110 protein-coding genes and 1 riboswitch (2 of these 111 cut by a window edge) are annotated in these 113943 nt (G+C 71.4%); of the genes, 33 read left to right on the top strand and 77 right to left on the bottom strand.

The window, feature by feature from the left end:
• From F8566_RS36695 to F8566_RS36605, 19 genes are all read right to left on the bottom strand, one after another.
• Positions 1 to 677 carry the 5' portion of an extracellular catalytic domain type 2 short-chain-length polyhydroxyalkanoate depolymerase gene (locus F8566_RS36695; RefSeq protein ID WP_151566486.1) on the bottom strand. Its footprint begins 553 nt before the window's first position, so 677 of the gene's 1230 nt are visible here — the first part of the coding sequence; it begins with the start codon at positions 675 to 677; its stop codon lies beyond the left edge, outside the window.
• A 117-nt stretch (positions 678 to 794) separates the two neighbouring features.
• Positions 795 to 1241, bottom strand: a complete 447-nt coding sequence (gene aroQ / locus F8566_RS36690; RefSeq protein WP_151566484.1) for a type II 3-dehydroquinate dehydratase — start codon at positions 1239 to 1241, stop codon at positions 795 to 797.
• A 134-nt stretch (positions 1242 to 1375) separates the two neighbouring features.
• A complete protein-coding gene (gene aroB / locus F8566_RS36685; RefSeq protein ID WP_151566482.1) occupies positions 1376 to 2452 on the bottom strand; it encodes a 3-dehydroquinate synthase in 1077 nt (358 codons plus the stop codon).
• Complete coding sequence (locus F8566_RS36680) at positions 2449 to 2958, bottom strand: shikimate kinase (RefSeq protein WP_151566480.1); 510 nt, start codon at positions 2956 to 2958, stop codon at positions 2449 to 2451. Before F8566_RS36680 ends, aroB begins: the two co-directional genes overlap by 4 nt.
• A gap of 13 nt (positions 2959 to 2971) precedes the next feature.
• Positions 2972 to 4153: a chorismate synthase gene (gene aroC / locus F8566_RS36675; RefSeq protein ID WP_151566478.1), complete on the bottom strand. Its 1182-nt coding sequence runs from the start codon at positions 4151 to 4153 to the stop codon at positions 2972 to 2974.
• Positions 4154 to 4312: 159 nt separating this feature from the next.
• Entirely contained in the window at positions 4313 to 4795 is a 483-nt protein-coding gene (locus F8566_RS36670; RefSeq protein ID WP_151566476.1) for a GNAT family N-acetyltransferase, read from the bottom strand.
• Positions 4796 to 4844: 49 nt separating this feature from the next.
• Complete coding sequence (locus tag F8566_RS36665) at positions 4845 to 7820, bottom strand: glycine--tRNA ligase (RefSeq protein ID WP_151566606.1); 2976 nt, start codon at positions 7818 to 7820, stop codon at positions 4845 to 4847.
• A gap of 69 nt (positions 7821 to 7889) precedes the next feature.
• Entirely contained in the window at positions 7890 to 8672 is a 783-nt protein-coding gene (locus F8566_RS36660) for a phytanoyl-CoA dioxygenase family protein (RefSeq protein ID WP_151566474.1), read from the bottom strand.
• Between the two features lie 42 nt (positions 8673 to 8714).
• Positions 8715 to 9305 (bottom strand): prepilin peptidase, encoded by a 591-nt coding sequence (locus F8566_RS36655; RefSeq protein WP_151566472.1) that lies wholly within the window; start codon positions 9303 to 9305, stop codon positions 8715 to 8717.
• 43 nt (positions 9306 to 9348) lie between these two features.
• On the bottom strand, positions 9349 to 10056 hold the full coding sequence (locus tag F8566_RS36650; protein ID WP_151566470.1) for an SseB family protein: 708 nt from the start codon (positions 10054 to 10056) through the stop codon (positions 9349 to 9351).
• A 69-nt stretch (positions 10057 to 10125) separates the two neighbouring features.
• Positions 10126 to 11244, bottom strand: a complete 1119-nt coding sequence (locus tag F8566_RS36645) for a barbiturase (protein ID WP_151566468.1) — start codon at positions 11242 to 11244, stop codon at positions 10126 to 10128.
• Positions 11245 to 11250: 6 nt separating this feature from the next.
• Positions 11251 to 12270 (bottom strand): carbamate kinase, encoded by a 1020-nt coding sequence (locus tag F8566_RS36640; RefSeq protein WP_225993831.1) that lies wholly within the window; start codon positions 12268 to 12270, stop codon positions 11251 to 11253.
• A 99-nt stretch (positions 12271 to 12369) separates the two neighbouring features.
• Positions 12370 to 13557: a CU044_5270 family protein gene (locus F8566_RS36635; protein ID WP_151566466.1), complete on the bottom strand. Its 1188-nt coding sequence runs from the start codon at positions 13555 to 13557 to the stop codon at positions 12370 to 12372.
• Entirely contained in the window at positions 13554 to 14114 is a 561-nt protein-coding gene (locus F8566_RS36630) for an RNA polymerase sigma factor (RefSeq protein WP_225993830.1), read from the bottom strand. Before F8566_RS36630 ends, F8566_RS36635 begins: the two co-directional genes overlap by 4 nt.
• Positions 14115 to 14201: 87 nt before the next feature.
• Positions 14202 to 15365, bottom strand: coding sequence for a pyridoxal phosphate-dependent aminotransferase (locus tag F8566_RS36625; protein ID WP_151566464.1), 1164 nt, complete (start codon positions 15363 to 15365; stop codon positions 14202 to 14204).
• A gap of 68 nt (positions 15366 to 15433) precedes the next feature.
• Positions 15434 to 16039, bottom strand: a complete 606-nt coding sequence (locus F8566_RS36620) for a response regulator transcription factor (protein WP_151566462.1) — start codon at positions 16037 to 16039, stop codon at positions 15434 to 15436.
• Positions 16036 to 17265, bottom strand: a complete 1230-nt coding sequence (locus tag F8566_RS36615; protein WP_151566460.1) for a sensor histidine kinase — start codon at positions 17263 to 17265, stop codon at positions 16036 to 16038. Before F8566_RS36615 ends, F8566_RS36620 begins: the two co-directional genes overlap by 4 nt.
• Positions 17266 to 17326: 61 nt before the next feature.
• On the bottom strand, positions 17327 to 18157 hold the full coding sequence (locus F8566_RS36610) for an ABC transporter permease (RefSeq protein WP_151566459.1): 831 nt from the start codon (positions 18155 to 18157) through the stop codon (positions 17327 to 17329).
• Entirely contained in the window at positions 18154 to 19080 is a 927-nt protein-coding gene (locus F8566_RS36605) for an ABC transporter ATP-binding protein (protein WP_151566457.1), read from the bottom strand. Before F8566_RS36605 ends, F8566_RS36610 begins: the two co-directional genes overlap by 4 nt.
• Before the next feature lie 174 nt (positions 19081 to 19254).
• On the opposite strand from F8566_RS36605, the gene F8566_RS36600 reads away from it, so the two are divergent.
• Positions 19255 to 20058 carry a carbon-nitrogen hydrolase family protein gene (locus tag F8566_RS36600; protein WP_151566455.1) on the top strand — a complete coding sequence of 268 codons (804 nt, stop codon included), beginning with the start codon at positions 19255 to 19257 and terminating at the stop codon, positions 20056 to 20058.
• A gap of 29 nt (positions 20059 to 20087) precedes the next feature.
• Here the strand turns inward: F8566_RS36600 and F8566_RS36595 are convergent, their stop codons facing one another.
• Entirely contained in the window at positions 20088 to 20732 is a 645-nt protein-coding gene (locus F8566_RS36595) for an NAD(P)-dependent oxidoreductase (RefSeq protein ID WP_151566453.1), read from the bottom strand.
• A gap of 86 nt (positions 20733 to 20818) precedes the next feature.
• Here F8566_RS36595 and F8566_RS36590 point away from each other — a divergent pair, with 86 nt between their 5' ends.
• The gene (locus tag F8566_RS36590) at positions 20819 to 21400 is read left to right on the top strand and encodes a TetR/AcrR family transcriptional regulator (protein WP_151566451.1); all 582 of its coding nucleotides are present in this window, start codon (positions 20819 to 20821) and stop codon (positions 21398 to 21400) included.
• A 9-nt stretch (positions 21401 to 21409) separates the two neighbouring features.
• Here the strand turns inward: F8566_RS36590 and codA are convergent, their stop codons facing one another.
• Together codA and F8566_RS36580 are read right to left on the bottom strand one after the other, a co-directional pair.
• Positions 21410 to 22708 (bottom strand): cytosine deaminase, encoded by a 1299-nt coding sequence (gene codA, locus F8566_RS36585; protein ID WP_151566449.1) that lies wholly within the window; start codon positions 22706 to 22708, stop codon positions 21410 to 21412.
• A gap of 17 nt (positions 22709 to 22725) precedes the next feature.
• Positions 22726 to 24123 (bottom strand): acyl-CoA synthetase, encoded by a 1398-nt coding sequence (locus F8566_RS36580; protein ID WP_225993829.1) that lies wholly within the window; start codon positions 24121 to 24123, stop codon positions 22726 to 22728.
• Between the two features lie 58 nt (positions 24124 to 24181).
• Between F8566_RS36580 and F8566_RS36575 the strand changes: the two genes are divergently transcribed.
• The 3 genes from F8566_RS36575 (at position 24182) to F8566_RS36565 (ending at position 26138) form a co-directional block, all read left to right on the top strand.
• Positions 24182 to 24733 carry a uridine kinase family protein gene (locus tag F8566_RS36575; protein WP_151566447.1) on the top strand — a complete coding sequence of 184 codons (552 nt, stop codon included), beginning with the start codon at positions 24182 to 24184 and terminating at the stop codon, positions 24731 to 24733.
• Positions 24734 to 24904: 171 nt separating this feature from the next.
• On the top strand, positions 24905 to 25375 hold the full coding sequence (locus tag F8566_RS36570) for a GAF domain-containing protein (protein WP_192810043.1): 471 nt from the start codon (positions 24905 to 24907) through the stop codon (positions 25373 to 25375).
• Between the two features lie 31 nt (positions 25376 to 25406).
• Positions 25407 to 26138, top strand: a complete 732-nt coding sequence (locus F8566_RS36565; protein ID WP_192810042.1) for a GAF and ANTAR domain-containing protein — start codon at positions 25407 to 25409, stop codon at positions 26136 to 26138.
• A 10-nt stretch (positions 26139 to 26148) separates the two neighbouring features.
• Here the strand turns inward: F8566_RS36565 and pdxR are convergent, their stop codons facing one another.
• Positions 26149 to 27582, bottom strand: coding sequence for a MocR-like pyridoxine biosynthesis transcription factor PdxR (pdxR, locus tag F8566_RS36560; protein WP_225993828.1), 1434 nt, complete (start codon positions 27580 to 27582; stop codon positions 26149 to 26151).
• Positions 27583 to 27611: 29 nt separating this feature from the next.
• Between pdxR and F8566_RS36555 the strand changes: the two genes are divergently transcribed.
• A complete protein-coding gene (locus F8566_RS36555) occupies positions 27612 to 28226 on the top strand; it encodes a LysE family translocator (protein ID WP_151566442.1) in 615 nt (204 codons plus the stop codon).
• 7 nt (positions 28227 to 28233) lie between these two features.
• The gene (locus tag F8566_RS36550; RefSeq protein WP_151566441.1) at positions 28234 to 28926 is read left to right on the top strand and encodes a B3/B4 domain-containing protein; all 693 of its coding nucleotides are present in this window, start codon (positions 28234 to 28236) and stop codon (positions 28924 to 28926) included.
• 221 nt (positions 28927 to 29147) lie between these two features.
• On the opposite strand, the gene F8566_RS36540 is transcribed toward F8566_RS36550, so the two are convergent.
• Together F8566_RS36540 and F8566_RS36535 are read right to left on the bottom strand one after the other, a co-directional pair.
• The gene (locus F8566_RS36540; protein WP_151566440.1) at positions 29148 to 30494 is read right to left on the bottom strand and encodes a carotenoid oxygenase family protein; all 1347 of its coding nucleotides are present in this window, start codon (positions 30492 to 30494) and stop codon (positions 29148 to 29150) included.
• 46 nt (positions 30495 to 30540) lie between these two features.
• A complete protein-coding gene (locus F8566_RS36535) occupies positions 30541 to 32379 on the bottom strand; it encodes an MFS transporter (RefSeq protein WP_151566439.1) in 1839 nt (612 codons plus the stop codon).
• 368 nt (positions 32380 to 32747) lie between these two features.
• On the opposite strand from F8566_RS36535, the gene F8566_RS36530 reads away from it, so the two are divergent.
• The 3 genes from F8566_RS36530 (at position 32748) to F8566_RS36520 (ending at position 35755) form a co-directional block, all read left to right on the top strand.
• Positions 32748 to 33329, top strand: coding sequence for a helix-turn-helix domain-containing protein (locus F8566_RS36530; protein ID WP_151566438.1), 582 nt, complete (start codon positions 32748 to 32750; stop codon positions 33327 to 33329).
• A 135-nt stretch (positions 33330 to 33464) separates the two neighbouring features.
• Positions 33465 to 34871, top strand: coding sequence for an MFS transporter (locus F8566_RS36525; RefSeq protein WP_151566437.1), 1407 nt, complete (start codon positions 33465 to 33467; stop codon positions 34869 to 34871).
• 47 nt (positions 34872 to 34918) lie between these two features.
• Positions 34919 to 35755: a DUF1684 domain-containing protein gene (locus F8566_RS36520; protein ID WP_151566436.1), complete on the top strand. Its 837-nt coding sequence runs from the start codon at positions 34919 to 34921 to the stop codon at positions 35753 to 35755.
• A 70-nt stretch (positions 35756 to 35825) separates the two neighbouring features.
• Here F8566_RS36520 and F8566_RS36515 read toward each other — a convergent pair whose 3' ends face one another.
• From F8566_RS36515 to F8566_RS36505, 3 genes are read right to left on the bottom strand one after another with little or no spacing between them, the layout of a single operon-like run.
• Positions 35826 to 36386, bottom strand: a complete 561-nt coding sequence (locus F8566_RS36515) for an exonuclease (RefSeq protein WP_151566435.1) — start codon at positions 36384 to 36386, stop codon at positions 35826 to 35828.
• A gap of 33 nt (positions 36387 to 36419) precedes the next feature.
• A complete protein-coding gene (locus tag F8566_RS36510; RefSeq protein ID WP_151566434.1) occupies positions 36420 to 38270 on the bottom strand; it encodes a hydantoinase B/oxoprolinase family protein in 1851 nt (616 codons plus the stop codon).
• Positions 38267 to 40306: a hydantoinase/oxoprolinase family protein gene (locus F8566_RS36505; RefSeq protein ID WP_151566433.1), complete on the bottom strand. Its 2040-nt coding sequence runs from the start codon at positions 40304 to 40306 to the stop codon at positions 38267 to 38269. The genes F8566_RS36510 and F8566_RS36505 overlap by 4 nt, the downstream gene beginning before the upstream one ends.
• 139 nt (positions 40307 to 40445) lie before the next feature.
• On the opposite strand from F8566_RS36505, the gene F8566_RS36500 reads away from it, so the two are divergent.
• The 3 genes from F8566_RS36500 (at position 40446) to F8566_RS36490 (ending at position 42786) form a co-directional block, all read left to right on the top strand.
• Entirely contained in the window at positions 40446 to 40820 is a 375-nt protein-coding gene (locus F8566_RS36500) for an FKBP-type peptidyl-prolyl cis-trans isomerase (protein WP_151566432.1), read from the top strand.
• 104 nt (positions 40821 to 40924) lie between these two features.
• Positions 40925 to 41968: an ABC transporter ATP-binding protein gene (locus F8566_RS36495; protein ID WP_151566431.1), complete on the top strand. Its 1044-nt coding sequence runs from the start codon at positions 40925 to 40927 to the stop codon at positions 41966 to 41968.
• Entirely contained in the window at positions 41965 to 42786 is an 822-nt protein-coding gene (locus tag F8566_RS36490) for an ABC transporter permease subunit (protein WP_151566430.1), read from the top strand. The genes F8566_RS36495 and F8566_RS36490 overlap by 4 nt, the downstream gene beginning before the upstream one ends.
• A gap of 3 nt (positions 42787 to 42789) precedes the next feature.
• On the opposite strand, the gene F8566_RS36485 is transcribed toward F8566_RS36490, so the two are convergent.
• Complete coding sequence (locus F8566_RS36485) at positions 42790 to 43452, bottom strand: SRPBCC family protein (RefSeq protein ID WP_151566429.1); 663 nt, start codon at positions 43450 to 43452, stop codon at positions 42790 to 42792.
• 223 nt (positions 43453 to 43675) lie between these two features.
• Between F8566_RS36485 and F8566_RS36480 the strand changes: the two genes are divergently transcribed.
• On the top strand, positions 43676 to 44506 hold the full coding sequence (locus F8566_RS36480) for a polysaccharide deacetylase family protein (RefSeq protein WP_225993827.1): 831 nt from the start codon (positions 43676 to 43678) through the stop codon (positions 44504 to 44506).
• Positions 44507 to 44615: 109 nt separating this feature from the next.
• Here F8566_RS36480 and cutA read toward each other — a convergent pair whose 3' ends face one another.
• From cutA to F8566_RS36455, 5 genes are all read right to left on the bottom strand, one after another.
• A complete protein-coding gene (cutA, locus tag F8566_RS36475) occupies positions 44616 to 47012 on the bottom strand; it encodes an aerobic carbon-monoxide dehydrogenase large subunit (RefSeq protein WP_151566427.1) in 2397 nt (798 codons plus the stop codon).
• A gap of 118 nt (positions 47013 to 47130) precedes the next feature.
• Entirely contained in the window at positions 47131 to 47610 is a 480-nt protein-coding gene (locus F8566_RS36470) for a (2Fe-2S)-binding protein (RefSeq protein ID WP_151566426.1), read from the bottom strand.
• A complete protein-coding gene (locus F8566_RS36465) occupies positions 47607 to 48491 on the bottom strand; it encodes an FAD binding domain-containing protein (RefSeq protein ID WP_151566425.1) in 885 nt (294 codons plus the stop codon). The genes F8566_RS36470 and F8566_RS36465 overlap by 4 nt, the downstream gene beginning before the upstream one ends.
• Before the next feature lie 7 nt (positions 48492 to 48498).
• Positions 48499 to 49950, bottom strand: coding sequence for a uracil-xanthine permease family protein (locus F8566_RS36460; protein WP_151566424.1), 1452 nt, complete (start codon positions 49948 to 49950; stop codon positions 48499 to 48501).
• Between the two features lie 210 nt (positions 49951 to 50160).
• Positions 50161 to 51900: a PucR family transcriptional regulator gene (locus F8566_RS36455; RefSeq protein ID WP_151566423.1), complete on the bottom strand. Its 1740-nt coding sequence runs from the start codon at positions 51898 to 51900 to the stop codon at positions 50161 to 50163.
• Positions 51901 to 52138: 238 nt separating this feature from the next.
• Here F8566_RS36455 and F8566_RS36450 point away from each other — a divergent pair, with 238 nt between their 5' ends.
• From F8566_RS36450 to F8566_RS36430, 5 genes are all read left to right on the top strand, one after another.
• Entirely contained in the window at positions 52139 to 53203 is a 1065-nt protein-coding gene (locus F8566_RS36450) for a DUF2877 domain-containing protein (protein WP_225993826.1), read from the top strand.
• Positions 53200 to 54765 carry an FdrA family protein gene (locus F8566_RS36445; RefSeq protein ID WP_225993825.1) on the top strand — a complete coding sequence of 522 codons (1566 nt, stop codon included), beginning with the start codon at positions 53200 to 53202 and terminating at the stop codon, positions 54763 to 54765. The genes F8566_RS36450 and F8566_RS36445 overlap by 4 nt, the downstream gene beginning before the upstream one ends.
• Positions 54762 to 56171 (top strand): YlbE family protein, encoded by a 1410-nt coding sequence (locus F8566_RS36440; protein ID WP_151566422.1) that lies wholly within the window; start codon positions 54762 to 54764, stop codon positions 56169 to 56171. The genes F8566_RS36445 and F8566_RS36440 overlap by 4 nt, the downstream gene beginning before the upstream one ends.
• Before the next feature lie 31 nt (positions 56172 to 56202).
• Positions 56203 to 57114, top strand: a complete 912-nt coding sequence (locus F8566_RS36435; protein ID WP_151566421.1) for an aldose 1-epimerase family protein — start codon at positions 56203 to 56205, stop codon at positions 57112 to 57114.
• Positions 57115 to 57180: 66 nt separating this feature from the next.
• On the top strand, positions 57181 to 58395 hold the full coding sequence (locus tag F8566_RS36430) for a DUF6986 family protein (RefSeq protein ID WP_151566420.1): 1215 nt from the start codon (positions 57181 to 57183) through the stop codon (positions 58393 to 58395).
• Positions 58396 to 58503: 108 nt separating this feature from the next.
• Here the strand turns inward: F8566_RS36430 and F8566_RS36425 are convergent, their stop codons facing one another.
• Entirely contained in the window at positions 58504 to 58980 is a 477-nt protein-coding gene (locus F8566_RS36425; RefSeq protein WP_225993824.1) for a nitroreductase family deazaflavin-dependent oxidoreductase, read from the bottom strand.
• Between the two features lie 110 nt (positions 58981 to 59090).
• Between F8566_RS36425 and F8566_RS36420 the strand changes: the two genes are divergently transcribed.
• Positions 59091 to 60296 carry a cytochrome P450 gene (locus F8566_RS36420; protein WP_151566419.1) on the top strand — a complete coding sequence of 402 codons (1206 nt, stop codon included), beginning with the start codon at positions 59091 to 59093 and terminating at the stop codon, positions 60294 to 60296.
• Here F8566_RS36420 and F8566_RS36415 read toward each other — a convergent pair.
• The 6 genes from F8566_RS36415 to F8566_RS36390 form a co-directional block, all read right to left on the bottom strand.
• Positions 60280 to 61296, bottom strand: a complete 1017-nt coding sequence (locus tag F8566_RS36415; RefSeq protein WP_151566418.1) for a carcinine hydrolase/isopenicillin-N N-acyltransferase family protein — start codon at positions 61294 to 61296, stop codon at positions 60280 to 60282. The two genes, F8566_RS36420 and F8566_RS36415, sit on opposite strands and share 17 nt — an antisense overlap.
• 39 nt (positions 61297 to 61335) lie before the next feature.
• Positions 61336 to 61569 carry a hemerythrin domain-containing protein gene (locus tag F8566_RS36410; RefSeq protein ID WP_151566417.1) on the bottom strand — a complete coding sequence of 78 codons (234 nt, stop codon included), beginning with the start codon at positions 61567 to 61569 and terminating at the stop codon, positions 61336 to 61338.
• A 125-nt stretch (positions 61570 to 61694) separates the two neighbouring features.
• Positions 61695 to 62276, bottom strand: a complete 582-nt coding sequence (locus F8566_RS36405) for a nucleotidyltransferase family protein (protein ID WP_151566416.1) — start codon at positions 62274 to 62276, stop codon at positions 61695 to 61697.
• Positions 62277 to 62295: 19 nt separating this feature from the next.
• Positions 62296 to 63414, bottom strand: a complete 1119-nt coding sequence (locus tag F8566_RS36400) for an XdhC family protein (RefSeq protein ID WP_151566415.1) — start codon at positions 63412 to 63414, stop codon at positions 62296 to 62298.
• On the bottom strand, positions 63398 to 64585 hold the full coding sequence (locus F8566_RS36395) for a vWA domain-containing protein (protein ID WP_151566414.1): 1188 nt from the start codon (positions 64583 to 64585) through the stop codon (positions 63398 to 63400). The genes F8566_RS36400 and F8566_RS36395 overlap by 17 nt, the downstream gene beginning before the upstream one ends.
• A gap of 11 nt (positions 64586 to 64596) precedes the next feature.
• Positions 64597 to 65514 (bottom strand): AAA family ATPase, encoded by a 918-nt coding sequence (locus F8566_RS36390; protein WP_225993838.1) that lies wholly within the window; start codon positions 65512 to 65514, stop codon positions 64597 to 64599.
• Positions 65515 to 65618: 104 nt separating this feature from the next.
• Here F8566_RS36390 and F8566_RS36385 point away from each other — a divergent pair, with 104 nt between their 5' ends.
• A complete protein-coding gene (locus F8566_RS36385; protein ID WP_151566413.1) occupies positions 65619 to 66866 on the top strand; it encodes a sulfite oxidase in 1248 nt (415 codons plus the stop codon).
• A 132-nt stretch (positions 66867 to 66998) separates the two neighbouring features.
• Positions 66999 to 67958, top strand: a complete 960-nt coding sequence (locus tag F8566_RS36380; protein ID WP_151566412.1) for a D-alanyl-D-alanine carboxypeptidase family protein — start codon at positions 66999 to 67001, stop codon at positions 67956 to 67958.
• A gap of 2 nt (positions 67959 to 67960) precedes the next feature.
• On the opposite strand, the gene F8566_RS36375 is transcribed toward F8566_RS36380, so the two are convergent.
• The 8 genes from F8566_RS36375 to F8566_RS36340 all read right to left on the bottom strand — a co-directional run bounded on the left by F8566_RS36375 (position 67961) and on the right by F8566_RS36340 (position 74970).
• Positions 67961 to 69583 carry a serine/threonine-protein kinase gene (locus F8566_RS36375; RefSeq protein WP_225993823.1) on the bottom strand — a complete coding sequence of 541 codons (1623 nt, stop codon included), beginning with the start codon at positions 69581 to 69583 and terminating at the stop codon, positions 67961 to 67963.
• Positions 69584 to 69759: 176 nt separating this feature from the next.
• On the bottom strand, positions 69760 to 70341 hold the full coding sequence (locus tag F8566_RS36370; RefSeq protein WP_151566411.1) for a Uma2 family endonuclease: 582 nt from the start codon (positions 70339 to 70341) through the stop codon (positions 69760 to 69762).
• Between the two features lie 160 nt (positions 70342 to 70501).
• Positions 70502 to 70948: a PH domain-containing protein gene (locus tag F8566_RS36365; RefSeq protein ID WP_225993822.1), complete on the bottom strand. Its 447-nt coding sequence runs from the start codon at positions 70946 to 70948 to the stop codon at positions 70502 to 70504.
• Entirely contained in the window at positions 70941 to 71816 is an 876-nt protein-coding gene (gene hisG / locus F8566_RS36360) for an ATP phosphoribosyltransferase (RefSeq protein ID WP_151566410.1), read from the bottom strand. Before hisG ends, F8566_RS36365 begins: the two co-directional genes overlap by 8 nt.
• Positions 71817 to 71859: 43 nt before the next feature.
• The gene (ribH, locus tag F8566_RS36355; RefSeq protein WP_151566409.1) at positions 71860 to 72372 is read right to left on the bottom strand and encodes a 6,7-dimethyl-8-ribityllumazine synthase; all 513 of its coding nucleotides are present in this window, start codon (positions 72370 to 72372) and stop codon (positions 71860 to 71862) included.
• Positions 72372 to 73682, bottom strand: coding sequence for a bifunctional 3,4-dihydroxy-2-butanone-4-phosphate synthase/GTP cyclohydrolase II (locus tag F8566_RS36350; protein WP_151566408.1), 1311 nt, complete (start codon positions 73680 to 73682; stop codon positions 72372 to 72374). The genes ribH and F8566_RS36350 overlap by 1 nt, the downstream gene beginning before the upstream one ends.
• Positions 73679 to 74326, bottom strand: a complete 648-nt coding sequence (gene pnuC, locus F8566_RS36345) for a nicotinamide riboside transporter PnuC (RefSeq protein ID WP_151566407.1) — start codon at positions 74324 to 74326, stop codon at positions 73679 to 73681. Before pnuC ends, F8566_RS36350 begins: the two co-directional genes overlap by 4 nt.
• Complete coding sequence (locus tag F8566_RS36340) at positions 74323 to 74970, bottom strand: riboflavin synthase (RefSeq protein WP_151566406.1); 648 nt, start codon at positions 74968 to 74970, stop codon at positions 74323 to 74325. The genes pnuC and F8566_RS36340 overlap by 4 nt, the downstream gene beginning before the upstream one ends.
• A gap of 82 nt (positions 74971 to 75052) precedes the next feature.
• Positions 75053 to 75183, bottom strand: a riboswitch (FMN riboswitch).
• Between the two features lie 166 nt (positions 75184 to 75349).
• Between F8566_RS36340 and F8566_RS36335 the strand changes: the two genes are divergently transcribed.
• Entirely contained in the window at positions 75350 to 75778 is a 429-nt protein-coding gene (locus F8566_RS36335) for a DoxX family protein (protein ID WP_225993821.1), read from the top strand.
• Between the two features lie 44 nt (positions 75779 to 75822).
• Here F8566_RS36335 and F8566_RS36330 read toward each other — a convergent pair whose 3' ends face one another.
• Positions 75823 to 76248, bottom strand: coding sequence for a DUF6069 family protein (locus tag F8566_RS36330; RefSeq protein ID WP_151566405.1), 426 nt, complete (start codon positions 76246 to 76248; stop codon positions 75823 to 75825).
• 113 nt (positions 76249 to 76361) lie between these two features.
• Here F8566_RS36330 and F8566_RS36325 point away from each other — a divergent pair, with 113 nt between their 5' ends.
• Entirely contained in the window at positions 76362 to 76811 is a 450-nt protein-coding gene (locus tag F8566_RS36325) for a MarR family winged helix-turn-helix transcriptional regulator (protein WP_151566404.1), read from the top strand.
• Positions 76812 to 76848: 37 nt separating this feature from the next.
• Here the strand turns inward: F8566_RS36325 and F8566_RS36320 are convergent, their stop codons facing one another.
• The 9 genes from F8566_RS36320 to F8566_RS36280 all read right to left on the bottom strand — a co-directional run bounded on the left by F8566_RS36320 (position 76849) and on the right by F8566_RS36280 (position 87264).
• On the bottom strand, positions 76849 to 77502 hold the full coding sequence (locus tag F8566_RS36320; RefSeq protein ID WP_151566403.1) for an HAD-IA family hydrolase: 654 nt from the start codon (positions 77500 to 77502) through the stop codon (positions 76849 to 76851).
• The gene (gene rpe / locus F8566_RS36315) at positions 77490 to 78167 is read right to left on the bottom strand and encodes a ribulose-phosphate 3-epimerase (RefSeq protein ID WP_151566402.1); all 678 of its coding nucleotides are present in this window, start codon (positions 78165 to 78167) and stop codon (positions 77490 to 77492) included. Before rpe ends, F8566_RS36320 begins: the two co-directional genes overlap by 13 nt.
• Before the next feature lie 12 nt (positions 78168 to 78179).
• Entirely contained in the window at positions 78180 to 79133 is a 954-nt protein-coding gene (locus tag F8566_RS36310) for a phosphatase PAP2 family protein (protein ID WP_151566401.1), read from the bottom strand.
• Between the two features lie 70 nt (positions 79134 to 79203).
• Positions 79204 to 80106, bottom strand: coding sequence for a PPK2 family polyphosphate kinase (locus F8566_RS36305; RefSeq protein ID WP_151566400.1), 903 nt, complete (start codon positions 80104 to 80106; stop codon positions 79204 to 79206).
• Positions 80107 to 80182: 76 nt separating this feature from the next.
• Entirely contained in the window at positions 80183 to 81601 is a 1419-nt protein-coding gene (locus tag F8566_RS36300; protein ID WP_151566399.1) for an RsmB/NOP family class I SAM-dependent RNA methyltransferase, read from the bottom strand.
• Positions 81601 to 82539 (bottom strand): methionyl-tRNA formyltransferase, encoded by a 939-nt coding sequence (gene fmt / locus F8566_RS36295; protein ID WP_151566398.1) that lies wholly within the window; start codon positions 82537 to 82539, stop codon positions 81601 to 81603. The genes F8566_RS36300 and fmt overlap by 1 nt, the downstream gene beginning before the upstream one ends.
• Positions 82540 to 82600: 61 nt before the next feature.
• Complete coding sequence (gene def, locus F8566_RS36290) at positions 82601 to 83146, bottom strand: peptide deformylase (RefSeq protein WP_151566397.1); 546 nt, start codon at positions 83144 to 83146, stop codon at positions 82601 to 82603.
• A gap of 85 nt (positions 83147 to 83231) precedes the next feature.
• A complete protein-coding gene (locus F8566_RS50360) occupies positions 83232 to 85082 on the bottom strand; it encodes a hypothetical protein (protein ID WP_192810040.1) in 1851 nt (616 codons plus the stop codon).
• A 16-nt stretch (positions 85083 to 85098) separates the two neighbouring features.
• Positions 85099 to 87264, bottom strand: coding sequence for a primosomal protein N' (locus F8566_RS36280; RefSeq protein WP_151566396.1), 2166 nt, complete (start codon positions 87262 to 87264; stop codon positions 85099 to 85101).
• Between the two features lie 150 nt (positions 87265 to 87414).
• Here F8566_RS36280 and F8566_RS36275 point away from each other — a divergent pair, with 150 nt between their 5' ends.
• The 3 genes from F8566_RS36275 (at position 87415) to F8566_RS52465 (ending at position 89760) form a co-directional block, all read left to right on the top strand.
• Positions 87415 to 89100, top strand: a complete 1686-nt coding sequence (locus F8566_RS36275; protein WP_225993820.1) for an MFS transporter — start codon at positions 87415 to 87417, stop codon at positions 89098 to 89100.
• Positions 89101 to 89165: 65 nt separating this feature from the next.
• Positions 89166 to 89603: a hypothetical protein gene (locus F8566_RS36270; protein WP_151566395.1), complete on the top strand. Its 438-nt coding sequence runs from the start codon at positions 89166 to 89168 to the stop codon at positions 89601 to 89603.
• Positions 89604 to 89625: 22 nt separating this feature from the next.
• Positions 89626 to 89760, top strand: coding sequence for a hypothetical protein (locus tag F8566_RS52465; RefSeq protein ID WP_264159521.1), 135 nt, complete (start codon positions 89626 to 89628; stop codon positions 89758 to 89760).
• 69 nt (positions 89761 to 89829) lie between these two features.
• On the opposite strand, the gene metK is transcribed toward F8566_RS52465, so the two are convergent.
• From metK to pyrR, 13 genes are all read right to left on the bottom strand, one after another.
• A complete protein-coding gene (gene metK, locus F8566_RS36265) occupies positions 89830 to 91023 on the bottom strand; it encodes a methionine adenosyltransferase (RefSeq protein ID WP_151566394.1) in 1194 nt (397 codons plus the stop codon).
• A gap of 156 nt (positions 91024 to 91179) precedes the next feature.
• On the bottom strand, positions 91180 to 92385 hold the full coding sequence (gene coaBC / locus F8566_RS36260; protein WP_151566393.1) for a bifunctional phosphopantothenoylcysteine decarboxylase/phosphopantothenate--cysteine ligase CoaBC: 1206 nt from the start codon (positions 92383 to 92385) through the stop codon (positions 91180 to 91182).
• 150 nt (positions 92386 to 92535) lie between these two features.
• Positions 92536 to 92790, bottom strand: a complete 255-nt coding sequence (gene rpoZ, locus F8566_RS36255) for a DNA-directed RNA polymerase subunit omega (protein ID WP_151566392.1) — start codon at positions 92788 to 92790, stop codon at positions 92536 to 92538.
• A gap of 21 nt (positions 92791 to 92811) precedes the next feature.
• Positions 92812 to 93441: a guanylate kinase gene (gene gmk / locus F8566_RS36250; RefSeq protein ID WP_151566391.1), complete on the bottom strand. Its 630-nt coding sequence runs from the start codon at positions 93439 to 93441 to the stop codon at positions 92812 to 92814.
• 62 nt (positions 93442 to 93503) lie between these two features.
• Positions 93504 to 93827 (bottom strand): integration host factor, actinobacterial type, encoded by a 324-nt coding sequence (mihF, locus tag F8566_RS36245; protein WP_151566390.1) that lies wholly within the window; start codon positions 93825 to 93827, stop codon positions 93504 to 93506.
• 512 nt (positions 93828 to 94339) lie between these two features.
• The gene (pyrF, locus tag F8566_RS36240) at positions 94340 to 95050 is read right to left on the bottom strand and encodes an orotidine-5'-phosphate decarboxylase (protein ID WP_151566389.1); all 711 of its coding nucleotides are present in this window, start codon (positions 95048 to 95050) and stop codon (positions 94340 to 94342) included.
• The gene (locus F8566_RS36235; protein WP_151566388.1) at positions 95047 to 96039 is read right to left on the bottom strand and encodes a dihydroorotate dehydrogenase; all 993 of its coding nucleotides are present in this window, start codon (positions 96037 to 96039) and stop codon (positions 95047 to 95049) included. The genes pyrF and F8566_RS36235 overlap by 4 nt, the downstream gene beginning before the upstream one ends.
• A gap of 37 nt (positions 96040 to 96076) precedes the next feature.
• Complete coding sequence (locus tag F8566_RS36230; RefSeq protein WP_151566387.1) at positions 96077 to 96955, bottom strand: dihydroorotate dehydrogenase electron transfer subunit; 879 nt, start codon at positions 96953 to 96955, stop codon at positions 96077 to 96079.
• 88 nt (positions 96956 to 97043) lie between these two features.
• The gene (gene carB, locus F8566_RS36225) at positions 97044 to 100385 is read right to left on the bottom strand and encodes a carbamoyl-phosphate synthase large subunit (RefSeq protein ID WP_151566386.1); all 3342 of its coding nucleotides are present in this window, start codon (positions 100383 to 100385) and stop codon (positions 97044 to 97046) included.
• Positions 100385 to 101500, bottom strand: coding sequence for a glutamine-hydrolyzing carbamoyl-phosphate synthase small subunit (gene carA / locus F8566_RS36220; protein ID WP_151566385.1), 1116 nt, complete (start codon positions 101498 to 101500; stop codon positions 100385 to 100387). Before carA ends, carB begins: the two co-directional genes overlap by 1 nt.
• A gap of 266 nt (positions 101501 to 101766) precedes the next feature.
• On the bottom strand, positions 101767 to 103071 hold the full coding sequence (locus tag F8566_RS36215; protein ID WP_151566384.1) for a dihydroorotase: 1305 nt from the start codon (positions 103069 to 103071) through the stop codon (positions 101767 to 101769).
• The gene (locus F8566_RS36210; protein WP_151566383.1) at positions 103068 to 104009 is read right to left on the bottom strand and encodes an aspartate carbamoyltransferase catalytic subunit; all 942 of its coding nucleotides are present in this window, start codon (positions 104007 to 104009) and stop codon (positions 103068 to 103070) included. The genes F8566_RS36215 and F8566_RS36210 overlap by 4 nt, the downstream gene beginning before the upstream one ends.
• Positions 104006 to 104617: a bifunctional pyr operon transcriptional regulator/uracil phosphoribosyltransferase PyrR gene (pyrR, locus tag F8566_RS36205; RefSeq protein WP_151566580.1), complete on the bottom strand. Its 612-nt coding sequence runs from the start codon at positions 104615 to 104617 to the stop codon at positions 104006 to 104008. Before pyrR ends, F8566_RS36210 begins: the two co-directional genes overlap by 4 nt.
• 399 nt (positions 104618 to 105016) lie before the next feature.
• On the opposite strand from pyrR, the gene bldD reads away from it, so the two are divergent.
• Positions 105017 to 105511: a transcriptional regulator BldD gene (gene bldD, locus F8566_RS36200; RefSeq protein ID WP_030145002.1), complete on the top strand. Its 495-nt coding sequence runs from the start codon at positions 105017 to 105019 to the stop codon at positions 105509 to 105511.
• A 118-nt stretch (positions 105512 to 105629) separates the two neighbouring features.
• On the opposite strand, the gene F8566_RS36195 is transcribed toward bldD, so the two are convergent.
• The gene (locus F8566_RS36195; RefSeq protein ID WP_151566382.1) at positions 105630 to 107078 is read right to left on the bottom strand and encodes an amidase; all 1449 of its coding nucleotides are present in this window, start codon (positions 107076 to 107078) and stop codon (positions 105630 to 105632) included.
• A gap of 27 nt (positions 107079 to 107105) precedes the next feature.
• Positions 107106 to 108521 (bottom strand): MFS transporter, encoded by a 1416-nt coding sequence (locus F8566_RS36190; protein ID WP_151566381.1) that lies wholly within the window; start codon positions 108519 to 108521, stop codon positions 107106 to 107108.
• A 119-nt stretch (positions 108522 to 108640) separates the two neighbouring features.
• On the opposite strand from F8566_RS36190, the gene F8566_RS36185 reads away from it, so the two are divergent.
• Positions 108641 to 109330: an AfsR/SARP family transcriptional regulator gene (locus F8566_RS36185; protein ID WP_151566380.1), complete on the top strand. Its 690-nt coding sequence runs from the start codon at positions 108641 to 108643 to the stop codon at positions 109328 to 109330.
• Between the two features lie 33 nt (positions 109331 to 109363).
• Here the strand turns inward: F8566_RS36185 and F8566_RS36180 are convergent, their stop codons facing one another.
• From F8566_RS36180 to F8566_RS36170, 3 genes are all read right to left on the bottom strand, one after another.
• Positions 109364 to 109810 carry a hypothetical protein gene (locus F8566_RS36180; RefSeq protein WP_151566379.1) on the bottom strand — a complete coding sequence of 149 codons (447 nt, stop codon included), beginning with the start codon at positions 109808 to 109810 and terminating at the stop codon, positions 109364 to 109366.
• 559 nt (positions 109811 to 110369) lie between these two features.
• Positions 110370 to 110873 carry an SAV_6107 family HEPN domain-containing protein gene (locus F8566_RS36175; RefSeq protein ID WP_225993819.1) on the bottom strand — a complete coding sequence of 168 codons (504 nt, stop codon included), beginning with the start codon at positions 110871 to 110873 and terminating at the stop codon, positions 110370 to 110372.
• Between the two features lie 263 nt (positions 110874 to 111136).
• Positions 111137 to 111913 (bottom strand): L,D-transpeptidase family protein, encoded by a 777-nt coding sequence (locus F8566_RS36170; RefSeq protein WP_151566378.1) that lies wholly within the window; start codon positions 111911 to 111913, stop codon positions 111137 to 111139.
• An 86-nt stretch (positions 111914 to 111999) separates the two neighbouring features.
• Between F8566_RS36170 and F8566_RS36165 the strand changes: the two genes are divergently transcribed.
• The 4 genes in view from F8566_RS36165 to F8566_RS36150 are tightly spaced (at most 43 nt apart) and all read left to right on the top strand, a layout consistent with a single transcriptional unit that may run on beyond the window.
• Positions 112000 to 112467 (top strand): YbaK/EbsC family protein, encoded by a 468-nt coding sequence (locus F8566_RS36165; protein WP_151566576.1) that lies wholly within the window; start codon positions 112000 to 112002, stop codon positions 112465 to 112467.
• Between the two features lie 4 nt (positions 112468 to 112471).
• Entirely contained in the window at positions 112472 to 112828 is a 357-nt protein-coding gene (locus tag F8566_RS36160; RefSeq protein ID WP_151566377.1) for an arsenate reductase family protein, read from the top strand.
• Between the two features lie 43 nt (positions 112829 to 112871).
• Positions 112872 to 113696, top strand: a complete 825-nt coding sequence (locus F8566_RS36155) for a hypothetical protein (protein WP_151566376.1) — start codon at positions 112872 to 112874, stop codon at positions 113694 to 113696.
• A gap of 10 nt (positions 113697 to 113706) precedes the next feature.
• On the top strand, positions 113707 to 113943 hold the 5' portion of the coding sequence (locus tag F8566_RS36150; RefSeq protein WP_151566375.1) for a hypothetical protein. It continues 96 nt past the right edge of the window; only the first 237 of its 333 coding nucleotides appear in the window; it begins with the start codon at positions 113707 to 113709; its stop codon lies off the right edge, out of view.

The raw sequence follows: 113943 nt of genomic DNA, 5'->3' as shown, positions 1-113943 counted from the left end.
GCGGCCTGATCGAACTGGATCAGCTTCCCGGTCAGCGGCGAGGTGCTCGCCGGGGCCACAGTTCCGAAGAGGTGGGCCAGCATCTCCTTCACCGGATCGGTGGTGCCGCACTTGTTGACGTACGGAGACGCCGTGGAGCCGCAGTCGTTCGGGCCGATCGGGCTCACCCAGGCGTGCCCTGCACCGGACGTCTTGTTGTAGGAGACGTTCGCGCCGAGGCCCCCGTAGTAAGTGGCGAGGTCATCGTTGACCGCCGTCTTGATGGTCGCGTCGGCGGTGCCGTGGAAGAGCCACACCGGAGCGCCCGACAGGTTCTGGACCGGATCGAGTTTCCCTGCCGCGGCCCGGTCCCGGGTCAGCTGCTGGAGCTGGGCGGGGGTCTTGCGCGGCAGCGTGGTCTCCATGCACGCATACAGGGCGGTGTTGAGGTTGTTCTGGGCACAGTCGTACGGGCCTGCGGAGAAGATGCCGGCCCCTTTGAAGACACTGGAGTAGGCGACGTGGAGTTGGTTGGCCATGAAGCCGCCGGACGACAGCCCGCTGACATACGTGGCCGAGATGTCGTAACCGGTGAGCGTGCCCCGGGTCGGCGGCGGCACCGAAGCCCTCGCGATGGATAGTGAAGCCGTCAGCCCCAGCGCCGTCAGAACGACCAGGAGCGCTCGTCGGATCCTCATTTTCGCGCCTCCTCACGGACGGGATCCCGCCAGTGTGAAAGCACGATGTGACCCGGGCCACGTTGCCCGCGCACACACTTGCCGGGGCCCGTATGTGGCGCGGGATGCCCGTACCGCCTAGGTCTTCTGCTCCGCGATCAGCTCGGCCACGGCCTGCAGGGCCAGGACGTACGACATGAGGCCGAAGCCCGCGATCGTGCCGGTGGCGACGCCCGCGACGACGGAGTTGTGGCGGAACTCCTCCCGCGCGGCGGGATTGGAGATGTGCACCTCGATCAGGGGCGCGGTGAGCTGGGCGAGCGCGTCGCGCAGCGCGTAGGAGTAGTGCGTGAACGCGGCGGGGTTGATGACGACCGGGAGCCGTTCGTCGGCGGCCTGGTGCACCCAGCGGACCATCTCCGCCTCGTCGTCGGTCTGCCGGACCTCGGCGTGCAGGTCGAGGTGGCGGGCGGTGTCCCGGCACAGCGCGACCAGGTCGTCGAACGTGGCGGCCCCGTACACGTCGGGCTCGCGGGTGCCCAGGCGGCGCAGGTTGGGCCCGTTCAGGACGAGGACTCTGTTCATCGGCTCGCTCCGCTCACGTTCATCGGCTCGCTCCGCTCACGTTCACCGGCTCGCTCCGCTCACGTTCATCGGCTCGCTCCGCTCACGTTCACCGGCTCGCTCCGCTCACGTTCACCGGCTCGCTCCGCTCACGTTCACCGGCCGACCTCCTGGTAGGCGGCGGCGAGCAGGTCCTCGTCCGGGGCCTCCAGCCGCCCGGGGACGGCGATCGCGTCGAGCACGACGAAGCGGAGCGTGGCGCCGCGCGACTTCTTGTCGATGGTCATGGTGGCGCGGAGCTCCTTCCACGCGTCCGCCCCGTACGAGACGGGCAGGCCGACGGAGGAGATCACCTTGCGGTGCCGGTCCACGACGTCCTGCGGGAGCCGCCCGGCGAGCCGGGCCAGCTCGGCGGCGTAGACCATCCCGATGGCCACCGCGTGGCCGTGCCGGAACCGGTAGTCCTCGGCCTTCTCGATGGCGTGGGCGAGCGTGTGGCCGTAGTTGAGGATCTCCCGGAGCCCGCTCTCCTTGAGATCGGCGGAGACCACCTCGGCCTTCACCCGGATGGCCCGTTCGACCAGCTCGCGGGTGTGCGGCCCGGTGGGCGAGGCGGCGCCCTCCGGGTCGGCCTCGACCAGGTCGAGGATCACCGGGTCGGCGATGAAGCCCGCCTTGATCACCTCGGCGAGGCCGCTGATGTAGTCGTCGTGCGGCATGGTGACCAGCGTGGCCAGGTCGCACAGCACCCCGGCCGGCGGGTGGAAGGCGCCGACGAGGTTCTTGCCCTCGGGGATGTTGATGCCGGTCTTGCCGCCGACTGCGGCGTCGACCATGCCCAGCAGGGTGGTCGGGACCAGCACCGCCTTGACCCCGCGCAGCCACGAGGCCGCCGCGAATCCCGCCAGGTCGGTGGTGGCGCCGCCGCCGACGCCCACGACGGCGTCCGAACGGGTCATGCCGAGCTGGGCGAACCGCGACCAGAGCCCGGCGAGCACGCCGACCTCCTTGGCCGCCTCGCCGTCCGGCACCGGCAGCGCGTGCACGGTGTATCCGGCCTGTTCGAGCGCGCCGCACACGGGCCGCGCGATCTCCGGAAGGCCCTCGGCGTGGACCACCGCGACCGTCCGCACCCGCTCGCCCAGCAGGCCGGGCAGCTCGCCGAGCACTCCGGTGCCGATGACCACGTCGTACGGGTCGGCGCCGCCGACGTGTACCCGGGTCTCTGTCACGACCGCTCCAGTTCCTTGATGATCTCTTCGACGATCTCGGCGGGGTCGCGGCCGTCGGTGGCGACCACGATGGTGCCGAGCCGCTCGTAGATCGGCAGCCGTTCCTCCAGCAGCTTGCGGAGCTGGCTGCGCGGGTTCATGACCAGCAGCGGCCGCGCCGAGGCCAGACCGACCCGCTTGACCGCCTCGGACAGCCCGACCTGGAGGTAGACCACCGTGTGCCCGGCCAGCAGCTCCTGCGTCTCGGCGGCCAGGATCGCCCCGCCGCCGAGGGCCAGCACACCCTCGTGCTCGGCCAGCGCGGCCTGGACGGCGGCGCGTTCGAGCGCCCGGAAGTGCTCCTCGCCGTCGTCGATGAAGATCTCGCCGATCGGCTTGCCGGCCGCGGCCTCGGTGTCGGCGTCGGTGTCGCGCAGGGTGACGCCCAGGCGCTCGGCCAGGGCCGCGCCGACGGTGGACTTGCCCGAGCCGGGGGGCCCGATGAGGACTGCCTTGGGCCGCGTCATGTGATTTCCAGCGTCATTTGATTTCCAGGGAGGACAGGTAACCCTGCACGTTGCGGGCGGTCTCCTCGACCGAGTCGCCGCCGAACTTCTCCAGCACGGCGTCGGCCAGCACGAGCGCCACCATCGACTCGGCCACGACCCCGGCGGCGGGCACCGCGGTCACGTCGCTGCGCTGGTTGATGGCCTTGGCGGGCTCACCGGTCTTGACGTCGATGGTGTCCAGGCGCCGCGGCACGGTGGAGATCGGCTTCATCGCCGCCCGGACGCGCAGCACGTCGCCCGTGGTCATGCCGCCCTCGACGCCGCCCGCACGGTTGGTCCGGCGGCGGATGCCCTCGGGGGTCATGTCGATCTCGTCATGGGCGAGCGACCCGGGCCGGCGCGCCGTCGTGAAGCCGTCGCCGACCTCGACGCCCTTGATCGCCTGGATGCCCATGAGGACCCCGGCGAGCCGCGAGTCCAGGCGCCGGTCCCAGTGCACATGGCTGCCCAGGCCCGGCGGCAGCCCGTACGCGAGCACCTCCACGACGCCGCCGAGGGTGTCGCCCGCCCGCTTGAGCTCGTCGATGTGCGCGACCATCTCGGCCGACGTCCCGGCGTCGAAGCAGCGCACCGGACTCTCGTCCACCGCCGCCAGATCCTCTGGGGCGGGCAGGCCGGCGCCCTCGGGCACGGCCACCTCGCCGAGCGACACCACGTGGCTGAGCACCTCGGTGCCGACCGCCTGCCGCAGGAACGCCTTGGCGACCTCGCCCAGCGCCACCCGCGCCGCGGTCTCCCGCGCGCTCGCCCTTTCCAAGATCGGCCGGGCGTCGTCGAAGCCGTACTTCTGCATCCCGACCAGGTCGGCGTGTCCGGGCCGCGGCTGCGAGAGCGGGGCGTTCCGCGCCTGCGCCGCCAGGAGGTCGGGGTCGACCGGGTCGGCCGACATCACCGTTTCCCACTTGGGCCATTCGGTGTTGCCGACCTCGATCGCGACCGGCCCGCCCTGGGTGAGCCCGTGCCGGACCCCGCCCAGGATCGTGACCTTGTCCTGCTCGAACTTCATGCGGGCACCCCGCCCATGCCCGAGTCGGCGGCGGCGCAGCGCCTCGGCGATATCGCCTGAGGTCACGCGCACGCCGGCCGGAAGGCCCTCCACGATCGCGGTGAGGGCCGGGCCATGGGACTCCCCCGCGGTCAACCAGCGCAGCATGCCGTCGATCCTAGTGACTCGGCGCAGGTGACCGGTTTCGGTGTCCAGTTGTTGAGAACTACTTCGGGAGCCGGGCCGCGACCTCCGCCTCCGCCGCCCGCTGATCCATCTGCGCCCGTTCGCCGACCCCGAGTACTTCCCGTCCGGCGTCAAGCACCGCTACACGCGCCCTGACAACTCCTTGCCGTAGCACCGGCTGGCCGGGGAGTCCCGGTAGTACCCGAACTTGGGGATCTCGACGTAGCCGGACGACACGTACAGGGCGATCGCCTCGGGCTGTCTGGTGCCGGTCTCCAGGACCGTCCGGCGACGGCCCGCAGCGGCCGCCGACCGTTCGAGCTCCGCCAGCAGGAGCCGCGCGAATCCCCGCCCGCGCGCCCGCGCCGCCACGTACATCCGCTTGATCTCGGCGTCGCCGTCCCAGAAGCCGGGCTCGCCGGAGTCATGGGAACGCCACCCGCCGCAGGCCACCGGATCACCGTCCAGCACGCCGAGAACGAAGTGCCCCGGCGGTGCCCTGAATTCGGCGGGATCCGTCGGCGTCTCGTCCTCGCTGCCATAGCGCAGCACGTACTCCTGCTGCACCTCGGCGATCAGCTTCACCGCCATCGGATCGTCATACGCACAGGCCACCAGCTCCATGCCCCAGAGGGTAAAGGGCGTGTGCGACCCCGGCGGACGCGTCCAGGGCTCAGGCGATCTGGGGCCAGTCGAGGATCGTGACCAGGTCGCGGATGTCGGCCAGGAAGCCCAGCCGGTTGGCGCGCACACCGGGGTCCTTGTCCATGACCATGACGTCGTCGAAGTAGGTGTCGATGGGCTCGGCCAGGGGCAGTGCGGCCGCGGTGAACTCGGGGAGCGTCGCGTAGCGCGGAAGCTCGGCCCGGACGCGGACGAACGTGTCGTACAGGCGCTGTTCGGCGGGCTCGGTGAAGAGCTCGGGGTCGTATTCGGGCCGGGTGCCCTCGGGGACGATGCGGAGCACTCGCTGGAGCGCGGTCGTGAGCCGCTGGAAGCGGTCGTCGCCGAGGAGCTTGCCGAGGTCGCCGGCGGCGCGTTCGGCATAGGCGGGCGATCCCGCGTGGGGCATGACGGCCCGGACCACCTGGACGGGGTGGCCTTCGTCGATGAGAGCCTGTTCGAGGCGGCGGGCGACGAACCGGTTCGCCTCCGCGAGGGCCTCCGGGGTGACCTCGACGAGCTGGTTGTGGGCGGCGATCTCCAGGCCCTCGTCCACGGTGACGGCCGCCAGGCGGGGGTTGGTCCGCAGGATGGCGGTGAGCGCCAGGGCCGCACGGCGCAGGCCGAACGGGTCGGATCCGCCTGTGGGGGCGGAGCCGACCGCGAAGAGCCCGGCGAGGAGGTCGAGCCGGTCGGCGACGGCGAGCAGCGACCCGGCGACGCCGGTGGGGAGCGCGTCCCCGGCCGAGCGCGGCAACTCCATCTCGTAGAGGGCCTGGGCGACGGCCTCGTCCTCGCCCGCGCGGCGCGCGTACTCGCGGGCCATCGTCCCCGCGAGGCTCGACAGCTCGATCACCATGGACGTGGCCAGGTCGAACTTCGCCAGCTTCCCGGCCCGCCGGAGGACCTCGAACTCCTCGTTGGACAGGTCCACGCGGCTGGCGAGCTCGTTGGCGATCGCGCGGATGCGGGTGGCGCGGTCGGCCATGGAGCCGAGGCGGTCGGCGAAGGTCAGCTTCTCCAGGCCGCCCTTCAGCTGCTCGGGTTTGCTGCGCAGGTCGTGCTGGAAGAAGAACGCGGCGTCCTCGTAGCGGGCGCGCAGGACGGCGGCGTTGCCCGCGGCCACCGCCTCGGTGTCGCAGGCGCCGTTGGCGACGGTGACGAAGTACGGCAGGAGGCGGCCGGTCGACGAACGCACCGGCAGGTACCGCTGGTGCTTCTTCATCACGGTGGTGAGGATCTCTTCGGGCAGCGTGAGGTAGGACTCGTCGAACGAGCCCAGCACGGCCGTGGGCTCCTCCACGAGATTGACGATCTCCTCGACGAGGGCGTGCTCCGCCGGGAGGTCGATGGCGCCGTCGACCGACCGGGCCAGGGGCCCGGCGGCCTCGACGATGCGGGAGCGGCGGCGGGCGATGTCGGGTTCGATGCCGTTCGCCCGGAGGGTGGAGATCAGCTCGGCCGCGTGCGGGACGGAGACGAGGGGCCGGTCGGCGGTGCGGTGCACGCGGGTGTCGCGGCCGGTGGTCATCCCGGCGACGGTCACGGGGACGACATGCTCGTTCAGCAGTGCGACGAGCCAGCGGATCGGGCGGCTGAACGACAGGCCCGGGGCGTTCCACCGCATGTTGCGGTCGGCGCGCAGCCCCTTGACCAGGCGCGGGACGAGGTCTGCGAGCACCTGCGCGGCCGGGCGGCCGGTGACCGTCCGGACGAGCCCGGCGTACTCGACGTCGCCGAGGGTGACGGTGCCGACATCGGACGGCGCGACGCCCTGGCCGCGCGCGAAGCCCTGGAGTGCCTTGGTCGGGTTGCCGTCCGCGTCGTACGCGGCTGACAGCCGAGGGCCCTTCACGACCTGTTCGCGATCGGGCTCCCGGGCGTGGAGCGCGGTGACGACGGCGATGATCCGGCGCGGCGTGGCATAGGTCTCGACCACGGACTCGTCGGCGTGGAGGCCGGTCTCCTCCAGGCCTTCGACCAGAGCCCGGGCGACGTGCTCGGCGGTCGGCGCGACCTCATGAGGGGGCAGCTCCTCGACACCGATCTCCAGGGCGAACGTGCCGTCGCCGCTGATCTCCGGGAGGGCGGACGAGGTCTCGGAGGCCGCCGGTGCCTTGATCGCGGCGTCGCCGAGGGGGTGGTCGAGCTCGGCGCGGCGTTCGACCCAGAGCTCGGCGACCTCGTGCGCGAGGCCGCGCATGCGGGCGAACGCGCGGGCCCGCTCGGTCGTGCCGATCGCGCCGCGCGAGTCGAGGACGTTGAAGGCGTGCGAGCACTTGAGGACGTAGGAGTGCGCGGGCACGGGCAGCCTGGCGTCCAGCATCCGCCGCGCCTCGGTCGCGTACGCCTCGAACAGCTGCCGGTTCGTCTCGATGTCGGCGTCGTCGAGGTAGTAACGGCTCATCTCGTACTCGGACTGCCCGAACGCCTCGCCGTAGGAGATGCCCGGCGCGTAGGCGATGTCCTTGAAGTGCGAGACGCCCTGGAGCGCCATGATGATGCGCTCCATCCCGTAGGTGATCTCGACCGAGACCGGGTCGAGCGTCAGCCCGCCGGACTGCTGGAAGTAGGTGAACTGCGTGATCTCCAGCCCGTCCAGCCAGACCTCCCAGCCGAGGCCCCACGCGCCGAGCGCCGGAGACGCCCAGTTGTCCTCGACGAACCGCACGTCATGGGCGTCGAGGTCGATCCCGAGGGCCCGCAGGCTGCCCAGGTACAGCTCCTGCGCGTCGCCGGGCTCCGGCTTGAGGATCACCTGGAACTGCGTGTGCGTCTGCAGCCGGTTGGGATTGTCGCCGTACCGCGAGTCGTCGGGGCGGACGCTGGGCTCCACGTACGCGACGCGCCACGGTTCGGGGCCGAGCACGCGCAGCGCGGTCGCCGGGTTGAGGGTCCCGGCGCCGACCTCGGTGTTCATCGGCTGGGTGACGAGGCAGCCGCGCCCCGCCCAGTAGTCGGTGAGCCTGATCAGGGCGTCCTGCATGGTCAGCACGGGCGGTTCCTCCGGATGGCGACGGATTCTCAGCGTACGGCGGTCACCACCCGGGCGGGGTCACCGCCCGAGACCTCGCCTGACCGCCACCTCGACCGGTGAAGAGGCGCCGTCGCTGCGCTCCAGGTCGAGCCGCCGGTCGGCCGCCGGGAGGAGCGGCGGCTGTGCCATGAACCGCGGCTCGGTGCCGTGATGCGGCTGGGCCGCGTGGACGATGAACGGGTGGCAGAGATAGACGTCACCGGCCTGGCCCGTCGCGTAGGTGACGGGCCGGTGCTCGCTGGCGGGCACGGCCTGCCCCGCCAGCTCCATGAAGGTGAGGCCCTCCTCTCCCGCCGGTTCGAGGATCGGCGGCACGTCCAGGTGCGAGCCGACGCGGATCCGCGTCGGGGCGTCGTCCTTGCCCACGTCGGAGAAGAGGAAGAGCATCAGCAGTGCCCGCCCCCTGGAGAAGAGGTTCGTCCGCCAGCTCATGATGTTGTGGACGTCGTCACCGGGGAAGCTGGCCTCGACGTGCCAGCCGTCGTCGCCGGGCTCGTCGTCGCTGGGAAAACGGACAGGGAAGGTCCCGAGACCGCCCTGCGGTTGCCAGCGGCCCTCCCCTACCAGCGTGTCGAACGCGGCGTGCAGGCGCGGTGTGTTTGCGGCCCGCCGGAAGGGCTCTTGCGCGTAGTGGCCGAGCCGCACGACGGGCTCGGTCCAGGTGGAGCGGTCGTTCGGATCGGCGCCGGTGTCCCGCCAGAGGATCTCGCGGCACTCCGCCACGAGATCCCGCGGGACCGCTCCGTCCAGCCGCACGAAGCCGTCCCGGATGAATGCCTCCACCTGCGCGTCATCGAGCATGATCCTCAGCATGCCCGCCGGTGGCCGCATCTGGCCAACGATTTATCCGGCGTGCACGAGGACGGCGAGGAGGGCTCCGGCCAGCAGGAACGGCCCGTACGGCAGCTCGGATCTCCGCCCGGCGCGGCGTGCGACCAGCAGCCCGGCCGCGACGAGCCCGCCGATCACGAAGGTGGCGGCGACGCCGAGAAGCCAGCCGTCCAGGCCGAGCCAGCCGAGATACAGCCCGAGCACCCCGGCGAGCTTCACGTCGCCCAGGCCGATCGCGCTCGGCATCAGCAACCACTGGACCGCGAACAGCGCCCAGAGTGCCGCGAGCCCGAACAGCGCGTGCAGGAAATGCCCGCCGCCGTCCTCGGTGAACGGCGCGGCGCCCCCCAGCAGCACCGCTCCGATGCCGTATGAGGGCAGCGTGAGCGGATCGGGCAGCCGTTTGATCGCCACGTCCACGAACGCGAGCGCCGTCCCGGCTGCCCCGAGGTAGAGGAACGCGGGCAGCACGGGCTCCGCGCCGATGCGCCAGGCCAGCAGGGTGAGCACGGCGACGCAGGTGAGGACGGCCGGCACGGGCCTCGCCCGCAGCGGCTCGGTCCAGTCGGCCCGGAACGACCAGACCGCGGGGGGTGCCTCCACAGGCAGCGACCCTAGCGGGGAGCGGCCCTGGCGGGGAGCGGCCCTAGCGGGCCGGGCCGCCGCGCACCACGGTGAGCTCGACGCCGCCGACGATGCGGCCGCGCAGGAGCTCGGCGAGGCGGTCGGAGACACGCTGGACGGTCACCCGCTCGTCGTGGCCGGCCACGACGGCGAAGCGGATCGCCAGCTCGGCGGCGCCGCCCCTGGTGACCTTCACGCCGCTCACGCTCGGGTCGGAGCCGAACGCGGCCTCGATCACGGCGAGCACCTCGGGGTCCTCGTGCGGCGGCGGGACCGGGTCGCCCTCGGCCAGCAGGTGCAGGCGGAGCCCGTCGACGGCGAACGGCACCGGCCCGGCGACGTCGACCACGAGCGCGTGGGCGCCCTCGTCGAGCGCGGCCAGGCAGGCCTGCCGGGTGTGCACCGCGACCGGGCGGGCATCTGGCCGCCAGGCCTGCAGGGTCTCCACGGAGGTGAAGCCGAGCACGCCGCGCCGCCCGTCCTCACCGACGAGCGTCGGCAAGGCCATGTCGCTGGACTTCTCGCGGCGGAGCCCGCCTGGGGGGACCGCCTCCTCCTCGGTGAGCACGGCGACGACGGGCACGAGCAGGCGCGCGTCGTGCAACTCCTGGAGCACCGCGTGCTCGCCGACTCGCCCGGCCGCGTATCCGGCGAGCGCCTCGGCCAGCCGCGGATCGGCGCCGCCGTCGTCCGCGGGGAACTGAGGTTCGGGAATGGTCTTACCGGGCACGGCAGAGAGGCTATAGCCTCCCGCGACCGCACAGGGTGCTTACGTCAGTACTCTCCGATATCTGGAGTGTCATCCCAGGTCGGCGATGGCGGCGACCGTTCCGCCGCCGGATGGGCCCTGATGCACGGCGGCCACCGACACGAACACCGCGGGATCGCCCGTGACCGAGGCCGCGACGCCGCCGACGCACGCCTTGATCTGGCGGTGCCAGTGCACGTCGGAGTCGTCGAGCATGATGTTGCGGCGGCCCCGGACCGAGCCGCTCGGGTCGGCCTCGCACTTGATGAAGACGTTCACGAGCCGGTCGCCGAGATCGGCGGTGCGCGGCCGGTCGGGCAGGTCGAGGCCGGACGACCGGATGGCCTCCCAGATGCCGTCGGCGTCGAGTGCGTCCTTCATCACACCGTGCCCGGCGCGGTAGCGGCCTCCGATGCCGCGCACGTTGCCGACGACCACGATCTGCGCCCGGTCCAGCTCCACGCCGGACGAGCAGGACGCCACCGACGAGTAGAGCGACAGGTCACGGTGGATCTGCTCGGCGGTGGGCTGCTCGATCTCGCCGAGCGCCACGGCGATGCCGAGCGCGGTGGTCGAGTTGGAGATGTCCATCGACTTGAGCGTGTCCTCGGTGACGACGCCGTGACCGCGGCGCTTGGCGTCGTTGATCGTGTCGAGGGTCAGCAGCGGGGTCTTGGTCTGGACGTAGTGCACGTCGGCCGGGTCGTCGATCCCGGCGATCTTCATGGCCTCGCGGACGCCCGCGGCGACCTTGTCCACCATCGCGGGCCGGCCGATGTCCTCGGGCAGGATGATCTCGCTCATCGCGACGCCGACCGACAGCCGCGGCTCGTCGGAGGCGGGCACGGTGCCGGACAAGGACGCCGGGTCGACCGTGGCGAAGACCGTCGCGTGCGGGCTGAGAACGCCGTCCGTGCCGCCCGACCACACCAGCGGGATGCCGCGCACCTCGTCCTCGGTCCGGGTGCCCTTGGCGAGCAGCACCTCGCGGAACGCCCGGTCGGCCAGGATGCGGGTGTAGTCGTTCACGCCGCCGTTGCCCTCGGTCTTGCCCACCACCGCGAGCACCCGGTCCGCCTCGATGACGCCGTCGTCGATGAGGCGGGCCAGTCCGGCGGCGTCGGTCACGCTCTCGATGGGGATCTTGCGGACTTCGATCGGATCGGGCACGTCGTGTCACTCCTCGCGTTCGATGGTCGTCCCGGCCTTGCCCTCGACCGCCTCGGTGATCCGGTCGAGCGAGGTGATCGCCGCGCGCCGCCCGCCGCCGTCGATGAAGCGCAGCAACGCCTCCACCTTCGGCCCCATGCTGCCACCGGCGAAATGTCCCGCGGCGGCCAGGGTGCGCAGTTCGGCGACGGTCGTCCGGTGGAGCGGGCGGGCGCGCGGCGTGCCGAACCCCACCATCACGTGCTCGACGTCGGTGGCGATGACCAGGGTGCGGGCGCCCAGCCGCCGGGCGAGCAGCTGGGCCGCCAGGTCCTTGTCGACGACGGCCTCGACGCCGGCGAACGCCCCGTTCTCCCGGACGACCGGCACTCCCCCGCCTCCGGCCGCCACCACGATGTGGCCCGCCGCCAGCAGCGCCTCGGCCGCCGCCGCGTCCAGGATCTCCAGCGGATCGGGTGAGGCCACGACCCGCCGCCAGCCGCGTTCGCCGAACGACTTCCACGACTGGCCGATGGCCATGAACCGCTCGGCCTCCGCCGCCGGGAAGTAACGGCCGACCGGCTTGACCGGATCGGTGAACCCGCGGTCGGCGGCGTCCACCAGCGTGCGGGTGACGACCGTGCCGACGGGCCGGGACACCCCGCGCGCGGCCAGCGCCCGCTCCAGGGCGTTCATGATCAGCACGCCGATGGTCGCCTGGGTCTGCGCCCCGCACCAGTCCAGCGGCACGGGCGGCACCACATGCGCGGCCAGCTGGTTCTTGATCAGCAGATTGCCGACCTGGGGGCCGTTCCCGTGCGTCAGCGCGACCTCGGCCCCCGCGGCGACGAGATCGGCGACATGCTCCATCGCGGCCGCGATCGCCGCCGCCTGCGCCGCCGGCGTGGCGCTCCCGTCCGGCGCGGTCATCGCGTTGCCGCCGAGCGCGATCAGGACCCGCTCGCCGCCGAGCGGTCCTCGCGCGCCGGACGATGCCGGCTGGGCCGCCCGCTCGCCGTCGAACGGCGGCCCGGTGTGGCTGTTCACGGGCCGACGCTATCCGCGAAACGACCGGCGCTCATGGGCAGAATCCGCCCAAGGAGCACCGGTCGTTCGGCAAATCTGGCCCGATTGGCCCGGCGGCTGTCAGGGCCGGGCGCCGAGCGCGTTCACCCAGCCCATCGCCTCGTAGGTCATGGTGAGGAACGGGCGCTGCCCATCGGATCCGCGCGCCTCGTACGACAGGAGCCGGCCGGTCTCCGGCGAGACGATCAGCCGGTACTCGGTGATGTCGCCGCCGCTGACGTGAGTCTGCTTCCCTCTTGCGGGCATCGCCACCGAGACGCCACGGCGGCCCTTCTCGTCGGTGACCTCGCCGACGAGACGCAGGCCCGGCTGCTCCGCCAGGACCTTGAGCATGGCCGCGCGGGTTCCCGGCTTGATCGGGCCCGCCAGCAGGTCCTGCGCGGTGGCCCACACATACTGGGTGAAGCTGTCCTGGAGCGGGTACTTCGGGTCGTTGACATCCGCCTTGTACCGGCGGCGCAGCTCAGCCGCCAGGGCGCCCGCCTCGGTGGGCAGCCTCGACAGCTCGGCGAACGTCACGTTCCGCTGGCCGATCGTCAGCCGCATCGGCTCCCGGTAGTCGTTGACGTGCCGCTTGGCCGACCACGATTCGAGCTCGGGCGAGCCCATCGCCCGCCACTTCGCCTCGTCGGCGGGGGACGCGAAGGTGGTCTTGCGGTCGATGCCGACGACGGACCGGGTGACATCGCCCTTGTCGCGGGCGAGCCAGTGCTCCTGGGTGTGCGAGATGTACGCGGTGAACGGGATCTTCAGCCTGGCCTTCCTGTTGACGCGCGGGCCGCCGCCTTTCTTCTTGAGCTGCTTGATCTGCGGGATCGAGCCCGCGACGCGCATCGTCGTGCGCTGCCTGTCGTACCAGTAGCGGGAGGGCTTGCCCGGATCGCGCTCGGCCGCCTGGGCGGTGGCGAGCAGCACGCTGCGAGCGTCGCTGTACGGCGCGGCCTGCTCCCGCCCCGGCGTCGTCGTCTGGGTCTGGTCTCCGTGGTCGGTCGCGACGATGACACCGGCGGCTGCACAGGCCGCGGCGGCGACCCCCGCGATCAGCAGCACCGGCCGCCGCCGCGCCCGGCTCGACACGACGTCGTTCCGCGTGCCCGTGATCGTGTCGGCGCGCATGGCCGTTGCGAGATCGTCGTCGCGGCGCCGCTGGTAGGCGTACTCGGCGGCGTCGTCCAGCGCTGCCGGGCGGAGGGCCTGGAAGGTCTTGTCGGGGTCGGTCGCGGGAGGCATGGTCGCTCCGGGGTTCATCGGGCCGCCTCCTTGGCGACCGGTGCGGATACGGGGCGCTGAACGGCGGCGGGACCGGCCTCGGGGCCGTTCTCCAGCGCCTTGGCGAGGCGTTTGCGGGCGCGGTGCAGGCGGACGAAGAACGCGGCGCTCGAACAGCCCACGACCTTGGCCGCCTGCCGTGGATCCAGGCCGTGCCAGTTGACGAGGGAGAGCACTTCGAGGTCTCGTTCGGACAGGCCTGCCACGGCGGCGAGGGCCGTCTCGCGTTCGACGACATGCTCGGCGACGTCCCACGCGGCCACGTCGGCCGGACCGGTGAGCTCCGCGATCCGTTCGGCGAGCACGCGCCGCCTGTGACCGTGACTGCGCTGCTTGTGCAGCAGGTTGCGGGCGACGCCGAGCAGCCATGGCAACGGAGGCTCGCCGATGTCGCCCAGCCTGCGCCAGGCGATCAGGAACGTCTCGCTCGCTATGTCCTCGGCGGTGTGCGGCTCGGCATGGGTGAGCGCGTACGCGAGAACGCGCCGGTAGTTCTGGTCATACAGCCTCGTGAACCGTGATTCGGGGTCATCCACGGAGGCCCTCCGCTCCAGGGGGTCGGGATCATTGACATGAGGTAGTCCCTCGGGAGCGGCCCCGTTTACATCCCGGCCCCGAAAAGATCAGTGGAGCCTGGCCAGCCGTTCCACGGCCTCGTCGATGACCTCGTCCTTTTTGCAGAACGCGAACCGCACGAAGTGCGCGCCGGCTTCGGCGTGGTCGTAGAAGACCTGCGTCGGGATCGCGACGACCCCGGCCTTGTCCGGCAGAGCCCGGGCGAGCTCCATGCCGTCGCTGAAGCCCAGCGGCCGGATGTCGGCCTGCACGAAATAGGTGCCCTGCGGCCGGTAGGTCGCGAACCCGGCCGCTTCCAGCCCGGTGATGAGGCGATCCCGCTTGGCCTGTAGCGACGTGCGCAGTTCCTCCACCCACGGCAGCTCGTTCTGCAGCGCGTAGGCCGTCGCCCGCTGCCACGGGCCGCCGGTCGCATAGGTCAGGAACTGCTTCACCGTCTGCACGGCCCGGATGTAGCGGGCGGGCGCGGTCACCCAGCCGGTCTTCCATCCCGTGACCGAGAACGTCTTGCCCGTCGAGGAGACCGACACGGTCCGTTCCCGCATGCCGTCGAGCGTGGCCAGCGGGATGTGCTCGACGTCGTCGAACGTCAGGTACTCGTACACCTCGTCGGTGATCGCGATCAGGTCGTGCTCCCGGCACACCCCGGCGATGACGTCGAGCTCCTCCCGCGTGAACACGGTGCCCGCGGGGTTGTGCGGCGAGTTGACGAGGATGACGCGCGTCCGTGGGCCCACCGCCGCCCGCAGCTCGTCGGGGTCGAACGTGAAGCGTCCCTCGACCGGCCGCAGCGTGACCGGGCGCCGGATCGCCCCGGCCAGCGCGATCGTCGCCGCGTACGAGTCGTAGTAGGGCTCGAAGACGATGACCTCGTCGCCGGGCCCGGCCAGCGCCAGCACCGACGCCGCGATGCCCTCCGTGGCGCCCACGGTGACGAAGACCTCGGCCGCCGGATCGAACTCCAGCCCGTACCGTGCCAGCCGCTGCGCCGCGACGGCCTCCCGCAGCTCGGGCAGGCCGGGCCCCGGCGGGTACTGGTTGCCGCCCGACCGGATCGCCTCGACGGCCGTCTCGAGCATCGTGGGCGGGCCGTCGGTGTCCGGGAAGCCCTGGCCGAGGTTGATCGATCCCGTCGCCACGGCCAGCGCGGACATCTCCGCGAAGATCGTGGTCCCGAATCCCTGCATGCGCGGTACGAGCGGTTCTCCCACGGCGTCCACCATAGAGCCCGGTTCCAGGCACGGGTCAGATCCAGGCTCGGGTCAGATCCAGGCACGGGTCAGATCCAGCCGGTCTCCCGGGCGGCGCGGACGGCGGCCAGGCGGTTGGACTCGCCGAGCTTGGCCATGGCGCTGGAGAGGTAGTTGCGGACCGTGCCCTCGGTGAGATGGAGCAGGGTGGCGATGCGGGCGGTCTCGGTGCCGGCGCCGATGAGCCGGAGGATCTCGCGTTCACGTTCGGTGAGGGGGTTGTCGCCGGCGGCCATCGCGGCGGCGGCGAGCTCGGCGTCCAGGTAGCGGCCGCCCTCGTGGACCTTGCGGATGGCGGCGGCGAGCTCCTCGGTGGGGGCGTCCTTGGCGACGAAGCCGCGGACGCCCGCGGCCATGGCGCGGCGCAGGTAGCCCGGGCGGCCGAGGCTCGTGAGGATGCACACCGCGCAGCGGGCGCCCGCGCGCTGGAGGTCCTCGGCCACGGAGAGGCCGTCGGCGCCGGGCATGTCGATGTCCAGGACCGCCACGTCCGGGTCGTGCTCGGCGACGGCGGGCACGACCTCGTCGCCGCGGCCGAGCTCGACGACGACCTCCAGGTCGCCCTCCAGGCCGAGCAGGGCGGCCACGGCGCCGCGGATGAGGCGTTCGTCGTCGGCCAGGAGGATCCTGATCACACCGGGCTCCCGCTCTCGGCGAGCTCCACGGCGTCCTCGGCGGGCAGGGGGATCACGACGCGCAGCAGGAAGCCGTCGCGGCCGTCGCGGCCGGCGGTCAGCTCGCCGCCGACCACGCGTACCCGCTCGGTCAGGCCGGTCAGGCCGGATCCGGCGTCGCCGCGGGGGCTGCGGACGCCGTCGTTGCTCATCTCCAGGACCACGGACTCACCGTAGAGGGCGAGCGAGATGCGGCAGTGCCGCGCCTCGCTGTGCTTGATCACGTTCGTGGCGCCCTCCCGGATCACCCACGCCAGGACCGATCGGATCTCCGGTGGCAGGTCCGGCGGGGGCGCGGTCTCGCAGCGCACTCCGGCCGCCTCCAGCACGGCGCGCACACCGGCCAGCTCGGCGTCGAGCTCGACCGCGCGGTAGCCGCGCACGGCGGCGCGCACCTCGCGCAGGGCACCCCGGGCGGCGGTCCGGACGTCGGCCATCTCGGCGCGGGCCCGGGCGGGGTCGGCCTCGGCCATCCGCATGGCCAGCTCGCTCTTCACCGCGATGAGGGACAGGCTGTGGCCGAGCAGGTCGTGCAGGTCGCGGGAGAAGCGCAGGCGTTCCTCGGTGACCGCGAGCCGGGCCTGTGCCTGGCGCGAGGCGTGCGCCTCCTGGTGCAGGTCCCACATGCGCATCTGGTACCGGTTGATGAAGACCACCACGGCGCAGCTGACCGCGAGGATCCCGAACGCGAGGGGGATCACGTACCAGTGGGCGGGATCGGCGTACCAGCGCAGCGGCCGGTCGGAGACGGCCAGGATGAACGGCGTGCACCAGGCGGCGGTGCCGAGGATGACGAGGGTGGTCCAGCGGCGGGTCCGCAGGAGCGGGGCCGCCGTGGCCGCCCAGAAGATCGGCACGAGCGTCCAGAGCCCGTGCGAGAGGATCATGACGCTCAGTGCCCCCGCCGCGACGCCGCCGAACGCGATGCTCTGCCTGTCCACGCGGCCGTGCAGCCAGCCGCGCAACATCCGCATGTAACACCAGAGGAAGGCGCCGAGCCCCGTGACGGCGGCGATGAGCACGGAGAGGTGAAGCGAGCCGTCGTCATACCGCTGGACCAGGGCCATCCCCGGCGTCACCACGAGCGTGACCATGGAGAGCAGGAACATGCGGTACGTCAGGCGGCGGAACTTCTCGAACTCGCGGGCGGCCCGCTCTTCCAGCTCCGCCGTCGTCGCCACGCCCATTTGCCCGTTCCGTCCTTTCTCGCCAGGAACCCTATCCAGACCTTGTGGTGGCCGGGCCGGGTCAGGCGTGCCGTGGTTCCCAGCGGAACCAGCGGCGAGCCGACCAGAGACCGACGACGGTCCACAGGGCGAACACCGCGAAGGGCTTGAGGCAGCGGATCCAGGCCTCGACGAAGCCGATGTCCGACTGGGTGCCGCCGACGGTGTGGTCCTGGCCGAAGTAGCCGGTGCGGACGATGTCCACGAGCGGGCTCAGCGGCAACATCCCGGCCGCCTCGCGCGCGGCCCCGGGCAGGAACTCGAGGGGGAACATCACGCCCGACCCGGCCATCGAGGCGAACATGACCGGCACCACGGTGAGCTGCGCCATGTCCGCGTTCGGGGTCAGGCCCGAGATCGCGAACGCCAGCAGTGCGAACACCACGACCCCGGCGAGCATCCCGGCCAGCATCAGCAGCGGGTTGGCCGGCCATGGCCCGCCCAGCGCCGTGCCCAGCACCACCACGAGCAGGAGCGCCTGGATCAGGTAGATGGCTCCCGACACCACGAGGCTGCCACCGAACACCTCGGAATCGGACAGCGAACCGCTGCGCAGCCGCTTGAGGGTGAGGTCCTCGCGGCGGGCCGTGAAGACCGACACCAAGTTCATGAAAACGGCGAAGACCAGGAAGAACGCCAGGTAGCCGGTGCCGGCGAAGAGGGCCATGTCCAAACCGCCGGTCTCCTGGCCCCGGAAACCGAACAACATCCCGCCGAACAGGAGCGGCATGCCGACGACGGAGAAGAGCACGCTGCGATTGCGCAACAGCAACGTCAGATCGAGCCGGGCGACGGCGAGCACATGCGAAAGGCTCATCGGCTGAACAAGGTCCTTGAGCCGCGAGGAGTTCATCGGACCGCTCCTTCCGGGGTGGCGGCGGCCGTGTGGAGGAAGACGTCTTCGAGGGAGGCGCTACGGGCCTGAAGGCCGTCGAGTTCGAGCCGATGGTGCTCGGCCCAGCGCAGCAGCTCGTACAGCGACGCCTGCAGACCCTGAACGCGGTATCCGGCCACGGCCCGGCCGCTCTCGACCGCGATGTCGGCGACCGCTCCGCACAGCGTCGGCAGGTCTGAGACCGGGACACGGTCCGGCACCCGGAACGTGATCCGGTCGCCCTGCCCGGCCACCACGTCCGCCACCGTCCCGGCGACCTCGATCCGGCCCCGGTGCATGATCGCCAGCCGGTCGGCGAGCTGCTCGGCCTCCTCCAGGTAGTGGGTGGTCAGCAGGACCGTCGTGCCGTCGGCGACCAGCTCCCGGACGATCTTCCAGGTGGCGTGCCGCGCCTCGGGGTCCATGCCCGTCGTGGGCTCGTCCAGGAACAGCACCCGGGGCCGCCCGAGCAGCGCCAGCGCCAGATCCAGGCGGCGTTTCTGCCCACCGGAGAGTTGCCTGGTCCGAACCTCCGTCTGCTGCGGCAGCCCGACCATCCCGAGGACCTCGTCCCGCTCCCGGGGCGACGGCGTGAACCGGCGCCACTGGTCGACGGTCTCGGCGACGGTCAGATCCGCGAAGAACCCGGCCTCCTGCAGCATGATCCCCAGCTGCGGCCGGAGGGCCCGGCGCTCGCGGTACGGGTCGTGCCCGAGCACCCGCACGGTGCCGGAGCCGGCGTTCCGGAATCCCTCAAGCGTCTCCAGTGTCGTGGTCTTCCCGGCCCCGTTGGTGCCGAGGAGCGCGAACAGCTCACCCTCCCCGACCTCGAACGAGATGCCGCCGACCGCCTCGAAGTCCCCGTACCTCTGCCGGAGTTCGTTCACCAGAATGGTCTGCATACGCCAACCCTCGCGCCGGCGCCCTGCCACCCGGTAGAAGCCGCTGTCACCCGTTCCGGACGCGCCTGTAACCCGCCTTACATGACACCTGTCATGTAAAACGCCCGCACGTAGCCAAACACCCCCGAAGACGCAGCGTCCGCACTAACGGGGGATCAACGTACGCTTGGGGACATGCGCGTAGCCCTGTGCCAGATCGTTGTCGGCGACGACCCCAAAGAGAACCTGCGGACGGCGCTGGAGGCCATCTCCGAAGCCTCGGCGACACCGGGCGGCGTCGACCTGGCGGTGTTCCCCGAGGCCACCGTGGTGCGTTTCGGCAACGACCTCGCGGACGCCGCCGAGCCCCTGGACGGCCCGTTCGTCACCGCCCTCCGTGAGGCCGCGCGCGAGCACGGCACCGCCATCATCGCGGGCGTCTTCGAGCCCGCCCCCGAGGGCCGCGTCTACAACACCGTCGTCGGCATCGACTCCACGGGCACCCTCGCCGGCTCGTACCGGAAGATCCACCTCTTCGACGCGTTCGGCGACCGCGAGTCGGACGACGTCGCAGCCGGCGGCGAACCCGTGGTCCTCGACCTGGCCGGCACGCGGATCGGCCTGATCACCTGCTACGACGTCCGTTTCCCCGAGCTCGCCCGCGCCCTGGTCGACCAGGGCGCGGAGGTGCTGGTCGTCCCCGCTGCCTGGGCCCAGGGCGTCTTCAAGGAAGAGCACTGGACGACCCTGGTCCGCGCCCGCGCGATCGAGAACACGACCTGGGTCGTCGCCGTGGACAAGGCCCCCGACCGCACCAGGCCGCCGCGAGGCGCCCCTGGCGGCGTGGGCCGCAGCCAGCTCATCGACCCCATGGGCACGGTCGTCGCCGACCTGGGGCCGTTCCCCGCCGTCCGGGTGGCCGACCTGGACCCTGCCGTCACGTCCCAGGTCCGCACGTTCCTCCCAGCCCTGGCCCACCGCCGCCCCGACCTCTTCTGACCCACGGCACGTTCTGACCCACGGCACGGTCAGTTGGCGACGGAGACGATGTGGCCCGTGGAGGCCGGGTCGTCCACGACGTCCAGCAGGGCCTTGGCGAGGTCGGCCCTGGTGATCATCCACCCGCCGCGGACGTTGCGATCGACGGCGCTGCGATAGGTGCCCTTGGCGGGCTTGTCGGTGAGGCGCGGCGGGCGCACGATGGTCCAGTTCAGCGCCGAGGCGCGCACCTGCCGCTCGGCCACGAGCATGTCAGTGAACGTGTGCTTGAGGATCGGCTGCAGGATCATCGGCTTGACCACGTACCGGGTGAACGGGTCGTCACCGGCGTCGGCGGCCAGTCCGCTGGCGCTGACCATGACCAGCCGCCCGCCGCCGCCGGCGGCGTCCATCGCGCTGATGATGCTGCGGGAGCTGTCCGCGCAGACCGTGGTGGGGGCGCGGCCCCCGCGTGATCCCATCGCGCTGATGACGGCGTCGCAGTCCTTGACGGCTCTGGCGATGGACGCGGGGTCCATGACGTCGGCCTCGACGACGGTCATGCGTTCCCGCAGGGTGGCGGGCAGCCGGGACTCGTCGCGCACCACTGCGGTGACCTCGTGGCCGGCGTCGGCCGCCTGCCTCACCACCTCGACGCCCGTGCCGCCGGTCGCCCCGAAGATCGTGAGCTTCATGCCGCTCCCTCCGCTGGGGGTTAGTAAACATTCACTCACCCCCATTATCGTGGGTAGGTCTTCACTCACCTGTCAAGCGGGGGCCGATGAGCACACGTGAACGGATCCTGGACGCGGCCGCGGAGATCATGCGCACGCGCGGGGTCGCCAGCACCACCACCAAGGAGATCGCGCGCGCCGCGGGCTGCTCGGAGGCGCTGCTCTACAAACACTTCCGTGACAAGGAAGAGCTCCTGACGTACGTGCTCAAGGAGCGAATGCCCGCGTTCAACGGAATCCGGCATCCAGGCGAGGCCACCGTCGAGGAGAACCTGGTGGCGATCACGCATGGCGCACTTCGCTTCTACACGCGCTCGTTCCCGATGATGGCGTCGATGGCGGCACAGCCGAAGCTCATGGCCGCGACCCGCGACTCGATGAGGAAGTACCAGGCGGGACCGCACGTCGCCGTCGACTGGCTGGCGACCTACCTGGCCGGCGAGCAGCAGATCGGACGCGTCTCACCGGACGCCGACATCCCCGTGATGGCCGCGCTGCTGATGGGTGCCTGCTTCCAGCAAGGCTTCCTGCACTACGTCCGAGAAGGCGTCGACGGTGAGGAGATTCCCAAGTCCCTCGCCGAAAGCCTGGTCCACGGCCTCCTCCCCGTCCTCGCTCCCGCCGGCTGAGGCCACGGCTCAGCGCAGGCTTCTCCGGTCGCGGTTCCTGACGAAGTCGATGTCCTCGGGCTCGCGCCCTGGCCAGGTGAGACGGGTGGAAGCGGGAGGGGTCTCGGCGATGATCCGGCCTCGCGACACGACGTGGCTCGGCCGCGTTTGGCGGCGTACGGCGTCGAACGGGGATGCGGCGGGCAGCACGACCAGGTCGGCGGGGCGGCCCGGTTCGATGCCGTACGCGTCGCCCAGGTGCAGCACGCTCGCGGCGCGTTCGGTGACCATGGCGAACGCCTCGTCGATCTCGGCGGCGCCGGTGAGCTGCGCGGCCGCGATGCCGACCAGCGCGACCTGCAGTGGCGAGGCGGTGCCCAGCGGGAACCACGGGTCCATCACGTCGTCGTGCCCGAACGCCACGTTCACCCCTGCGCCGAGCATCTCCTTGACCTGCGTGAGGCCACGCCGCTTCGGATGGTCGTCGAACCGGCCCTGCAGGCAGAGGTTGGCGAGCGGATTGCAGACGAGATTGATGCCCGAGCGGGCGAGGATCCTCCGCAGCTTGTAGGAGTAGGCGCCGTTGTACGAGCCCATCGCGGTGGTGTGCGACGCCGTGGCCTTGTCGCCGATCCCGCCGCGCCGGGCGAGCGTGGCCAGCACCTCCACGAACCTCGACTGCTCGTCGTCGATCTCGTCGCAGTGCGCGTCGACCAGCAGCCCGTACCGCTCCGCGATGCCGAACGCGATCTCCAGCGACCGGACGCCGTCCTCACGGGTGTCCTCGAAGTGCGGGATGGCGCCGATGACGTCCACACCGCGCCGTGCCGCCTCCTCGAGCAACCCGGCACCGTTCTCGTACGAGCAGATGCCCTCCTGCGGAAAAGCCACCAGCTGCAGGTTGAGAACGTCACGGACCTGTTCGCGCACTTCGAACATGGCGTCCAGCGCGACAAGCCCAGGGTCGGTGACGTCCACGTGGCTGCGAACGTGCAGGACACCGTTCGCCGCGTACCACCGGAGCACCTCGGTGGCGCGGGAGATCACGTCTTCGCGGGTGAGCGTCCGCTTGCGTTCGCTCCAGACCGCGATGCCCTCCCACAACGAACCGGAGGCGTTCCAGCGAGGTTCGCCCGCGGTCAGCGTCGTGTCGAGATGAACGTGCGGTTCGACGAAAGGTGCGCTGACCAGCGCACCGTCCACATCCAGGGACTGTGCCCCGGCGCCCTCCCCCGCCGGCACGACACGCCCGAACCGCTCCCCGTCGAACTCGATGTCACAGAGGCCGTCGCGCCCTACGAGCCGGGCGTTGCGGAGAAGCTGAATCATGAGGTCTCCAGGGTGGGTCAGGGGTGGAGGCGGGTTTTCACTACCTTTCCCATGGCGTTGCGGGGCAGGGTCTCCACCAGGTGGACGATCCGGGGGCGCTTGTGGGTGGAGAGGCGTTCGGCCACGAAGTCGATCAGCTGTTCGCTCTCGATGCCTTCGGCCACCACGAAGGCGGTGACCTGCTCGCCCAGGTCGGCGTGCGGGGTCCCGATGACGGCGGCCTCCCGCACGGCCGGGTGCGCCAGCAAGGCGTTCTCCACCTCGCCGGCACCGATCCGGTAGCCGCCGCTCTTGATGAGGTCGGTCGAGGCCCTGCCGACGATCCGATGCCAGCCGTCGGCCCCGATCGTGGCGATGTCGCCCGTGCGGAACCAGCCGTCCGCGCCCAGGGCCTCGGCGGTGGCCTCGGGCCGGTTGAGATATCCGCTGAAGAGCATCGGAGCTCGGACATGGAGCTCGCCAGGAGTCTCGCCGTCCGCAGGGCTGGGTGAGCCATCCTCGGCCACGAGCTTGGTCTCCACGCCTCGGAGGGGCGTACCCACGTACCCCGGGCGTCTGTCGCCGTCGGCGCGCGCGCTCACCGTGATGAGGGTCTCGGTCATTCCGTAGCGTTCCACTGGGCGGTGGCCGGTCAGCGCCTCCAGGCGTTCGAACACCGGGACAGGCAGGGGCGCGCTCCCCGAGACCAGGAGGCGCGCGCGCCGCAGTTCCTGGGCTGAGGCAGGGGCGTCACAGACCCGCGACCATACGGTCGGCACTCCGAAGTAGAGCGACCCGCCGCGCGAACGTGCCGCCGCGTAGGCCTCGGCACGCGGACGCCCGGTGTGGACGAGCGGCGAGCCGACCCGCAGGGCCCCCAGGACTCCCAGGACCAGGCCGTGAACGTGGAAGAGCGGGAGTCCGTGCACGACCACGTCCTCGGGCGTCCACGCCCAGGCCTCGGCCAGCGCATCCAATCCGGCGGCCATGGCAGCCCGGGACACGAGCACGCCTTTGGGCGCGCCCGTCGTGCCGCTGGTGTAAAGGATCAGCGCCGTCGCATCGGCAGGGGTGCCTGCCTCCGGCCCGCTTCCGGAGAGCCCGTCGACCGGGATGACCGGCGGGCCCTCCCCCTCGTAGGCACCACGCGCCGCCAGCACGAACCGCGCGCCCGAATCCCGGAGGATGTGGTCGCGTTCGGCCGGGCCCGAGTCGGGCGGCAACGGGACCACCGGAACGCCGGCCAGGAGCCCGCCCACCACGGCGGCGACGGTCTCCAGCGTCGGCGTCGCGTGGACCGCCACGACGTCCGCGCCCCGGATCTCGGCCGCCACGCCGGCCGCCCAGCCGAACAGTCCCTCCCGCGACACCGCCCGGTCACCGACCCGCACCGCCTCGCCGTGGTCGGCCTGCTCACCGCCGAGCAGATCCATCATTCGCCCTCCCGGAGTCCCCTGCACCTGGCCAGTATCCGCTCTGCGAGTATTCCGTCCTGTGGTCGACGTCCGGGGGCTGGCCGCGCGGCTCCTCAGGCTGCCGCCGTCGTGCGGGCCGGTGCGGGTCGTGGCCGTCGACGGGCCGAGCGGTGCGGGCAAGTCGACCTTGGCGGACGCGCTCGCCGAGGCGCTCGGTGGCGCTCCGGTGGTCCGGTCCGACGACTTCCGCGTGCCGTGGGACGCCGACCCGCTGACCTGGTGGGAGCCGCTGCGCGTGACGGTGCTCGACCCTTTGTGCGCGGGACGTCCGGCAAGGCTGCGGCGGTACGACTGGCGGCGCGACTCGTACGGCGTCGAAGAGGAGATCCCGCCGGCCCCCGTGCTGATCGTGGAGGGCGTGGGGGCGGCGTGGCGGGAGTCCCCTGCCGCGTACCGGATCTGGATCGACGCGCCCAGGGACGTCCGGCGGGCGCGCGCCCTGGCCCGCGACGGCGCGGAGTGGGCCGCGGCGTGGGACGGCTGGGCCGCTCGCGAGGAACGCCATTTCGCCGCTGACAGGACACGCGGACGCGCCGATCTGACGGTCGACGGCGGCATCGGTGATCATTGACCGCCATCGGCCCGACCTCCTGGTTTCGCAATGATGGAACACCCTCCGCACCGCGATCGAACAGGCTACGGTGAGTCCATTCACGCATCCGCCCTGCCCCCTGCGGATCGTCAGGCGGCGGAGGACGTTGAGGTGCCGCGCAACAGCACGGAGTGCCGCAGGGCGTCGATCATGGATGTACTCGCGTCCACGTTGGCGTCCACGGCGGCCGCCGCGGACGTCGGGGGGTCGGGGCTCATCCTGGTCAGCGACGGCAAGCCGCGCGCGATCGGAGGCAGCGACGCCGCGTGCAGAGCCCTGGCGCACGCCCAGGTCACCATCGGCTCCGGCCCGGCCTTCCGCTGCATGGTGTCCGGATGCCCGGTGGGCATCGAAGACCTGCTGACCGGCTATCCCCACGGTCATCCCGAACTCGCCCCCTACTCGGGCTCCGTCCGCGCCGTGCTCTCGGTGCCGATCCGCGTCGGCAGGGTCGTCACCGGGGCGCTGGATTTGTACGACCGGACGGCCCACGACTGGCCCTCCCGGCAACTCGCCGTCGGCCGCGAACTCGCGCAGGTCATTGCGGCGATTCTCTACCTGCTCGCCTCTGACCCGCAGGGCCGCTCGGTGTCGAGCCCCCTTTCAGGGGTACCCCAATGATCCGTGAATGTCAGGTAGGAGGAAGGCCACGATGCATCTCGATCCGGAGGCCCTGGATGCCAGCCTCCGCATGTTGTCGCACCCGCCGCGAGAGGCGGATCTGCAACGTGCGCTGGCCAAGGTCGTCACGGCGGTCCACCGGTTGTTCGACTGCGACGGGGCCGGACTCATGTTCACCGATGGGAACGGGGCGCTCCGCTACGTGACGGCGACAGACGAGACCGGCCGGCGACTGGAGGTCGCCCAGGCCGAGCTCGGCGAGGGCCCGTGCGTCGACGCCTACGTGCACGGCCGGGTGACCGCCTGCCCGGATCTCCTCAGCGACCAGCGCTGGCCTGGCCTGGCCGCCACCCTCGCCCGCGACCCGAACGGAGTGCGCGGCGTCGTGGGCGCGCCCGTGCGGCTCACCGGCACCCCGGTCGGCTGCCTGAACCTGCATTCGCACCGGCCGCGGAACTGGGACGAGGCCGACCTGCACGGCCTGCCCGCGTACGCCGACCTGATCGAGGAGACCATCTCGGCCGCCCTCGCCGCCGAGCACACCAGCACCCTGGCACGGCAACTGGAGTACGCCCTCCGCAACCGGGTGATGATCGAACGCGCGATCGGCTTCCTGATGGCCGACCGCGGTCTCGACTCCGCCGAGGCGTTCGACCAGCTCCGCAACCGCGCCCGCAGCAGCCGCCGCCGCACCATCCACGTGGCCGCCGAACTGCTGGGCGAAGAACTCCCGACCGAGCCGGAACGCCCCCCGGTCAACTGACCGCGATGTTCTAGGCCAGGAGTTTGCCCAGGGTGGCCATGGCGTCTCTGATGTCGGACGGGTTGGTGGCGGCGTAGCCGAGGACGAGGCCCTGGCGGGTTGATCGCTGGTTGTGCCAGGAGAGGGGCTGGACCTTGACGCCGTGGTCCAGGGCGGCGGCGGCGAGGTCCAGGTCCGGCGCGTCGAACGTGATCATCAGGTGCAGGCCCGCGGCGGCGCCGTGCACCGTCGCCTGCGGGAGGTGTGTGCGGATGGCGTCGATCATCGTGTCGCGGCGGTGGCGGTGGCGCCGGCGGAGCGAACGCAGATGGCGTTCCAACTGGCCCGACTCCATCAGTCGCGCCAGCACCAGCTGCGGCAGCACGGCGTTGCCCAGGTCCGCGAACCGCTTGGCCGCCACGAGGGCGTCCAGGTAGCGGGGAGGCACGAGCACCCAGCCCACGCGCAACGCCGGGGCCAGCAGTTTGGACACGCTGCCCGCGTAGCAGACGTGCTTCGGGAGCATCGACTTCAGCGCGGGCACGGGCGCCCGGTCGTACCGGTGTTCCGCGTCGTAGTCGTCCTCGATGATCAGCCCGCCCCACCGCATGAGGGCGCGGCGCCGTTCACCGCTGAGGACCACGCCGGTCGGGAACTGGTGGGCGGGTGTGAGCAGCGCGGCGGGTGCTCCGCCGGCTTGCAGCGCGTCCACTCGGACGCCCTGGGAGTCGACCGGTATCGGCGGGGTGCGCATGCCCGAGTCCCGCAGATGCTGCTGGACGCCCAGCGAGCCCGGGTCCTCCACCGCCACGGTTCCGATGCCGTCGTCGCGGAGGACGGCTGCCAGCAGGCCGAGTGCCTGGGAGGTCCCGGCGACGATCACCACCTCGCCCGCGTCCGCCCGGATCCCGCGGTTGCGGGCCAGCCAGTTCGCGACGGCCCGCCGCAGCGCGGAAGCACCGCGCGGGTCGCCGTAGCCGAGGTCGGCGTCGGCGAGCACCGAACGTTCCGCGCGCAGCCAGGCGGCGCGGGGGAACGCGGTCAGATCGGGCACGCCGGGTGACAGGTCGATCCTGGCGGGCGCGGCCCGCATCCTGTCGAAGATGTCCGCACCCGGCTCGGCGTCGAAGACACCCGCGTCCGGCCTGGCGTCGGCCGGTGGAGGGGGTGTCACGGGGGCCGCAACGACGATCGTGCCTGCTCGGCCGCGGCCCACGACGTGGCCGACCTCGGCCAGGCGCTGGTAGGCCTCGGTGACGACGCCGCGCGAGACCTTCAGCTCCGCCGCCAGCACGCGGGTGGCGGGCAGCCTCCCGCCGACCGGCAGCCGCCCGTCGGCGATCGCGTTCCGCAGTTGCGCGGCCAGCCATTCGGACAGCCCGCCCATCGGCGCGTCCGCCACGTTCAGCTGGAGGAAGTCCGAGCCTATGGACCGCTCGACAGTATCGTCATTGGACCTGTTCACCGATCCATAGTGCCACCAAGCTGGCACGAGTGAGCATCGCGTTCCTGCTGACCACGCTCATCGTGGTCGCCACGCCGGGCACCGGCGTCATCTACACCCTCGCGGCGGGCCTCTCCCATGGCCGCCGCGCCAGCGTCGTGGCGGCCTTCGGCTGCACGCTCGGCATCGTCCCGCACATGCTGGCGACGATCACCGGCGTCGCGGCCGTGCTCCACACGAGCGCCGTCGCCTTCCAGACCCTGAAGTACCTGGGGGTGGCCTACCTGCTCTACATGGCCTGGGCGACCCTCCGGGACAAGGACGCGCTCGTGGTGGAGGGTGAGGGGGCACCGCCGCGGTCGGCGACCCGGACGATCGTTTCCGGCGTGCTGATCAACATCCTGAACCCGAAGCTGACGATGTTCTTCTTCGCCTTCCTGCCGCAGTTCGTGAGCGTGGGCGAGCCCGACTCGCTCGTCCGGATGCTGGAGCTGAGCACCGTCTTCATGCTGCTCACGTTCGTCGTCTTCGCCGCGTACGGCATCCTCGCCGCCTCGGTCCGGTCGCAGGTGACCTCCAGGCCGCGCGTCATGACCTGGATGCGCCGCGTCTTCGCCGGTTCGTTCGTCTCTCTCGGCGCCAAGCTCGCCTTCGCCGCCCGCTAAGGAACCCATGTACTTCCAGCACTCACCACGCCTCTGGTCGGAACACCCCGGCCTCGTCGCGGGCGTTCTGTCCGCCAGCGGCATCGACGCCTCGCCCGCGCCCGATCTCTCCCCCTACTTCGCCACGGCGAAGGAACGGCTGGGTTCCTCTTCCGAGAGCGACCTCCCCGAGATCCAGGCCTGGCGGCGCGCGTTCGCCTCGATGGGCCTCAAGCCGACGCAGTACCGCTGCGCCTCGGAGGCCCTGCTGCGCCGCTTCCGCAAGGAGAGCACGCTCCCCCGGCTCCACCCGCTGGTCGACCTCTGCAACGCGATCTCCCTCGCGTTCGCCGTCCCGGTCGCCGCCCTCGACCTGTCCAAGATCACAGGAGATCTGGAGGTGCGCCACGCCACCGGCGACGAGAGCTACCTGACGTTCGGCGGCGACATCGAACACCCCGCGCCGGACGAGGTGATCTTCGCGGACGGCGCGGGCCGATCCCACGCCCGCCGCTGGACCAACCGCCAGAGCGGCCTCTCAGTCGTCCGCGACACCACCACCGACGTGCTCATCGTCGCCGAGGGCCTCCACGACACCGCCGCAGAGGACGTCCCCCGGCTCATCGAGACGGTGGCCAAGGAACTCGCCGCCCACTGGGGCACCTCACCCGAACCGGCGATCCTCAGCCACGCCAGCCCCCGTTTCACCGTTCACTCCTGACAGCTACGGGAGTCGAGGACGGCCTCGAAGACCTGGGCCAGCTCAGCGGCGTCCTCGCCCGCGTGGTGACCTTGGTCTGCTGAGATGGACGTGATGCTGGTGAGGAGTCTCGGTGCAGTCGGTGGTGAAGCGGTCGGCCAGGGCGATCCTGATCGACGAGGCCGGGCACCTGCTGCTGATCAAGCGGATCAAGCCGGGCCGGGCCGCCCCTGGGCGGGGGATCAATCGTCGGTGTCGGGGATCCATGAGCCGTGGATGCCGGCGGTGACGCGGCGAGGAAGGTGGACGGCGGCGATCTGGTCGAAGCCGGAGGCGTCCAGGACCAGGAGGCGGGAGGAGTCCTGCTTGAGGTCGGAGATGACGGTGAGCAGGTAGCCGTCGTCCTCGTTCGTGGCGTTGTCGGCGGGGACGAACACCGCCTCGCTGGGCAGGCGGGCGTCACCGGCCTGGTGGACGCGGCGCGCGCCGGTGGCGCGGTCGTACTTGACGATGCCGTAGCCGCCGTTGCCGTCCTGGTCGGGAAAGGAGACGGCGTACTGGTAGCGGTGCTCCGACCCGAGGTAGTCCTCGTTGAGGGTCGGGAACTCCACGGCGAGGTCGTCGATGTTCTGCTCGTCCACGCTGCCGTGGACGAGGTCGATGACCCAGCGGCGGGTGTAGGAGCGGGTGTTGGGCTCGGTGCCGCGCCCCGGCGCACCGACCCACCAGTTCCAGGACAGCTGGAAGCCCTCTCGGTCGACGGTGGGGCCTTCCAGGACGATGCGGCCCTGGGCGTCCTCGTAGGCGTTGCCGGCGTGGAGCATGTTGCCGGGCTCGATGGAGAACCAGCGGATCTTTCCGGCGCCGTCGCTGGTGCGGGGCATGACGCCGATGCGGGGCGGCTGGTCGTCGCTCCACCCGTAGGGGATGCCGGAGTGCTCGGCCGGGTCGAAGGTGACCGAGCCCTCGACGAACACGATGTGGTTGCGGGTGATGGCGAAGTCGTGCTTGAGGGACGCGGTCGCGCCGGGGATCTCGGCGCTGTGGACGATCTGCCCCTTGGCATCGGCGATGTAGTAGACGAGGAACGGCGGGAACGGCGAGGAGCCGAAGAAGTGCAGTTCGCCGGTGACCGGGTCGGTCTTGGGGTGCGCGGTCATGGCGCTGCTGAGTTTGCCGTCGAAGTCATAGGCGCCGATGGTCTCCAGGTCGGCGTCGAGTTCGAACGGGAAGTTGGCCTCGGACAGGGCCAGCAGGCGTCCGCCGTGCTCGATGACGTGGGTGCCGGCGGTGCTGGCGGTCAGGTCGGGGCCGCGCTCGGTCATGTAAGGCGCGCCGTCGAGGGCGGGCGTGCGGACCCAGCGGTTGCGGTACCACTCGGCGCGGCCGTCGCGCAGCCGGATGCCGTGGACCATGCCGCTGCCCTTGAACCAGTGGGTCGGGGTGACGCCCGGCTTGGGGTTGTGGCTGTTGCGGATGAGCCGTCCGTTCAGCTCGGGCGGCAGGTGGCCCTCGACGGTGAGGCCGGTCGCGGTGATCTCGTCGACGGCGGGGGCGTAGTGGCCGATCAGGTAAGGCTTGGCGGTCATGCCGGACTCCTTCTCCCTGGGTTGGGCGAGCTGTCTTCGCGGTGTGTCAGGCGGGCTGCTCGGCGCGGTCCTTCAGGGCGGCGAGCCAGGATTCGAGGGACTGCTGGAGTGCCTGGCCGAGCTGGTCGGCCGCGGCCTCGACGGGGGCGCCGCTCCAGGACTCCTCGGTGCGGACGGTGACGCGGTCGCCGTCGGCCGCGAACGTCCAGACGTGGACGCCGTCGATGCCGCTCGCGGGACCGCCCCACACGATGCGCTCGCCCGGGATCACCTCGTAGACCGTGGAGGTGATGTCGAGGCCGTGGGTCCGCCAGCGGAAGGAGCCGCCGGGCTCGACCGGTCCGTCGGCGACGGCGTTGTCGATGTCGGCGTTCCAGCTCGGCCAGGCGTCGATGCCGGTGTGCAGGGCCCACACCTTCTCCAGGGGTGCGTCGATGGTGGTGGACAGGCGGACGATCACGGGGGCGGTATCGTCGATGGTGCGCATGGCGGTCTTCCTTTCAGCGGGACGGGTGGAGCGGGTCAGATACGCGGCGAGCAGCGCCGTCGCGGTCAGGAGGCCGACGGACACCGCGAAGGCGGTGCGGTAGCCGTCGGTGAGGGCTTCCAGGGGCGGTCGGGTGGAGTTCGCGGTGAGCGATCCCGCGAGGGTGGCCAGGACGGCGAGGCCGATGGCGCCGCCGACCTGGCGTGTGGTGTTCACCAGGCCCCCGGCCACGCCCGCGTCCTGCTTGGCGACGCCGTCCAGGGACAGGTCGGTGAGCCGCACGAAGGCGACGCTCAGGCCGAGGCCGACCAGGACGCTCGGGCCGAGGACATCGGTGAGGTAGGAGCCGTCCACGCTGATCCGGGACAGCCACAGCAGTCCGGCGGCTTCGGCGAGCAGGGCGGCCGGCAGGGCGGAGGCGGCGCCGATCCGGGCGGTGAGCCGCGGCGCCAGCGCGGAACCGGCCATGATCGCACCGGCTAGGGGGAGCTGGCCCAGCCCGGTGAGCAGGGGGCTCTGGCCGAGTACCTGCTGTTGGTAGAGCGGCAGGAAGAAGAACAGGGCGATCCACACCGAGCCGAACAGGGCCATCAGCGCGTTCCCGGCCACCACCCGGCCTCCGGCCAGCAGCCGGGGAGGGACCAGCGGGTCGGGGTGGCGGCGCTCGGCGAGGACGAACACCGCTCCCAGGAGCACGGAGACCGCGAAGGCGCCGAGCACGCGCCCGTCCGTCCAGCCTTGGTCGCGGGCGGTCGTCAGGCCCCACACCAGGCTGGTCAGGGCGAGCGTGACCGCGGCCGTGCCCAGCGCGTCGAACCGTCCGGCCGCCCGCCTACCGGGCTGCGGGACCGCGATGGCGACGGCGGCGAGGACGGCGAGGGACCCGGCGGCGACGGTGTAGAAGATCGCGGGCCAGCCCCATGCCTGGGTGACAAGGCCGCCGAGCAGGACTCCGGCCGCGCCGCCCGCGCCGGAGACCGCTCCCCAGACCCCCAGCGCTCTCCCCCGCCTGGGACCCGGCGGGAAGAGGCTCATGACCAGGGCCAGGGCGGCGGGCGCGATGGCCGCGGCGCCGGCGCCCTGGGCGGCGCGGGCGGCGATCAGCGGGCCCGGTGCGGTGGCGAGCGCGGCGACGAGCGAGGCGCCCCCGAACGCGGCGAGCCCTGCGAGCAGGACCCGGCGGTGCCCGAGCAGGTCGGCGGCCCGCCCGCCGGCCAGCAGCAGCGCCCCGAAGGCCAGGCCGTAGGCGTTGACGACCCACGTCGTGCCACCGTCCGACAGCCCGGCGCCGTCGCGGATCTGCGGCAGCGCGACGTTCACGATCGAGGTGGCGAGCATGACCGTGAACTGGGCGGCGGCCAGCGCCGCGAGGGCCGCGCCCGTGCCCGGCTTCCGCATGCCGTGACTCCTATGTATGTGGTTGACCACTCACTGATGTGAGCGAAGAGAGGGCGGGGCGTGCGCCCCGCCGGAGCGCCCCGGCGACCGATTCCGGATCCCGCAGGTCGGCGACGACGGTCTCGACACCGGGGACGAGGCGGTGGGGGTTGCGGGGCATGGCACATGCGCTCAGGTCAGTGCGTGTCCGGCTGTGTCCTGCCCGGCTGCTCGTGGACCAGCTGGGATCGTCGCCCTCGTCGTGAGCGGAGTGCTAGCACGTGGGGATTCCTCTGGTGGGATGGCTTGTTCTGGTCTGGTCATGCGCTCACTGTGCGGCGGCGGGGCCGAAGGTGGAAAAGAACTTGCGGAAAGCGCAAACTGGCTCCATGAGCGAGGACCTCTACGCCACTCTCGACGCGGTCGGGCCACGGTTGCGCGCGATCCGCAAGCGGCGCGGATCGACTCTGGAGCAACTCGCGGAGTTGACGGGGATGTCCGTCAGCACGCTGTCGCGGATCGAGTCGGGTCAGCGGCGCCCCACGCTGGAGGTGCTGCTGCCTCTGGCGCGGGCGTACCGCATGCCGCTCGACGAACTGGTCGGTGCGCCGGCAACGGGTGATCCGCGCATTCATCCGCGGCCGGTGAACCGTGATGGCGTGGTGTGGGTGCCACTGTCCCGTGATCCGGGCGGGCTCAACGCGTTCAAGCAGGTCCTGCCGGTGCCCGCACAGGTACCCGAACGGCTCGACCAGCAGGTGCACGAGGGTTACGAGTGGCTCTACGTCCTCACCGGCACATTGCGGCTCGCTCTCGGCGAGGAGGACTTCCTCCTGGACGCCGGTGAGGCCGCCGAGTTCGACACCCGTGTCCCGCACGCCATCGCCAACGCCGGCAGCCGGCCGCTCGAACTGCTCATCATCTTCGGGCAGCAAGGCCAGCGGATGCATCTGCGCGCACGCACGAAATGATCCCGCGCACGGTGCCCGGTGGGTTGTCCACGTCGCTTTTGCGGTTTTGGCAAGGATTGGAGTGGGTCTGGCGACGGTCGGTTGAGACTCCAGGAGCCCGGCACACGTCCGGTGCCACGAGGAGTGACGATCGACATGACGCGGCTGACCGCCCCCGAGACCGACCGATCTGCCGTCCGACGGCCACGACCGCTGTATGCGTCGGTGCTGGTACTCACCTTGATGCAGGTGACGCTGGTGATCGACAACAGCGTGGTGAACGTCGCCCTGCCCGTGATCCAGGATGAGCTCGGCTTTTCCGCGGCGGGTCTGTCGTGGGTCGTGACGTCCTACGCGTTGGTCTTCGGCGGGCTGGTCCTGCTGAGCGGCCGGGTGGGGTCGATCATCGGCCCCCGGCGGGCGTTGCTGATCGGGATCTCCGTCTTCGTCGCGGCTTCCGCCTTCGGCGGCCTGGCCGTCACACCGGGAATGCTGATCGCCGCGCGTGTCCTGCAGGGCGTCGGCGCGGCGCTCGCGGCCCCCAGCACGCTGGTGTTGCTGATGGCTATCACCGAGCCGGGCGTGCAGCGCGCGAGGGCGATGTCGCTGTTCGTCCTGTCGATCGGGCTTGGTGCCGGTCTCGGGCTGTTCCTGGGCGGTGCGCTGACTTCCGGCCTCGGGTGGGAGTGGGTGATGTTCGTCAACGTACCGATCGGGATGGTGGTGTTCTTCGGTGTCCGAGCTTTGGTACCCGAGGCGGACCGCCACCCGGGGCGTCTCGACGTCGGCGGAGCGGCGACCTCCACGATCGGGATGCTGGCGTTGGTGTACGGCCTGACCGTGGCCGCCGACCAGGGCTGGGCGAGCCCGTCGGTGATCGTGTCGTTCGTCCTGGCCGGAGCCAGCCTGGTGGCGTTGGTGCTGACCGAGCGGCGCCACGGGGCACCGGTGGTCCCGCCGAGGTTCTTCACGCGCATGTCCAGCGCCGGCCCGCTGCTGGCGATGATGCTGATCCCGGCCGGCCAGTTCGGGTTCCTCTACTTCGCCGCCCTCTACACCCAGGGCGTCCTGGGGTTCAGTCCACTGCGGACCGGCCTGTCCGTGCTGCCCTTCACGGCCGGCATGCTGGCCACCAACGTCACCGTCAGCCGGCTGGTGACCCGCTACGGGGAACGCGTGGTCGGATCGCTCGGCATGATCGGCCTCCTCACGGGCCTGGTGTGGATGTCCCGCCTCACACCGGACAGCGGTTACCTCGACGGGCTGTTCGGCCCGTTCCTGCTGCTCGGTCTGGGCGCCGGCCTCACGGTCGCCCCGCTCACCGCGGTGATCATGCACAACGCCCCACGCGAACACCTCGGGGCCGCCTCCAGCCTGAACCAGGCCATGCAACAACTCGGCGGAGCCGTCGGGCTCGCGGTCCTGTCGACCGTCTTCGCCAACACCGCCGGCACATCCGGCACGGCAACCGGTATCTCCACCGCGCTCACCGTCGCCATCGCCTTCCCCCTGCTCGCCCTGCTGCTGTTCGCGGTCTGGGCACGACGGATCACCGCCCACTGAGCGCACACGTTCGTCCGAACTCGCAGGTCTGAAACAAGGAGTACTCGATGACAACCCCCATAACCGAGACCGGTCGCGCCGACTGGGACGCATACCGCGCCGACTGGCACGCCTGGCGGGCCGGCTGGGAGCAGTGGCTCGCACAGCCCCACAACTGGCTGTCCGCCGTGGCCGTGAACTGGCTCGACCACACCCCGCGCCGATTCGACGGGACACCTGGCCTGTGGTGGCAGGACGGCGACCAAGTGATGATCGACCCCAACGGCGCCACCATGGCGTTCGACGGAACCGAGTTCACCCAGACCCGTGCGCTCAGCCTCGCGGACGGACCCGACGACCAACGCGTCACCGCAGGCGATCTCCAGATCGGGATCACATACCGCCAGGCCTACCACATCGTCACCTACGACCCGAGCGCTCCGGCACGCAACGCGTTCCACGGCGTACCGACGTTCGAGCCGAACCCCGACTGGATCATCAACGGCCGATTCGAGGCATTCGACAACGACCAGTCACTCGCCCTGGGCACCGTGGGCTGGCGAGAGCACGACTACACCTCACCCGGCGTGGTGCGCTTCGAACACGACGACACCCCGTACGAACTGCAGGTCATCGCCTCCGCAGGACGGCACACCACCGTCTTCACCGACGCGACCAGCGGCGACACCACCTACCCCGCCGGCCGGGCACTCGACATCCCCGCCCCGGCCAACGACGGCACCGTCACACTCGACTTCAACCGCGCCGTCAACCTCCCGTGCGCCTTCGGCGACTTCTTCCCGATCTGCCCGACTCCACCAGCGGGCAACCGCTACCCGTTCCGAATCGAGGCGGGCGAGAAGACACCCGCGAAGCAGGGAGGCCCTCATGTGAGAACCACGTGATCATCATTGGCTCCGGCCCGTCCGAGTACTCAGCCGCGTCCGCCCCCGTTTCGCCGTTCACGCCTGACGTTCACTCCTGCCGGCGGCGGGAGTCGAGGACGGCCTCGAAGACCTGGGCCAGTTCAGAGGCGTCCTCGCCCGCGTGGTGGGTGTGCGGGAGGTCGTTGAGCTTCAACTGCTGTTTGATGATGCTCTTGCGCGAGCTGACCCACTCGCAGCCGGTCATGCCCATCCAGTAACTCCGCAGGTCGATGCCCGCGCCGGAGTTGCTGAACGGGCTCTTGCCCAGGAAGCGCTGGAAGTACCAGTGCACGAACATCCCGTCGAAGACGGCGGGACCGGCGAGGAAGACCGGGCGGCCGATCCGGCGCAGGCCGTTGATCCAGCTCGCGGCGGCGGCCATCGCCTCCGCCGCGGGCGGCGCCTCGCGCAGCAGGCGGTCGCGGTCCAGGCCCGAGACCGCCAGGGCCGCCGGCACGAAGTCGTCGGAGATGGGCCGGAGCTCGGTGTAGAACGTCAGGTCGGGCCGCCCGACGACCGCGATGCCCAGCGAGATCATGCTGTACGGGCCGGGAATGGGTCCGTCCGCCTCGACGTCCACCGCCAGGTAGAGCTCCGGGAGTTTCGCCATGGCGGCAAAGCTAGGCCCGGCGCGCATCGATGATCAATATGTTTGGTCCACGTCGGCGCCGGAACGGCCGCCGGAGAGGCGGGGGTAGCCGGGGCCCCGGTCGAAGAAGGGTGCCGGTCCGCGGTCGGCGCGGAGGCGGTTCCGGAGCTCGGCGGTCGCGGCGGCGTCCACCTCGGCGTCGGCATCGGCGACTATGAGGATGACGCCGTAGTCGTCGCGGGCGCCGGTGAGGGTGACCTTGCCGTCGCGGACGTCGGCGGCGACGGCGGACGGGTCACGGTCGAACGGGTCGCCCCAACCGCCGCCCCCGGTCGTACGGATGCGGATGACCTGGCCCTTGTGTACCGGGTGGCCGTCGACCAGGCCGTCCATCTCGACGCCGTCGATGTCCACGCGGAACGGGCTGCCGGCGCGACCTCCGTTGACGCCCCAGCACGACAGGATGGAGCGGTCCGCGATCGACATGTAATGGGCGTCGCGGAGCATGCGGATGTGCTTGTCGTACCCGAGCCCTCCGCGGTGGAGGCCGGGCCCGCCGGAGTCGGCGGCGAGGCCGAGGCGTTCGACCAGGAACGGCCAGCGGGCCTCGGCGAACTCGGCCGGGATGTTGCGGGAGTCGGGCACGACGTGGATCGTGTCCTCCCCGTCGGCGTAGTAGCGGCCGCCGGAGCCGCCGCCGAGCACCTCGCGCATGAGGTACGGGCCGCGGTCGTCGTCGCCGTAGACGCCGGTGTAGCGGATCGTCTCCTGGTCGGCGGGCATGCGGCCGCCGGTGGCCTTCGCGAGGACGCCCGCCAGCACGCCGAGTAGGCGAAGGATCACGAACGTCCGGGCGTTGGTCGGGGCCGGGAACACCGGCGTGAGCAGCGTGCCCTTCTCGGGGAACCGCATCTCGATGAGCGGTACGACGCCCTCGTTGACGTCCAGTTCGGCGGCGCGTTCGGGAGAGTCCGCGAGGTTGCGGAGGATCGGCGCGAGCCATTTCTTGAGGAAGACCCCGTCGGCGTAGTCGCCCGCGTGGTTGATCGGCCCCTTGGCCTGCGGGGACGTGCCGGTGAAGTCGATGACCAGCGGAACGGGCGCGGTGTTGTCGACGGTGAGCGTGATGCGCTGGGTGTGCAGGCGCGGCGGATCGACGCCGTCGTGCTCGGCGTAGTCCTCCCAGACGTACGTGCCGTCGGGGATCTTGGCGAGGAGCTCGCGGCGGAACGTCTCGGTGGTCTTGCCGATGATGGCGTCGAAGCAGGTCTCGACGGCGGCGCGGCCATAGCGGTCGAAGAGCTCGCCGAGCCGACGCGCCCCCATGAGGCAGGCCGAGCACTCGGCGTCCAGGTCCCCGGCGAGCGAGTCGGGCATGCGGGAGTTGCGGGTCATGATGCGCAGGGCCGCCTCGTTGGGCACGCCCCGGTCCCAGAGCTTGATCGGGGGGACCATCAGGCCCTCCTCGAAGGCGCTCCGGGCATGGCTGGGCATCGACCCGGGCACCGCGCCGCCGATGTCGTCGTGGTGGCCGAACGCCTGGACGAACGCCACCACCTCGCCGCCGTGGAAGACCGGGACCGTCACGCAGAGGTCGGGCAGGTGACCGATGCCGCCCTCGGAGAGGTAGACGTCGTTGTGGAAGAAGACGTCGCCCGGCCGCATCGTGTCCAGCGGGAAGTCCCGCGCGATCGGCTGCACGAGGGCGGAGTACGAGCGGCCCGTCAGCTTGCGCAGGCGGCGGTCGTGGATGCCCGCGCGGAAGTCGTGCGCGTCGCGGATCATGGGTGAACGGGCCGTCCGGGCGATCGCGGTCTCGACCTCGCGTTCCACCGAGGCGAGCGTGCCCTCGACGATCTCCAGCAGGATCGGGTCGACTCCGCCCGTCGTGTCACCACTGGTCATTTGGTCACCACCAGGTTGCCGTGGCCGTCCACACGGGCCTGGAAGCCCGGGTGCAGCGGCAATGTCGAGCCGAACTCCTCGATGACGGCGGGCCCCTCGATGACCGTCCCGGGTGCGAGCTGTGCGCGCTGGTAAATGGGCGCGTCCGTCCAGTCGTCGTAGAAGACCGGCCGCACGCCCGTCCGTTCGGCCTCCCCTCCTGGCGGTCGTTCACGCAGGACGGGACGTGTGATCGGGCCGATCCCGGAGACACGGAGGTTGACCCACTCCACGGGATGGCGTCCCGGGTCGTCGCGGTAGCAGTAGCCGTAGAGCCCCTCGTGGGCATCGTGGAAGCGCCGCACGACCTCGTCCCGGAACGCGTCGTCGAGCGGCCCGTCGGGAGCGGCCACCCGCACCTCGAACGCCTGGCCGTAGTAGCGCAGGTCAGCCGAACGCAGGAAACGATGCCGGTCGCGTGGGAAGCCTTCGCGTTCCAGAGCGGTCGCGGCTTGGTGTTCGAGGTCCGCGTAGACGCCGGAGACGGCGGCGAGGTCGAGTGCGGTGTCACGTTCCACGCGCGTACGGACGTAGTCGTTCTTCACGTCCACCGTGAGCAGGCCGAACGCGGAGAGGTTGCCGGGGTTCTCCGGGATGACGGCCGCGGGCAGGCCGAGGATGTCGAGCAGGCGGCAGGCCAGCAGCGGCCCCGACCCGCCGAACGCCACGAGCGGGTAGTCGCGGACGTCCAGGCCGCGCTTGACGGTGATCTGCCGGATGGCGTTGGCCTGGTTCCAGGCGGAGATCTCCAGGATGCCGGTGGCGGCGCGTTCGAGCGTCAGCCCGAGCTTGGCGGCCAGCGCCTCGGCGCCGGCTCGGGCGGCCTCCACGTCCAGCGGGATCTCGCCGCCGAGGAGATGCGGCGGGATGCGGCCGAGGGCCGCGTGCGCGTCGGTCACCGTGACCTCCGTACCGCCGCGGCCGTAGCAGAGCGGCCCGGGGTCGGCGCCGGCGCTGCGCGGGCCGACCTTCATCGTGCCCTCCGGGGAGAGCCAGGCGACCGAGCCGCCGCCCGCGCCCACCGTGACGATGTCGATCATCGGGATCTTGACGGGATGGCGGCCGATCGTCCCCTCCGTGGTCAGCGTGGGCTCGCCGTCCAGCACGACCGCGACGTCCGTGGAGGTGCCGCCGCCGTCCAGGGTGATGACCGAGCCCCGTCCCGCGGCCTGGGTGATGAACGCGGCGCCGAGGGCGCCGGCGGCGGGGCCGGACAGGACGGTCGTGATCGGCTGGTGGATCACCTCCTCCCCCGACAGCACGCCGCCGTTGCTCTTCATCACGTGCAGGCGCCCGCCGGGCATGCGAGAGGTGAGCCGCTGGATGTAGCGGGTCATGGTGGGCTTGACGGCCGCGTCCACGAGCGTCGTCACGGACCGTTCGTACTCGCGGTACTCGCGCAGGACCTCGCACGACAGCGACACGACCGCCTCCGGGTGCTCGCGGCGCAACACCTCGCGCATGCGCAGCTCGTGCACCGGGTCGGCGTAGGAGTGGAGGAAGCAGACGCCGATCGCCCGGATCCCGCGGTCACGGAACCAGCGCGCCACCGCGACGGCCGACTCCTCGTCGAACGGCCGCAGCTCCGCCCCCGTGTGGTCGAGCCTGCCGCCGACCGTCCGGACGCGGTGGACGGGCACGATGCGGGGCGGCTTCACCCAGAAGTAGCTGTTGCCGTAGCCGTCGGGGACGCTCTGCCGGGCGATCTCCAGCACGAACTCGAAGCCCTCGGTGGTGACGAAGCCGAGATCGTCGAGCCGGTCCTCAAGGAGCTGGTTGGTCGCCACGGTCGTGCCGTGCGCCAGCGCCGTGATGTCCGGACGGGACGCGCCGAGCAGGTCCAGCACCTTCTGGACGCCCGCCTCGAAGCCCTGGGCCGGATCGGCCGGGGTCGAGGGGGTCTTGGTCGTGATCATCTCGCCGGTGTCCTCGTCCAGCGCCACGACGTCGGTGAACGTCCCGCCGGTGTCGATGCCTATCCGCAGCCGCCGCGTCATGTCTCCCTCTCTACCGGTGCCGTGCCGCCCGCGACACCGTCGCTTCCTGCCCAACGGAGCGGCGGTTCTTTGGCGAGTCGGGCTGCGGCTACGCTGAACGGCATCCGAAAAGACCGCCGACCCACGATGGAGCCTGGCAATGGCGCTTGAACGGCCCGAGATCGACTTCCCCGAGGGCACCCCGCCCGACTACCTCGACATCACCGACATCACCGTCGGCGACGGCGCGGAGGCGACCACCGGGTCCACCGTATCCGTGCACTACGTCGGGGTCTCGTTCTCGACCGGCGAGGAGTTCGACGCCTCCTGGAACCGCGGCAGCACCTTCGAGTTCCCGCTCGGCGGCGGCCGCGTGATCAAGGGCTGGGACATGGGGGTCAAGGGCATGAAGGTCGGCGGCCGGCGCAAGCTGGTCATCCCGCCGCATCTGGCCTACGGCGACCGCAGCCCGAGCCCGCGGATCAAGCCGGGCGAAACGTTGATCTTCGTGGTGGACCTGGTCGGCGTGAACTAGCACGCCGACCAGCCACGGACACGGCGGGCAAGCGGAGGTCAAATTCTCTTCCGCTTGCCCGCCGCCGCCGTTTCCGGACCGGTCGCCGTCGGTATCAGCCGAGAATGATCCACGCGCGGGGGCTGACGAAGCACTACGGGCCGAAGGTCGCGGTCGACCACGCGGACTTCACCGTGCGTCCGGGCCGCGTGACCGGCTTCCTGGGTCCCAACGGCGCCGGCAAGTCGACCACCATGCGGCTGATCCTCGGTCTCGACCACGCCAACGAAGGCGACGTCACCGTCAACGGCAAGCACTACCGGCAGCTGGGCGCTCCACTGTGCGAGGTCGGCGCGCTGCTGGAGGCGAAGGCCGTTCACGGAGGCCGCAGCGCCTACAACCATCTCCTTTGCCTGGCCAAGAGCAACGGCATCCCCCGCCGCCGCGTGGACGAGGTCCTCGGCCTGGTCGGCCTGGAGAAGGTGGCGAAGAAGCCGTCGCGGGGCTTCTCCCTCGGCATGGGGCAGCGGCTCGGCATCGCCGGGGCGCTGCTCGGCGATCCGGGTGTCCTCATGTTCGACGAGCCGGTGAACGGCCTCGACCCCGAGGGCATCCTGTGGATCCGCAACCTGATGAAGAAGCTGGCCGCGGAGGGGCGCACGATCTTCGTCTCCAGCCATCTGATGTCGGAGATGGCGCTGACCGCCGACCATCTGGTGGTGATCGGCCGCGGCCGGATCCTCGCCGAGACCAGCACGCGGGAGTTCATCGCCGCCAACGCCACCAGCCACGTCAAGGTCAGGTCTCCGCAGCTGGGTGAGCTCGGCTCGCTGCTGTCCCGGCACGGCTGGCGGGTCGAGCTGGAAGGCGACCAGTCGCTGCGGGTGTTCGGGGCTCGCACCGCCGAGATCGGTGACACCGCCGCCGACCACGGGCTGCGCCTGCACGAGCTCAGCCCCGTCCAGCCGTCCCTGGAGGAGGCGTTCATGCGGCTGACCGGCGACGCCGTCGAGTACCACGCGGGCATCCCGGGCAACGGGACCGGGACCGCAGCCGGGGAACGGCCGGAGGCTCCGGCGGCCGTGGGACCGCCACCGCCGGGCAGCAGACCGCCGGAGGGCATGCCGTCGGAGAGCAGGGACGGACAGCGTGGAGGCGACTGGTCATGACGACGGAGACCACCACGGCTCCGGCGCCCGCACGCCCGCGGCGCGCGACGTTCGGCAACGTCGTCTCCGCCGAGTGGACCAAGGTCCTCACGGTCCGGTCGACGTTCTGGACGCTGCTGGCCGGGATCATCGTCACGATCGGGCTGAGCCTCCTGCTGGCCTGGGCGTTCACGTCCCAATACGGGGAGATGAGCGCGGCGGACAGGGCCGAGTTCGACCCTGCGGCCTACAGCCTGGCCGGTGTGAACTTCGGCATGGTCGCCTTCGGCGTGCTGGGCGTGCTGGTGATCACCGGTGAGTACGCCACCGGGATGATCCGCACGTCGCTGATCGCGATGCCGAGGCGCGTGGAGTTCCTGGCCGCCAAGGCACTGGCACTGGGTGCGGTCACGCTGATCGTGGGCGTGCTCGTCTCGTTCGCCTCGTTCCTGCCGTGTCAGCTGATCTTCAAGTCCCAGAAGATCGACGCCTCGCTCGGCGACGACGGCGTGCTCCGCGCGGTGGTGGGCGGCGGGCTGTACCTCGCTCTCATCGCGCTCCTGGCGCTGGGGATCGGCGCCCTGCTGCGGCACACCGCGGGCTCGGTCTCGGTGATCCTGGGCGTGCTGTTCGTCCTGCCGATCATCGCCCAGTTCCTGCCCGGCGACTGGGCCTCGACGGTGAGCAGGTTCCTGCCGTCCGGCGCGGGCGGAGCCGTCATGTCGGTCAAGCCCGCCGAGGGCGTGCTGTCGCCCTGGACGGGTTTCGCGGTCCTGGTGCTCTACACGGTGGTCGTGCTGGCCGCGGCACTCTTCGCCATCCAGAAGCGCGACGCCTGAGCCTCAGCGGCGGGAACGGCGCGCCAGTGCGTGGCCGATCGCCACTCCCGCCAGCGCCACGGCACCGCCCACGCCGAAGGCGATGACCATGGGGGCCACCGGACGTTCCGCCTCGAAGAACGCCGCGCCCGGGTAGAACTCGCCCGGTCCGGCCTTGAGGGCCCGCGCCCCCTGGCCCTCGGGGACCGCCCCGGAGACCGCGCCGGACACGGCGCCCGCGACCGGGGCGTTCAGCGCCCTCTCGACGGCCGTGAAGAACTCCCCCGCCGTCCTCTTGGCCACGCCCGCGAGCATCCGCTGGCCGACCCCGCCGACCATGCCGCCGACCACCGCGTCCGCGTCGTATTCGATCAGCGTGGAGCCCTCGCCGTCACCCTCCCCCAGCCGCACCCGCACGGTGGCGTCGACGGTGCCGGGCGCGCCCTGGCCCTTGGCCCGCAACACGAACGAGCGCGGCGGATCCGGGTCGGTGAGCGCCACCTCGCCCGTGTACGTGCCCTTGATCGACGCCACTCCGGCCTGGACCGTCATCCGGTAGCGGTCGTCGCCGAGCGCCTCCAGCGACTCGCATCCCGGGATCGTCAGCGCCAGCACCGACGGGTCCTGCAGCGCGTCCCAGACGCGCGGGAGCGGAGCGGCGACAGTGGCACTGCCAGTGACTTTCATGTCACGACCTTACGGAACGGGCCCCCTCTCGCGAAGGGCAACTTGTGCCTAGCGCACGCCAGGTGTTAGTCAGATACGACCCGTTCGGGCTGGACATGATCTGATGGATCGCGCGAACCTGATCGCGCCTTCGAGCGTCAACGATGTTGCGCCTGACGGAGTTTCGCGCTCGACGGAGTTTCGCCAACGGGGGACGGGAGAAGAACGGCTGATGCTAGGGAAGATGCCCGTGATCGCCACGCTGGTGGCGGGGGGGCTCGGCGTGGCGGCCGGAGCCTGGCCGGTGGTACGCGCGCCGGCGGGCGGCGACACCGGCCCGTCGATGCGGTCCCAGCTGGCCGCCGTCCTGTCGGACCAGCAGTGGGCGACGCCCAAACCGGGCTCGTGGACGATGCCGAAGCCCGCCCCGGACGGCCTCCCGCCGGTCCTCCGCAAGATCGAGACCCAGGACAAGGTCGTCTTCCTCACGATCGACGACGGCTACGAGTACGACGCCGAGTTCGTGAACCTGGTCCGCAAGGAGAAGGTGCCCATCCTCACCTTCCTGACCTCCCGCTACGTCAAGGGGCAAGGCCAGTACTTCTGGGCCCTGCGCAACGCCGGCTCGCAGATGGAAAACCACACGGTCACGCACACCCCCATGGTGAAGCTCACGCCAGAAGGGCAGCGGAAAGAGATCTGCGACGCCTCCGACACCATCACGAAGCAGTACGGTCGCCGCCCGCAGATCTTCCGCCCGCCGTACGGCAGCTTCAACCCGGCCACCGTCCAGGCCGCCAAGCAGTGCGGCATCAAGTCGATCCTGTTGTGGACCGCGGAGTTCTACAACGGCACCACCAGCCCCAACGGCAAGCGGGACGACTTCCAGCGCGGCGACGGCGGCACGGGCTTCAAGCCCGGCGACATCATCCTCATGCACTACCGCAAGGGGCTCGCGGACCAGTTCAAGATGATCCTCGGCTGGATCAGGGCGCAGGGCTTCCGGCCCGCCGCAGTCGAGAACTACCTGCCGAAATCCCTCGGCGGCAACGCCCCCGACAAGCCCACCCACTGACGGCCCGACATACCGGGATGTTTCCCGGATGCCCGGCCCGCGTCCTGCCGCCGGGGTTAGTGTTCCAACGCTGACGGGGTTGAGGTCCCCCGCTCCCCGAGCAACCCCGTCAGCTCAAAATTCTCTGGCTCATTCGCTCGCGGGCGCTCATGAGGTGGAAGAGCTCCGCCGGGGACAGGGGCATCTTCGCGATCGGGATGGCGGTGGCGTCCTCGATGGCCGAGGCGATCACGGCGGAGACGGGGATCACGCCGGCCTCGCCCGCGCCCTTGATGCCGAGGGGGTTGAGCGGCGAGAGCGTCTCCAGGTGGTCGGTCTCGACGCGCGGGATCTCGGTGGCGTACGGCATCAGGAAGTCCATGAACGAGGCGTTCAGCAGCTGGCCGGACTCGTCGTACTCCATGCGCTCGTAGAGGGCCCCGCCGATGCCCTGCGCGACTCCCCCGTGGATCTGCCCCTCCACGACCATCGGGTTGATGAGGCGGCCGCAGTCGTGGACGACGGCGTAGCGGAGGATGTGGATCTCGGCGGTGTCGGGATCGATCTCGACGACGGCGGCGTGCATGCCCGCGGCGAAGGTGGAGCGGACGGGCGAGTAGTAGTCCTTGCCTTCCAGGCCGGGTTCGTCACCGGACGCCACCGGCGGGTCCTCCGGTGAGCCGCCCACGGCGAACTGGGTGGCCCGGGCCGCCTCCTCGTCGAAGGCGTAGCGCAGCGGATTGGACAGCACCGCGACGGTACGCAGGGGGATGGCCGAACCGGGGTCGCCCTTCACATGGACCACGCCGTCGGTGATGTCGAGGTCGCGCGGGTCGGCTTCGAGTGCCTCGGCGGCGATGCGCAGCGCCTTCTCGCGTACCTTCCGGCTCGCGAGCGCGATCGCGTTGCCGCTCATCACCGCGGCGCGGGAGGCGAAGGTGCCGACGGCGTAGCCGAAGCGCCGGGTGTCGCCGGTCGTCACGTGCACGTCCTCGATCGGCACTCCCAGCTCGGTGGCGGCGATCTGGGCGAACACGGTCTGGTGGCCCTGGCCCTGGGAGGTCAGGCCGGTCGACACGTTCACCCGGCCGGTCGAGTCGATCTCGACGTGCCCGCCCTCGTACGGCCCGACGCCGGTGCCCTCGACGTAGCAGCCGAGCCCGATGCCGATCCGGCGGCCCTTGGCCGCGGCGGCGGACCGCACGCCGGCGAACCCGTCCCAGCCGATGAGCTCCTTGATCTTGCGGAGCAGCTCGGGGTAGTCGCCCGAGTCGTAGATCAGCGGCCGCCCGTCCTGGAAGGTCAGGCCCTGGTCGTAGGGGAACTCGTCCGGCCCGATGAAGTTGGCCTCGCGGACCTCGGCGCGGTCGAGGCCGAGGTGGTCGGCGATCCTGTCCATCGTGCGTTCCATGCAGAACACGCCCTGCGGGCGCCCCGCGCCGCGGTAGGGGGTGACGATGACGGTGTTGGTGTAGAGGCTGGTGACCTCCGCCCGGTAGGCCCCGATCTTGTACGGGCCGAGCAGCTGGGTGGAGGTGACGATCGGGATGATCACGCCGTACGGGGTGTACGCGCCGTGGTCGTGCAGGATCCGCACGTCAAGGCCGAGGACCCGGCCCGCGCCGTCGAAGCCGACCTTCACATGCTGCACCTGGCCGCGTTCGTGCGCGGCGGAGACGAAGTGCTCGCGGCGGTCCTCGGCCCATTTGAGCTCGCGGCCGAGCAGCCGCGCCGCCCACGGGACGAGCACCTCCTCCGGCCACGGATGCACGATCTTGACGCCGAAGCCGCCGCCGACGTCGGGCGCGATCACCTCGACCTTGCCCGGCGGCAGGCCGAGCCTGGCCGCGATCGCCGCCCGCACGCTCGTGGACGCCTGGGTCGAGGAGTAGACCCGCAACGACTCGTCGTCGGCGTCCCAGCGCGCGTAGACGCCGCGCCCCTCCAGCGGGGTCGAGGCGCTGCGCTCGATGTCGAGCCGGAACTCCAGCACGTGCGGCGCGTGCTCGATGGCGGCGGCCACGTCCCCGGTCTCCTGCAGGAGCACCGCGCCGACGTTCCCCGGTACGTCGTCGTGCACGAGATGGTCGGCGCGCGCCGCGTTCTCGATGCCGACCACGGGCGGCAGCGGCTCGTACTCCACCCGGATCATTCCGGCCGCGTCCTCGGCCAGGTACCGGTCCCGGGCGACGACCATCACCACGGGCTCCCCGACGTGCCGTACGACGTCGCGCGCGAGCGGGTAGGCGGTCCGGCCGTGGGTCAGCGACGGATGCGGGATGAGCAGGGGCAGCGGCTCGCCGACCCGGCCGGGAAGGTCCTCCCACGTGTAGACGGCGACGAGCCCCTCCACATCGAGCGCGCCGGCGACGTCGATGTCGATGATGCGGGCGTGCGCGTGCGGCGACCGTACGAAGGCCGCCGCGAGGGCGTCCCGCCCCAGGTCGTCGAGGTAGCGGCCCTGGCCGGTGAGGAGCCGCGGGTCCTCCCTCCTGGGGATCGGCTCGCCGAACATGCGCGTACTCATTGCCTCGCTCCGCTCGGCGGCTCACAGCCGCCTTCTCGCGACGGCTTCCCTCGTCGTTCCGGTCGCAAGCTCCCTCCACTCCTCAGTCCAGCCGCCGCGCGGCTGTTCGCGGTCCCCATCACGCCTCCTCGTCGAGCAGGTCGGCGGCGCGGTGCACCGACTTGAGGATGTTCTGGTAGCCCGTGCAGCGGCAAAGGTTGCCGGATATGCCCTCCAGCACCTCGTCGTCGGTGGGGCGCGGGTTGTCCTTCAGCAACGCGGTGACCGTGCAGAGGAAGCCTGGCGTGCAGAATCCGCACTGCAGCCCATGGCACTCCTGGAACGCCCGCTGCACCGGGGACATCGTTCCATCCGGTGCCGCGAGCCCTTCCACCGTCACGATGTCGTGTCCCGCGGCGGTGACGGCGAACATCAGACACGACCGCACCGGCTCCCCGTCCATCAGCACGGTGCAGCAACCGCACACGCCGTGCTCGCAGCCGACGTGCGTGCCCGTCAGCCCCAGATCATGCCGGAGGAAGTCCGACAGCAATCGCCGGGCGGGCACCCGCGCCGTGCGATGCACCCCGTTCACCGTCAGCGCGACCTCGTGCGTCATCGGACCCCCTCGAACGCGGCGGCGGTGGCGGCCCCCATGGCCCGTTCGGTCAGGACTCCGACCAGGTGACGCCGGTAGGAAGCGTCGGCGTGGATGTCGCTCTCAGGATCGACCCGTTCCCGGGCGAACGCGGCGGCCGCGGACCAGTCGAGCGTCCCCGGCGGGCGACCGGCCTGCGCCGCCGCCGCGGGCTCGGCCAGATCGATCACGAGCGGGACCGCGCCGACACCCAGATAACCCGCACGGGCGCCGCTCACCCGCAGGTCCTCGTCGAGCGTGACGAGCGCCGCCACGCCCGCCAAGGCATAGTCGCCGTGCCTGCGTGCCGTCTCCAGGAACGCGGTGCCCGTCCGGGGCGGCGCCGCCGGGAAGAACGCGGCGATGGCAAGCTCGTCGGGATCGAGCGCCGACTCCAGCGGCCCCAGGAAGAACTCCCCGGCAGCGATCGTCCGCCTGCCCCGCGCCGACGCCGCCTCGACCTCCCCGCCCAGCACCGCCAGCACGGCAGGCAGCTCCGCGGCCGGGTCCGCATGCGCGAGACTGCCGACGACCGTGCCGCGGTTGCGGATGACGGGATGGGCGACGTGCCGGATGGCCTCGCGCAACAGCGGCTGCACCCGCGCCGCATCCGCCGCCCGCTCGACCACCGTGTGCCGGGCGAGCGCCCCCACCAGCACGCCCCGCTCGGACACTTCGATCGTGTCCAGCTCGGCGACACGGTTGATGTCCACCAGGTGCGCCGGAGCGGCCAGCCGCATGTTGAGCAGCGGGATCAGGCTCTGCCCTCCCGCAAGCACCTTCGCACCGGCCTCCTCGGCAAGGACGCCAAGAGCTTCGTCGAGGCTACGAGGGGCGTGGTACTCAAAAGGGGACGGTTTCACTCGGCTCCTACTCCGTTGTAGGCGGGCGGACTGGGCCGCCTATCTCCTTCTCCTCTGGGGCGATCACACCTGCGCCGGTGTCGGGGCCGCGGCGGGTCCCTGAGATCGCGTTGAGGACGTGGTAGCCGACGAGCACGGCGATGGTGCCCAGGGCGATGCCCTGGAGCGGGAAGTCGTCGGTGATGGTGAGCGTGACGTTGCCGATGGCCAGGATGATCCCGGCGGCGACCGGGACCAGGTTGACCGGGTCGGCGAAGTCGACCCGGTTCTCGATCCAGATCTTCGCGCCGAGCAGGCCGATCATCCCGTACAGGACGACGGTGATGCCGCCGAGCACGCCGCCCGGGGTCGCCGCGACCAGCGCGCCGAACTTCGGGCACAGGCCGAAGAGGATCGCCACCACCGCGGCGAGGTAGTAGGCGGCCGTCGAGTAGATCCGGGTGGCCGCCATGACCCCGATGTTCTCGGCGTAGGTGGTGGTGGGCGAGCCGCCGACCGACGACGCGAGTGCGGTGCCGACGCCGTCGGCCGCGATGGCGCGGCCGAGCACCGGGTCGAGGTCGTCACCGGTCATCGCGGCGACCGCCTTGACGTGCCCGGTGTTCTCGGCGATGAGCGCGATGACGGCGGGCAGGGCGAGCAGGATCGCCGAGGTCTTGAAGTCGGGCCCGTGCAGGTCGGGGAACCCGAACCAGTCCGCGGCCTTGACGCCGTCGAAGCTCACCCGGTCGTGCGGGAAGGCGGTGGCGACGCAGTAGGGGCCCTCCTGGGGGCAGGCCTTTCCGGCTGCGTCGCGGAGGTTCTGCCCGGGCAGCGCCGAGGTGATCTGGCCCGCGGCCTTGTCCAGGATCCAGGAGAGCGCGAAGCCGAAGACCAGCGCGAGGAGGATGGCGATGCGGGCCCAGAAGCCGCGCAGCAGCACGGCGCACAGGACCGCGAAGGTGAGCGTCAGCAGCGCGACCCACTCGTCCTGCGGCCAGTAGACGTCGGCGACCACCGGCGCGAGGTTGAAGCCGATGAGCATGACCACGGCGCCCGTGACCACCGGCGGGAACACCGCGTGGATGACCGCCGGGCCAAGGAAGTGGATCAGCAGTCCGACGGCCGCGAGGACCAGTCCCGCGATCAGGATCGCGCCCGTGACCTCCGCGCTGCTGCCACCCGCCGCCCGGATGGCCGCGACGGCGCCGACGAACGAGGCGCTGGTGCCGAGATAGCTGGGCACCCGGCCGCCGACGATCAGCAGGAAGAGGATCGTGGCGACGCCGGACATCATGATGGCCAGGTTGGGATCCAGGCCCATCACGATCGGGAAGACGAAGGTCGCCCCGAACATCGCCACCACGTGCTGCGCGCCGATCCCGGCGGTCCGCGGCCAGGACAGCCGCTCGTCCGGACGCACCACCTCGCCGGGCGGCGGGGTCTTCCCGTCGCCGTGCACCTTCCAGCCGATGGCCATGCCGCCCTCCTCATCGCCGTGCCGGCCCCCGGGCGCCATCGCGCAGCCCCCGCGCCCGGCCCTCTCCAGCCGGACGGCTGCGCTCGGCGTTTCGCCTGGCAGTGTTGTTCTCCTGGCTCAGTTCTCCTGCCGCCATGGAGCGTTCCGGTGAAGAGAATGCCCCAGTCAGGTGTGTTTCAAATCACGACTGTGTTAAATCGTGAAGATCCCTCAGATCCCGCGCATGCGCAGGACGTGCAGCGCGAGCGTGAGGTTGAGCCGGAGGTGCGCGTCCTCGGTGAAGGGGCCGAGCATCCGTTCCAGCTTGCCGATGCGGTAGCGCAGGGTGTTGTAGTGGAAGTGCAGGCGGCGTGCCGTCTCGGCCACGTTGAGGTTGGTCTCCAGCAGCACCTGCAGGGTCCGGCGCAGGTCGACCAGTTCCGCCTCGTCGTCGCCCGCGAGCTCGCCGAGGGTCTCCCGGACGAACGCGTGCAGCTCCTCAGGGTCGGAGACGAGGCTCAGCAGCCGGTAGACGCCGAGCTGGTCGAAGTGCGCGCGGGCGCCCGAGCCGTGCAGCTGGCGGCCCACCCGTACGGCCTTGACCGCCTGCTCGTACGCCTCGGGCAGCGCGGCCGGCGAGCCGACCGTGCGGCTGATGCCGGTGGAGAACGTGCGGCGGACCGACAGGTGCTCGGCGAACAGCGCGCTCGCCTCCTTGAGCATGCTGTGGACCGGTCCCGTGGAGAGCGCGTCGTCGGCGTCGGCGCCCACGACCGCGACGACCTCGTGGGCGAAGCTGGCCACCGCCGCGCCCCGGTCGTGCCGGCGGACGACCGCGGTCCAGGCGGCGGCGAGCCGCTCCTGGGCCAGCCGTTCGTCGGCGCCGCGGCCGCGGGCCGCCGGGGCCTCGGTCTCCGCCGGGCGGGCGGCGCGACCCTCGGCGTCGGCCGGCCGGGTACGCCCGTCCAGCTCGGCCACGACCACCATGACCGGGCGGTCGAGATCCCAGCCGAACCCCGCGCAGTGCGCCACCACGCGGTCGTCGTCACCGGCGCGCCCGGCCAGGATGTCGCGCAGGAAGTCGGCGCGGTACTTGCTCTCGACGGCGGCGACGGCCTGCTGCTTGGTCACCACCAGGGCGGCCACCGTGGCGGCGCGTTCGAGAATGCCGAGGTCGGTCTCGCGCAGGGAGCCGTCGGGGCTGTACGCGAGGATCCGGCCGTGGTCGAAGCCCCCGGCCACCACCGGCACCATCAGATGGTCCCCGCCGGACAGAGCGGGGTTGCCGCCCTGCGGGGGCACGCCGTGGGTGGACACCGCGTTGAAGGCCCGCATGGCCTGGATGTGCTCTTCGGGTCCGGCGCCCGCGAGCACGCGCTGCTCGGCGTCCAGCACGACGACCGCGACGTCCAGCAGCGACGCGACCTCGTTGACGACCTCCTGCAGGCCGCCGCCGCACAGCACGATGTGCACCAGCGCCCGGTGGACCTCTTCGGTGCGGGCCAGCACGGCGGCCTGGCGGTTGAGGATGTCGGTCAGCACCTGGTTGAGGATGTCGTCGAAGCCCACGTCGTTGGGTAGGAGGATCAGTGGGAAGCCGCGCCGGTCGGCCTGCTCGATCATCTCGGGCGGCAGCGACTCCAGATAGCGGCCGAGTTTGATCGCGAGCGCGGCCAGGCCGCGTTCGTCCAGGTCCGCGACCAGGTTGTCGAGCGACTGGGGGGTGTTGCGGAGCGGATAGCCGGTGGTGAGCAGCAGCTCGTTGGACTTGACCCACGACAGTATGTCGGGGACCTCCATCACGTTCAGCCGCTGCACGATGCGATCGAGCCCTGCGCGTCCCGCGATGAGCCGAGCCCCGTTCAGGGTCGACACCCCCAGGACTTCGCCGACCGACAGACCGTACGTCAGTGTTCCGGTACTCGCGAGCCTCAGAGCCGGTGGGCCCGGGTCCGCCGTGGTGTAACTCATGCCAGGGGTCACCTCGCCTTTTGGTGCGTACATCGCCCTATATGGCGTGATCGCTACCGCTTTCCGATCAACCCTGACAACAAAGACGAAGGAAGACAACCAGTCTTGGCAGTTTTCTCCATACGTCGGGTGACAGGCCCGGTCTACCGTCTCGGCAGAGGCCGGGCGGCCGCACCCATCCTGGATCACCCGGTCCCTGTTCACAGTGGCCGCCACGTTCCCTGCCTCGGGAGGACCCGTGACAGCCGTCGTCCGTGACCCGATCCCGTTGCCGGCAAGGCCGGGCCCGCTGCCGGGCCGGAGGCCGCCGGCGGCCGGCGCCGCGAGCCTCGCGCTGCGGCCCCTGGTCGATGCGCCGCGCATGCAGGCACGGGTGATCGCGGCCTTCCCGGCGGCCGTCTACCTGGAGCTTCGCGTCCCCGCCGAGGCTGGCAGCGCCACCGAGCCACGCGTCGTGGCAGTGGTCAGCTCCGACGCCGTACGCCTCCCCAACGCGATCGTGGTCGTCGCCGCGAGCCGCGAACGCCCGTTCCACGCCGTCCGCGAGGGCTCGGACGCCTTCATCGGTGACGGCCGGGTCGAGATGGAGGGGCTGCAGGTCCGGGTCCGCCGCTGGTGGGACCCCTCCGCCGTGCTCGGCGCCCTCCCGGTGACGGCGCTGTCCCGCGGGGTACGCGCGCTGGAGAACGCGCTCGACGCCGCCGGCGGCACGGCCGGATGCGGACTGGCCGGGCATCCGGACCCGCTCCTGCTCGCCCGGCACTGCGCCGGCGGCGAGCTCGCCGACGCGGTCGAGGCCGCCGAACGCATCGTGGGCCTCGGCCCCGGGCTGACGCCCAGCGGCGACGACATCCTGGCCGGGCTGCTGGTCTCGCTGCGCCTGGTCGGCGGCGCGGTCCGGCACGGCGGCACCGCCGTCTGGCTCGCCGACTGGCTGGGCGCCGCGGTGACCGCGGACGCGGGCACCCGGACGACCGCGCTGGCCGCGACCCTGCTGCACTGCGCCGCGGGCGGCCAGGCCGGCGCGGAGGTCGCCGCCGTGCTGCGCGCCGTGGCCGGGCAGGAACCCCCGGCACCCGCCGTCCGGCGCCTGCTCTCCGCCGGGCACACCTCCGGTGCCGATCTCGCCTGGGGCGTGCTCGCCGGCTGCCGCGCCACCCTGCGACTGGCCACCGAGACGGCCCGCGAGGAGCGTTTTCCGCGAGAGCTGCAGCGGCTTCGCCGCGAGCAGCCCTTCCCGAGGGGGGACGACCCCCCACGCCCCCCGGAGCGGCTTCGCCGCGATCGGAGAGCAACGGCTTGAAATCCTGGGTGGAGGTCCGGCCGGGCGCGTACCACGACTCCGTGACCTTGATGCGGGTGAGCCGGCGGCTCGGCGGCCGGGCGGGCGTGGCCGGCGCGATGGCGGCCATGGCGACCGAGCTCAACCGCGAGGTGCTCGAACGGATGGGCTTCGAGGTCCCGGCCGAGGCGGGCCCCGGCGATCTGGTGGTGGCGATCCGCGCGGAGGACGCCGCGTTCGACGAGGCCCGGCACGCCCTCGACGATCTCCTGCACGAGGCGGCGCGTCCTGCTCCGGCGGACGGCCCCGGCGGGTGGGGCGAGCAGGCGCCGGCCCGGACGACGGCGGCCGCCGCGGCACGGGTGGAGGCGAGCGAGGCAAGCATCGCCCTGCTGTCGGTGCCCGGCCCGCACGTGTTCCCCGAGGCGATGGACGCGCTCGACGCCGGGCTGAACGTCATGATCTTCAGCGACAACGTGCCGCTCGACCAGGAGATCGAGCTCAAGGAGACCGCCGCCCGGCGGGGCCTGATCGTGCTCGGCCCCGACTGCGGGACCGCCGTGATCGGCGGCGCGGGCCTCGGCTTCGCCAACGCGGTCGAACCCGGCCCGGTGGGCATGGTGGCCGCGTCCGGCACCGGCGCCCAGCAGCTGATGTGCCTGCTGGACACGGCCGGCGTCGGGGTGAGCCATGTGCTCGGCGTCGGCGGCCGGGATCTGTCCCGCCAGGTGAGCGGGCGGTCCGCGCTGGCGGCGCTCGCCGCGCTGGACGCCGACCCGGCCACCGAGGTGATCCTCATGGTGTCCAAGCCGCCCGCGCCGCAGGTCGCCGACCTGATCCGCGAGGCCGCCCGGCGGCTCGACACGCCCGTGATCTTCGCCCTGCCCGGATCCGGCGAGGGTGACCGGCCCGGCGAGTACCCGGGAGACCGCGGCGACCTGACGCGGGCGGCGGAGGAGACGCTGGAACGCCTCGGCCGCCCGGTGCCGCAGTGGCCGTCGTGGCCCGCCCCGGCGCCCGCACGGCGCGCCTCCGGCCTGCGCGGGCTGTTCGCCGGCGGAACGCTGCGAGACGAGGCCGAGGCTGTCATCGGCGATGCACTCGGCTGGGATCTGGCCGCGCACGGGCACTCGCTGGTGGACTTCGGCGACGACGCCTACACCCGCGGCCGGGCCCATCCAATGATCGATCCGACGCTGCGGCTGGCGGCGCTGGCCGAGCAGGCCGCCGACCCGGGGTGCGGCGTGCTGCTCCTCGATGTCGTCCTGGGGTACGGCGCGGATCCCGACCCGGCAGCCGCGCTCGCTCCGGCCATCGAGAAGGCCCTCCGGGACCGGGACGATCTGGTTGCCGTCGTGTCGCTCTGCGGCACGCGCGCCGACCCGCAGGGCCGCGAACAGCAGGCGAACGCCCTGTGCCGGGCGGGCGCGACGGTCTTCCTCTCGAACGCCGCCGCCGCCCGGCATGCGGCGAGCCTCGTTCAGGCGCGGGACGGCGCGGACGCGCAGACCGCACCGAGTGCCACACGGACCGCACGGGACGCCGCGCAGACCGCACGGAACGCTTCGCGGAGGGCGACATGAGCGAGTCCCGGCCACGCCTGGGCGGGCTGCTGAGCCGCGAGCCGCACGTCGTCGCCGCCGGCGTGGACGTGCTGGCCGACGCGCTGCACCAGCAGGCCGTCCCGGTCGAACGGGTCGACTGGCGGCCCCCGCCCCCGGGCACCGAGGAATCGCTCGCCACCGTCCTCGGCGACCCCCGGCACGCCACCGCCAACGCCGACGCCGTCGGGCGCATGCTCAGTGCCCGTCCCCAGCTGGTGGACGTACGGCCCGCGCAGGAGGTGCTGGGTCTGGAACGCGGGACGTTCCTGCACGCGGGCCCGCCCATCGACTGGGAGCGCGCGTCCGGCCCGATGCGGGGCGCGCTCATCGGCGCGATGCTCCTGGAGGATCTGGCCGGCACCCCGGAAGAGGCCGAGAAGGCGCTGGGGCAGGGCGCGGCGACGCTGGAACCGTGCCATCACCACGCCACGGTCGGGCCCATGGCCGGGCTGGTGAGCCCATCGATGTGGATGTTCGTCGTCAAGGACACCGAACATGGCGGCACCGCGTACTGCTCGCTCAACGAGGGACTGGGCAAGGTCCTGCGGTACGGGGCGTACGGCCCGGAGGTGATCGAGCGGCTGCGCTGGATGGGCGGTGTGCTCGGGCCGCTGCTGCGGGAGGCGGTGCGGCTGCACGGCCCGCTCGACCTGACCACGCTCATGGCGCAGGCCATGCAGATGGGCGACGAGCTGCACAACCGCAACCGGGCGGCGACCTCACTGCTGATGCGCGAGCTGGCGCCCGCCTTCGCCTCGACCGACTCCTCCCGCGCCGACATCGCCGGGGCGCTGACCTTCATCGGAGGCAACGACCACTTCTTCCTCAATGTCGGCATGGCCGCGGCCAAGTGCGCGGCGGACGCCGCGCGGGACGTGCCCGGGTCGAGCCTGGTGGTGGCGATGGCCCGCAACGGCACCGACTTCGGCATCCAGGTGTCGGGCACGGGCGACCGCTGGTTCACCGGACCGGCCGGGGTCCCCGACGGGCTCTACCTCGGCTCGTACGGCCCGGCGGACGCCAATCCCGACATCGGCGACTCGGCCATCACCGAGACCGTGGGGATGGGCGGGTTCGCGCTGGCGGCGGCCCCGGCGATCGTGCGGTTCGTGGGCGGCGAGGTGCCCGACGCGCTGGCGGCGACCCGGCGGATGTACGAGATCACCATGGCCGAGCATCCGGCCTTGCAGGTGCCGTTGCTCTCGTTCCGCGGCACGCCGGCCGGGATCGACGTGACCCGGGTGGTGCGGACCGGGATCCTGCCGGTGATCGACACCGGCATCGCCGGGCGGGAGGCCGGCACCGGCCAGGTCGGCGCCGGGCTGGTCGAGCCGCCTGGAGAGATCTTTACCCAGGCCCTGCACGCCCTGGCCGGCGAGGGGTGACGCCGGGACCCGGCCGGGTAGGTTTCCGATCATGAGCGAGCCGATCACCGGGGCCCAGTACGAGATCAGCGCCGGGCCGTACCGCGCCGTCGTCACCGAGGCGGGCGCGGCCCTGCGCACCCTGACCCACCACGGGAACGCGCTGATCCTCACGCACGGCGCCGACGAGGCCGCCCCGGCCGCGTTCGGCCAGTTGCTGATCCCCTGGCCCAACCGGGTCGACCGCGGCCGGTACTCCTACGACGGCGAAGATCACCAGCTGGACCTCTCCGATCCCGCGCTCGGCGGCGCGATCCACGGGCTGGTGCGCTGGTCGCCCTGGAAGCTCTCCGAGCGGCGTCCGGACGGGGTGACGCTCACCCACCGGCTGCTGGGCTCGGCCGGCTACCCGTTCCGTCTCGATCTGGAGGCCGACTACTCGCTCCACCCCGACCGCGGCCTCACCGTCCGGATCACCGCGTCCAACGCGGGGTCGCGCACCGCCCCGTACGGCCACGGCGCCCATCCGTACCTCACGGCGGGCGAGCCGATCGACGCCTGCACCGTGACCGTCCCGGCCGGCCGCTACCTCCCCGTGAACGACCGCATGATCCCGGACGGGCCGCCCCGGCAGGTCACCGGCACCCCGTACGACCTGCGCGAGGGGCGCGTCCTGGGCGACCAGAAGATCGACAACGCCTTCACCGGGCTGACCCGTGAGTCCGACGGCCTGGCCTGGGTCCACCTCGCCGGTTCCCGCCGGACCACCTCGTGCTGGATGGACGCCGCGCACCCCTGGCTGGAGGTCTTCACCGCCGACACGATCCCCGCCGGGATCCGCCGCCAGGGCCTGGGCGTGGAACCGATGACGTGCCCGCCGAACGCCTTCGCCACCGGCATCGACCTCATCGACCTCAAACCCGGCGCCCGGCACACCGGATCCTGGGGCGTCCGCGGCTCATGAGCCGGCGGACGCGCGGCCGCCGATGACCGGTTCCCAGAGAGCCGGATCTTGGGGGATCATTGCGGGGTGAACCTGAGCGTTACCTCGATCGACGATCTGTCCGAGCGCGTGGCCGCCGTCTCCGCCGAGCACGCCGTGCACTTCCCGGGGCCGCCCTCGGGACGGCAGCCGGTCCACACCGTCTACGTGCCGGCCGACCGGTTCTCCCGCTCGACCCCCGCCGACTTCGGGGCCGAGGCGCTCCGGCTGCTCAACACCCACACCCCCGGCGCGGGCTCGTTCGGCACCGCGTTCGGCATCGAGCCGGAGATCGCCGGGCTGGTGCGGGAACGCGTGGCCGCCAAGCTGGCGAGCGAGCCGATCGAGGACGTGCGGATCGACTTCGAGGACGGCTACGGCACCCGGTCCGACGAGGAGGAGGACGGCCACATCGCCCAGGTGGTCGAGGCCGTCGCCACCGCCTACAACGCCAAGGGCCTCCCCCACTACTGGGGGCTGCGGGTCAAGTCGTTCGCCGACGGCGGCCACGAGCGCGCGATGAAGACGCTCGACGGCTTCCTCACCGCGCTGCGGGACCGGCTCGGCCGGCTGCCCGGTGGCTTCACCATCACCTTCCCCAAGGTGGTCATGGCCGAGCATGTCGTGATCTTCGTGGACTATCTGGAGCGGCTGGAGACCGCGCTCGGCCTGCCCGAGGGCATCCTGCGGTTCGAGGTCCAGATCGAGACCACCGAGGCGGTCATCGACCACCAGGGACGCTTCGGGCTGCGCGCGATCGTCGAGGCGGCCCGGGGGCGCATGGCGGCCGCCCACTTCGGGGTCTTCGACTACACCGCGGCCGTCGGCCTGCCGCCCGCCGAGCAGCGTCTCGACCATCCGGCCTGCGACTTCGCCCGGCACGCCATGCAGGTCTCGCTGGCCGGCACCGGCGTGCGCCTGTCGGACGGCTCGACCAACGTCATCCCGCGCAACGACGGCCCGGACGAGGTCAACCACGCCTGGTCGGTGCACGCGGCGCACGTCCGGCACTCACTGAAGCACGGCTTCTACCAGGGCTGGGACCTGCACCCGGCGCACCTGCCGAGCCGTTACGCCGCCGTCTATGCCTTCCACCTGAGCGGCGTGGACGAGGTGATCGGCCGCGTGCGAGCCTGGCACGAGCAGGCCGCGAGCGCCGACGACGGCGTGCTCGACGAGCCGGCCACCATCAAGGCGCTCACCGCCCGGCTGCGCCGCGCGGTCGACTGCGGCGCGCTGGACGAGAGCGTTCTCCCGGAATAGCACCATCGCTCTTTGCCGGCGCCGCGAGCATGAGCCCGCAGCGATCCACCTCTCGCTTCAGGGCTGGGCCTACTTCAGGGCAGGGCCTACTTCGCTTCGGGGCAGGGCTTAGACGGGTTCGAGGATGACCACCGGGATCTCGCGGTCGGTCCACGACTGGTAGTCGTCATACGGCGGATACATCTCGACCAGGCGGGGCCACAGCTCGGCGCGTTCATGCTCGTCGGCGGTACGGGCGCGCATGGGACGGCGGTGGCGGCCGATCTGCACCAGCACGTTCGGGTTGGCCCGCAGATTGAGGTACCAGAGCGGGTGGCGCGGCATGCCTCCCTGTGAGGCCACCATGATCACCCGCTCGCCGTCCTTGAGGTAGAGCAGCGGCACGGTCCGGTGCGTGCCGGACTTGCGGCCGATCGTGGTCAGCAGGCAGACCGGCGGCGCGTTGCGGATCTGCCCCTGCATCCGGAACCGGCGGCCGATCAGACCACCGGTGAGTTTGAAGATCGCCACATGGAACGCGCTCCCCCGCTTGAGCATCGTCGTCGTGCGCGGCTCGTCGAGGTAGGCGGGGCGCGGCTTCGGCACGGTGACCTCCGAGAGGTGGTCGGCGGGTGATCCATTCTGCCACCACGGACCATGATCACGATTGGGTGTAGGGGTTTCTCGGGCAGGGGCGGCGCGGTTATGGTCCCGGCGTGACCGAACCAGCGCTCGTGCCGTTCACGCCCGGTCCGCAAGGACGCCTGCCCGCCGAGTTCGCCCGGCGTCACCGGGAGGAGCCGCTCGGCCCCGTCCGGCTGCCGAGCGGCGACAGCGCGATCATGGCGGTGCGGTACGAGGACGTCGTCACGATCCTGTCGGACCCGCGCTTCACCCGGGAGCTCAACTACCCGGGGGCTCCCCGCATGGTGTCCGGGATGGACGTCTCCAGCGACCCCGAGCAGATGCTGAACATGGACCCGCCCCGGCACACGCGGCTCCGGCGGCTGCTGTCGGGCACGTTCACACCCCGGCAGATCACGGCGTGGCGGCCGCGGGTGCGCACCATCGCGAACGAGCTGATCGACGGCATGCTCGCGCAGCAGGGTCCGGTCGACGTCGTGGAGGCGCTGGCCTTCCCGCTGCCGATCCAGGTGATCTGCGACATCATGGGCGTCGAGGGCATCGACACCGAGCGTGTCCGGGGCTGGTCAGACGACCTGCTGTCCACGGCCGCGCTGACGCCTGACCAACGTATCGAGTCGGCGTTCGCGTTCGCCGTCTACATGGCCGAGCTCATCACGGCGCACCGCGCGGCGCCCGGCGACGGGTTGATCGCCGCGCTCATCCAGGCCCGGGACGAGGACGGCAACGACCGGCTCAACGACGATGAGCTGACCCGCATCGCGATGACGCTGGTCGCCGCCGGTCACGAGACCACCGCCTCGGTGCTGAGCCGGGGGTTGCTGCGGCTGCTCGAACCCCGTGAACGGTACGAGGCGCTGGTCGAGTCGCCCGCGATGGTCGAGCACGCCGTGGAGGAACTGCTCCGGATGGAGGTGCCGGGCGACGCGGGCCTGCCCCGGGTCGCCAAGGAGGACGTCGAGCTCTCGTGCGGCGTCGTCCGGAAGGGCCAGGCGGTGCTGTCGCCGCCGCTGGCCGCCAACCACGACCCGGAGGTCTTCCCGGACCCGCAGGAGTACCGCCCCGGCCGCGAGGGCACGGGACACATCGCGTTCGGACGCGGCGCGCACTACTGCCTGGGCGCCAACCTGGCCCGGATGGAGCTGCAGGAGGCGCTCTCGGCGCTTGTCGAACGGCTGCCCGACCTCGCGCTCGTCACGCCGGCCGCCGACGTTCCCTGGACGACCGGCCACCTCGTCCGGCGTCCCGAACGGCTCCTGGTCAGGACGCGAGCTTGACGCGGTGGATCCGCCGGTAGTCGCGTCCCAGCGCGAGGCTCATCTCGCCGTGCCGTAGCTCGTACACCGCCGACCAGCGGGTGTGCCTCTGCGCCACCTTGGAGAGCAGATCCATCGCGCCTGCGGGATCGAGCCGCCCTCCGGTGCGGCGCATCCGGTCAGCGATCGTCCGGTACCGGTCGTCCGCCTGCCGCTGGCGTTCGTCCGCGGTCGAGAGCACGAAGTTGACCATGTCGTGCCAGTCGCCCGTGCTCGGGATCACCTTCATCTCCCCGTCCACGAACTCGATGGCCGCCGCCTTGCCGCGCGCGTCGGCCAGCAGGTAGTGCAGCGGCGGCTCGCCCTCGGCGAAGTTCACGTTGTAACGACGGAAGACGGCGACCGCCTCGTCCACGGTCCGTGCCTGGTCGAGAGCGAGCCGCTGGATGCGGGCGCTGCCCACCACGGGGCCGCCGGGCACCTTCGGTGCCTTCGCCGAGTCCACCGCGGCCATCCCGACCGCCAGACCGTGCTGGTTGACGCCGTCGAACGGGATGCCGACCGCCTTCAGCATCATGCGGCGCAGCTCGTCGTCCCCGAGAAGCCGCTTGGCCGCGCCCTGGTCGATGCCGAGGTAGGAGATGTCCACCAGTGAAAGGGACGCCGGAGCGTTGGGCGGCTTGGCGGTGAGGAGCAGCGCAGGGTTCGGCCCCCAGTCGAAGTTCCGGCCGAACAGCGGCCCGCGCGACCCGTGCCCGGCGAGGAACAACGAGCAGGCGAACGGCCGGGAGATCGGGGCGAGCGCCGTCGTCTGCCGCAGCGGGTCGTACGGCCCGTACAGCGTCATCGCGAAGAGCGGGTGATCCGGGTCGATCAGCCGCAACGTCTTCAGGCTGCGCTCCTCGTCGCGCGTCAGCGCGCTCTCGGCCTTGTCCGCGGAGCCGCGCCGGCACGCGGTGGCGAGCCCCGCCGCAGGCAGCCCGAGCAACACGGCCCGCCGCGGCAGGTGAACGATGCTCATGATTCCTGCTAACACCGAACGGCCGCCCAGGCAAGGGCTTCAGGCTTCCGGGGGACGGCCGATCTCATCGGGGGTGAGCGTGTTGAGCACCGCGACCAGCTCCTTCTCCTCGTACGCGAAATGCGCCTCCAACTCATTGGTCATCCGGTCGAGCTCGGCCAGGAACCGGCCGGGGTCGGCGGTGTCCAGCTCGTCGAGCAGTGCCTTGATGTCGTCCTTCACCCGGGCCACGGCGACGTGCTCGCGGCGCAGCCGGTCCAGCACCGGGGTCAGCCCCGGGAACCGGTCAGTTTTGCTTGCAAAGCAAAGCTATTTATAAAACAAAGGTATGTCAACGCGTGGGCGGATGATCCGGCGTGCTCGGTTTCCTCAACCGGCGAAGGCCTCCTCAGCCGGCCTCAGTCGGAGAAGGCCGCCAGATCTTCGGGGGTGTCGATGTCGTCGGGCGCCGCGACGTCCTCGCAGGGCACGGGGGTCACCAGGTCGGCATGGGAGCGCAGGAAGGGCCGGGCGCCCACATCCCCCTCGGCGGTCTCCGCGACCGCCGAGAAATGGGCGCGGACGAAGAGCACCGGGTTGCGCGGCTTGCCGCCGTACGTGGCGACCGCGACCTGCGCGCCGCCGTCGTACGCCTCGATCAGGCGCCGCACGGCCGCAGTGGTGATCCGTGGCTGGTCGACCAGCGTCACCACGACGGCGGGGCAGGTGGGAGGCAGCTCGCCCAGCCCGATGCGCAGCGAGGACCCCATGCCGGTGCGCCAGCCGGGATTGGTCACCACGACCGCGCCCATGACCTCCAGCTCGGCGGCGCCGGTCACCACGACCACCGGCGAGCAGCCCGCCTCCCGCAACACGCGCACACCCCGGTCGACCAGGCGTTCGCCGCCGAGCTCCACCAGCGCCTTGGGCCGGCCGAGCCGGCTGCCCTCTCCCGCGGCCAGCAGCAAACCGGCCGGAGGCACCTCACCATGCAAGGTCATCTCGAGAGATTACGGCCTCCTACCCCGTTTCGCCGTGGATCCTGCCGCTGGTGTCGGTCAGCGGCCGCCCGGATCCTCCCCATCTCAGCTGGATCAGCTCCGCCGCGATCGAGACGGCCGTCTCCTCGGGCGTGCGGGCACCGAGGTCGAGCCCGATCGGCGACCGCAGCCGTGCCAGCTCGGCGTCGCCGAGCCCGGCCTCGCGGAGCCGCTTCAGCCGATCGTCGTGGGTGCGCCGCGACCCCATGGCCCCGATGTAGCCCGCTGGGGTGCGCAGGGCGACCTCCAGCAGCGGAACGTCGAACTTCGGATCGTGGGTGAGGACGCAGATCGCCGTCCGCGCGTCCACCTCGATCTCACCGAGGAACTTGTGCGGCCACTTGACCACGACCTCGTCGGCGTCGGGGAACCGCTTGGGCGTCGCGAACACCCCCCGCGCGTCGCAGACCGTCACGTGGTAGCCGAGGAACTTGCCGATCCGCGCCACCGCCGCGGCGAAGTCGATCGCGCCGAAGACCAGCAGGTGCGGCGGTGGCGCGAAGCTGTGCACGAACACCGTGAGCTCGTCGAGCCGCCGCTCCCCCTCCCGCCCGTAGTGCCGCTGCCCCGTCAGGCCCTGCGCGAGCATGCCGCGCGCGTCGTCGTCGACCGCGTCGTCCAGCCGGCCGGCGTACGAGGCGCCCGGCGCCAGCGACCCGGCGGCGCGATCGGGCCACACGATCCGGCGCGCGCCGATCTGGCCCGGCCCGGCGACCACGGTCGCGACCGCGACGGGCTCGCGCGCCGCGATGGACGCGGCGACGGCCCCGAACTCCGGGAAGGACGCGGGCCCGACCGGCTCGACGAGGATGTCCAGAATGCCGCCGCAGGTGAGGCCCACCGCGAACGCGTCGTCATCGCTCACGCCGTACCGCCGCAGCACCGGCTCGCCGGATCCGATGACCGACTGGGCCAGCTCGTACACGGCGCCCTCGACGCACCCGCCGGACACGCTGCCCGCCACCTCGCCGGACGCCGACACGGCCATCGCCGCGCCCGGCGGCCGCGGCGCGCTGCGGAAGGTGTTGACGACCGTGGCCAGGCCGAACGTCTCGCCCGTCTCGTACCAGCGCACAATGTCATCAAGCACGTCGCGCATTAGCGCTCCTTTCTTCGAGGGGGGACGACCCCCCACGCCCCCCGGAGCGCGTAGGAGGCGGCTTCGCCGCCGATGGGGCGCCGCCTATCAGCCGGGCCAAATCCTCGAGCGCGCCAAGGCTGTGCCCGGAGGTGAAATCGTCGATGTACGGGAGGGCGGCCGCCATCCCGGCGGCCAGCGGCTCGTAGCCGGGCCTGGCCTTATGCGGGTTGGCCCACACCACGCGGTGGGCGAGCCGGTGCAGCCGTGCCATCTGGGCGCCGAGCAGCCCGGCGTCGCCGCGTTCCCAGCCGTCCGAGGCGATGACCACGACCGCGCCCCGGGCCAGGCCGCGTTGCCCGAACCGGTCGAGGAACTCCCTGAGCTCCTCCCCCAGCCGCGTGCCGCCGCTCCAGTCGGGGATCGCGGCGGACGCGGCCGCCATCGCGGTGTCGGGGTCGCGGTGCCGCAACTCCCGGGTGAGGCGGGTCAGGCGCGTTCCGGCGCTGAACACCTCGACGCCCCGGCCTCCGGCGCGGGCGGCGGCGTGCGCGAAGCGCAGCAGGGCGTCGGCGTACGGGCTCATCGAGCCGCTGACGTCGATGAGGAGCACCACGCGGCGCGGCCTCGTCCGGTGGGCACGGTGGCGCAGCGCCGAGATCTCCCCGCCGCGGCGCAACACCTCGCGGATGGTACGGGCGGGATCGAGGCGGCCGCCGGCCGCCGGTTCGAAGCGGCGGGACCGGCGCTGCTCGGCCGCTGCGGCCAGGAGCGCGATGAGCCGGTTGACCTCGGCGCGCTCGGCGGCGTTGAGCTTCGCGACGTCGCGGTTGCGCAGCACCTCCACACCGCTGGCTGTGGCCAGGCGCACGTCCGTCGCCCGCTCCTCTCCGGCGGACGTCCGCGGGCTGGGGACCACCATGTGGCGCCGGACGGCGGGCGGTGGAACGCGGCGTCCGGAACGGGCCGTGCGACCGCCGAAGTAGGCGGCGAAGCAACGGTCGTAGCGGGCGATGTCCTCGGGGTCGGCGCACAGCGTGAACCGGCCGGCCCAGTAGACGTCGGCCGGATCGAGCACGTCCAGATGGTCGAGCGCGCCCAGCATCGCCTGGACCCGTTCGGTGTCGGCGGGGCCGCCCGCCGCGCGCACCGTACGGGCGAAGCCGATGATCGTCTCAGTGCCGTCCCGCATGCGTGCCGCCCTCACCCTCCGTCGATGAGGGCGGCCAGGCCGTTCTTGACGACCCGTTCCTGATCCTCGCGGTACTTCAGCACCGCGCCCAGCGTGACCGCCGCCGTCGCGGGATCGAGCTCGCGGGCGCCGAGCGCGACCAGGGCCTCGGTCCAGTCCAGGCTCTCGGCGACCCCGGGCGGCTTGAGCAGAGCTCCACCGGCCGGCTGGGCCCGCAGTTGCTGCGCCGCCCGCGCCACCTGGCTGGCCAGCCGCTCGGCGGCGCCGGGCAGGCGCCGCCGGATGATCGCGACCTCGCGCTCGTAGGAGGGGTGCTCCAGCCAGTGGTAGAGGCAGCGGCGCTTGAGGGCGTCATGCACCTCGCGGGTGCGGTTGGAGGTGACGACCACCACCGGCGGCACCTCGGCCCGCACGGTCCCGAGTTCGGGGACCGAGATGGTGAAGTCGCTCAGCACCTCCAGCAGGAACGCCTCGAACTCGTCGTCGGCGCGGTCGATCTCATCGACGAGAAGCACGCTCGGCACGGTCTCGAGCGCCTGCAGCAGCGGCCGTGCGAGCAGGAAGCGCCGGTCGTAGAGCTCGCCCTCCAGCCGGTCGACGTCGGCGACCCCGGCCGCCTCAGCGGCGCGCAGATGGAGCAGCTGGCGCGGGAAGTCCCAGTCGTACAGCGCCTGCGCCGCGTCCAGGCCCTCATAACACTGCAGGCGGATCAGCGGCGCACCGAGGACCGCCGCGAGCGCCTTGGCCAGTGCCGTCTTGCCGACCCCCGCCTCCCCCTCCAGGAACAACGGCCGCCGCATCCGGAGCGCGAGGAAGCCCGCCGTCGCAAGGCCCTCGTCGGCCAGGTAGGCCTGCTCGTCCAGAAGCCGTTGAAGGTCGCCGGGAGACTCGATGCCGGATTCGACCTCTGGCGCGCCGTTCGCCGCGATTCGCGTCACGCCCTCAGGCTACCCACCACCGATTCGAGGCGAACTCTTCACTTTTCCTACATGGACAGTTGACTTTATGAGGACGGGTGACCCACGATCGCTCCATGGATCACGACCTCACCGACGAGGCCACGTACGAGCGAGTGCGTGCAGAGCAACGGATCTCACGCCGTGGGGTGTTGCGGGCCACCGCCGGGGTGAGCCTCGGCGCCGCGTTCGCCGGAACCCGCACGGCGCACGCGGCGACTCCCCATGTCGGCGGCCCCATCATCAAGCCGTTGCCGCCAGAGCTGTTCATCACGCACGGGACGAACGCCGAGACCCGCTGGGAGGCGTTCAAGGGCACCGGTCAGCACACGCCGGTCGACCGGTTCTTCGCCCGCAACCACGTCGCCACGCCGCTCGTCGACGCGCGCACGTGGCGGCTGAAGCTGTGGGGCAGCGGCCTGCGCGGCTCGCCGGACGCCGGCCACCCGGTCGAGTTCTCGTACGAGGACCTGCTCGGGCTGCGCGCCGAGACCGTCACCGCGTTCATCGAGTGCACGGGCAACGGCCGGAGCTTCTACACCTCGCAGCAGGGGCAGCAGGTCTCTGGCACACCGTGGAAGCTCGGCGCCGTCGGCGTCGCGCGCTGGCGCGGCGTCCCGCTCTCCACCGTGCTCGAACGCGCGGGGCTGACCCGGCGGGCGGTCGACATCCTCCCCCGCGGCCTCGACCCCGACTACGTCGACAAGGGCGAGAACCTCGGACGCGTGCGCCGCCCCCTGCCGATCGCCAAGGCCCTCAAGGACGTGCTGCTCGCGTACGAGATGAACGGCGCGCCGCTCGCTCCCGACCACGGTCACCCGGTCCGCCTCGTCGTGCCGTCGTGGGTGGGGATCGCCTCCATCAAGTGGCTCGGCGACATCGAGGTGTCGGACAAGCCGCTCTTCTCGCCATGGAACACGCGCTTCTACCGGCTGTTCGGGCCGGATCACCCTGCCGAGGGCAGCGCCCCGCTCACCCGGATGAACGTGAAGAGCGCGTTCGAGCTCCCGTGGGACGCGCAGCTCACCGGCCACCGCACGCACGTGCTGACCGGGCGCTCCTGGTCGGCCAACGGGCGGATCCGCCGGGTCGAGGTGAGCGTGGACGCTGGCGCGACCTGGCATCGCGCCAGGACACACGGACCGCAGCCCTCGCGAGGCTGGGTGCGCTGGGAGTTCCCCTGGCGGCCCAAGGCTCCTGGACGGTACGAGCTGCTTGCGCGCGCCGTGGACGAGACCGGCGTGGGACAGCCCGCGATCGCCCCGTACAACACCCTCGGCTACCTCTTCGGCGCGGTCGTCCGGCATCCCGTAACCGTCTCCTAGCGCCTGGCCCTCCTCACCTCCTGACCTCATCCCGCCAATTTGATCATTCCCATTGCGGCGGCGGCCTCCGGGCTGGCAGTCTCCTTTCGCCACTTACGGGGCCTATGTGGCCAATGTGAACGGGGAGCATTCATGGGGTCGACAACACGTTGGACGACGCGTGCCACGGTCGCGGTCGTGGTGACCGCGCCGATCGTCACGATCCCGGTCTCAGCAGAGGCGTCGCCGGCGTCGGTTCCAGCTGTGGCCGCGCCGCCCGCCTCGGCCGCCGCCGGTCCGCGCGGCGTCGCCGCCAAGTCGGCCTATCTCTTCGACAGCGGCACCCGGAAGACCCGCTGGTCCCGCGCCGCCGACACCCGCCGCCCCATCGGCAGCATCACCAAGGTGATGACCGCCATGGTCGTCATCCGCGCCGGCAAGCTCGACCGGAAGATCACGGTCAAGAAGAAGCACGTCGACTACGTCTCCAGGTCCGACGGGAGCCGGGCCTGGCTGCGGGTGGGCGACAGGCTCACGGTGCGCCAGCTGCTGAACGCGCTGATGCTGCCGTCCGGATGCGACGCCGCCTATGTCCTCGCCGACGCCTACGGCCCCGGCTGGAAGGGCTTCGTCGCGAAGATGAACAAGACGGCCCGCCAGCTCAAGATGACGCGGACGAAGTACGCCAACTTCGACGGGCTCCCCTGGCCGTCCGGGACCGCGACCAACTCGACCACCCGCGACCAGGTCAAGCTCGCCGACTACGCGATGAAGAACAAGGAGTTCCGCGCGATCGTCGCCCGGAGGTCCTACTCGCTCAAGGCGGGCGGCGGGCACGGCGCCTACCGCTGGACCAACACCAACCGGCTGCTGAGCTCGTACCGCGGCACCATCGGGATCAAGACCGGCAAGACCGACCTGGCGGGCTACTCGCTGATGTTCGCGGCCCGCCGCGGCAAGCGCACCCTCATCGGCGTGGTCCTCAACAGCTCGACGACCAGGGAGCAGGCCCGCTTCACCGACGCCATGAAGATGCTCAACTGGGGCTTCGGCGTCCGCACCACGGGCGTCCTCACCGTCGCGCCCGTGCCGCCCGGCGCCAACGTGGACTGACGTCAGCCCTGCTTGACCCGGTGCACGATCGTGCCCTTCTGGTTGGCGGCGAGGTAGCCGCCACCATAGGGGCCCGACAGGTAGAACATCATGACGGGCTTCTTGCCGTAGAAGGTCCAGGCCGGATTCACGATGATGTACCGGGTTTTCGGGTTGGTGACGCCAAGGGTCTTCTCCGCTTCGCGGAAGAGCACCGGGACCTTGTTCCAGTTGAAGGTCCTGAGATCGACGAGGCCGTCGTCGGAACCGATCGTGCCGCCGGCACGCTGCCGTGATGCCCGCCCGTCCCGGTACCGGTACTCGTCGTAGAGCTTCTTGTTGGCGCGCAGGGGCGCCTTGGCGAACGCGTACTCGGGATAGACCGTGAGCGACATGAATTTCTTGCTCCCGGTGACCTTCTCGAACTCCGCGATCACCTTGCGCATGCCGGCCGGGCTCAGGAGGTTGACCGTCACGACCGGTTTCGGCACACCGCTCCGGTCCGTGTCCCCCTCGCCGGCCCCCGACCCCTGCCGTTCGCCGTCGAACAGGTTGGTGAAGACCACGAACACGGCGAGCAGCAGCACCCCCGCCAGGGCGATCGCACTGATGGGAAGAGCGATGAGGACCACGTTGAGCCGCCGCGACGACCGGCGAGGCGGAAACCCCGGGCCCGTCGAGTGCCCGAGCCCCTGGCCCGTGGGTTGCGCGAGACCCGGCCCGGTGGGACGGCCGTGCGGAAACTGCGGCTCGGCGGGCGGAGCGGGCGCCGGAGGCGGCGGAAACGCGAACGGCTCGGGAGTGGTCGTCCCACGGCCGACCGCGGCCTCGGCGAGCATGCGGTCCAGTTGCTCCGCCGTGGGACGCGCCGCCGGGTCAGGGACCAGCACGGCCCGCAGCACACCGGTCAACGCCCCCGCCCGCACCGGCGGCGGAACCTGCGCACGCAGAACGGCGGCGAGCGTGGCGGCCGTGGTGGGACGTCGCATGGGGCTGTGCCCCTCGACCGCGACGTACAGCAGCATGCCGAGCGACCACAGATCGGAGGCCGGGTTGCCCTCCTCGCCGTGCAGCCGCTCCGGCGCGATGTATTCGGGCGACCCGGCCAGCCCACCGGTCATGGTGAGCCGGGACGCCTCATCGATGGCCGCGATCCCGAAATCCGTCAGCACCGGACTGCCGTCCGTCCGCAGCAGCACATTGGCGGGCTTGACGTCGCGATGGCAGATCCCCGCCTCATGCGCGGCCCGCAGCGCCCCCAGAACACCCCGGCCGATCACCGCCGCCTCCGCAGGCGACAGATCACCCTCGGCCAGCCGCCCGCTGAGGGAGCCGCCACGCACCAGCTCCATGACGAGCCACGGATAGTCCATGTCGGGCTCGTCGATGATGTGGTGGATGCGGACCACGTTGGGGTGGTCGATCCGGGCGAGCGCCCGTGCCTCCCGCAGCACGCGCTCGCGCATCTTCCGCGCCAGCTCCGGGTCCTCCCGGGCCGGGTCCGACCCGGTCGGGCGCACCTCCTTCAGCGCCACCTCGCGATGCAGAGCCAGGTCGCGGGCGCGCCAGACCGTGCCCATGCCCCCGCTGCCCAGTCGATCGACCAGCTCGAACCGGCCGTCCACCACCCTTTGTCCCGACGTCACGGCGCTGATCCTAGAGCCCCGGACCGACACGCACCTGCACGAACCACCCTTTCCCGAGATTCAGGAAAGGTCAGATCCTTCACGACACTCGCGGACAATCGCAAGGAACGTGTCGCCCGACCGCAGGACGGACCTGTCACCGATAACAGTCAAACAGGCGCGCGGCAGGATTCGAGCTAGCGGCGACCGACGGCGTTGAGGTCGATCTCGATGTCGAAGGGCACGGAGACCTTCAGGCGGTCGTGGTGAATGCCGCTCGGGGCATAGCAGCCGGTGGCGGGGTCACGTTCGTACACGTAAACGACGGTGCGGCCCTCGTCGTTCTCGACGCGCCAGAAATGCCGGATCCCCGCCGCCGCGTACTTGCGTGGCTTGGTATCGCGATCGCGGTCCTCAGACTCCGGTGAGACCGCCTCGACGACCAGCACGAGGTCGTCAGGGAAGTAATACGTGGATGGCTCGTCCCGCTCGTATGCTTCGGCGGTCACCACCAGCACATCGGGCTCGGGCACTTGCCGCTTGCCCAGCCGGACCGCCATTTCCCGATCGGCTCTCAGGTGTTCAGGTGCCTGCCGGTCCAGCTCATTGGTGAGCATGCCGACCACGCGACTGTGCCACTTCTGCTGCGGGCTCACGAAGACGAGGCTCCCGTCGATCAGCTCCGTGTGCCGGGGAAGCTCACGCATCTTCAGGAACTCATCGGCGGTGAAACCGCCCGGCGGGGGGATGACCCAGTCTGGCAGCGGTGCAGCACCCATGTCGTCACTTTCTGCTTCGCCGTGCTGACGGAACGGGATCGCGTCAGAGAAGCACAAGCCCTGGGTCCATCCTACGCAGGGCTCTACCTGTCTAATGGGCACATGGCCGTCTGGATCATGCCCGCCGGGGCGACGAGCCGACGGGACCAGGGCATCCCGGTCATTGTGGGTCGGGGGCTTCGCCGCGCTGGCGGACCAGGGCTTGGAGCTCGGCCAGCTGGCGGGCGGCCAGGGCCTTTTCGGTGCCGTTGATGCCCATGGCGCCGAAGGAGGTGCCGTCGGCCAGGTCAAGGGTGGGCCAGGGCTCGCCGACCGACATGGTCACGTCGAGGACTTCCGGCCACTCCAGGCGGCGGGTGCGGAAGGCGTTGACGACGGTGAGGCCGGACTCGTCGGCGGCCACGTGGCAGCGGGCGAGCATGTGCAGGACCCAGGCGACGACCAGGCCGAACACGATGATGAGGATGCGGTCGAACAGCTTGAACTGCGGCGCCACCATCACGGCGAGCACGATCATGCCGAGCACGATCGCGCCCGCCGTGATGTAGGCGACGATCCGGGTGGTGCGGGGGCGCCACACGGTCGGGAGAGCCGGCGCGTCAGTCAACGATCTTGGAGATCGGGATCTCGAGGATGTCGTGGGCGCCGGCGGCCTTCAGCGCCGGGATGAGCGTGTTGACGCCGCGCTTGGCGACCACGCTCTCCACCGCGCTGGACTCGCCGCCCGCGAGCGAGGTGACCGTGGGCGAGGACATCGACGGCATGATGTCGAGCACCGCCTGCAGGTCGGTGGCCGCGACGTTGAGCTTGAGCAGCACGTTGCCGCGGGCGCGGATCGCGCCCTGCAGGAGCAGGGCGATGTCCTCCATCGCGGCGCGCTTGTCGGCGTCCTCGTAGGCCTCACGGTTGGCGACCAGCTCGGTGTAGCTGGTCAGCAGCGTGTCGAGGATGCGCAGGCCGTTCTTGCGCAGGGAGGAGCCGGTCTCGGTCAGGTCGACGATCGCGTCGACGATGTCGGGCACCTTGGCCTCGGTGGCGCCGTACGAGGGCACGACCTTGGCCTTGACGCCGTGCTGCTCCAGGAAGCGCTTGGTCATCGCCGGGAACTCGGTGGAGATCCGCACGCCCTCGGGCAGGTCGGAGACCGACTGCCACGGCGCGTCGTGCGGGACCGCCATGATCACGCGGACCGGGTTGGAGGTGGCCTTGGAGTACTTCAGCTCGCCGAGGCTCACGACATCGGAGTCGGTCTCGGTGATCCAGTCGCGCCCGGTGATGCCGAGGTCGAACAGACCCTGCTCCAGGTAGGTCGGGATCTCCTGCGGGCGCAGCACGCGCACCCGGTCGATGCGCGGATCGTCGATCTGCGCGCGGTAGTCGCGGTCCGAGGCCCGGCGGATGGTCAGGTCGGCGGCGTCGAACAGCTCAAGGGTCGCCTTTTCGAGTGAGCCCTTGGGCAGGACGAGAGACAGCACGGTGAAGCCTTTCGGTGGGATGTCGTACAGGAGTCCGGGATGGTCAGGAGCTCAGATGCTCCGCGTCGTGCCCGGCGTGACCGTGATGCCGCAGACCTCGCAGGGTCAGAGCCGTGTCGAGTGCGGCCACAGTCGCCTCCCATCCCTTGTCTTCGTGGCTGTCGGGCAGCCCGCTGCGATCCAGTGCCTGCTCAATGGTGTCACATGTGAGCACCCCGTTGCCCACCGGAGTCGCCTCATCGAGCGCGACGCGGGTCACACCGGCCGTGACCGAGTCGCACACGTAGTCGAAATGGGCGGTCTCGCCCCGGATCACGGCGCCGAGGACCACGACCGCGTCGAGGTCGCGGGCCAGCTGCTGGGCCACGACCGGGAGCTCCAGCGCCCCCGCGACCCGTACCGCGACCGGTTCGGCGACGCCGCAGGCCTTGGCGGCGTCGAGGGCGCGTTCGAGCAGGCGGTCGGTGATCTGCCCGTGCCAGCGGGTGCAGGCGATGCCGAGGGTCAGGCCCCCGGCGTCGACGGTACGGTCCTCGGGACGTCCTGCTCCGCTCATCAGAGGCCCTCGATCTGGTGTCCGAGACGGTCCCGCTTGACCGTCAGGTAACGGCGGTTGTGCTCGGTCACCACGACCGGCATGGGCTCCCTGCCCCGGACCTCCAGGCCGAAGCCCGCCAGGCCCTGGAGCTTGGCCGGGTTGTTGGTGAGCACCCGGATCGAGCGTACGCCGAGGTCGAGCAACATCTGGGCGGCATTGGAGTACTCGCGCGCGTCGGCGGGCAGGCCGAGCTCCAGGTTGGCGTCCACGGTGTCGGAGCCGTTGTCCTGCAGCGCGTACGCCCGAAGCTTGGACAGCAGGCCGATCCCCCGGCCCTCATGCCCGCGCAGGTAGAGGACGACGCCGCGGCCCTCGGCGCTGATGCGTTCCATGGCCGCGTCCAGCTGGGTGCCGCAGTCGCAGCGGTCGGAGTGCAGCACGTCGCCGGTGAGGCACTCGGAGTGGGCGCGGATCAGCACGTCCTCGCCGTCACTCAGGTCGCCGTAGACCATGGCGACGTGCTCGCCGCCGTCGATGGCGCTGGCGAAGCCCACCGCGCGCCACATGCCGAAGCGGTTGGGCAGCCGGGTCTCCACGACCCGCTGGACCATCGACTCGGTGCGCTTGCGGTATTCGACGAGCTGCTCGATGGAGATCAGCTTGAGACCGTGCTCCTTGGCGAACACCTGGAGCTCGGGCAGGCGGGCCATGGTGCCGTCGTCGTTGACCACCTCGGCCAGGACGCCGGACGGGTGCAGGCCGGCCAGCCGGGCGAGGTCGACCGAGGCCTCGGTGTGGCCACGGCGGCGCAGCACGCCACCCGGGTGGTAGCGCAGGGGGAAGATGTGACCGGGCCGCACCAGCTCGTACGGTTCCGTCGCCGAGTCGCACAGCGTACGGATCGTCTTGGCGCGGTCGGCCGCCGAGATCCCCGTGGCCACCCCGTCGCGGGCGTCGACGCTGACCGTGTAGGCGGTGCGCATGCGCTCGTTGTTCTGCGCGGTCATCAGCGGGATCTGCAGCCGGTCGAGGTCGGCACCCTCCATCGGCACGCAGATCACACCGCTGGTGTAGCGGATGGTGAACGCCAGGAGCTCGGGCGTCGACTTGGCCGCCGCGAAGATGATGTCGCCCTCGTTCTCGCGGTCCTCGTCGTCGACCACCACCACCGGCTTGCCGGCCGCGATGTCGGCGATCGCGTCCTCGATCGAGTCGAAGATCCCGTTGTCGCCGACCACGTCGCTGATCACGTCGTCGCCGGCCGTGTCGTCACTGATCACGTCGTCGCTGCTCACGTCGTTGCTGATCGTGCTGTCGCTGCCGCTCATGCGGTCACCGCCTTGTTCCGTGGGCTCGTCCGCACCTGGCCCCGGGCCTCCCGGAGCCAGTTGCGCAACCCGACCATCACCATGACGAAGAAGATCCCGTAGACCGCCGCCGAGACGTACAGCCCGGACTTGAGCGCCAGCGGCACCCCGACCAGGTCCACGAGCACCCAGATGATCCAGAAGTCGACCAGGGCGCGGCTCTGGGCGAACGTCGCGACCGCGCTGCCGACGAAGATGTAGGCGTTCGCCCACGGGGACCAGGCCACCTTGAGCCAGTCGAGGTGGATGAACAACTGCGCCACGACCGTGGTGCCGATCGCCAGCGCGGCCAGCAGCACGAGGCGTTCGCGGAGCGTCGCCTGGCGCACCACCAGCCCGTGGTCCGAACGTTTGCCGCGCGACCAGCTCCACCAGCCGAAGAGCGCCAGCCCGATGAAGAGCACCTGCTTGAGCGCGTTACCGGGAGCCGCCGCGTGCCAGGACGCGGCGAGCAGCAGCAGGGCGCCGGTCAGCTGCACCGGCCAGGTCCAGATGGTCTTGCGCATGGCGAGCCACACGACGGCGAGCGAGAGCGCGTTGCCGATGAGATCGGTCCACAGAATGTGCTCGCCGAAGAGCGTGAAGCTCGCGTTCAGCCAGTTCACGCGGCACCACCGGCCGCAGCGCCTCCGAGGCGCTCACCGCTGTGCCCAGTGCGCGCCTCCGGCACGAGCATGCGCTCCACGTACTTGGCGACCACGTCGACCTCGAGATTGACCGGGTCGCCGGGCTTCTTGTGGCCGAGCGTGGTGAGGGAGAGCGTGGTGGGGATGAGCGCCACGCTGAAGCGGTCGGCGCCCGCCTCGACCACGGTGAGGCTGATGCCGTCGATGGTGATCGAGCCCTTGTCGACCAGGTAGCGACTCAGATGCGAGGGGAGCGAGAACGTGACGACGTCCCAGCGCTCCCCCGGCTCACGCGAGATGATCTGGCCGACGCCGTCCACGTGGCCCTGGACCAGGTGGCCGCCGAGGCGGTCGGCCAGGCGCACGGGACGTTCGAGGTTGACGCGCGAGCCGGGCTCCAGCGCGCCGAGGCTGGACTTGTCGAGGGTCTCCTGGATGACGTCCGCGGTGAACGTCTCGTCCTTGACGTCGACGACCGTGAGGCAGACGCCGTTGACCGCGATCGAGGCGCCGTGCACGGCGTCCTGGGTGACGAGCGGACCGCGGATCGTCAGCTTCACCGAGTCCGATACGGACTCGATGGCCTCGATCTCGCCGAGCTCCTCGACGATGCCGGTGAACATCTCCCGGGCCTCCTCATATGCCTGTGCATAGGGGCTCCGGGGACGTACGACGAAACACAGCGCCCCTGAATCCAGGGGCGTACAGCGCGCTGCCTCCCATCCGGACTTTAACCGTCGGTCCCGGAGTTCCACCGGGTCAACCGGCCGATGGCTTCGGCCGGGTCGCGGACTGTCACCGCCGGTTCGGAATTTCACCGACCCCGGAGCACGCGTTTCACTGCTTGGCAACCAGTGTGCCATGCATTGCATTCCCCGCTGTATGTGAGGATGCCCACGGCCACATTTGGCCAACCAAGCGCTCGTTAGGTTGTATCATCCGTCGTTCAATCTTCAACTTCCGGCGTTAACGATCGCAAAGCGTGGGTAAAAGGGGCACACGATGATCCTCCGGGAGGAATCGATGGACGTCATCGCACTGATCGGCCGCATCCTCTTCACGGTCGTCTTCCTCGGCGCCACGATGGGTCACCTGACATCGGCCGATGCCATGGCGGGTTACGCCGCCAGCAAGAAGCTCCCTCAGCCCAAGCTCGCGGTGCAGGTCTCCGGCGTCTACGTCGGAGTGGCCTCGGTCCTGCTCATTCTGGGCATCTGGCCGGACCTCGCCGCCCTGGCGTTCGTCCCGTTCCTGGTGCTGACGGCGGTCCTCTTCCATGACTTCTGGAAGCAGGACGACCCCGAAACGCGCCAGATGGAGCAGATCCAGTTCAGCAAGGACGTGTCACTGGCGGGCGGCGCACTCGGACTCTTCGCCCTGTACGCCTCGGACGCCCACCCCGGACTCAATCTCGTCGGCCCGCTCTTCTGACCCGCACACGCCGGCGGCGGTGAGACCGCCGCCGGCGCCATGCGTCACTCGGGCCTGCCCCCTGTACGCCAGAAGCCCGGAATGAGGACTGCGCCGACCACCAGGTGGAGCAGGGCGAGCGTGACCTTCGTGCCGTCGGTGGCCTCGACCTGCAGTACCGGCACGAACGAGAGCACCAAGATGCCGGAGGCCACGACCGTCCAGACGACCCGGGCCTGGGCCGGGACGAACCGTTCCAGCACCGCGAGGAACGCCCAGCCCAGCAGAGCCGGAACGAACGAGAAGAACACCATCTGCCCGGCTCCGAGTTCCATCGCCTCTCGGCCCGGCTGCTGGACGACGAGGTCGTCCTGCCCGAACGCCAGCGCGGCGACCGCCCAGACCGCCACCGTGGCGAGCACCGTCGCCACCACCGTGATGAACCTGGCGCGCAGCCGCGCTCCCGTCCCCCGCCGTGTCTCCGTGACCATCCGCACTCCCTGGGATCCGACATTGTTGAGCACCTCAACCTTTGAGGAGCATAAAGGAAATACTTGAGTACCTCAACATTCGAGTGCACCAACGGCTGCATATGATCGGAGACATGCACGCCGAGAGCAGCCCGACCAGCCGTGAGCTTCTGGAGCTCGTCTTCCAGGTCGCCGGGCGGCTGCGCGAGGGTTTCACCCGTACCGCCGCCGAGCTGGACCTGCCGCCCACGCAGGCGCAGGCGCTCGCCTCGCTGGAGGGTTCCGCGCGCATGCGCGACCTCGCGGAGGTCCTGGCCTGTGACGCCTCCAACGTCACCGGCATCGTGGACGGCCTGGAGCGACGCGGCCTGGTCACGCGCCAGCCCGACCCTGCCGACAGACGGGTCAAACACCTCGTGCTGACCGAGGAGGGCGAGCGCAGGCGGGCTGCCCTCCTCGCCGAGAGCGCCCGCAGCGCGGACGAGGTCTTCGATCTCCCCGAACGCGATCGGCTCGCCCTGCGCGACCTGCTCAAGTCCCTCGTACCAGCCGACTGGCACGCAAGCTGCGACCCCCGCCAGTGACCCCAGCCGACAGCCGACTGCGGCTGCGGCCGCCTCCTCAGTTGTTTTCGGGCAGGACCAAGCCGGTCCGGGTGGCTCTGACCGATGCCAGGTCGGGAAGGATCAGGTCGGCCTCGGCCAGGTCGCCGGACGGGTGGCTGGTGGTGACGGCGATGACGGTGGCACCGGCCGCCTTGCCCGCGCGGATGCCCGCGGGGGCGTCCTCGATGACGGCGCACTCCTCTGGCGGTACCCCCAGGCGGCGGGCGGCCAGCAGGTAGCCCTCGGGGTCCGGCTTGCCGTGCGTGACATCGTCGGCGGTCACGATGACCTCGGGCAGCGGCACGCCGGCAATCTGTGTGCGTGCTCGCAGCTGGCCGGTGTCCATCGAGGTCACGATGGCCCAGGGCAGGCCGTTCATCGCGTTCAGCAGATCCAGCACGCCCGGCAGCGCCACCACGCCGCCCTCGGCGAGAAGCTCGGCCTCCAGGGCGTCCAGGCGTTCGGTGGCCGCGCGGACCTCCAGAGGTGGCAGGAACTCGGCGATCCGGTCGCTGGTACGGCGGCCGTGAGCGCCCGCCAGGAACTCCTCCGCGTCGATGCCGTAGCCGCCGGCCCAGGCGTGGGCGGCACGTTCGATCAGCGGGGTCGAGTCGACGAGCGTTCCGTCGGTGTCGAACAGGACCGCCGAGCAGGGGATCACAGTGCCCATGCGGCGGAGTCGGTGGCCTGCTGGGCCTTGCCGCGGAGCGCCCGCACCGCCTCGGCGGGGTCGTCGGCCCCGTAGACGGCGTTGCCCGCGACGAAGACGTCCGCGCCCGCCTCGGCGCACCGCTCGATCGTCTCGGCGCTCACGCCGCCGTCGACCTGCAACCACAGGTCGCGGCCCTCGATCATCTTCCGGGCTCGGCGCACCTTGGGCAGCACCACGTCGAGGAACTTCTGCCCGCCGAAGCCCGGCTCGACCGTCATGAGGAGGAGCATGTCGATCTCGCCGAGGAGGTCCTCGTACGGCTCGACGGGGGTGGCCGGGTTGATGCCCAGCCCGGCGCGCGCCCCGGCCGCCCGGATCGTCCGCAGCGTGCGGACCGGCGCCTTGGCGGCCTCGGCGTGGATGGTGACGCTCCCGGCGCCGGCCTCGGCGTACTGCGGCGCCCAGCGGTCGGGATCCTCGATCATGAGGTGGCAGTCGAGCGGCAGCGCGCTGTGCTTGAGCAGGGCCTCCACCACCGGCAGGCCGATGGTCAGGTTGGGCACGAAGTGGTTGTCCATCACGTCGACGTGCACCCAGTCGGCGGCGTCGGAGATGAGCGCGACGTCGTCGGCGAGCTTGGCGAAGTCGGCGGACAGGATGCTGGGTGAGATCTGCGGAGCCATGATGGCCCGAGTCTATAGCGGCGTTTCCGTGAGCTCCTCACCCGGCCGGGTGAGAGGGCGGGGGGTGGAACGGGTGGCCAGCCCGAGCCGGACGAACGCCTCGGGCGCGCCGGCCGCCACCCACAGGCTCAGCAGCGCCTGGATCACGAATCCGGGCACCGGGTCGGCGGTGCCGAACGGGAGCCCGAGCCCATAGATCACCACGACTCCGAGGACGCCGACCGGGATCCGGGCCAGCCGCCGCCAGGTCTCCCCTCCCGTCTCGAACCAGCCGCGCGCGTTCAGGCAGGAGAGTCCGGCGAGGACTCCGAACAGCGCGCCCGCCGCGGAGGCCCCCGCATACTGGCTCACCGGCTCGGGACTGCCGCCCGCGTCCACGATCGCGCGAGCCCAGGGCTCGGGCCACCGCCATCCGTCCAGAGAACGCACGGCGGTCCAGGAGGCCGCCAGGCACAGCCCCGACACCGCCAGGCTGAGCGCGAACTGGAACATGAGCGGCTGCCGCGCCCACAGCGGCACCAGTCGCGGCGCACCCCACAGGGCCAGCACCGCCAGCGTCAGCCCGATGGCCCAGCCCGCCAGAACCTGGCCGACCGAGTGCACGCCCAGGTAGACCCGCGAGACGCCGATCATCAGCACCATCACGGTCGCGATCGCCCACACGGCCCGGCGGACCGAACGGAGAGCCAGGTACCCGTAGAGCGCCCCCGCACTCTGCGCATGGCCCGAGGGCATGCCGAACGAGTCCCGCACCTCGTGCGCGGTGACGGACGGGTCGGTCCAGAACGGCCGGGGCTCATTGAAGGTGAGCTTGAGAACGTTGTTGAGCAGCCCGCTCACCGACATGAGCACCGCCAGCCGGGCGCCCAGCCTGGTGTCCACGCACCAGAAGACGACCACCAGCAGTGGCACGAAGAGCGCCGCGCTGCCGATGAACGAGATCAGCTGCATGAATCCGGTGAGCACGAAGGTCCCCCAAGGTCCACGTCCGTCGAATCATCGGTCGAATCATCGAGGCTACCCAGCGGGCGCGGGGCTATGAGCCGGCCACACGAGCCTTCTCGGACTCGAGGTCGAAGTCACCCGGAGGCCAGTGCGGGCCGAGCCCCTCGCACACCTCCATCAGCAACATCATGATCGCGTAGTTGCGGTACCACTTGCGGTCGGACGGGATCACGTACCAGGGGGCCGCCTCGGTGTTGCACTTCTCCAGCACGGCCGAGTACGCCTGCTGGTACTCATCCCAGCGCCGGCGTTCCTCGACGTCCTGCGGGTTGTACTTCCAGTGCTTGGTCGAGTCCTCAAGCCGCGCCATGAGACGTTCCTTCTGCTTCTCCGAAGAGATGTGGAGGAAGCACTTCACGATGGTGCAGTCATCCAAGGCCAGCCGTTCCTCGAACCGGTTGATGGTCCCGTAGCGCCGCGCCCATACGCGGCGCGGCACCAGTTCCCGCACGCGGGCGATCAGCACGTCCTCGTAGTGCGAACGGTCGAAGACGCCAAGATGGCCGGGCTGGGGCAAGGCCCTCCGGATCCGCCACAGGAAATCGTGGCTGAGCTCCTCCCTGGTCGGAGCCTTGAACGATTTCACCTGGCAGCCGTAGGGGTTGAGCTCGCCCACCACGTGTTTGACCACGCCCCCCTTGCCCGAGGTGTCCATGCCCTGCAGAACGAGCAGCACCCTGCGCTGGTCACCTTCGACCTGGGCGCATGCGTACAACTGCTCCTGGAGTTCGGCGACGCGCTGCCCGAGGCCGGTCATGGCGTCGCGGGTGGCGGACTTGCCGCCGGGCGCGCCGGGTGTCGCCGCCGTGTCGAACCCGCTCAGATCCACCGGCCCCGGCGGGCAGCGCAGCAGCTCCCGGAACGGCGTGCGCTCGGCGGCATCCTTCACCGCGTCCTTCGCCGCGCCCTTTTTGCCCTTTTTCTTGGCGCCCATCTAGCAGTGATCGCCCACGGGAGGGCGACGAAACGTCGCGTGCGGCGCAGGTCTCAGATCATGTGCGGCGCAGGTCTCAGATCCGGCGCAGCAGGGCCATGAACATGGCGTCGGTGCCGTGCCGGTGCGGCCAGAACTGGGCGTACGACCCCTCGCCGATCCCTTCGAGCCCGGGCGACACCTCGCGGAGCACCGCCGGCGTGTCAAGCCGTTCCACGCCGTCACGGCCGCGCAGGACGTCGTCCACGACGACGCGGGTCTCGGCCAGGTGCGGCGAGCACGTCACGTACGCGACCACCCCGCCTGGACGGACGGCCTCCAGCGCGCTCTCCAGGAGCTTGCGCTGGAGCGGGCCGAGCTCGGCCACCGACGCGGGACCGCGCCGCCAGCGCGCCTCCGGCCGGCGCCGTAGGGCTCCGAGGCCGGTGCACGGCACGTCGAGGAGGACCCGGTCGAACGAGCCGGGCCGCCACGCCGGGGCGGTCCCGTCGGCGACGATCACGGTGGCGCGATCGGTCACCGCGCCCCGCACGAGCCCGGCCCGGTGCGGCTGGAGGTCGGCGGCGAGCAGCCGGGCGTCGCGTCCGGCGGCGACGGCCGACAGCAGGCCCGCCTTGCCTCCGGGACCGGCGCACAGGTCGGCCCAACGGGAATCGGAGCCGTCCAGGGGCGCGGCGGCCAATGCCAGCGCGACGAGCTGGCTGGCCTCGTCCTGGACGGCCGCCCTGCCCTCACGCACGGCGAGGATCGCGGCCGGGTCGCCCTCGGGCAGCAGGGCCGCGTAGGGCGAGTGGGGAGCGGGTTCCGCGCCCGCCTCGTACAGCTCCTCCAGCGTGGCCCGGCCGGGCCGGGCGACGAGGGTCACGCGGGGCCGGTCGTTGTCGGCGGCGAGCAACGCGTCGATCTCGTCCCCGTCCGGGCCGAGCGCGTCGCGGAGCGCGGAGACGATCCAGCGCGGGTGGCTGTGGGCGATCGACAGCCGTTCGGTGGGGTTGCCGCCCTCGGGCGCGACGATCGTCAGCCAGCCGTCGAGGTCGCGCGTGGCCACCTTGCGCAGCACCGCGTTGGCGAACTTGGCCTGCCCCGGCCCGGAGACCGACCGCGCCAGCTCGACGGCCGTGGCCACGGCCGCGTGCGCGGGGATCCTGGTCGCCAGGAGCTGGTGGGTGCCCAGCCGCAGCACGTCGAGCAGCGGGCCGTCGACGCGGCGCAGCTCGCGGTCGCTGCAGAGCGCCAGCACGGCGTCGTAGGTGCCGCGGCCGCGCAGCGTGCCGTAGGTCAGCTCGGTCGCCAGCGCGGCGTCGCGGCCGGTGAGCCCGCGTTCGCGCAGCCGGGTCGGCAGGAGCAGGTTGGCGTACGCGTCGCGGGTCTCCACGGCCCGGATGACGTCGAACGCGGTGCGGCGGACGAGGTCCTCGGGCCGGCCGGTGCGGCGCGGCGTACCGGGTCTGCGGTTCCGGTCGCGGTCGCCGCGCCGGTTTCGGGTGGGCGGCATCAGCTGAAACGATCCTCATCGGTGAGTGGGTGGCCGCGGGTCCAGTCCACGGCGTTCATGCGGCGTTTGCCGGGCGGCTGCAGCTCGCCCAGGACCACCGGGTGCGTGCCGGTGCCGACGAGGACCTCCTTCTTGCCCGCGCGCAGCTCGCCGGGCGCCAGCGGCCCGGCATCCGGCGCGGCGTCGGGTGCGGGCCGGACCGGGCCGAGCTTGACGCGCTCGCCGCGCAGCGTGGTCCAGGCGCCCGGCGCGGGTGTGCAGGCGCGGATGAGCCGGTCGACCCGCATCGCGGGCGCGGTCCAGTCGACCCGGGAGTCCTCGGGGGTGAGCTTGGCGGCGTACGAGACGCCCTCATCCGGCTGCGGCCGCGCCTCCAGCACGCCCGCCTCGATGCCGTTCATGGTGTCGAGGAGCAGCTTGGCGCCGGCGACCGCCAGGCGGCCGAGGAGGTCGCCGGTGGTGTCGGCGGGCAGGATCGGCTCGGTCAGCACGCCGTAGACCGGCCCGGTGTCCAGGCCCTCTTCGATCTGGAACGTGGCCGCGCCGGTGACGTCGTCGCCGTGCAGGATCGCGTGCTGGACGGGCGCGGCACCGCGCCACGCCGGCAGCAGCGAGAAGTGCAGGTTGACCCAGCCGTGCCGCGGGATCTCCAGCGCGGCGGGCCGCAGCAGCGCCCCGTACGCCACGACCGGGCAGCAGTCGGGCGCGATGGCCCGCAGCCGGTCGAGGAACTCCGGGTCGCTCGCCTTGGCGGGCTTGAGGACCTCGACCCCGGCCTCCTCGGCGCGCCGCGCCACCGGGCTGGCGACCAGCTTGCGCCCCCGCCCGGACGGCGCGTCGGGCCGGGTGACCACGGCGGCCACCTCGTGACCGGACGCCAGCAGCGCCTCCAGAGACGGCACGGCGGTCTCTGGTGTCCCTGCGAAGACGAGACGCATCAGGCTCGCGCCCCATCTCCGGTGTCCCTGCGCTGCGCTGATTCATTGGCGAGCTTCACCGTCAGAGGGCCTTCCCGAAGGTGCGGTGCGGGGACTCCTTGACGACCGGCACCGGGTCGCCGAACCACTCGGCCTCGCGGATGGCCTTCATCGCGGCCTTGCGCTGCTCGGGGTCCATGCGGTCGATGAAGATGATCCCGTCCAGATGGTCGGTCTCGTGCTGGACGCAGCGGGCCAGCAGATCGGTGCCCTCCAGGGTGATCGGCTCGCCGTGCATGTTGAAGCCCTTGGCGACCGCGCGGTAGGCGCGGGGGGTGGGGAAGCTCAGCCCGGGGAGGGAGAGGCAGCCCTCCTCCCCGTCCTGCTGCTCCTCCGACAGGTCCAGCGTGGGGTTGACGACGTGACCGAGACGGTCGTCGACGTAGTAGGTGAAGACCCGCAGGCTCACGCCCAGCTGGGGCGCGGCCAGGCCCGCCCCGGGAGCGTCGATCATCGTGTCGGTGAGGTCCTTCACGAGCTGGCGAAGCTCCTTGTCGAAGTCCTTCACCGGCTCGGCCGGGGTGCGAAGCACAGGGTCACCGAAGAGGCGGATGGGCTTGACGGCCAACGGGGACTCCGTTTCCTGCAGGTGCGTTCAGAGCGAGGTCGTGGTGCGAGTGAATGGAGACCTACCCGACCAGTCTACGGAGATCTCAGGCACCGCCCTGACCAGAGCGGGCCTTGTAGGCCGCCTTGCGTGCCGCCTTGGCGACGCCCTTGTCCGGAACGTGGTCGCCCAAGGCGGTGAGCACGTCGGCGGTGTCGGGGTGCTCGCAGCGCCACATGTCGTCGATCATGGCGCCCAGCTCGACCTCGGCGGGGGCGTCGGCCAGGGCCGCGGCCACCGCCTCCGAGGGCTCGGCGGTCTCCAGCATGCCCGCGACCGTGTCGACGAACATCCAGACGAACTCCCGGCCCTCCAGCTCGATCGGCGCGCCGGTCTTCTGGTTGAGCCACAGCGCCGCGTACGGGCGGACGAGCGGGTGATCCCCGGCACCCCGCAACTGCGGGGCGATCTCCGGGCCCATCCGGTGCAGCACCGCCGCGGCGAGGTTGCGGGCACCCGGCCCGCCGTTGCGCATGACCTCCAGGAGCTCGGCCGCGGCGGGCTCGGCGTCCCGGCCCGCCAGCCAGCCGGCGATCTCCTCGTCGGCGGTGTCCTGCCGGTGCCAGGTCAGCCCGGCCACCAGGTCCGCGGCGGTGGACTCGGCGAGATCGCCCACCACCGGCGCGACGAAGCCGTCCGCGAGCAGCAGCTCGCGCACGCCCCAGACGCCGAGCGGGGTGAGCGCGTAGCCCTCACCGGCGGCTTCGAGGACGCCCCACCCGGCGAGGTCGGCGAGCTCCAGGTCGAGGGCCTGCCGTGCGGCGGCGGCCACCGCGTGGCCGTCGGAGAGCTCGTAGGCCGCCATGACGTGCTCGATCAGGACGTCGGCCAGCACCTTGGCGGACGAGGGCGACTCCTGCTCGTACAGGTGGATGAGGACCCCGGTGAGCTCGTTCTGCACCAGCTCGATCGCGTCGAGGCCGTCCTCGCCCTCATGCTCGGGAACGGCCACCGCGTCGAACAACCGCAGCCAGACGCCGAGGATCGTCTCGTCGTCCCCCGCCGTGAGATCCGCCAGCGAGGGCCCTGCGACCGCCGTGCCACCGGTCGTCCGGAGCACCTCGGACTCGAGCGCGGCCCACCAGAGCCGGTCGAACTCGGGGAGGTCGGACTGGTCCTGGACCGGCGCGCCGGCGGCCCGCCGCGGGGTCTCCAGGCCCAGTTCGGCCACGGCCGTCGCCGCGTCGTCGCCGCCGAGGTCGCCGAACTCGGTGACGGGACGGTCCACCGCCCACTCGGCGATAGCGCGGACCTGGGCGGTCAGCGCCGACGCGCGGGCGGCGGCGGCCAGCTCAGCCTCAGGCGCCAGGCGTACGGGCGGGACGACGAGTTCCTCCGCCTGGCGCAGGTACTCCTCGGTGCGGGCGTACCGTTCGTCCTCGGGGAGCGCCTCGAAGGCCCGCACCCATTCCTCGACCGCGTCCTGGTCGTCGAGCGCGACGCCGTCGGCCGCCATCATCGCGGTGATCACCTCGGCGGCGGCCTGCCGCTCGGTGGTGTCGGTCTCCGCGACGACCTCGGCGAACTCCGGCGCCAGCCGGTCCAGCTCGGCGCGCAGCGCGACGGCCTGCCCGGCCGGGACCTCGCCGCTCTCACCGAGGAAATCGATCAGCGTGTCCACGGTCGCCAGGATCGCGGGCACCTCGTCGGCCCCGGCGACCACCTCGTCCGGGAAGACCTTGAGCAGCAGATCCCCGAGCCGCGCCGGGGTCAGCTCCGCCGCCGCGGCGAGCCCCAGCTCCTCCCTGGCCAAGTCCAGGAGCAACAACGCGCCCTGTACGTCGACCGGCTGTTCGTCGACCGGCTGTTCGTCGGCCTGCATGCCATCCGCTTCGGCGCGGCCGTCCGCCCAGCGCTGAAGATCATCGCTGAGGTTCTCCACCCAGTTGTCTGCCACGCGGAAACCCTAGTGGTCAGAGCAGTTCCAGGGGGTCGATCTGGACTCGTACGTACTCGTCGACCTTGCGCGCGCTGCGCACGCCCTGTGCCTCCTTCAGCGACTTCGCCAACCGGGCGCCGGCCGCGCGCGGCACCCGGATGAGCGCGCGCTCCTTCTCCTGGTCGTCGCCGTCGTGGGGCCCCTGGCCCGGAGCTGATCCCGGACCCGGCCCCGGCACCGATCCGGGCGTTGACACCGGGACCGGGCCGAGGACCTCGGCCTCCGCGGGCAGCCTGGCATCGGCCAGCAGCCCGCGGATCGCCGCCGGGGACGCGGTCAGGGACGCCATCCGGACGGCGGGCGGGAAGCCGACCTCGCGCCGTTCCGCCAGCTCGCGTTCGGCGAAGGTGACCGGGGCCCAGCGGATGAGCGCCTGCACGGCCGGGAGCGACCCGTCCGCCGAGACGACGACCGTCCCGGCCGGGCGGACAAGGGCGGCGGCGTTCATCCAGCGGCGGAGCGCCTCCTCGCCCGCACGGAGATCGGCTCTTCCGAGCAGGGCCCAGCCGTCCAGGAGCAGGGCGGCGGTGTAACCCTCCTCGGCCACCGGCTCGGCGCCCGGGGTGGCCACCACCAGCGCGCGCTGCGGCCCGACCTTGTCGAGGATGGCGTCCCGGCCGGAGGTCTTCACCGGCACGCCGGGAAAGGCCCGCCCGAGCTCCTCGGCAGTGCGCTTGGCCCCGACCACGATGGCGCGGATGTGGATGTGCCCACATTCGGGGCAGCGCCAGTCTCCGGCTATGCGACCGCACCAACGGCAGTACGGCGTGGCGTGCGAGGACCGCAGGGCGAGCGGGCCCTGGCAGGCGCTGCAGCGCGCCTGCGTACGGCACCGGCCGCAGGCCAGCGCCGGGAGGTAGCCGCGCCGGGGCACCTGCACGAGTACCGGGCCCTCCTCCAGCGCGCGGCGGGCCGCTTGGAACGCCACGTTGGGGAGCCGGGCGCTCCGCGCGGCGGCGTCCTTGGGCAGCTCCGCGTCGTCACCGACCGGGCCGATGCGGGGCATGACCTCCCTGATCCGCACGCGGTCGGCGGCGAGCGCGTGCGCCCAGCCCGACTCGACCAGCTGCGTCGCCTCGGTCGTCCGGGTGAAGCCGCCGATGAGGGCTCCCGCGCCGGTGCGATGCGCCCGCAGCGCCAGGACCTCGCGGGGATGGGGGTACGGGGCGTGCGGGTCCGGGTGCACGTCGTCGCCGTCGTCCCAGAGCACGACGAGGCCCAGGTCATGAACGGGGGCGAACATCGCGGCGCGGGTGCCGACCACCACCCGTACCGTGCCGCGCAGGATCGCCAGCCAGCGGCGGTAGCGCTCGGACGGCTTCAGGTCGGCCGTCAGGGCGACGTGCCGCCCCTCCCCCAGCTCGGCCTTGAGCGCCTCGTCCACCCGCGCCACGTCCCGCCAGTCCGCCACCACGATGAGCGCGCCGCGGCCGCCCGCGAGCGTGACCGCCGCCGCCCGCGCCATCGCGGCGGGCCAGCCCGGGCCGGGCAGCGCGCTCCACACGGCACGCGGCGCCCGCTGCTCGCCGAGGGCGGTGAGGAACGAGGGACCGGCCGGGTAGTCCGCCCAGGGGCCGGGTCCGTCGGGGGCCTCGAACTCCAGGCGCTCGCCCGGCGGCTCGGCCTCGACCCGGGCGTGCCGGGGCGGGATGGCCAGCCGCAGCACGTCGTAGAGCGAGCCCGCGTACCGGTCGGCGACCTCGCGGGCCAGCGCGGCGATCTCCGGCGCGAGCACCGGCTCCGGCGAGGTGACCCGTTCGAGGAAACGCAGCGTGCCCTCGTGCTCGCTCTCCTCGGCCCGTTCGAGCAGGAAGCCGTCGACGAGCTGCCCTGCGAACCGCACCCTGACCCGGCACCCCGGAACGGCCTTGTCGGCCAGCTCGGCCGGCACCAGGTAGTCGAACGGGCGGTCCAGGTGAGGCAGGGCCACGTCCACCGCGATCCGCGCGACCGGCAGGACCTCGGCGGGCCGTTTGGCGCCCTTCTTGGGCTCGCGCTTGGACGTCTTTCCTGCCTTTCCCGCCTTACGCTCCTTGGCGGATCCCGGCGGTGGTGAGGTTTTGGCCGGCTTCGCGGCGGGCACCGGGACGATGTCGTCCAAGCCCGGGATGAGCTCCGCGGAGCCGGCGTCGTTCGTCACTCCACCGTCCTACCAGATGAGACTGACGTGCTTCGTCCATGGCTCTTCCCGGAGACGTCCGGGCATCCGGTTTGAACTACCACCACGTTGACGGGATCATTGCCCGATGCCCCCGGCTTCCTCTTTGTCCCCCCGACCCGTTCCGGCTCCGTGACCACCGCGGAGACCCCGGAGAGGGTGGACGGCCGAGTCCTCGTCGAGCCGCCGCCGAGGCGCGCCGGCCTGCCGTCCGCGCCGGGTGCCGGGCGCCGCTGGCGGGAGTGGCTGGACCCGCGCCGCCCGGTGATGGCGGCCACGCTGACGGCCGGGATCCTGCACCTGGTGTGGGGCTTCTACCTGGCGAACAACGGCGGCGACCTCGCCGCGCAGGCCGCATGGACCACCTTCGCGCGCAAGCACCCGGAGGCGTCGTACAACCTGGCCTGGTACGGCGGCATGCACCCGGCCTCCTACAGCGTGCTCTCGCCCTACCTCATGGGGTGGTTCGGGATCCGCACGGTCGCGGCGGTCGCCGGCACGCTGTCGGCCACGCTGACGGCGCTGCTGCTGGTGCGCTTCAAGGCCCCGATGGCGATGGCGGCGGCGCTGTGGGCCGCGTTCGCCATCTCGTGCAACTCGGCGTCCGGGCGGGTGACCTTCGGGCTCGGCCTGCTCTTCGCCTTGGCCGCGGTGTTCCCGGCCTTCTCGCCGCGCGGCACCCCGCCGCTCCGGGCGGCCGGGATGTTGCTCCTCGGCGTGCTGGCCACCCTCGCGAGCCCCGTCGCCGGGCTGTTCGTGCTGGTGCTGGCGGCGGCGCTCTTCCTGACCGGACGGCGCCGGGCCGGGCTCATGCTGGCATTGGGGCCGCCGCTGGTCGTGGCCACGACGTCGGCGCTGTTCCCGTTCTACGGCAAGCAGCCGATCTCCACGACCGCCATCGTGCTGCCGACGCTCGCCAGCGTGGTCGCGGTGACGCTGTGCGCACCGCGTTCCTGGCGGGTCGTCCGCGTCGGCGCGGGGGTCTACCTTCTCGGGATCCTCCTGACGTGGGCGATCCCGTCCCCGATCGGCAGCAACGTCGAACGGCTCGCGCTGATGTTCGGCGGAATGTTCCTGATCATAGCGGTGGCGCGCACCACCGACCGGCGACGGCTGGCCGTGCTGTGCCTGGCGTTCATGGTCACCGCCGTCTGGCAGGTGGTGAAGCCGGTCGACGACCTGATCCACACCCGTCCGGCCGGCGCGACCGCGCGGTACTCCAAGGGCCTGATCACCGCGCTCGGGCAGCTCGGCGCGGCCCGCGGCCGGATCGAGGTCGTCCCGCTGCGTTCCCACTGGGAGGCGTACGGGCTGAGCCGGCACTTCATCCTCGCCCGCGGCTGGAACCGCCAGATCGACGCCCACCGCAACGCGCTCTTCTACGACGAGACCCTCAACCCCGCCACCTATCGCGACTGGCTCCACAAGTGGGCCGTGCAGTACGTGGTCCTGCCGGAGCGAGAGGTCGACTGGGCCGCCCGGCAGGAGGCTGCCCTCGTCCGCAGCGGCCAGCCGTACCTGACCGAGGTCTGGCACGACCGGCACTGGCGCGTCTACCGGGTCGCCGACCCCAAGCCCCTCGCCGACGCACCCGCCACGGTCGAACGGATCAGCCCCGACCGCATGGTGGTGAAGGTCCCCGCCAAGGGCTCGGTGCTGCTGCGGATCTCCTGGTCGCCGTGGCTGAGCGTGCGCGGGCCCGGCCAGGGCTGCGTGGCGCGCGCCGGTGACTTCGTCCGCCTCGACGCTCCCGGACCTGGCCGCTACCACGTGCAGGCCCGCTATGAACTCCCCCGAGGCACCCCCTGCCCGGACTGACCGGCCATCCGTCGCCCGAGATCGTCCGCCGTACGGTCACACGCGGGACGCATGCGGTCTTCCCGGTGACCGACCCCTTCGCCGCCGTGGCACGCCTGAATCCGCCGCTGGCGGGTGACGGCATCCACGTCTTCGTCTCGGGCGCCTCGACCATCACCGCGATGCGTCTGGTGAGCCGGGAGGAGGCCGAAGGCGTCCGGACCGAGCTCGACGCGCTCGTCGCCGACTTCCGCCGCCTCGCCCAACGCCTGGCCTCGGACGAGCCCGGCGCTGCGGTATGGCATGCCGATCCGCACGGAGAGCACTGCAGGTACGAGAACGTGGTGACCGGCGTGGTGGTCGAGGTGAACGTCGAGCAGCCGGACGCTCTCGACCCGTACTTCCTCCTGGAATTCGCCGAGACATCCGGTGGCTACCCGGGCGTTTCGGCCGCGTGCATTCACGGCTATCACGACATGTGCCGGCTCCTTGAAGTGGCCGGCCATTGGGGTCTCACCCCTTGAACGGTGGGGCTCGAACCTCAGTGTGGACACCTGCTACATCTCCACGAAGGTGAAGAACCCCGCGGGCAACCAGAGGTGGACCGTGGCCACCGTCGGGCTCGCCGCGACCACCGACGTGGGTTTCGGCAATGCCGGGCCTCTCCAACTCAGCGCGTGAACAGGCTTTAGACAAAATGCGAAAAGCCCCGGGACACGTGTCCTCGGGGCCTTTCGCGCTGAATTGGGCTCAGAGACCGGCGGCCTGGGCGAGGGCCTCGGCGCGGTCGGTGCGCTCCCAGGAGAAGTCCGGCTCGGGGCGGCCGAAGTGGCCGTACGCGGCGGTCTGGGAGTAGATCGGGCGGAGCAGGTCCAGGTCGCGGACGATGGCGGCCGGGCGGAGGTCGAAGACCTGCTGCACGGCCTCCTGGATCTTGGCGATCGGGAGCTTCTCGGTGCCGAAGGTCTCCACGAACACGCCGACCGGGTGGGCCTTGCCGATCGCGTAGGCGACCTGGACCTCGGCGCGGTCGGCCAGCTGGGCGGCGACGATGTTCTTGGCGACCCAGCGCATGGCGTAGGCGGCGGACCGGTCGACCTTGGACGGGTCCTTGCCGGAGAACGCACCGCCGCCGTGACGGGCCATGCCGCCGTAGGTGTCGACGATGATCTTGCGGCCGGTGAGGCCGGCGTCGCCCATCGGGCCGCCGATCTCGAAGCGCCCGGTCGGGTTGACCAGGAGCCGGTAGCCCTCGGTGTCCAGCTCGAACTGGGCGAGCACGGGGTCGACCACGTGCTCCTTGATGTCGGGGGTCAGCAGCTCCTTGAGGTCGATGTCGGGAGCGTGCTGGCTGGAGACCACGACGGTGTCGAGGCGCAGCGCCTTGTCGCCGTCGTACTCGATGGTGACCTGCGTCTTGCCGTCCGGCCGCAGGTAGGGCACCTGGCCGGACTTGCGGACCGCGGACAGGCGGTGCGCCAGCTTGTGCGCGATGGTGATCGGCAGCGGCATCAGGTCGGGCGTCTCGTTGGTCGCGTAGCCGAACATCAGGCCCTGGTCGCCGGCGCCCTGGCGGTCGAGGTCGTCGACACCCTCGCCCTCGCGGGTCTCGTACGCGTCGTCGACGCCCTGTGCGATGTCGGGCGACTGCGCCCCGATGGACACCGACACACCGCAGGAGTGGCCGTCGAAGCCCTTCTTGGACGAGTCGTAGCCGATCTCGAGGATCTTCTCCCGGATCACGCCGGGGATGTCCACGTAGGTCTCGGTGGTCACCTCACCGGCGACGTGCACCTGGCCGGTGGTGATCATGGTCTCGACGGCGACCCGGCTCTTGGGGTCGTCCTTGAGCATCGAATCCAGGATCGCGTCACTGATCTGGTCCGCGATCTTGTCGGGGTGTCCTTCGGTGACGGACTCGGAGGTGAACAGGCGGCGAGACACGTACGTGAACTCCTTGCAGCGGCTGCTGACTGATGTCGCAGTGCGGACGGACTTGTCGAGGGCGGCAGGCCACCGCCGGTCTTATGAGCTTGTCGCGGCGAAGTCTATCGGGCCCCGCTGGAGGTCCACTCAATCCTCACCGAAGTGGTAGGTATATCACTTGAGGCGCGCCGCGACGAGGTCCCAGACCACGTCTGCCAGGGCTTCCTTGGCTCCGCGGGGCACGACCGTGGGATCGCCCTCCGTCGCGAGGATCGTCGCGGCGTTGTCCGCCTGGCCGAAGGTGAGGCTCTCCCCCACCTGGTTGACGACGAGCAGGTCACAGCCCTTGCGGGCGAGCTTTTCCCGCCCGTTGGCAAGCACGTCGTCGGTCTCGGCGGCGAAGCCGACGATCACCTGTCCGGTCCCGCGGCGCTGGCCTAGCTCGGCCAGAATGTCCGCGTTCTTGGTCAGCCGGATCGGCTCGGGCTCGGCCCCCGACGCCTTTTTGATCTTCGAGCCCCGATAGTCGGCGGGCCGGAAATCGGCCACCGCCGCGGCCATCACGACCGCGTCGGCGCCATCGGCCGCCTCCAGGACCGCCTTGCGCATCTCCTCCGCCGACCCCACCGGGACGAGGTCCACACCGGCCGGATCAGGCAGGGCCACGTTGGCGGCCACCAGGGTGACCCGGGCACCGCGCGCCACGGCCGTACGGGCCAGCGCGTAACCCTGGAGCCCGGACGAGCGGTTGCCGATGAAGCGGACCGGGTCGATGGGCTCCCGCGTACCGCCGGCGGAGACGACCACATGGCGCCCGGTCAGATCCCCGTCCAGGCCCCCGCGCGCCAGCACGCGCCGCGCCACCTCGAACAGCTCGGCCGGATCGGGCAGCCGCCCCTTGCCGGTGTCCTTGCCGGTGAGCCGCCCAGAGGCGGGCTCGACCACGATGGCCCCCCGGGCGCGCAGCGTCGCCACGTTCGCCTGGGTGGCGGGGTGCTCCCACATCTCGGTGTGCATCGCGGGCGCGAACACGACCGGGCAGCGCGCCGTCAGCAGCGTGTTGGTGAGCAGGTCGTCGGCCAGCCCGTGGGCGGCCTTGGCGAGCAGGTCGGCGGTCGCGGGGGCGACGAAGACGAGATCGGCCTCCTGCCCCAGCCGTACGTGCGGAACCTCGTCCACCCCGTGCCACACCTCGGTGGTCACGGGATTGCCCGACAGCGCCGCCCATGTGGGTTCGCCGACAAAGCGCAACGCGTCCCGCGTCGGCACGACACGGACGTCATGCCCCGACTCGGTCAGGCGCCGCAAAAGCTCGCACACCTTGTAAGCGGCGATCCCCGCACTGACACCAAGCACAACACGCGGCTTACGTGAAGTCATAATCGATGATTCCCAAGAGCCCGACGACCCCCGTACGGGAATCCATCGGGGGTTCCAGGGGGTCGTCCCCCTGGGCAGACACAAGGGGTGACGAGAGCCGGGGAAGGTGCCCGGAGGGCTCCGACCACACTCGTCCCCTCGTCAGCCCTCTCAGCCCTCGATGGGCTCGGCGTTGAGGAGTCCCTCGCGCGTCTCGCGGAGCGCGATCGACAGCGGCTTCTCCTGGACCTGGGTCTCGACGAGCGGGCCGACGTACTCCAGCAGGCCCTCGCCCAGCTGGGCGTAGTAGGCGTTGATCTGCCGCGCGCGCTTGGCCGCGATGCTCACAAGGCCGTATTTGGTGTCGACGACCTCGAGGAGCTCGTCGATCGACGGGTTGGTGATGCCTTCGGTGCTGGCTGCCACACCGTCGCCTTCCACTAGTGGTTATTCAACGGACATCAACGTTACCAGCTCACGGCACACGTCCCCGACGGCCGTGTTGATCAGGGTGACGTCGAACTCCTTCTCGGCCGCCAGCTCGACACGGGCCGCTTCCAGGCGCCGTTCGATCACCTCGGGGGGCTCGGTGCCGCGGCCCACCAGGCGGCGGACCAGCTCCTCCCAGGAGGGCGGGGCGAGGAAGACGAGCAGTGCCTCGGGCATGCTGTGGCGGACCTGCCGGGCCCCTTGGAGATCGATCTCCAGGAGGACGGCCTCGCCGCGTTCGAGGCGCTCGATCACCGGGCGCCGCGGCGTGCCGTAGCGGTTGCCCGCGAACTCGGCCCACTCGAGCAGTTCCCCTTCGGCGACGAGCCGGTCGAAACCGGCGTCGTCGACGAAGAAGTACTGCACGCCGTGGGTCTCACCCGGCCGGGGGGGCCGGGTGGTCACCGAGACCGACAGCCACACCTGCGGGTGTGCTCGCCGGATCTCGGCGACGACCGTGCTCTTGCCGACGCCTGACGGGCCGGAGAGGACCGTCAGCCGCCGCACAAGCCAGTCTTGCGATTGGGAGCCGTCCGGCACAGGAATGGGTGTGCCGGAGCTGGACGGGATGGGGCCGGAGGCGGGCATGCCCATGGGTATACCCGAGCCGGCCGCGGCGTCCGAACCGCCGCGCCCGTCCGCGAGTCGCATCAGCGGTTGCCGCCGCCGAACTCACGCTCCAGGGAGGCGCGCTGGTTGGCACCGAGGCCGCGCACGCGGCGCGACTCGGCGATCCCCAGACGCTCCATGATCTGCTTCGCACGCACCTTGCCCACACCGGGCAGGGATTCGAGGAGGGCCGACACCTTCATCTTTCCGATGACGTCGTCGGTCTGCCCCTCCTTCAGGACCTCGGCAAGCGAGGTTCCCCCGTGCTTGAGCTTGTTCTTCACCTCGGCCCGCTCCTTGCGAGCCTTGGCAGCCTTCTCAAGGGCTGCGGCGCGCTGTTCGGGGGTTAGGGGCGGAAGAGCCACGCCGGGTCACCTCAGGTTTCCACTCGACGGAGTCGGACGGGTTGGGAAACTAGCGAGTTCAGACCCCATAAGGCAACGTGAAGTGCCGTTTAGCACGCCACAAAATCGCGAAAATCACTCTTTGGAGTGTCCTGAATACGGCCTGTGGGCAACTCGGGCCCTCCAACGCCGAATCCCCCACCACCCTGGGACTTTCGCAAGATCGCAAAAAACCACCCACCGAGGCCCTAAATGTGTCACCCGGCACCTCCAGCAGGCCCCGCCCCTGGACCCCCTCCGTGATCCCCATCACATTCCGGGCACAGCAATGGGATCGCACACCATTTGACCCAATGTGTCCATTTCCCTGCAATGCGAGTAAAGAACGGGCAAAGAGCGACCCGCGTGCCCCGCACCGCCCAACCCGCACGCGAGCGCGCTACCGGGTCGTGAAGCGAGCCGAAGGCGAAGCTTCACGAGAGATCGCGAAGCGATGCCGCGCTCGCACGCTTTCGAGATCGGCCCGCGAGCCGCTAGGCGAGCGGGTCGAGCCTCGGAAGCCTTCTCAGCACAGCGGCGATTCCGGCCGCGGCGGCGCCCGGGTCGGGGGCGCCGGTGATGGGCCGGCCGATCACGAGGAGGTCGGCGCCGGCCGCCAGGGCGTCCTCGGGGGTCGCCACGCGGGCCTGGTCCTGTGTGGCCGCGCCTGCCGGGCGGACGCCCGGGGTGATGAGCGTGATGTCGGGACCGACCTCTGCACGGACCGCAGCGGCCTCCTGGGGCGAGCAGACGAGCGCTTGGGCACCGGCGTCCACCGCGAGCGCCGCGAGGCGCCGTACGGCGTCTGAGGCCGGTCCGGCGAGGCCGAGGTCGGCGAGGTCGGCGTCACGGAGGGAGGTGAGGACGGTGACGGCGGCGATCTTGGTGGCGGGGGCCGCCTCGACGGCGGCGCGGATCATCGCCTGCCCGCCCGCGGCGTGGACGGTGAGGAAGGCCGGCTTGAGGCGGGCCACGGCACGGGTGGCGCCGGCCACGGTGGCCGGGATGTCGTGCAGCTTGAGGTCCAGGAAGACCTGGACGCGGCTGGCGCCGCGGACACTCGCCACGACGTCCGGGCCGTAGCGGAGGTAGAGCTCCAGCCCTACCTTGACGGTGCTGACGTGAGGGGTGACGAGGCTGGCCCAGCGCGCGGCCGTCTCCAGGTCGGGCGCGTCCAGCGCGACGGCGATGGGGGCGGGATTCACGGAAGCCTCTCCTTCAGCTCCCCCGGCTCGTCGACCTTCGGTTCAGGACGGACCTGGGGCGGTACGTAACCGGCGGGTTTGTGGGCGAGGCCGACGGCGTCGGCGAGGCGCATGCGGCGGGCCGCAAGGGCGTCCTCAAGCTCGCGCAGGATGCGGGGACCGGCCGAGGGGTCGTGGAACAGGGTCGTGCCGACCGCGACGGCCGAGGCTCCCGCGAGGACGAACTCCAGGGCGTCGAGGCCGGTGGCGATCCCGCCCACGCCGATGATCGGCGTTCCGGGGAGGGCGGCGTGGACCTGGTAGACGCAGCGGAGCGCGATGGGGCGGATGGCCGGGCCGGAGAGCCCGCCCGACACGCCGGTGAGCGCGGGGCGGAGGGTCTGGGCGTCGATCGCCAAGCCCTCCATGGTGTTGATGAGGGTCAGGCCGTCGGCACCCGCGTCGACACAGGCCAGCGCGATGGTGACGATGTCGGTGACGTCCGGCGCCAGCTTGGCCAGGACGGGGACACGGGCGTTGGTCTTGACGGCCCGGACGACGGCGGCCGCCGCCGTGGGGTGCCAGGCGAACATGCGCCCGCGGTCCTCGATGTTGGGGCACGCGACGTTCACCTCGATGGCCGCGATGCCGGACACATCGCGCAGGCGCCCGGCGAGTTCGGCGAACTCCTCCACACTGTTGCCCGCCACCGAGACGATGATGCGCGCGTCCTGCTCCTGCAGCCAGGGCAGGTCGCGTTCGAGGAACGACTCGATGCCCGGGCCGGGCAGCCCCATGGCGGTGAGCAGGCCGCTCGGCGTCTCGGCCATGCGCGGAGTGGGCCGTCCCGCACGCGGCTGCGGCATGACCGACATCGTGACGAACGCGCCGAGTTTGGCCAGATCGAAGAACTGGGCGAGCTCGCGGCCCGTACCGCCACACCCGGAAGCCGTCATGACGGGGTTGGGCAGCTCCAGAGAGCCGAGTGCCGTCTGCATGCGCGTGCTCATGGGTTCGCTCCGCTCACCGGCGCGCGGCCGCGCGTACTCACTTGGAACCTCCGCTCAGCGCGCGCGGGGCGCCCAGCGCGTCGAACGGGATCGTGCCCAGATCGTTCCAGCGGACCCGGTCGCCGCGCAGCACCGGACCGTCGGCGCAGGCCCGCACCATGCGGGTCACGCCGTCCTCCCCGTGGATCGGCAGGACGCACGTCATGCAGACCCCGATGCCGCAGGCGCCGGTCTCCTGGAGGAACTCCTCCACCGAGACCTGGGACGGCAGCCCGTGCTCGGCGGCGGTGGCGGTGACGGTGCGCAGGAGGCGGGTGGGGCCGCAGCCGTAGACGACGTCGGCGCCGGTCTCCTGGATGGCCCTGGGCAGGACGTCGCGGACGGTGCCGCGTTCGCCCAGGGAGCCGTCCTCGGTGGTGATGACGGCGGTGTCGCCGATGCGCTGCGCCATCCGTGAGCCGAACACCTGCCGCGCGGCCGGGCCGCCGAGCACGAAATGCACCTGGCAGCCGCGCCGGTGCAGCGTGTCGGCGAGCGCGAACAGCGCCGCGCCGCCGGGGCCGCCGCCGACCAGCAGGCAGCTGACCGGATCCCGCGGGAGCCGGAACGGGCGGCCGAGGGGGCCGACGAGGTCGACCTGGTCCCGGGCCCGGCGGCCCGCCAGCCACGCGGTGCCCAGATCACGGTCGGCGAACACGACCTCGACGGTGCCGCCGTAGTCCGACTTCACCTCGTACACCCCGAAGCAGCGGCGGACCAGCCGGCTGGTGTGCTCGCCCCCCACCGCGAGCGCGACGAACTGGCCGGGCCGGAACCGCTCGGCGATCGCCGGGGCCACCAGCGTCATCGCGTGGTAGTCCTGCACCTGGCGGACCGTCAGAACGGTTGCCGACGTCTGCACCGGTGTGTCGGACACCCATCTCCCTCTCGTCGTGTGCGGCCGCGGCCACCCCCGGCCGGGGCCACCCCGCTGGGGCCACCCGTCAGGGCGGCCCCTGCCCCGGTCACCCCCGGCCGTGCGCGCCACGCAGCCGTTCGGCGTGCTCTTGCAGCGAGCGCACGCCGACCTGGCCACCCGCGACGGCCTCGATGCCCTGTACCGCCGCCGCGAGACCCTGGACGGTGGTCACGCACGGCACACCGCGCAGCACCGCGGCGGTTCGGATCTCGTAACCGTCGAGACGCGGCCCGGACTGGCCGGGGCTTCCGAAGGGAGTATTGACGATGAGGTCCACCTCGCCGTCGAGGACGCGCCGCACGATGGTGGGCTCGCCATCGGATCCGGGGCCTTCGCTGTGCTTGCGCACGATCTTGGCACGGACCCCGTTGCGGCGCAGGACCTCCGCGGTGCCCTCGGTGGCCAGGATCTCGAACCCCAGGTCGGCGAGCCGCTTCACCGGGAAGATCATGTGCCGCTTGTCCCGGTTGGCGACCGACACGAACGCGCGGCCCTTGGTGGGCAGCGCGCCGTACGCGGCCTGCTGCGACTTGGCGTAGGCGGTGCCGAAGACCTCGTCGATGCCCATGACCTCGCCGGTCGAGCGCATCTCCGGCCCGAGCACGGTGTCGACGCCCTGGCCCTGGGCGTTGCGGAACCGGTCGAACGGCAGCACCGCCTCCTTGACCGCGATCGGCGCGTCCAGCGGGAGCGAGCCGCCGTCGCCGACCTCCGGCAGCAACCCCTCGCCGCGCAGCTGGGCGACGGTGGCGCCCATCATGACGCGGGCGGCAGCCTTGGCCAGCGGTACCGCGGTCGCCTTGGAGACGAACGGGATCGTGCGGGAGGCACGCGGGTTGGCCTCCAGGACGTAGAGCACGCCGGCCGACAGCGCGTACTGCACGTTCATGAGGCCGCGAACGCCGATGCCGCGCGCGAGCGCCTCGGTGGACTCGCGGATGCGCCGGATGTCGTCGTGCCCCAGCGTGATCGGCGGCAGCGCGCACGCCGAGTCGCCGGAGTGGATGCCGGCCTCCTCGATGTGCTCCATGACGCCGCCGAGATAGAGCTCCTCGCCGTCGTAGAGCGCGTCGACGTCGATCTCGATGGCCTCGTCCAGGAACCGGTCGACCAGCACCGGGTGCTCGGGGCTGGCGTCGGTCGCCTTGGTCATGTACGTGGACAGCGTGGCGTCGTCGTAGACGATCTCCATGCCGCGGCCGCCCAGCACGTACGAGGGCCGCACCAGGACCGGATAGCCGATCTCGGCGGCGATCTCGCGTGCCTCCTCGAACGAGGTGGCGGTGCCGTGCTTGGGCGCGGCCAGACCGGCGCGGTGCAGGACGCGGCCGAACGCGCCGCGCTCCTCGGCCAGGTGGATGCTCTCCGGCGAGGTGCCGACGATCGGGACGCCCGCGTCCTTGAGCTTCTGCGCCAGGCCCAGCGGCGTCTGCCCGCCGAGCTGGACGATCACGCCCGCGACCTCGCCGGACTTCTGCTCGGCGTGCACGACCTCCAGGACGTCCTCCAGCGTGAGCGGCTCGAAGTACAGCCGGTCGGAGGTGTCGTAGTCGGTCGAGACGGTCTCGGGGTTGCAGTTGACCATGACGGTCTCGTAGCCCGCCTCGGCGAGCGTGAACGAGGCGTGCACGCAGCTGTAGTCGAACTCGACCCCCTGGCCGATGCGGTTGGGCCCGCTACCGAGGATGAGCACCTTGGGCTTGTTGCCCGGCGGGACCTCGGTCTCCTCGTCGTAGGCCGAGTAGAGGTACGGGGTCTGCGCCGCGAACTCGGCCGCGCACGTGTCGACCGTCAGGTAGACCGGCCGGATGCCGAGGGCGTGCCTCAGCTCGCGGACGACCTCCTCCGACAGACCGCGCAGCCGGCCGATCTGGGCGTCGGAGAAGCCGTGCCGCTTGGCGCGCAGGAGCTTGTCCTTGGTGAGCGCGTCCTCGGCGGTGCGGATCTCGTCGGCGATCTCGTTGATCCCGGCGATCTGGTCGAGGAACCAGGGGTCGATGCCCGTCGCGTCGTACAGCTGCTGCAGCGAGGCGCCCGCGTGCAGCGCCTGCTGCACCTTGCGCAGCCGGCCGTCGTGGGGCCGCCTCGTCTCCTCGATGAGCGCGTCCAGGTCGGTGACCGGCTCAGTGGCCGGCGCAGGCCATGAGAAGGACGAGTCCTTCTGCTCCAGCGACCGCAGCGCCTTCTGCAAGGCCTCGGTGAAGTTGCGGCCGATGGCCATGGCCTCGCCCACCGATTTCATGTGGGTGGTGAGGGTGCCGTCGGCGCTGGGGAACTTCTCGAACGCGAACCGCGGGACCTTGACCACGACGTAGTCGAGGCTCGGCTCGAAGCTCGCCGGGGTCTCGCGGGTGATGTCGTTCGGGATCTCGTCGAGCGTGTAGCCGACCGCCAGCCGGGCCGCGATCTTGGCGATCGGGAAGCCGGTGGCCTTGGACGCCAGCGCCGACGACCGCGACACCCGCGGGTTCATCTCGATGACGATCATGCGGCCGGTGCCCGGGTGCACGGCGAACTGGATGTTGCAGCCGCCGGTGTCGACGCCGACCTCGCGGATGACCGCGATCGCGACGTCCCGCATGTTCTGGTACTCGCGGTCGGTGAGCGTCATCGCGGGCGCCACGGTGATCGAGTCGCCGGTGTGCACGCCCATCGGGTCGAGGTTCTCGATCGAGCAGACGATCACGACGTTGTCGTGCTTGTCGCGCATGACCTCCAGCTCGTACTCCTTCCAGCCGAGGATCGACTCCTCCAGGAGCACCTCGCTGGTCGGGGACGCGTCGAGGCCGGCGCCGGCGATGCGGCGCAGGTCGTCCTCGGTGTGGGCGAAGCCGGAGCCGGCACCGCCCATGGTGAACGACGGCCGCACGACGAGCGGGTAGCCGAGCTCGCCCGCGGCCGCCATGACCTCGTCCATCGTGTGGCAGATGAGCGAGCGCGCGGACTCGGCGTTCAGGCCCTGCTCGCGCGCGACCTTGGCGACGACCTCCTTGAAGCGCTCGCGGTTCTCCCCCGCCTGGATGGCGTCCACGTCGGCGCCGATCAGCTCGACGCCGTACCGCTCCAGCGCGCCGCTCTCGTACAGCGAGATGGCGGTGTTGAGGGCGGTCTGGCCGCCCAGCGTGGGCAGCAGCGCGTCCGGGCGCTCCTTGGCGATGATCTTCTCGACGACCTCGGGGGTGATCGGCTCGACGTACGTGGCGTCGGCGAACTCCGGGTCGGTCATGATCGTCGCCGGGTTGCTGTTGACCAGCACGACCCGCAGGCCCTCGGCCTTGAGCACCCGGCACGCCTGCGTCCCGGAGTAGTCGAACTCGCAGGCCTGGCCGATGACGATCGGGCCGGACCCGATGACCAGGACGGATTTCAGATCTTCACGGCGCGGCATTACTTCGGCCCTTCCATGATCTGGCAGAACTGGTCGAAGAGGCCGGTCGCGTCATGCGGGCCCGCCGCCGCCTCCGGATGGTATTGGACGCTGAACGCCGGGCGGTCGAGGAGCCGGAGGCCCTCCACGCAGTTGTCGTTGAGGTTGACGTGGCTGACCTCGGCGCGGCCGTAGGCGGTGTCGAACGGGCCGTCGATCGGCGCGTCGACCGCGAAGCCGTGGTTGTGCGCGGAGACGTCGACCTTGCCGGTGCGCCTGTCCTGCACCGGCTGGTTGACGCCGCGGTGGCCGAACCGCAGCTTGTACGTGCCGAGGCCCAGCGCGCGGCCGAAGATCTGGTTGCCGAAGCAGATGCCGAAGAACGGCTTGCCTGCGTCCAGCACCCCGCGCAGCGCCGCGACCTGGTGGTCGGCGGTGGCCGGGTCGCCGGGTCCGTTGCTGAAGAAGACCCCGTCCGGGTCAAGGGCGAGGATGTCGTCGGCCGTCACTGTGGCGGGCAGCACGTGCACCTCGCAGCCGCGCTCGGCCATCCGATGCGGCGTCATCGACTTGATGCCGAGGTCGACCGCCGCCACGGTGAAGCGCTTGTCGCCGATGGCCGGGACGACGTACGGCTCGGTCGTGGCGACCTCGGCCGCCAGGTCGGCCCCCTCCATCCTGGGAGACGCCAGCACCTTCTCCAGCAACGCGCTCTCGGCCGCCTCGGCCGCCGCGCCGCTGAAGATCCCGGCGCGCATGGCGCCGCGGTCGCGCAGGTGCCGGGTGAGCGCGCGCGTGCCGGGCATCGCGATGCCCACCACGCCCTGCTCGCGCAGCGCGGAGCCCAGTGACCCCGTGGCGCGCCAGTTGGAGGCGACCCGGGCGGGCTCGCGCACCACGTACCCGGCCACCTGGATGCGCCGTGACTCGGGGTCTTCGGCGTTGACGCCGGTGTTGCCGATGTGCGGCGCGGTCATCGCCACGATCTGGCGGGCGTACGAGGGATCGGTGAGCGTCTCCTGGTAACCGGTCATCCCGGTGTTGAAGACCATCTCGCCGAAGGTCTCTCCCTCCGCCCCGTATGCGACGCCACGGAAGATACGTCCGTCTTCGAGCACAAGCAGCGCTGAACTCACTTGAAATTCCTTCTTGTGTCCGACCGATCACGTAGGGTGCTCAAGCTGGAAGAGTGAGCCTTAAGGCACGAGCCGGATCCATCCGGTGGAAACAGTTGGGGCGCTGATCTCGTCTGGTGTCGCTGGGTCCCGAGTGCCTGGCGTGGGTACTTGCCAACGTGCCCGTACCGCAAGGTTCTTCCTTTCGGTAGATGCGACCCGCACGGCACAGCCAGTGCCGGAGCGGGAGCGCGACCCGGTGTGAAGCCCGGGCATTCGTTCGGTCTTCACGGCCGGGAAGTTGGCTGAAGTTTTCCTTCCAGAACGGTGGGACGACCTCGCAGAAATGTTGCGATGACCCGGCCGGGCAGCTCGAGTCCCGCAAAGGGCGAGTTACGGCTCTTGGACTCAAACCCGGCGGGGTCCACAACCATGTGTGGCGACGGGTCGTACAGCGTGATGTTGGCCGGCGAACCGGCCTCCAGCGGACGACCCTGTCCGCTGAGGCGCCCGATCCGGGCGGGACGGTAGGACATGCGGTCGGCGACGCCGGTCCAGTCGAGCAGGCCGGTCTCCACCATGGCCTCCTGGACCACCGGCAGCGCGGTCTCCAGGCCGATCATGCCCATGGCCGCCACGGCCCACTCGGTCTCCTTGGCCTCGACCGGGTGCGGGGCGTGGTCGGTGGCGACGCAGTCGATGGTGCCGTCGGCGAGGGCGTGCCGCAGCGCGGTGACGTCGTCGGCGGTGCGCAGCGGCGGGTTGACCTTGAAGATCGGGTCGTACGTCTCGGCCTTGGTGTCGTTCAGCAGCAGGTGGTGCGGCGTGACCTCGGCGGTGACCTGGACCCCCTTGCTCTTGGCCCAGCGGATGAGCTCGACCGAGCCCGCGGTGGAGACGTGGCAGACGTGCAGGCGCGAGCCGACGTGCTCGGCGAGCAGCACGTCGCGGGCGATGATCGCCTCCTCGGCGACCGCGGGCCAGCCGCGCATGCCGAGCGCCGCCGACATGACGCCCTCGTTCATCTGGGCGCCCTCGGTGAGCCGCGGCTCCTGCGCGTGCTGGGCGACGACGCCGTCGAACGCCTTCACGTACTCCAGCGCGCGCCGCATGATGACCGCGTCCGACACGCAGTGGCCGTCGTCGGAGAACACGCGCACCCGCGCGGCCGAGTCGGCCATCGCGCCCAGCTCGGCGAGCTGCACGCCCGCGATGCCGCGGGTGACGGCACCGACCGGCTGCACGTCGCAGTAGCCGGCCTCGCGGCCGAGGCGCCAGACCTGCTCGACCACGCCCGCGGTGTCGGCGACCGGGTCGGTGTTGGCCATGGCGTGCACGGCGGTGAACCCGCCCATCGCGGCGGCCCTGGTGCCCGACTCGACCGTCTCGGCGTCCTCGCGGCCCGGCTCGCGCAGGTGGGTGTGCAGGTCGACCAGGCCCGGCAGCGCGATCAGGCCGTCGGCCTGGACGATCTCGGCGCCGCCGGCGTCGAGCCCCTGCCCGACCTCGGCGATCGCACCGTCGCGGACCAGGATGTCGGCGGCGTCGCCGCCCAGGACGCGGGCGTTCTTGATGAGGTAGGTGTGGCTCATTCGGAGACCTCCTTGCCGATGGCGGGCTCCGAGCCGCCGAGGAGCAGATAGAGCACGGCCATGCGGGCGCTGACGCCGTTCGCGACCTGCTCGACGATGGTGGAACGGACGGAGTCGGCCACCTCGGCGGCGATCTCGACGCCGCGGTTCATCGGGCCGGGGTGCATGACGATGGCGTCGTCGGCCATCCGGGCCATGCGTTCCCCGTCGAGGCCGTAGCGCCGGCTGTACTCGCGCACGGTCGGGAAGTACGAGGCGTTCATGCGCTCGTGCTGGACTCGCAGCATCATGACGACGTCGCTCTTGGGGAGCACCGCGTCCAGGTCGTACGACACCTCGCAGGGCCAGGTGCCGACCGCGACCGGGAAGAGCGTCGGCGGCGCGACCAGCGTGACCTCGGCGCCGAGGGTGTTGAGCAGCAGCGTGTTGGAGCGTGCCACCCGGCTGTGCAGGACGTCGCCGACGATCGTGATCTTGCGGCCGTCCAGGCTGCCGAGCCGCTTGCGCATGGTGAACGCGTCCAGCAGCGCCTGGGTCGGGTGCTCATGGGTGCCGTCACCGGCGTTGATGACGCTGCCCTGGACCCAGTTGGCCAGCCGGTGCGGCGCGCCGGAGGCCATGTGCCGGATGACGACGCCGTCGGCGCCCATCGCCTCCAGCGTCAGCGCGGTGTCCTTGAGGCTCTCGCCCTTGGAGACGCTGGAGCCCTTGGCGGAGAAGTTGATCACGTCCGCGGACAGCCGTTTGGCGGCCGCCTCGAACGAGATGCGCGTACGGGTGGAGTCCTCGAAGAAGAGGTTGACCACGGTGCGGCCGCGCAGCGTGGGCAGCTTCTTGATGGAGCGGTCGGCCACCTGGGCCAGTTCCTCGGCCGTGTCCAGGACGAGCAGCGCGTCGTCCTTGGTCAGGTCCGCAGCGGAGATGAGATGGCGCTTCACTTACTGCTCCCTTTCCGGCCCGCTCCCGTCGCGGGCCCGAGGAGGACGGCGTCCCGCGCGTCGTTCTCGGCCAGGAGGACCTTCACGGTCTCGCGCGTCGACGTCGGCAGGTTCTTGCCCACGTAGTCGGCGCGGATGGGCAGTTCACGGTGCCCGCGGTCGACCAGGACCGCGAGCTGGACGGCGCGCGGGCGGCCCAGGTCGTTCAGCGCGTCGAGGGCGGCGCGCACGGTGCGGCCTGAGAAGAGCACGTCGTCGACGAGGACCACGATGCGGTCGTCGACGCCGGTGGGGGGCAGCTCGGTGCGGCCGAGGGCCCGGGCGGGCTTCATGCGCAGGTCGTCGCGGTACATCGTCACGTCGAGCGAGCCCCAGGGCACGGGGCGGCCCTCGACCTCGCGGAGCAGTGCGGCGAGCCGGTCGGCGAGCGTGACGCCGCGGGTCTGGATGCCGAGGAGGACGACGTCGTCGCCGCCCTTGGTGCGTTCGAGGATCTCGTGTGCGATCCGGGTGAGCGCGCGTCGGATGTCAGGTCCTTCGAGAACAGCCTTGTGACCGTCTGCCACGCGCGCCTCGACCGGCCCGTCCGGCCGGGAGGCAGCATTCACCACCGAAACCTCCTTTCCCGCCTCACAGGACGGGTCTTAAAGGACGCCTTGTCCCCATCACCGTAGCAGTCACACCCGGCTGCCCAGTACCCGGGCTCGGCCCTGTCTTGCCTGGTGAGAGGGGTCACACTTGGGGGCGAACGCCCCTGTTCCGGGCCTTGCGGAATCGCCTGGCAAGCCATGCCTGAGGGGCTTCGCGCCGATCCGGACGGCCCGGATCGAGACCTACGTATTCGACCCCTTTTTTCCAATCAGCTTGACCTAGAGCCGTCACCGTTTTACCGTCACTGTCCGTAACCATCCCTGGAGATGGACCCTTAGGGTGAATAGGCCCGCCGGATCCTGATCTTCCCCAGGGCCCCGACAACGACGACGAAAGTGAGCCTGGGGGGCCGCAACATGCCGTCTGAATACGCTAAGGCTCTCGGTGCGCGCCTGCGCGCCATCCGTACCCAGCAGGGGCTTTCCCTGCATGGTGTGGAAGAGAAGTCACGTGGCCGCTGGAAGGCCGTCGTCGTGGGTTCGTACGAGCGGGGCGACCGCGCCGTCACCGTTCAGAAGCTGGCCGAGCTCGCCGATTTCTATGGCGTGCCGGTATCCGAGTTGCTGCCCGGCGGAGCCGCGCCGAGCCCGCTCGGGCCAACACCGAAGCTCGTGATCGATCTCGAGCGTCTGCAGCAGCTTCCGAAGGATAAGGCCGGTCCACTCGCCCGTTACGCCGCGACGATTCAAAGCCAGCGGGGCGACTACAACGGAAAGGTCCTGTCCATCCGGCAGGAGGACCTGCGATCGCTCGCAGTGATCTATGACAAGTCCCCGACCGAGTTGACCGAAGAACTCATCACCTGGGGCGTCCTCGACCCGGAGGCGCGGCGCGCCGTCGAGTCGTTCTGACGCTCATCGGGTGGGGCGCCCCCCGCGTCCCGCCCGCCGGCCCGGTAGCCGCCGGGTCGTCCTTCGGTGTCCGGGGCGTGGCCGCGAGGTCACGCCCCGGTTCATCTTCTCGTGCCCCTCAGTGACCGCAGCCGTCATGCCCGTCGGGGCTGTGCCCGGTCTCCCGGGCCGCCATCACGGCGCGCTCCGCGGCCACGGCCGGGTCCACCGAGACGCCGTAGCCGGGCGCGTACCGCTGCCAGGGCAGGGCCGCCTCCAGCTGCGCGGCCAGGCCGAGCAGCAGCGACTCCTTGCCAGGAGCGGCGACCAGCTGCACCGACAGCGGCAGGCCCGACTCGCCCACGCCCATCGGCACGGTCGCTGCGGGGAATCCCGCCAGGTTCCAGGCGGCCGTCATCGGCGCGTAGGTCATCGCGGAGCCCACGCTGTGCAGCCATGAGCCCGATCCCCACTGCCGGGCCTTGGGCGCCCGCTGGGCGAGCGTGGGCATCACCAGCACGTCGCGCCGTTCGAACAGCGGCGCCACGGCCTCCTTGAACCGCTCACGATCCTCGGCCTGCGGCGCCCGCACCTTGGACATGAGCCGCCCAGCGCGAACGTGACGCCGCGTACGCCGCTCAAGCCGCGAGTCCGACAGCAGTGGCTCGGCGTCCAGTTCCGGGAGCGCGAGCCACCGGGAGAGCACCGCCGGCCCCGCCCACAGCGGATACGCCGGATCGTCGCGGACCACATGGTGACCAAGGCCCACCAAGGCCTTGCCCGCCGTCCGCACGGCCGCCTTCAGCTCCGGCCGGATCCGGACACCGGGCGCGGGCGGCTTGATCGACAGCGCGACGCCCACCTCGCCGGGCTCACCTACCTCGGCCAGCGCGGGCGTCCCGGCCATCACCGCCAGCATCAGGGCCGCGTCGGCGACCGTGGTCGCGAGCGGGCCGTTCTCGGACATCGCGTCCCAGGCGTCGGTGCCGATCTCGGCCGGAACCACGCCCAGGCCCGGCTTGATGCCGAACAGCCCGCAGTTGGCCGCCGGGATCCGGATCGATCCCGCGCCGTCGTTCCCGTGCGCGATCGGCACCATCCCGGCCGCCACCGCCGCGGCCGAGCCCCCCGACGAGCCACCCGCCGTACGGCTCGGGTCCCACGGATTCCTCGCCGTCCCGAACGCGTTGTCGGTGAACGGATAGATCCCGAGCTCGGGCAGGTTGGTCAGCCCGACCACCACCGCGCCCGCGGCCCGCAGCCGCGCCACCACCGGATGGTCGGCCTCCTGCGGCGTGTCCGGCGTCGCGGCCGACCCGCTGCGCATCGGCTCACCCGCCACCGGCACGTTGTCCTTGATCGCCACCGGCACACCCGCCAGCGGCAGCTCGGCCCGGTCGCTCCGCCCGTCCACCGCCCCGGCCTCCGCCAGGGCCCGCTCGCGGCGCACCCGGACGAACGCGCCCAGCTCGCCGTCCAGCGCGGCGATCGTGTCCAGATGGTCCCGGACGACCTCGGCCGCCGTGACCCTGCCATCCCGTACCGCCGCCGCGATCTCCGTCGCGGTCCGCCCCACCCAGTCGCTCATGGGGGAAGAGTCTGCCATTCCGCCAGGTCACCGGTGAACCGGCTCGGCGCCCCTGTCCACCCGCCCGGCCGGCCTCGTCCCCGGCGCCCGGCGAGGGGCGATCAGCGCGAACACCAGCACGCCCGCCATCAGCACACCGCTGACCGCGAACCCCGCCGTGAAGCCCCGCTCGGCCGGTAGCCCCGCACTGGTCACGGACGCCGCGACGATGACCGCGCTGACCTGCGTGCCCAGCGACGCGCCGACGGTCCGGATCAGCGTGTTGATCCCGGTCGCGACCCCGGTCTCGCTCAAGGGAACCGCCGCCACCACCAGATTGGCCACCGCCGCGTACGCGAAGCCCAGGCCGATCCCCCGCACGGTCCCGCCCAGATACAGCTGCCACATGGCCCCGTGCTCGAACGCCAGGAACCCGTATCCCACGCCGGTCAGCACGGCCCCGGACAGCAGCACCGCCCTCGAGCCGATCCGCCGGTCCAGCAGCCCGGCGGTCATCCCCGCCGCGGTCATCCCGATGCTGGCGGGAATCTGCAACAACGCGGCCTGCGTGGCCGTCCCGCCGAACCCGAACCCGGAACGTTCCGGGAGCTGAACCAGCAGCGGAAAGAGCACGCCTCCCGCCATCAGCGCGTACCCCGACAACAACGACGCCGCGTTGGCCGTCCAGACGCCCCGCTTGCGCATCAGCTTCAGATCGACCAGCGGATCGGCCACCCGCCGCTCCACCAGCAACCAGCAGACCGCCAAAAGGACAGCCAGCCCCAGCAGCCCGATCACCCCGGGTGACGCCCAGCCCCAGTCCATGCCCTGCGTCAGCGCCGTCAACGCCGCGACGAGCCACCCCGCGAACAACACCGCGCCCCACCAGTCGACGCCCGCGCCTTCCTGCGGCGCAGTCGATGGAACGATCCACCACGCTGCCACCAGCCCGGGCACCAGCCCCACCACCGGCACCCACAACAACCAGCGCCACCCGAGATGGTCAATGATCGGCCCGGCGATGCACCACGACACCGCGCCGCCGAGCCCCAGCATCGAGGACATCAGCCCGACCGCGGACGCCGTCCGCTCGGGCGGGAAGACCTCCCGGATGATCGTGTAGGCCAGCGGGAAGACTCCGCCGCCCACCCCCGCCAGCACCCGCCCGGCCACCATCACCGGCATCGACCAGGCCGCCGCCGCAATGACCATTCCCACGGTCGCGATCACCACGACGACCAGCAGCACCCGCCGGGGCCCGTACAGGTCCCCCAGCCGCCCGATCACCGGCGTGGACACCGCGGCCGACAACGTCATCGCCGTCAGCGCCCAGGCCGCGCCGGACGCCGTCGTGTGCAGACCCTCCTGCAGCAGCGGCAGAGCAGGCGTCACCACAGCCATCGACAGCGAGTAGGCCATCACCCCCAGAAACGCGAGCAACGGCACCAGCCCCCGACCGCCCACGCTCCCGCCTCCTCGCATACCCGCCCCAACCCTCTCACGGCGGGCACAACGAATCCGGGCCCCCGTCAGGGCCCCACGGCCCTAGGAACACCGCGTCCGGGCTTCCTACGGTCGATGGCATGTCTCGATGCGCCGCAGGCGGATGCCTGCATCTCCTGTCGTCGTTCGTGTGCCACGTCGACGGCTGCGAGGTGCGGCTTCCCACCTATCCGCGCCGGCTGGTGATCCGGCTGGCGCTCGGCGAGCGCCGGAGGGACCGCCAGCGGGCCGCCGAGGAACTGTGGCCCAACGTCGAGGTCTGCACCGCCACCCGCAGGTTCCGGTACGCGCTGTGGCAGATCCGCCGGCTGACCGGGGAGGCGATCGTCCGGGCCGGGCGTGACGCGGTGATGATCGCCGACGGGGTGCACATCGATGTCACAGCGGCACGAGGGCTGGCCCAGCACGTGCTGGCCGGCTGCCACATCGACGACTGGGAACCGCTCCGGCTCCCCTTGCTCCCCGAGTCGGATGACGACGACGTCCACGCCGAGCGGCAGCGCTGGGACCGGCTCCGCCTCCTGGCGCTGGAACGGCTCGCGGTCACGCTCCTCGCGCGGGGAGACGTCCCGGGTGCGATCGACGTGGCCGACTGCGCGGTGCGGATCGATCCGTTGAACGAGGGTCCGCACCGCATCCTCGCCGAGGCCAACCTGGCCCGGCACGACATGGCGACGGCACGGCGCGTCTATGACGACTACCGTGCCGACCTCCGCCATCAGCTCGGCGTCGAGCCGAGCCTGGAGTTCCGCCGCCTGCTCAAGCGGTAGCCGGGCGGGCCCGCAGGCCCGCCCGGCGCGCGTTCAGCTGCAGCGGATGCGGATCGGCCTGCTCCAGGTGTGCAGGAGGCTCCCACCCTGCTTGGACAGAATGTGCGTCTTGTAGGTGTAGGTGGTCCGCCTGTCACAAGGGATGTTCACGGTCTTGAACTTGCCGCCGACCCAGCGCTGCTGGCCGCCGAGGCGCTGCCATCCCCAGGCGCGGTGCCGCCAGAGGGACGCCGTGTGCACCCACGTCGCGTTGCATCCGGTGGACTTCACGTTGGCCTTGATACGCCTCCCGGCCTTGAATGGAGCACCCGCGACGATGTTGCACCGCCGCGCGGCCTCGGCCTCGGTCGCTGCCGCCGCGACGGCCCCGGCCACGGGCACCGCCTGCTCGCTTGACCGTGCCGCAGCGTTCACCGGCTGGGCGATCCCGACGACGGCCACCGCCGCCATGCCCGCCGACGCCAGCTTGTACAGCTTCATCGTGCCTCCCGTAAGGGCTTGTTGCTTGGGACAAGCCCGATAAGACAATCCCCGCGTCCACAAGGCGTTTGCGGAGCGTTTGCAGCGCACCGCATCTCGCTCAAGGAGAAAGTTCGGGAGTCCTGGCCGGCGATGGTGGATCCGCCCGGTGAGGCTGTTCCGCTTCGGGCTGGTGATCGCGCATGCCCACTTCGGCTGACCGGTGGACCGCGCCGATGGGACCGCCTCGGGGGTCACGGCCACCATCGGCGCGGTCGCGCAGGCTGGAACCGCCCCTCGACGGAGGATGTTGACCAGGCGGTCCCAGCGACTCAGGCGCCGGGGCCGCCACCCGCCGGTGAGGAATGGCGGACGACGGCCCCGGCCTTTCCGGCGCGGCCGCTCAGGGGGAGGGCGGCCGACCCCTCAACCAGGATTTGGAGCCGAACCCCGGAAGAGGTGGGGGTGTGGGGGCGCGCCCCCACACCGGGGGTCCCAGGGGGTCGCCCCCCTGGGCCAGCACCAGGGACGGAAGTGGGAAGGCGACCAAAGGTCGCCGACCACACTTCTCCCGTGGCACCTAGCTCGCCCAGGTGTCAGGAATCGGCAGCGTCGGCTGGCTGGGGATGCCGAGGGAGTCTTCGACCAGGGACACGAAGATCTCGGCGTCGTGCAGGAGTTCGTCGGCCTCGCGCGGCGTGACCGCTCTGGGGAGGCCCGCTTCGGCGGCGGCGCGCTTGTCGGCGCCGGCGGCGAAGAAGGCAGCCCATTCACGGAGTGCCGGGTCGGCCTCGGGCAGGAGGACCCAGACGCTGCGGGGGCGACCGCGGCGGTGGGTCTCCAGGGGTTCCTTGGACGCCAGGACGGCCGCGGCGGCACGCAGGGCGGCAAGGTGGGCGCAGACGTAGCGGACGGCGGCCGAGGTCGCCTCGGCCGCTTCGGCCAGGCCCATCCTGGCGGCCTGGAGCTGCCCGACGGCGGTGTGCGCGGGCCTGGGGGCAGGAAGCGGTCGGGGGCGAGGGCCCGGTGGCTGGCTGATCTGGGCGGACGAGTGAACGCCGTGGGCGGTCATCGTTGCGGACATGCCTGTCTCCTTCCGGCTCGGGCCGGTCGGGCGGAGAGCTTCCCCTCACTCCGCCCGACCGTCCGTCCCGTGGACAACCTCCACGGGGACGTCGCCCTGGCGCGGGCCGCGAGTCCCGCACCACGTCGAACATAAGTTCGACGCACTCACAGTAAATCGCCCTGACGGCGATTCGTCAATGCGTTCGAACGGGTGTCGCCGACCTGCACGATTGCACTGGTCAGCGGCACGAGTTCAGTAGAACAGGAGGGTCGGACAATTCGTCATCGCGGGCGGCGGAGGTGGACGGGGACGTCCGTCCCGACCAGCTTCGGGAAGTACTCGGCGACATGCATGGGCATCCGCACGCAGCCGTGCGAGGCCGGGTAGCGGGGCACGTCGAGGGCGCCGTGGAAGGCGATGCCGCCGTTGAAGTAGATCGGGTTGTAGAGCCGTCCGAGCGGCGAGATCTCCCAGCCGGAGGCGCGCCGGCCGGTCCGGAAGTCGCCGGTGCTGGTGGTGGCGTAACGGCATCGCGCGACGGTGGCGCCGCGGTCCTTGGCGCAGTAGTACTCGCCGGAGCCAGAAGAGATGTGCGTGATGAGGGCGGGCTTGCCGTCCTTGTAGACGACCAGGTACTGGCGGCGCAGGTCGACGTCCACGCGGTCGGCCTCACGGCGCTTGGCCATGGGCTGAGGCGTCTTGGGAGCGTCCAGGGCGGCCCAGAATCTCTTGCCCACGGTGCTGCTCACCTTGAGCCGGTTGACCTTCTGGAACGCCCAGACGGCCATCTGCGTGCCTATCCCGTACCTGCCGTCCACCCGGCCCGGGTCGTAGTCGAGTTCTTTCAGGCGCTGCTGCAGCTCGCGGACGGCGGCCCCCTTGGCGCCCGGCTTCAGCTTGGGGTGCTGGGGTGGGGCTTTCGTGGTCGGCGCAGGGCTGCTCTGCGTGGGGCCGGTCGGGGCGGGGGTGGTCGGCGCGGGGGCGCCGGTGGTCGACCCGTCGGCGGAACAGCCCGCCAGCACGATCACCCCGGCGATCATGATGGTTCGCACGTTCATCGGTCTCCCTCACTCAGCCCATGCCCCATGCGTCCCCTTGGATGCACGATGCGGCGGTGAGGTTCGGACACCCTAAAGTGCTGGCCATGCATCCCAACGCCGAACGTGTGACCTCGGCCCTGCGCGCGAGCGGGGCGGCAGGCGAGGTCATCGAACTCCCCGAGTCCGCCCCCACCGCGCAGGCCGCCGCAGACCAGCTGGGTTGTGAGATCGGAGCCATCGCCAACAGCCTGATCTTCAACGCGGACGGGGCACCGCTGCTGGTGCTGACGAGCGGCGCGCACCGGGTCGACACGGCCAGGATCGCCGCGCTGATCGGGGCGGAGAAGGTCAAGCGGGCGACGCCCGAGTTCGTCCGGGAGGCCACGGGGCAGCCGATCGGCGGCGTCGCGCCCGTGGGCCACCCCGCGCCGGTCCGTACGCTCGTGGACGTCTGGCTGCAGAAGTACGACCAGGTCTGGGCGGCGGGCGGGCACCCGCACACCGTCTTCCCGACCTCGTTCGACGAGCTGCTGCGCATCACCGGGGGCGACCCCGCGGACGTGGGAGACTGACCACGTGAGCACCGAGATCTGGCACAACCCGCGCTGCTCGAAGAGCCGTACCGCCAAGGCCGCGCTGGACGAGGCGGGCGTCGAGTACGTCGAGCGCCGGTACCTGGACGAGCCGCCGACGGCGGAGGAGTTCGCGGCGGTCCTCGACCGGATCGGCGCGGAGCCGTGGGAGGTGGCGCGGCTGACCGAGCCGGTCGCCAAGGAACTGGGCCTGCGGGACCTCGAACACGACCGGGCGCGATGGATCGAGATCATGGTCGCCGACCCGGTGCTCATCCAGCGTCCGATCGTGCTGACCGGCGGCCTCGCCGTGGTGGCCCGCGACCCCGAATCGGTCCGCAAGGCACTCGACAGCGCGTGATGTCGGTGTGATTCTGGGGAACCGACGCTGGTTGGGAGGGGCGATGACCGCGGAGATGCGCACCGGCCCGGGCGCGCGCCACTCGGACTTCCGGGGGATCGACCCTGCGGCGCTCAACCAGCTCATCAAGCAGGTCAAGGACGCCGACAACGCGATCAAGAGCTGGCTGAACGGGCACCGGCCGCCCCCCGGCGTGTCCGCGGCCGGGTACCGCCAGGCCGACCAGGTCGCGCAGTGGGCCGCCGACCAGCTGGGCATGCTGACCCGCCGCTACAACTACGCGATCACGCATCCGGACCAGGGCGGCGGTGTGGACACGCCGCCGGCGCCGCCGTCGCCCGGCACGGGTACGCCCGACCCCGGCACGCCCGGAGGCGGTGGCACGCCCGCGCCGGTCCCTCCGCCGCGCCGCAAGAACACCGTCCCCCGGGGAGCGGGCGACCTCGGCGGCTTCCCGAACCGGCAGGCGGCCCTCAAGGCCGCCAAGGCCGACGCGCTTTCGGTGGCCGCCGCCCTCCAGGACCGCAGGCCGGTCCCGGACTCGGTCTGGAAGCACCTCAAGGCCAACTCCGACGACCCCGACTACACCGAGAAGCTGTACGAGCGGCTCGGCCCGGCCGGGGTGGCCGGCTTGATCGAGGCGGCGAACGGCGACAAGGCGAAGCTCAAAGCGATCCAGGAGGCGCTGGGCATGGCCAGCCATCACATGACGATGGACGTCAAGTGGTTGCGGGCGCTGCTGGCGGAGGCGGACCGCACGGGTGACCGCCCGCTGGTCGTGCAGCTCCTCACCGGCGCCGACGTGACCCAGAAGACCCGCGAGGCCATGGGCAAGCTCGGCCTGCACCCCCGTACCCGATCGGCATAGTGAGGTCCGGATGGCCGCTCCGCCGCCCCCTGGCAGCCTCCCGCCGCCTCTGGACGAGGCGGCGGCGGTGAGCCTGCCGCCCACCGAACAGCCCAACCCCCTCTACCGGCAGCTCTACCAGTCGTACGTCGACGCCTACGGCAGCATCGGGCAGCTCCGCAAGGCCCTCGACCCGGCACTGAAGACCCTGCGCGGCACGGACGCGTGGCTCGGGCCGGAGGCCCGGGAGTGGGGAGGCCAGCTCGAC

The organism is Actinomadura rudentiformis (assembly GCF_008923185.1).
GTDB classification, from domain to species: domain Bacteria; phylum Actinomycetota; class Actinomycetes; order Streptosporangiales; family Streptosporangiaceae; genus Spirillospora; species Spirillospora rudentiformis.
This window is presented reverse-complemented; position numbering and strand designations above follow the sequence as displayed.

Bases quoted from the DNA above. Each gene is read 5' to 3' on its own strand.
- F8566_RS36400 (WP_151566415.1), bottom strand. From the start codon at position 63,414: ATGCGCGACGTGCTTGATGACATTGTGCGCTGGTACGAGACGGGCGAG.
- aroC (WP_151566478.1), bottom strand. From the start codon at position 4,153: ATGCTGCGCTGGTTGACCGCGGGGGAGTCCCATGGCCCGGCCCTCACC.
- gmk (WP_151566391.1), bottom strand. From the start codon at position 93,441: ATGCCCGCCTCCGGCCCCATCCCGTCCAGCTCCGGCACACCCATTCCT.
- F8566_RS36505 (WP_151566433.1), bottom strand. From the start codon at position 40,306: ATGACGCGGCGGCTGCGGATAGGCATCGACACCGGCGGGACGTTCACC.
- F8566_RS36395 (WP_151566414.1), bottom strand. From the start codon at position 64,585: ATGCGGGACGGCACTGAGACGATCATCGGCTTCGCCCGTACGGTGCGC.
- F8566_RS36635 (WP_151566466.1), bottom strand. From the start codon at position 13,557: ATGAACCCCGGAGCGACCATGCCTCCCGCGACCGACCCCGACAAGACC.
- codA (WP_151566449.1), bottom strand. From the start codon at position 22,708: ATGATTCAGCTTCTCCGCAACGCCCGGCTCGTAGGGCGCGACGGCCTC.
- F8566_RS36335 (WP_225993821.1), top strand. From the start codon at position 75,350: ATGATCCTCCGGGAGGAATCGATGGACGTCATCGCACTGATCGGCCGC.
- F8566_RS36330 (WP_151566405.1), bottom strand. From the start codon at position 76,248: ATGGTCACGGAGACACGGCGGGGGACGGGAGCGCGGCTGCGCGCCAGG.
- F8566_RS36370 (WP_151566411.1), bottom strand. From the start codon at position 70,341: ATGGGTGCTGCACCGCTGCCAGACTGGGTCATCCCCCCGCCGGGCGGT.
- F8566_RS36660 (WP_151566474.1), bottom strand. From the start codon at position 8,672: ATGCTCGATGACGCGCAGGTGGAGGCATTCATCCGGGACGGCTTCGTG.
- bldD (WP_030145002.1), top strand. From the start codon at position 105,017: ATGCCGTCTGAATACGCTAAGGCTCTCGGTGCGCGCCTGCGCGCCATC.
- F8566_RS36615 (WP_151566460.1), bottom strand. From the start codon at position 17,265: ATGGGCGTGGCGACGACGGCGGAGCTGGAAGAGCGGGCCGCCCGCGAG.
- F8566_RS36385 (WP_151566413.1), top strand. From the start codon at position 65,619: ATGGATCACGACCTCACCGACGAGGCCACGTACGAGCGAGTGCGTGCA.
- rpe (WP_151566402.1), bottom strand. From the start codon at position 78,167: ATGGCTCCGCAGATCTCACCCAGCATCCTGTCCGCCGACTTCGCCAAG.
- F8566_RS36550 (WP_151566441.1), top strand. From the start codon at position 28,234: ATGTACTTCCAGCACTCACCACGCCTCTGGTCGGAACACCCCGGCCTC.
- F8566_RS36215 (WP_151566384.1), bottom strand. From the start codon at position 103,071: ATGAGCCACACCTACCTCATCAAGAACGCCCGCGTCCTGGGCGGCGAC.
- F8566_RS36235 (WP_151566388.1), bottom strand. From the start codon at position 96,039: ATGAGCACGCGCATGCAGACGGCACTCGGCTCTCTGGAGCTGCCCAAC.
- F8566_RS36500 (WP_151566432.1), top strand. From the start codon at position 40,446: ATGGCGCTTGAACGGCCCGAGATCGACTTCCCCGAGGGCACCCCGCCC.
- F8566_RS36325 (WP_151566404.1), top strand. From the start codon at position 76,362: ATGCACGCCGAGAGCAGCCCGACCAGCCGTGAGCTTCTGGAGCTCGTC.
- F8566_RS36670 (WP_151566476.1), bottom strand. From the start codon at position 4,795: ATGGAGCTGGTGGCCTGTGCGTATGACGATCCGATGGCGGTGAAGCTG.
- F8566_RS36435 (WP_151566421.1), top strand. From the start codon at position 56,203: ATGAGCGAGCCGATCACCGGGGCCCAGTACGAGATCAGCGCCGGGCCG.
- F8566_RS36165 (WP_151566576.1), top strand. From the start codon at position 112,000: ATGCATCCCAACGCCGAACGTGTGACCTCGGCCCTGCGCGCGAGCGGG.
- F8566_RS36510 (WP_151566434.1), bottom strand. From the start codon at position 38,270: ATGACCAGTGGTGACACGACGGGCGGAGTCGACCCGATCCTGCTGGAG.
- F8566_RS36195 (WP_151566382.1), bottom strand. From the start codon at position 107,078: ATGAGCGACTGGGTGGGGCGGACCGCGACGGAGATCGCGGCGGCGGTA.
- F8566_RS36535 (WP_151566439.1), bottom strand. From the start codon at position 32,379: ATGCGGAAGCCGGGCACGGGCGCGGCCCTCGCGGCGCTGGCCGCCGCC.
- F8566_RS36520 (WP_151566436.1), top strand. From the start codon at position 34,919: ATGACAACCCCCATAACCGAGACCGGTCGCGCCGACTGGGACGCATAC.
- F8566_RS36455 (WP_151566423.1), bottom strand. From the start codon at position 51,900: ATGAGTTACACCACGGCGGACCCGGGCCCACCGGCTCTGAGGCTCGCG.
- F8566_RS36415 (WP_151566418.1), bottom strand. From the start codon at position 61,296: ATGAGCATCGTTCACCTGCCGCGGCGGGCCGTGTTGCTCGGGCTGCCT.
- F8566_RS36305 (WP_151566400.1), bottom strand. From the start codon at position 80,106: ATGGGCGCCAAGAAAAAGGGCAAAAAGGGCGCGGCGAAGGACGCGGTG.
- F8566_RS36470 (WP_151566426.1), bottom strand. From the start codon at position 47,610: ATGACGCACGAGGTCGCGCTGACGGTGAACGGGGTGCATCGCACGGCG.
- F8566_RS36180 (WP_151566379.1), bottom strand. From the start codon at position 109,810: ATGAAGCTGTACAAGCTGGCGTCGGCGGGCATGGCGGCGGTGGCCGTC.
- F8566_RS36440 (WP_151566422.1), top strand. From the start codon at position 54,762: ATGAGCGAGTCCCGGCCACGCCTGGGCGGGCTGCTGAGCCGCGAGCCG.
- ribH (WP_151566409.1), bottom strand. From the start codon at position 72,372: ATGAGCGGAGCAGGACGTCCCGAGGACCGTACCGTCGACGCCGGGGGC.
- F8566_RS36565 (WP_192810042.1), top strand. From the start codon at position 25,407: ATGCATCTCGATCCGGAGGCCCTGGATGCCAGCCTCCGCATGTTGTCG.
- F8566_RS36170 (WP_151566378.1), bottom strand. From the start codon at position 111,913: ATGAACGTGCGAACCATCATGATCGCCGGGGTGATCGTGCTGGCGGGC.
- F8566_RS36405 (WP_151566416.1), bottom strand. From the start codon at position 62,276: ATGACCTTGCATGGTGAGGTGCCTCCGGCCGGTTTGCTGCTGGCCGCG.
- F8566_RS36515 (WP_151566435.1), bottom strand. From the start codon at position 36,386: ATGGCGAAACTCCCGGAGCTCTACCTGGCGGTGGACGTCGAGGCGGAC.
- F8566_RS36480 (WP_225993827.1), top strand. From the start codon at position 43,676: ATGCCCGTGATCGCCACGCTGGTGGCGGGGGGGCTCGGCGTGGCGGCC.
- F8566_RS36595 (WP_151566453.1), bottom strand. From the start codon at position 20,732: ATGAAGCTCACGATCTTCGGGGCGACCGGCGGCACGGGCGTCGAGGTG.
- F8566_RS36485 (WP_151566429.1), bottom strand. From the start codon at position 43,452: ATGAAAGTCACTGGCAGTGCCACTGTCGCCGCTCCGCTCCCGCGCGTC.
- F8566_RS36540 (WP_151566440.1), bottom strand. From the start codon at position 30,494: ATGACCGCCAAGCCTTACCTGATCGGCCACTACGCCCCCGCCGTCGAC.
- F8566_RS36590 (WP_151566451.1), top strand. From the start codon at position 20,819: ATGAGCACACGTGAACGGATCCTGGACGCGGCCGCGGAGATCATGCGC.
- F8566_RS36610 (WP_151566459.1), bottom strand. From the start codon at position 18,157: ATGAACTCCTCGCGGCTCAAGGACCTTGTTCAGCCGATGAGCCTTTCG.
- F8566_RS36340 (WP_151566406.1), bottom strand. From the start codon at position 74,970: ATGTTCACCGGCATCGTCGAGGAGCTCGGCGAGATCGAGGCCATCGAG.
- F8566_RS36380 (WP_151566412.1), top strand. From the start codon at position 66,999: ATGGGGTCGACAACACGTTGGACGACGCGTGCCACGGTCGCGGTCGTG.
- F8566_RS36680 (WP_151566480.1), bottom strand. From the start codon at position 2,958: ATGACGCGGCCCAAGGCAGTCCTCATCGGGCCCCCCGGCTCGGGCAAG.
- F8566_RS36665 (WP_151566606.1), bottom strand. From the start codon at position 7,820: ATGCAGGACGCCCTGATCAGGCTCACCGACTACTGGGCGGGGCGCGGC.
- F8566_RS36175 (WP_225993819.1), bottom strand. From the start codon at position 110,873: ATGTCCGCAACGATGACCGCCCACGGCGTTCACTCGTCCGCCCAGATC.
- fmt (WP_151566398.1), bottom strand. From the start codon at position 82,539: ATGCGTCTCGTCTTCGCAGGGACACCAGAGACCGCCGTGCCGTCTCTG.
- F8566_RS36600 (WP_151566455.1), top strand. From the start codon at position 19,255: ATGCGCGTAGCCCTGTGCCAGATCGTTGTCGGCGACGACCCCAAAGAG.
- F8566_RS36580 (WP_225993829.1), bottom strand. From the start codon at position 24,123: ATGATGGATCTGCTCGGCGGTGAGCAGGCCGACCACGGCGAGGCGGTG.
- F8566_RS36185 (WP_151566380.1), top strand. From the start codon at position 108,641: ATGTCTCGATGCGCCGCAGGCGGATGCCTGCATCTCCTGTCGTCGTTC.
- F8566_RS36155 (WP_151566376.1), top strand. From the start codon at position 112,872: ATGACCGCGGAGATGCGCACCGGCCCGGGCGCGCGCCACTCGGACTTC.
- F8566_RS36570 (WP_192810043.1), top strand. From the start codon at position 24,905: ATGGATGTACTCGCGTCCACGTTGGCGTCCACGGCGGCCGCCGCGGAC.
- F8566_RS36320 (WP_151566403.1), bottom strand. From the start codon at position 77,502: ATGGGCACTGTGATCCCCTGCTCGGCGGTCCTGTTCGACACCGACGGA.
- aroQ (WP_151566484.1), bottom strand. From the start codon at position 1,241: ATGAACAGAGTCCTCGTCCTGAACGGGCCCAACCTGCGCCGCCTGGGC.
- F8566_RS36495 (WP_151566431.1), top strand. From the start codon at position 40,925: ATGATCCACGCGCGGGGGCTGACGAAGCACTACGGGCCGAAGGTCGCG.
- F8566_RS36605 (WP_151566457.1), bottom strand. From the start codon at position 19,080: ATGCAGACCATTCTGGTGAACGAACTCCGGCAGAGGTACGGGGACTTC.
- F8566_RS36300 (WP_151566399.1), bottom strand. From the start codon at position 81,601: ATGCCGCCCACCCGAAACCGGCGCGGCGACCGCGACCGGAACCGCAGA.
- carB (WP_151566386.1), bottom strand. From the start codon at position 100,385: ATGCCGCGCCGTGAAGATCTGAAATCCGTCCTGGTCATCGGGTCCGGC.
- F8566_RS36350 (WP_151566408.1), bottom strand. From the start codon at position 73,682: ATGAGCGGCAGCGACAGCACGATCAGCAACGACGTGAGCAGCGACGAC.
- F8566_RS36490 (WP_151566430.1), top strand. From the start codon at position 41,965: ATGACGACGGAGACCACCACGGCTCCGGCGCCCGCACGCCCGCGGCGC.
- F8566_RS36530 (WP_151566438.1), top strand. From the start codon at position 32,748: ATGAGCGAGGACCTCTACGCCACTCTCGACGCGGTCGGGCCACGGTTG.
- F8566_RS36460 (WP_151566424.1), bottom strand. From the start codon at position 49,950: ATGGCCATCGGCTGGAAGGTGCACGGCGACGGGAAGACCCCGCCGCCC.
- F8566_RS36525 (WP_151566437.1), top strand. From the start codon at position 33,465: ATGACGCGGCTGACCGCCCCCGAGACCGACCGATCTGCCGTCCGACGG.
- coaBC (WP_151566393.1), bottom strand. From the start codon at position 92,385: ATGACTTCACGTAAGCCGCGTGTTGTGCTTGGTGTCAGTGCGGGGATC.
- cutA (WP_151566427.1), bottom strand. From the start codon at position 47,012: ATGAGTACGCGCATGTTCGGCGAGCCGATCCCCAGGAGGGAGGACCCG.